The organism is uncultured Clostridium sp., from assembly GCF_900547735.1.
GTDB lineage: Bacteria > Bacillota > Clostridia > Lachnospirales > Lachnospiraceae > Otoolea.
Genome location: NZ_URHZ01000002.1, coordinates 1 through 115,343 on the forward strand (window position 1 = coordinate 1; position 115,343 = coordinate 115,343).

Genomic DNA, 115,343 nt, shown 5'->3' on the forward strand with positions numbered 1-115,343 from the left:
CTCCCTCTCACCATCCCGAACCCCGACCGTCCCGGCGGCGTTCTCATTCCTCAATTAAATCCCCATCCCCGTCATGATATCATATTTTCTCAGAATACCTCTTGTAATTCTAAAAGTTCAATGATATAATGTGTTCATTATTTAATTTAAATCGTAAAAATTGAACATCAAGGAGGCAGCTATGAATAACACCACTAATAATAATGTAAAACGGCAGCTGGACTGGATCACAATGATAATTCCATTTATCATCATCCTTTTCCTCTGTATCAGCTTCGTGTTCCTGCCGGATTCTTCCAAAAGGATTATTGAAGGGATCCGCACTTTCCTGGGCGAGGAGCTGGGTACTTATTACCTGGCCGTAGGACTTGGAGTCTTTCTCCTCTCCCTCTACCTGGCTTTTTCCAAATACGGCGGTATCCGTCTCGGAAAGAAGGATGAAAAGCCAAAATATTCGAATTTTGCCTGGGGCTCCATGATGTTTACCTCCGGACTGGCGGCCGACATCCTTTTCTATTCACTCTGTGAGTGGATTCTCTATGCACAGGATCCCCATATGGCCGAGATGGGTTCCATACAGGAATGGTCCGGTACATATCCGCTGTTCCACTGGGGTCCGATACCGTGGAGTTTTTACGTTGTCCTGGCCGTATCCTTCGGTTTTATGCTCCACGTACGCGGCTGCCATAAACAGAAGTTTTCCGAGGCCTGCCGTCCTCTGCTCGGCGACAGGATAGACGGAATTCCCGGAAAAATCATCGACCTCATCGCCGTATTTGCCCTGATGGCAGGCACAGCCACCACATTCAGCCTGGCGACTCCGCTGATGAGCCAGATCGCTTCCAGCCTGTTGGGACTCCCAAGCTCAAAGTGGATCACAATTGCCATCCTGGTCGTCACCTGTATCATTTACACGTTCTGCGTGGTCCGGGGAATGCATGGGATTATGAAGCTTGCAGCATCCTGCGTTTATCTGTTCTTTGCCCTGCTTGCCTATGTTCTGCTCTTCGGGGGGGAGACAAGATATATCATTGAGACCGGTTTTTCTTCCATCGGAAACCTGGTGCAGAACTTTTTCAGCCTGTCCACCTTTACCGATCCCCAGAGAACCACCTCGTTCCCCCAGACATGGACCATTTTCTACTGGGCCTACTGGATGGTATGGTGTGTCGCCGCTCCCTTCTTTATCGGCAACATCTCTAAGGGACGCACCGTGAAGCAGACCATTCTGGGCGGATATGTATTCGGCCTCGGCGGCACCTTTACCAGTTTTATCATCCTCGGCAATTACAGCCTGGGCCTGCAGGTCTTCGGCAAACTGGATGTAATGGGTCTCTATGCCTCGACAGGCGATCTTTACACGACAATCATCGCCGTCATCCAAACCCTGCCCCTGGCTCCGCTGGTGCTGATTCTCCTGGCGCTCACAATGATCGCCTTTTATGCAACCAGCTTCGACGCCATTGCCCTGGTTGCCTCGTCCTACTCTTACAAGGAACTGGACAACGATGAAGAACCTTACATGGGCATCAAGGTGTTCTGGTCCATTATGCTGATTCTGCTGCCGATTGCCCTGGTATTCAGTGATAATTCCATGGCAAACCTGCAGACGGTTTCAATCATCGCCGCCTTTCCTATAGCGGTGATTATCGTCCTGATTATCGCTTCGTTCCTGAAGGATGCCAGGAAAGTTTTATAACGGCAGCCGTGTTAACCGAAGACCGGCCGGCAACATATATTAAAAGAAAAAGGGATTATTATGCCCGGTTTAATTGACTATATCGCCGCCCAGGGCAGCCAGACATTGGACGAATCTCCATTGTCCGCCGTGGACGGCCTTGTTTTTTCCGCGATGTCCTACATTCACCTCGATGGCCTGATACCGGATGAGCCGGATCGGGCCCCGACCGTAAAAGAAGTCGGGGAAATGATTCTTTCGCTGCCGGAGAGAGAGCGCCTCACCCGGGTCCGCTCCCTGGAAAATCAGCAGTTACTCGAAGCCATGGCCGAAAGTCCGCGTTTTTCCAACCTCCGGCTGACCGGTTTCAGGGATATCAAATCACCGGATCTGGAAATGCAGTTTTCCGCAGTCACCGTTCTGATGGGCGACGATGCCTTTGTCACATTTCGAGGCACCGACGGCACGCTCATAGGCTGGAAGGAAGATTTCAACCTGGGTTTTCTCGATACCGTGCCGGGTCAGTGGGAGGCCTGCAATTATCTGTCCCATATGGCCTCCCGCGTCCCAGGTTCCCTGTGGGTGGGCGGCCATTCCAAGGGCGGCAACCTGGCGGTATTTGCCGCAGCATGTGCCTCGTCCGGCATTATGGACCGCCTGATGGCCGTGTACAATTATGACGGCCCGGGGTTCAGCCAGGCAGTGCTTGCCACCTCCGGCTACCGCGATATACTGCCCCTCATCCGCACCTTTGTCCCCCAGTCCTCGGTAATCGGAATGCTTCTGGGACATGAGGAATGCTATACGGTTGTTTTAAGCAACCGGAAAGGACTGATGCAGCATGATCCCTATTCCTGGGAAATAAAAGACGGCGGTTTTGTCCGGCTGAGGGAAGTCACGCAGAAGAGCTGCCTGGTGGATCAGGCGTTGAAGAAATGGATCACCTCCCTCTCTCCCCGGGAGCGCGAGGCTTTTGTGGACACCGTCTATGAAATCCTCCAATCCTCCGGGGCCAGCCGCACCGGTGAACTGCTGCTCCCCGACAATATCCTGGAAATTGCCAAGAGCCTGCTTAAAGAGTCCCCCGAGGTAACGCTCGACAAGATTCTGCTTCCCCTGATGGCGCTTGTGAGGGCCGCCGGAGAAACTCTGGCATCCTTTTACCTGAACGAAGTCCAGATATGAGCGGATACGGCTTTATATGCCGAAACAGAGGCCGGGAACCCGCATGCTCAGCGGGCAGGTTCCCGGCCTCAATAAAGAAAGAACCGGAAGGGTATGGATACTCTTCCGGTTCTTTCTTTGTTCTCACTTAACTGTGATGTTTGAATAAATGGTAAATATGTTTTTACCGTGGGATTTCGAATAGTATAATGCCTTGTCGGCATATTTGATTACCGTTTGAAGCTCTGTGCTGTCCTCGGGATAAATAGAAGCGCCTATGCTGCAGCCAACGTGTATTTCATTGTTTTCCAAAAGGAAAGGACGGTTGATTTCTTTAATAATGCGCTGGGCTGTGTAATCTACAGCCGATGCCGTGCCGTCCGTCGGAACGGTCAGTGCAATCAGGAATTCATCACCGCCAATCCGGGAAAGGATTTCATTGCTTTGTACGGCTTTTGTAAGCCGGTTTGAAACCTCCGCCAGTAATTGATCACCGATGTCATGGCCATACTGGTCATTCACTATTTTAAATCCGTCTAAATCTAAATACAGGATTGCAAGAGAGTGGGCCGAGCGGTCCAGCGTCCTGCTGCACTCATCAATATAATTTTCAAAGGCCCGTCTGTTTTTAAGGCCGGTGAGGGGATCTGTAATGGCTATGGTTTTCATCTTGTTTAACGCGGCGTCGGTAAGATTCAGGTCGCTGAACAAATTGGAAAGCGCCGATTCGAGATTCTCCAGTTCATAAATTCCGTTGTGCTCCGGCATGGCCGCTTTCTGTCCTGACTTTAGAAGCATCGCTACTTCAGAAAGCCGGTTCAGAGGTTCAGTGAGTTTTCTCGATATCATTGCACCGAGCAGCATGAACAGGAGCAGAAGAAATCCTCCGCTTGCAACAACCAAAAACAGAAGCTGAACGATATTCTTATAGGCAATTCGGATCGGCTGGCGGACGACGACGGTCCATCCGAGGCCATCATAATCGTCATAACCGGTTGAAGTGGCAAAACCGGTCAGATATCTCCGGCCATCCGGCCACGTTATCGAAGCCCAATGACAGTCACCGTTTGTATTGATTTGTGAAAATATCTGAGCCAGTGATTCCCCGATGAGTTTCTGCGGCCCCAGCAAAACATCATCATCCTTACTGAGCACGAGCACTTCCATCTTTTTGCTGTCGCTAAAAGATTCGGTGGTCATTTCAACCCGTTCCTGAGCCCATTCCCAGTTTAAATGAGCGGCCAGAACTCCTTTAAAATTCCCCTCCTTATCATAAAGCGGAGAACTGATATCAACAAAACGAAGCGGCTCCCCCGTTGGATTCGGCAATAAATCCGAAAGCAGCTTGGCATCATGAACATCTCCTATAAAATCTCCTTTTGCCCCTTCGATAAAAACCGGTCTGTCGGAGATATCCACCTCCAACAGAATGTCACCGCTGGAAGCCTTGACTATGCCGTCCGCATCGGTAATTCCAATCCATGAAAAAGAGGGAAACGAATCATGAAGCCGATTAATTAACCTGGACGCAATTTCGTGATTGCTGTCGGATACAAGCGAATCCGCCGCTTCCAGGAGATCAAGCTGGTGATAATGATTCCACATAAACTGATCAAGCTGCACAGAAATCTGCCCGGCCATATCGGTCAGGTTCTCACCTGTCTCAGTCTGCAGCTTATAACTTGAATACAAGCCGATAATTGCCGATACCGTAATAATGATACAGATAATGAGTACCATAAAATACTTGTTTATTTTCGTCTGCAGCTTCTCTGATTTCATAAGGTTCCCGTTCCCATTACAGCATACCGTTGCAATGCTCAAATTGTAAATTTTCCCATTGGATAAGTTCCTATAGCTATTGTTTTCATTCTACCATATCTTACCGGTTCACTCAACTGCAATCATTGGGCAAGTTGAGGAATGAGAACGCCGCCGGGACGGCTGGGGGGGATGGTGAGATGGCGGACAGAGGCACCCCGCAGATACCCGCCCATAAGAAAAAGCAGATATGAAAATATCTGCTTTTTCTTAAACTCCCTCGTCACTTGCGTTTTCCGGCCGCACTGATACGGGACATGGCCCTGGCCAGCTCCATCTTGCTTCTGTGGTACTCCGCAATGGACTGCTTCTGGCGCAGCTGCTCTTCGGCGCGCTCCATGGCCTCTCTGGCCCTGTTGATATCAATCTCATCGGGGTGTTCTGCCGAATGGACAAAAACCTGGACACGGTTATTGATCATCTCGGCAAATCCGGAACCCGTGACAGCCGTGATCTCCTCCCCGTTCTCCGTGATAATCGTCGTCGTACCCGGTACAACGGCAATGATTACGTTCTCATGGTGAGGCAGGAAGGTATGCCCGCCGTCCGTTGCCGGAAGGTTGATAAAACGCGCCCTTCCTTTATAAAACATCTGTGTGCTGGAATACAGTTCTAGGCCGAATGTGGATATCTGTTCCATACTTACCGCCCTCCCGTCTTCTCCTGCTCCGCTTTTGCCTTCACATCCTCAATAGAACCAACATTGAAGAATGCGTTTTCCGGATACTCATCCATCTCACCGTCCAGGATCATCTTGAATCCCTTAATCGTCTCCTTCAGCGGCACGAATTTTCCCGGTACGCCGGTAAATGTCTCAGCCACATGGAACGGCTGTGAAAGGAATTTCTGGACTTTTCTGGCCCTGTAAACCGTTATCTTATCTTCCTCGGCAAGTTCTTCCATACCAAGGATAGCAATAATATCCTGAAGCTCTTTGTATTTCTGGAGGATCTCCTGGACACGTCTGGCCGTCTCGTAATGCTCCTCACCGACTACCTCCGCCTCCAGAATACGGGAGGTGGATTCCAGCGGATCTACCGCGGGATAGATACCCTGCTCCACAATCTTCCTGGAAAGTACCGTCGTGGCATCCAGATGGGCGAATGTCGTGGCAGGCGCCGGGTCGGTCAAATCGTCCGCGGGAACATAAACCGCCTGGACGCTTGTTACGGAACCTTCCTTCGTCGATGCGATTCTCTCCTGCAGTTCTCCCATCTCATTGGCCAGCGTCGGCTGGTAACCTACCGCCGACGGCATACGGCCGAGCAGTGCCGAAACCTCGGAGCCCGCCTGGACGAAACGGAAAATATTATCAATAAACAGCAGCACATCCTGGTGCTCTTTATCACGGAAATACTCAGCCATCGTAAGACCGGTCTCGGCAACCCTCATACGGGCTCCCGGCGGCTCGTTCATCTGGCCGAATACCAAAGCCGTCTTCTCAAGTACTCCCGACTCCTTCATCTCAACCCAGAGGTCGTTGCCTTCCCTGGAACGCTCTCCGACTCCGGTGAATATAGAATAGCCGCCGTGCTCCGTGGCAATATTCTGAATCAGCTCCTGAATCAGAACCGTCTTGCCGACTCCGGCTCCTCCGAACAGACCGATTTTTCCGCCCTTTGCATAGGGCGCCAGAAGATCGATTACCTTGATTCCCGTCTCCAGAACCTCAACTACCGGGCTCTGGTCCTCAAATGACGGCGGATCACGGTGGATTACCCAGTGTTCCTCGTCCTCCAGTCCCTCTCCTCCGTCGATTGTCTCTCCCAGGACATTGAAAAGACGTCCCAGGTTATGATCACCTACCGGAACGCTGATTCCCTGTCCCGTAGGAATTACTTCCATATCTTTATGAAGGCCCTCACTGGCGGCCAGCATAATGCAGCGGACCACATTATTGCCCATGTGCTGGGCGGCCTCCATAATGCAGGTTCTGTCCCCGTTCTGAACTTTCAGGGCATCCCTCAAGTGGGGCAGAACACCGCCTTCAAATGAAACATCCACAACAGGTCCCATGACCTGAATAATTCTGCCTGTGTCCATAATTATCCCTTTCTTTTTTGCGCGTTCGCGCCGCTGACAACTTCCGTGATCTCCTGGGTGATGGCCGCCTGTCTGGCCCGGTTATACTGGATCGACAGATCTTTAAGCATCTCCCCCGCGTTGTCCGTGGAAGAACGCATTGCCATCATACGGGCGTTATGCTCGCTGGCGTATGCCTCCACCAGGCAGCCGTAGATGATGCCGGTCAGATAGTTCGGCACCATATTGTCCATCACTTCGTCCGCAGACGGGAACAGGCTGATATTCTCCTGCATGACTCCCGCCAGCATCTGGGACGGTTCAAAATCAGCCCTTTTGAGCGGAAGGAGCTGTTTCAGCTTTGGTTCCTCTTTCATCGAGTTGACCATCTCCGTAAACAGAATAAACACTTCATCCAGTTCTCTGTTTAAAAAGCCGTCCACCATGGTCTCGGATATCATTCTGGCCCGGTGCATCGTCGGTTTCTGGACCGTATACCTAAAGCTGCCGTCCATGTCCACGCCCTTCACCTTACCGAAATACTGCCGTCCCACGACTCCCAGCACATACAGTTTCCTGTGTCCCGGAAGCTTCAGCCTCTCCTCGGCCATTTTGATGATATTATGGTTGTAAGCGCCGTTTAAGCCTTTATCCGCAGTGACCACAATCAAACCGAATTTCCGTTCTTCCGGAGGAATTTCGGGGCGCTGATCCAGATACCGGTTCTCCTTCTCGGTTTCGGGAAGATGGCGGAGCAATCTGTCCATCGCGCGCTGCACGCCGAAGAAATACGGTTCCGTATCCGTCAGCGTCTTTTTCGCCTTTTTCATCTTGGAGGAGGATATCAGGTACATGGCATTTGTGATCTTCATCGTATCCTGGATGCTCTTCATCCTGGTCTGGATCTCTTTCATACTTGCCATCTGTATCACCTGCCTCTGTCAGCTTTATATTCCTCGGCCGCTTTTACGATTCTGTCAATCAGAGTCTGCGGCAGTTCCTTCTTCTCATCTATTTCTTTTACAATCTCAGGGTGGATCTGCTCAAAATAGCGGAGCATATCTTCCTGGAACTCTTTGATCATCTTTACTTCCACATCCATAAAGAGCCTGTGGGTGGCCGCACACAACGTGATGACCTGCTCATGAAGGCTGAGCGGATGGTAAAGCGGCTGTTTTAAAAGCTCCATCAGTGATTTGCCATACTGAAGCTGATCCTTCGTCGCCGCATCCAGATCGGAGCTGAACTGGGTGAACACTTCCATCTCACGGTACTGGGCCAAATCGATACGGATGCTTCCCGACGCCTTCTTCATCGCCTTAAACTGTGCGGCTCCGCCGACACGCGATACGGAAAGTCCGACGTTTACGGCCGGCCTCATGCCTGCGAAAAACAGATCGCTCTCCAGGAAAATCTGGCCGTCGGTGATGGAGATAACATTGGTCGGAATATAGGCCGACACATCTCCGGCCTGCGTCTCGATGATGGGCAGGGCCGTGATGGAACCTCCGCCCAGAGCCTCGCTCAGACGGCTGGAACGCTCCAACAGCCTGGAATGCAGGTAGAATACGTCGCCCGGATAGGCCTCACGGCCCGGTGAACGCCCTAACAGTAAGGACAGGGCGCGGTATGCCACCGCATGTTTGGACAGGTCGTCGTATACAATCAGCACATCTTTTCCCTTATGCATAAAATACTCCGCCAGAGCAGTTCCCGCATAGGGCGCAATGTACTGAAGCGGCGCACAGTCGCTGGCCGTGGAGGCCATAACCGTCGTGTAATCCATGGCTCCGTATTTCTCAAAGGTGGATACCAGCTTTGCAATGGTGGACGCCTTCTGTCCGATTGCCACATAGATACAGATTACATCCTTCCCCTTCTGGTTCAGGATCGTATCGGTGGCGATCGATGTCTTACCGGTCTGGCGGTCGCCGATGATAAGCTCCCTCTGTCCCCTTCCAATGGGGAACATGGAGTCGATGGACAGGATTCCGGTCTCCAGGGGCTGGTTGACCGCCTGACGGTCGATAATTCCCGGCGCCTCCTGTTCTACGGGACGGTAGTCATCCGTCTTTATCTCACCCTTGCCGTCAATCGGAGCCCCCAGGGCGTCGATAACACGGCCGATGCAGGCATCCCCTACCGGGATTCCGGCTTTCTTACCGGTTCTTGTAACGCGGGTTCCCTCGCCGACCTCGGTATCCTTGCCGAACAGGATACAGCCGATGCTGTCCTGCCGGACATCCTGCACCATTCCCTTGAGGCCCGACTCAAAGGTTACGACCTCGCCGTACATGGCATGATCCATTCCGTAGATTCTGGCAATTCCGTCACCCACGGAGATAACGGTTCCCGTCTCCTGCTCCTTGCATATATCATCATAATTTGCTATTTCCTCTTTCAGTATGGAAATAATTTCATCTGAATTAATCGAACTCACTTTTCTCACCTCCGCGTCAATTGCTGTTTAAGCCTCTTAAGCCGTCCGTCCAGGCTGTAATCATATTCATAATCTCCGGCCTTCAGGACAAAACCGCCCAGCAGCGACGGATCCTTTTTAATCTCAAAAATCACGTCTTTTTTCTGATATTTACTGCACAGAAACTTCTCTATTCCCTGAAGCTGCTCTTTAGAAGGAGGTGTCACGCAGGTAAGCAGGACTTTCATAATTCCATCCTGCTGCCTTAAATATTCCTCGTAGCATTCAAAAATTTCCTCAATTTGTCCTGTCTTTTCATGCAGACAGGCCACCTTCAGAAAATTTCTGACAGGCTCCGGAAATATCCGGTCAATCACCCTCTCTTTCTTGTTCCGGGAAACCAATGGGCTTACCAGAATCCGTCTCAAAGCAGGTGTCTCATTAAGCAGCTTCACAGCCTCTCTTAAATCTTCCACCGGAACAGACAAATCTGCCAGAACGCGGGCGTAATTAACGGATGTCTGTCTCATATTTCTCACCTGCTTTCGCCATTATCTTCGGGTTTCATCACCGCATCCATTGCTGCATTATTCAGGAACTGATCGTACAGAAGCATGTCGTCTGCCTCACGTTCCACGCTGCCGGTCACTTTTCTGGCTGCGGTCAAAGCCAGCTCTGCAATGCGGGACTGGAGGTCAGCCATGGTTTTTTCTTTTTCACTTTCGATATTCTTCTCTGCTTTCCTCATAATGTCTGCCGCCTGATCACCGGCCTCTTTAAGAATCCGATCCGATTCTTCCTGTGCACGCTTTTTCGCTTCCTCAATCATGCGTCCGGACTCGCTTCTGGCATCCTTAAGGGCATCTTCATAACGGCCCTTAAGCTCATTCGCCTCAGCCTCGCTGTTTCTGGCGTTTAAAAGCCCCTCGGAAATCTCCGCCTGCCTCTTATCCATTACGGCAGTCACAGGTTTAATCAGAAATTTTTTAAGTAGAAGACAGAGGATAATCAGGTTAATGATTTCAAAGACAAGGCTCCAGTTTAACTGTAACACTTCTCCCACCTGCCTTTCACATTTATTTTAAGAATAAGATAATTACAAGGGCAATAACGAAACCGTAAATAGCGGTAGCCTCTGCCAGGGCACAACCAAGAAGTAAGGCCTTGCTGATTTTGCTTTCAGCTTCAGGCTGCCTTGCGATGGCTTCCACTGCTTTAGAAGTTGCGATACCGATACCAATACCTGCTCCAATACCTGTAAGTACAGCGACTGCTGCTCCGATTGCGATTAATGTAGACATAATAATACTCTCCTTTTTGTTTGTTTTCTTTACTCTTTGTCCGGACCGTTGTCAGTCCAGTTGTTCCTTAATAAACAGGGCGGTCAGGAAGACAAATACATACGCCTGAATCAGACCGTCAAAAATATCAAAATAAAAACTGAACGGTATCGGCACAATGAGCGGGGCCACCAACTTGATTAATTCCATTACTACGAATGAGCCCAGCACGTTGCCGAAAAGCCGCATGCACAGAGACACGGGACGAATGGCAATCTCCATAATATTGATTGGCAGTATAAACGCCACCGGTTCTGCAAAACTCTTCATGAATCCCTTCATGCCTTTCTTATGAAACCCGGCATACTCGATTACCGCGATGCTGATGACAGCCAGTGCGGCAGTTACATTCAAATCCTTCGTGGGCGGTGTGATGCCTGCGATGCCAATCAGGTTGGCTACGCCGATAAAAAGCGCCGTTGAAATCAGATAAGGAATGTATCCTTTTCCTTCTTCCCCGACCAGATCCAGGAAGAAATCTCTTAAGAACCCAATTGAAGTTTCCAGGAACAACTGAAGCTTCCCGGGATTCTCAACCTTGAGATTCCTTACGAAGATGATGGAAAGGAGAACCAGAACCGCCATGATAAACCATGTCGCCACCACGGACTCGTAAATCGGGATTCCTCCAAATACGGGTATAGTAAATGCGACTTTAGCGTTCAGCTCTTCCATCAGGGCCTTTGAAAGTGTGTCCGTCTTATATCCCTCCCCTTTGAGAATATTTTTTAAGCGCGTCAAAAAGAATCCTTCTTTTAGCAGAGTTTTTTACTTCACCGGAACTCCTATTTTTGTGAAATAAAAAAAACCTCCGCCGGTTTCCTGTAATCGGATTCCCGGAAAAGGTCTCTTGTTTCTTCGCTTTCCCATATTATGTTACTTTAAGCCGAGAAATGCAATAACATTTGGAAAGAAATTTAGTTGTAAAATCCAACAAAATTAAGCATTTTGTACAAATTTCCATACAATCCCAGTAATCTTTAACGCCCTGTTAACACGAAAACCGGAAAAAGAGCATCGTTCCCACCTGAGAAGACAATCTTCTTAAGGTATTTTACGATGCTCTCTGTTTAATTTAATCTTTTAAAGTTTTATCAAAGCGCTTCCGTCATCATCGTCCAGATGCAGGATACCGGCATCACGAGAAACAGCGCCGGAAGAAACGATGCCGCCCTGATTGGTTTTATCTCGGCAACCCTGATGCCCGTCACGAGAGCAATAACGCCTCCGCAGCCCATGAAATCGGCTATCATGGATTCCGTCGCCCAGGGCATGATAAAGCCCGACAGGCTAAACAGAGCCAGATAAATCAGAAACTGCGGTACCGAAATCATGGCCACGCAGGCTCCCAGCGTGGAGGCGAAAATTGCGGCTCCGAACAAATCCAAAACAGCTTTTGTAATAAGCACCGAGGCATCTCCCGTCAGCCCTTCACTCATTGCTCCCATCAGGCCGAGACTTCCCGAACAAATCAGGATCAGCACTCCGGTAAAGCGTTCGCTGAATTCATTGTCCTCCTCTGTCTTATTCCTTTTCACCATCCGCGGCAGTTTTCCCAGCAATTCTTCCAGCTTCATTGTCTCTCCGATGATTCCGCCCAGAATCAGGGAGAGCATGACCGGAGAGAGGGAGGAGGACTTACCAATCAGCGTAATGCCGATTGCAATCGAGCTGATTCCAAAGAATCTGGAAAGGAACTCACACGTCTGCTTTGGAAAAAAGCGGCCCGCAGCGGCTCCGGCCACCCCTCCCAGGGCCACGCAGCCGCAGTCTATTATAATTCCCCAGGGTATCATATCATCGACTCCTTACAGCAGTTTGATCGCATAGCTTGCAATGATGACGGAGGCAATGGTCACCGTGGCAATTCCTGCGGTTACGATCTTCGGCACCAGATAATTACTCAGCGCCGTGTGTTCTTCCTCCGTCTTCCCATATGCCTTTGCAACGTCCTGTGAAATATAGAGCGTGGTCGGAAAACCGTACATGCAGGTCAGGCCGAGGGCAATGGCAAGGTACGGGTTCATTTTCATGAACTTTGCCAGCACAATTGCCACAATTCCGGTAAACAGGCTGCCCAGTCCCAGGACAACGACGATGGGCAGGAGCATTCCAAGCACATCCTGCGGCGTAATATAGGAAAAGTTCTCAAACAGGCTGGCTAATATAAGCACCATAAACAGGCCGGCGCATCCCGTCTTCGCCATGGCATTCTCGTCCAGAAGTCCCAGGCAGGTGAATATGATTCCCATAAACAGGGCCATAACAAGGTAATGGATAACCCCGTTTGTAAATCCGGCCAGGACGTTTGCCACCGATGCCGTAATTGCAAGCTTTGCCAGGATAATCACGCTTGTGCTGAGCGATTCCGGCAGGGTAAATAATTTCTTTTTCGCCCCCTCTGCCGAAACGGCCGAGTTACTGTACAGCGCCAGGTTCCTGCCGTCCTTCAGGAAATCGGCCGCAGCCCTGCGCATCATAATGGTGGAAAGCGGCAGGCCGACGAATGTCTGGACGGTCAGAAGCATGCTGCAGAGAGCCGATAAATGCTCCATCCCTCTGGCGTTAAAAAAGTCACTCATGATGATGACCGCAGAAATGGAACCCGAGAAAATCGGCGCTCCCGCTATCGCCTGCTCACGTCCGATGATCATGGAACCCACGATGATAATACCGATTACTCCGGCGGAAACGGAGACTACGCTGATCACAATCGTCTTCCACTGCCTTGCCAGCTCTTTCAGATTAATCGTCGTCCCCACGCTGGCAATCAGCACGCCGCTTGCCACCGAACCGAGCGTACTTAAACCGGCATCCGTCACGAGTGTTTTCGGAAATCCCAGCCAGAAGTAGGCCAGCAGAAGAATTGCGGCCACAAACGGCTGGGAAAGAATTGCATTCGTCCTGGATGAGCAGAACTCACCGATGGCGAAAACCACAAGTACCGTTGTCAATGCATAAATAGCAACCATAAAAATTACCCCCTTATCCTGTTTCCAGGATCCTTCTCTAGTGTTTTTCCAGCCAGTCCCAGGCGCAATGCGCAAGCAAAGCGGCCCCCGTGACCAGCACCTCCTCATTATAAATTACATAAGGGCTGTGGTTATGCCCCTGTCCTCCCTCACGGCTCCCGCATCCTATGACAAACATGACGGAAGGCACTATCTGCGTATAGAAACCAAAATCGTCCGATACCTGCATTTTATAATCCCCGTCTGTAATAAAACCGGCTCCAAAATGCCTGAGGCTCTCCGAAAAGAAACCGGCCAGCTCCGGATCATTCACCGTGCAGGGACACTGTTCGGCAAAAATAAGCTCTCCCACGGCTCCGAACATCTGCGCCGTACCTTCCACAATCTGCCGCATCCTCATTTTCAGTTTCCGGCATGCAACATCGTCATAGGTGCGCACCGTCCCCGAGAGCCTGGCCGTGTCGGGCACGATATTACTTGCGCTTCCCGCTTCAACCTGACAGACATTTAAAACAACCGGCATGTCGGCGGCCACTTCCTTTACCTGAAGGGACTGAAGCGCCAGGATGATATGCGCCGCCACATTGATCGGGTCGATTCCCAGATGCGGCTGCCCTCCATGGCCGCCTTTTCCCTGAATTCTTATCTCAAATGTGTCCGAGGATGCCAGGAAGGTCCCTGCGGGATAATTCAGATATCCCGTCATAAGCGTCGGCTGTACATGGATTCCAACCGCCGCGTCCACTGCCGGATTTTCAAGAATCCCCGCCCGGATCATCTCCTGCGCGCCTTCGAGCGTCTCCTCCCCCGCCTGGAAAACAAGCTTGACCGTGCCGGAAAGTTCCTTTTCCCTCTCCTTCAGCATCCTGGCCGCTCCCAGTAAAAATGCGGTATGAATGTCATGTCCGCATGTATGCGCCCTTCCCCTGTTCAGAGAGGAAAACGGTAAGCCGCTCTGCTCTTCCATCGGCAGCGCATCCATATCAGCCCTCAAAAGTATCGTTTTTCCTGTTCTGTTTCCCATTTCCGCCACAAGGCCTCCGTGGGGAATTACCCGGTATCCGCATCCCATTTCACGGAGTTTCTTTTTGACGTATCCTTCCGTCTCCGGCAGCTTTGTTCCCAGCTCCGGATGACTGTGCAGAAACCGTCTGTTTTCAATATGGTATCCTTCCAGCCCGCGGCTGTATTCTAAAAAGTCTATGATTTTCTTACCTCCTCCGATTCATTGGCCGGCCGGCTTTTGAATAAAAAAAAATTCTTACCAGACTCAATATAGCATTGGCAAGAATTTTTGTACAATATTTATAATTTATTCTAATATAAAATCAATTTATGCCGGTCTGCAGGCAGCCGTCTAAAAACTCCAGACATGTTTTAGCTGCCCCGGACAGTCTCCTCCCTTTCGAATACACGGCCGCCACTGTGTAAAAGCACGGAGGATTAAAAGAAATCTCCTTATAGGCTGAGCCGTCTCCCAGTTCTTTTTCGTATTGCCCGGCCGAAAACCAGATGTCGTGATAGGTCAGTCCGATACCGTCGTTACACCGGATATGCTGGAAATAAGAGTCCAGCAGAAGCGCTGAAAACTGCGGTTTAATTTTAATCTTACGCTCCGGGAAGGTATCCTGCAGAATCCGGAAAATATAGCTGTTCTTGGGTTCATCCAGTGAAAGGGAAATAAGGGGCTGGCGTTCGAATTCATCCAGGGTGATCGTCTCCCGGCCGCTGAGGGGATTTCTGCGGCTTAGGCAGACGCGCAGCTCTCCCTGAAACAGGGGGTGGATTTCCAGAGATTTTACCATCCCGCCCGTCACGGCAATGATACCCAGATCGATCATCCCGTCCTTTAACTGCGTGACAATCGAGGGCGTTGAACTTTCATTCTCAATCACATGAATTCCTTTATGTTTCTGCCGGAACTCTTCCAGAATGGGCTGAAGGGCCGTGCGCATCTGAATCGAATAACCGATTCTCAGGTTCTCGGTCCGCTCGGAGATAAAATCTTTCATCTCCAGCTCCACATTCTCCAGTTCTTTAATCAGGTGTTTTGCCTTTTCAAACAGGAACTCCCCTTCCGGAGTGAGAACGAGAGTACCGCGGTTCCGGTTCAGCAGCAAAACTCCCATATCCTCTTCCAGGCTGTGCACCGCCATCGTGACGGACGGCTGCGTTACGTGAAGCTCCTCCGATGCTTTTGTAAAGCTCTTCAGCCTGCACACCGCCTCAAAATAGCTCAGTTTCCGAAAGTCCATCCTCTTTCACCTTCTCCTTCGCCGTCAACAGAACCTAAAATCCGAAAAATGAATTCACGCCGGACACCAGTCCGTCCGCGAGCTGGTTCAGCATATCCGTGGAATGGCTGGACGCCTTGTCACCCAGTTCGATATCAATGCTCGGAATCGTCGAGAAGGAGGTCTGCGTCAGATCCATCTCCATGCTCCCGCCCGAAAAAATCTTATTTCCCGCGCCCTTCAGTCCCGCTATCAGCGCCTCGCCCAGTTTATTGTGCTGCTGCCAGTGGGAGGCTACCGGCTCCATGGCCCGGTAAGAGGCGTTGTTTGGAACGCTCATGAAAAAGCACCCCTTATTGCTGCTGGTGGAATCCCAGTGCAGGGCAATATGGCAGTCCGCATTGTTATTGGCAATTACGGTCCTCGCAATATTATCAAGCTGTACATCGTCCGACTCGCGGATCATCAGCACGTCGTATCCCTGTGCAAGAAGACGGTCTTTTAAGATCTTCGCCATCGCCAGAGTCACCTTGCTCTCCGCCGTGCCGTCTGCAAATGTCATGCCGCTGGAAACGGCAACGGCCGTAGTTGCTCCGGCACCGGTCGTGCCGCCCGTCACCTTCGCGGTTCCGTCCGGATGGCAGAGGGTTTTCACGCTGCCGCCGCCCTTTGTTCCGTGGCCCGCGTTGACGCAGACCGTCTTATTCTTTCTGGAAGCCGCCGTGCTCTTATAGAGGACGGCCTTCCCACTGTTGATCTTGGAAAAATCCGCATATTTGTACCCGCTCGACAGGCCGATCTCGGTTCCCGATGAAGTGGATGCCGAAGCTCCCGTCTCGGTTCCTGCGGATGATGTACTCTGGCCGGACGGTTTTCCGGCAGGCTGTGAGGCGCTCAGATAGGCGGTTGCCACATAGCGTTTCTGTCCGTTTACCAAAACCACGGTCCAGTCCCCATTCGTGGAAACGCGTTCCAGCTTATCTCCGTAATGGAAATTCGTTACAATATTGCTGTCTTTAATCTCTTCCGACGAACGGCACCTGAGTACGTCACAGTTTACATAAACCGTGTCCCCGGCAAAAACCGTCTGGGCCGAACCGGCCAGCAGCATGGCTGTCACGAGGGCAGCCGTCCACTTTAGCTTTGTTCCCGATATGTTCTTACGATTCATTCAATTCTCTCCTTATAAGAGCCGGAAGATACTCCGGCCATATGATTCATGCTGCACATTTTCCAGTATAATGCATTCGGAAGGCGGTTTCAAGCGTCTAAAGGCAAAGGCTTCCTTACGATTTTATGACGCCCTGAAGCGGCTTAGTGCCTCCGCCACAGGCTGCACCATACCTGAAACAGCCGCAGCAGGATTGTTACCATTCATTACCGTGAAACTTGTTTTCGATGTCCGTAATCAGTTTTTTCAGCCCGGTAGACAGGAATTTGTCTTTATGGTAGACGATTTTAAAGCTTCTTTTCAGCGAAAAGTCATTGATCGTGATCTGATTGACCTCCTCATGATGCCTCAGCAGTGACTTGGAAAGAATCGAAACGCCCTGCCCCGAGGCGACGATATTAATAATGGAGTCTGAACTGTGGCAGATCCATTTTTCTATAAACGAAATCCCTCTTTCCTCCATCAAATCGGTAAAAAATTCCCTTGTCCCGGAACCTTCCTCCCTCAATACGAAATCTTTTCCCGCCAAATCGGTAAGGTTTACAGACGATATGCCGGCAAACGGATGCGTTTTTCCGCAGATCAGAACCATTTCATCCTCATATACATCTTTGAATATCACATTTTTCGTCTTGACTTTTCCCTCAATCACGGCGACATCCAGAATTCCTTCTGAAATCTTACGGATGATATTCATAGAATTATCAATATAAACACGTATGCTTACATTCGGGTTTTCCGCCTCATATCCGGTGATGATATCACTCAGGAAATAGCTGCCCACGGTCAGGGACGCTCCTACATGGATGCACTGCTGGCTGGACGCATGATACAGAAACTGTTCCAGCTCCTGATAAGTCGTGGTAATATGTCTGGCATATTCCAGAAACTCCCGGCCCGTTTCCGTTATGTAAAGCTTCTTGGAAAGCCGTTCAAATAATTTGACGTGGTATTCTTTTTCTATCTGCATAATCGCGTGGCTGACCGTCGGCTGTGTAATATACAGCTTTCTGGATGCAATTCCCATCTGTCCGGTCTCGGCCACCGCGATAAAAATCTCAAAATCACGGATTGTCATAATCTCTTCTCCTTTGTAGGTCCCCGCAATGCATAGATAATCTGCTATGAGTTTATAACAAGTTTAGCATTTTACGAATGGCAGGGCAAGCTCTATAATAGACTTAAAATAGCTGCTATTACCAGCTAAATTTTGACCAGCCGTTGCACTTCAGCCCGCAGGGCAAAAACAGGAAAGGAAGTAAACGAAATGAGAAGCTCAAAAACCTATCAGCTCAAAACAGCAGACATAAATAAACTTTTTGATGTCCTGAAAGAAAAATATGCTATTTATGCGCCTGTCAGAATTCCTTCCGGAGGAAGATATGCCGGACAGGATTCTATTCTTTACAAGGAGATTGAACGGTATGAAGATATTGAATTCCGCGAGAGATCCACATATGCAATGAAAGAGGTTATCACACCGATTACGCAAACCTTATTTTATTTTACCGACGACGAATTCAGGGAAAGCAAGCTGGAGGAAACAAGAGATTTTCTCATTTTCGGAAGAGCCTGCGATATTAATGCAGTAAAAATTCAGGACCAGATTTATTGCGAGAACGGCGGTATCGTGGATCCTTTCTATCAGAGAAGAAGGGAAAAGGTAAAATTTGCTCTGATGGAATGTCCGGAAGAGTTTGACGGCTGCTTCTGCTGCAGCGTGGGATCCAATGTCACAGACATGCACTCCATCGCATTTTCCTTTGGAGAAGAAGGGACTTATATTGAGGTAAAGGATGAGAGCTTCGGCGATTATTTTGCAGGATGTGAGGAAGCCGATTATGAAATCACCTTCCCGGTGGAAAACAGGCTGAAAGTTGATTTTCCGGTGATTGAGTCTCTCGATATGGCGAACAAATTAAAGGAGCATCCGATGTGGGAGGAGTTTGACGCCAGATGTATCGCCTGCGGGGCCTGTACCGTCGCGTGCAGCACCTGTACGTGTTTTGAAACCACCGATATTATTTATACGCAAAACGGAAAAGCCGGAGAAAGAAGAAGGACCTGCTCTTCCTGTATGGTGGACGGATTTGACCGTATGGCCGGCGGGGCCTGTTTCAGACACAAAATATCTGAAAAATACCGCTATAAAATCTTACATAAAGTATATGGACATGACGCCCGGTTCCATACCGGCCCGATGTGCGTGGGCTGCGGAAGGTGTTCGGCCAGATGTCCCCAGCTCATCGGATATCCCGAAACACTGAATAAGCTGTCAAGGGCAATTGAAGAAATAAAGCAAGAGGAGGAAGTTTGCCATGCTTAATAATCCGGTAAAACCACAGGCACATAAAATCATAGATATTTTTAAGCAGACGGAAGCGGAATGGACCTTCCGAATCGAAAATGAACTCCCCATCCGGCACGGACAGTTCATGCAGCTTTCCCTGCCTAAAATCGGTGAAGCCCCCATCTCCATCAGCGGCTTTGGCGACGGATACGCCGACTTTACAATCCGAAAGGTTGGAAAGGTAACGGATGAACTTTTCGGTTTAAAAAAGGGCGGCACCATTTTTGTCAGAGGATGCTACGGCAACGGCTGGCCAACGGAACAGCTAAAGGGTAAAAATGTTGTGATTATCGCGGGCGGAACCGGCGTTTCACCGGTCAAGAGCCTGATCAACCAGCTTTATTCCGATCCCGGCTATGCGGAGGAAATCTATTTAATCCTCGGCTTTAAGAATTCTCAGAGTATTCTGTTTACGGATGAGATAGAACAATGGAAAACGGCCCCGAAGTTCCACGTCATCCGTACGCTTGACAATGAGGACTATCCAGGCTGGAACAAGGGAATGGTCACCGGATTTGTGAAGGATATCCCGTTTGACTCCTTTGGTGATAATTATGAATGTCTTGTAGTGGGACCTCCCATTATGATGAAATTCGCCGCCAAAAGCCTGCTGGATAGCCAGGTTCCCGAGGATAAAATCTGGATGTCCTTTGAGCGGAAAATGTCCTGCGCCATCGGCAAATGCGGGCACTGCAGAATTGACGAAACGTATGTCTGTCTGGACGGTCCCGTCTTTAATTACACGATTGGCAAAAAGCTGGTAGATTAGGAGGTAAATTGCGGTGAGCGATATCAATATAGGTAAATTGAGAAATAATTGTTTCCGTCAGTCCAAGGTGGCAGGCGAATTTATGCTGCAGCTTCGTGTGCCGGGAGCGGTGATCGATGCAAAATGGCTGGATCTTGTCAGCCACGTATGCAATACCTGGGGCAACGGTTCTTTCCATCTTGGAATGCGTCAGACCTTAAATGTTCCGGGAATCAAAGCGGAAAATATTCCGGCTGTGAACGAATATATACGCCCCTATCTGGAGGCGGTTGAATGTGATATGTGCGATGTGGAGATGGATACGTCGAATGGCTATCCCTTTATCGGGCCCAGAAATATCATGGCCTGCATCGGAGGCATCCACTGTATCAAGGGTAATGTAAATACGCAGGAAATGGCGCATAAGATTGAAAAACTAATCTATCCCAATCCATACCATATCAAAGTTTCCATAGCGGGATGTCCCAATGACTGCGCCAAGGGTCATTTCCAGGATTTTGGAATCATCGGCTGCACGAAGCCGATTTACGATATCGACCGGTGTATCGGCTGCGGAGCCTGCGTCGATAAGTGCAAAGGAGCTGCAACCCGGGTTCTCTCACTGAACGACAAAGGGAAGGTTGATAAAGATCCCTGCTGCTGCGTTGGCTGCGGCGAATGCGTCATCGCCTGTCCCGCCGGAGCATGGAGACGTCCCGATAAAGACTTTTATAAGATTGTCATCGGCGGAAGAACCGGTAAGCAATATCCCCGAATGGGAAAAATGTTTGCAAACTGGCTGACGGAGGAAAGCGTTCTGGCCATCATGAGCAACTGGCCGAAATTCTCCGAGTGGGTTCTGGGCGGCAAACCCGTCTACCTTCACGGCGGCCACCTGATTGACAGGGCCGGGTATCAGAAATTCAAAGACTTTATGCTGGATGGCGTGACACTGAATCCGGAGGCGTACATTGCGGAAACAATCAATTGGGCCGAGACGGAATACAGGAGCAATATTCATGTTAAACCGTTGGAAATGCATGAAACGGTGAGATAAGAAAATGTGATCGCTCATTCTTTATTGAAAATTTGTCTTATATATAAACATTAAAAACGATCAGCCGGAGACGGCTGGTCGTTTTTATGTTTACTGTTGTTCCGTTGTTCTTTTACTGTTGTTTCATTGCTCCTTTACTGTTGTTCCGTTTTCGCCATTCCATTTTCCGTTCCTTTATTGCCACTCCCATTTTCCCGTCCTCAGCTACATTTTCCGGACTTCCATCGCCTTCATTCTCATGATACAATCAGTATAACTTACATTTTATTCAAACCGGTTACCGTCAAATGTATCACAGAACCAAAACTTGCATAGTGACTACGGAAGATACTGTGAATTTCCATTGAAAAAGGAAAATTATCATGAAGAAGAAAATATCTATTGTTTTTACCGCACCGGTATCACCAAGCCTGGTACCCAATCTGACCCGGGATCTGCGGCTTGTGTTTAGTGATGCCGTCGAAATATCCGTAATATACAGCAGTGAACTAAAAGAAAATGAACAGTTAAACAGTGACGTCATCCTTATTATGCGTCCGGGAATTATGAAGCTACTCCAGAATCACCTGCCGGATTCCGGTAAGGTGGTGCTCGTAACCCGCACCATATCCGAGGATGCCGTCTACCAGCTCTACGATATTCCCGCAGGATCACGCGTTTTAGTTGTGAATGATTCCCGTGAAACCACGGCCGATACGGTAGCTATGCTCTGCCAGCTCGGGATCGCCCATCTGGAACTGATTCCCTACCTGGATGCGGAGGCCGACTTTTCCGATATTCAGTTTGCCGTCACTCCAGGGGAGGCGCGGATGGTTCCCCGCTCTATTCCCAATATCATTGATATCGGAGACCGCCGCCTGGATATGCAGACCTTTCTGGATATGCTCCCTCTTTTAAACCTCAGTTCGGATTCCATCAGCCAGGCTCTAATCCGATACTCGGAAAATAAGCTTGAACTGCATACGGGAATTAAGAAGCGCTATATCCAGAGTTACATGCTCAGTGAAACGCTGACTCAAATACTGAGTCTCCAGAAATCGGGAATTATTGTTACGGATGCCCAGTATCATATCAGCTATTGGAATATCGAGGCGGAACGTATTCTGGAAAAAGCTCCGGGAAACCATCTTAACCTCTCCCTCTGTCTTCCTTCCGATATTGCGGGGCGTTTAACTGCCTCTTCTTTTACCGATGATCTCTTCACCCTGGGCGGAAGCTCCTTTATGATCAGCCGTATCCCCCTGCACACGATGGGCCAGATTTCCGGCTACTGCCTTACCTTTGAATCCGCTTCCCAGATCAGAAAAAGCGGAAGTGAGTTAAGCCGGAGGCTGCGCAACCAGGGACTGTCCGCCAGGTATTATTTTGACGATATTATTTATAACAGTCCTGCAATGGAACACTGCATTACACTTGCAAAAAGAGTGGCGTCCAGCGATTACACCGTATTGATCACGGGTGAAACCGGCACGGGAAAAGAACTCTTCGCCCAGGCCATCCACAATTATTCACCCAGAAAAAACGGCCCGTTCGTAGCGGTGAACTGTGCCGCTCTGCCCGAAAGTCTCCTGGAAAGCGAATTGTTCGGATATGAAGAGGGCGCATTTACAGGAGCCCGCCGCGGAGGTAAAATGGGGCTCTTTGAGCAGGCCGACGGCGGTACCCTGTTTCTGGATGAAATCGGCGACATGCCTTATTCTCTGCAATCCCGGCTCCTCCGTGTACTTCAGGAACAGCAGATTGTGCGCATCGGAGGAGGCGGCGCCATCAATATCAACGTACGGGTTTTAACTGCCACCAACCGTAATTTAATGGAATTGACAAAAGAAAAAAAGTTCCGGGAGGATCTCTTTTTCCGTCTAAATGTATTTCCGCTCTCACTGCCTCCGCTCCGCCAAAGAAAGGAGGACATCATACCGCTTTTCTCATCTCTCAGCGGTATCAAAACACAGATGCTTGAACCGCATATAAAAAGCCGCCTGCTTTCCTACCGATGGCCGGGCAATGTCAGAGAACTCCGCAATGCGGCAGATTATTACCAGTTGATGGGAAACCTGGAATGCCTTCCTGAACCCGAGGAACCGGAGATTTCCTGCAGCCCTGCGGACGCCTCCTCCCCCGCCCGCATTGCCGAACAAATTCTGGATATTGTCCGCGCCTTTAACGGACTTAAACAGACCATCGGACGGACCGGGCTTATCACGGAAATGGAGAAGAGAGGATTTACAATCAGCCAGAAACGAATGGAATATTTTATTAAAATGCTTCTGGATTCCGGTTATATTACCCGCAGCAGAGGACGCAGCGGAATTTATCTGACGGAATCCGGCAAACGGCACTTCACTAATGCCGGTATTAACTTCAAAACGCTCTGCTAATCTCTCCTCCAATCGTTGTTTATAAATAGTTTGTAAATCAATTTTAGAACGATTTACAAACTATTTATTTTTATTTCCCATTCTATTTTTATCTTTTCACGACGGGTTTTTCCTTTTTTCCCCAAAAATCACCATTCTATTCCCCCTTGATATTACAAGAGAAATCCGAGTCTTGCTTTACAAAATTCTACCGTTTTTAATTTTCATGACATTTTTGGCACGTAAATTGCTTTTTTATAAGACAAACGCGTTTTTATTTTAATTGAAATTATATTTGGAGGATTTTACAAATGAACCAGCAACCTGTTATCGGCCTGACTTCGGCCAGAATGTTTATGGAAGGTACTTTTTTGAATGGAATACCCAAGGCGTCTGTCAATACCGACTATATAGATGCCGTTATCAAAGCCGGAGGAATTCCAATTTCCCTGCCCCCGATATGCGGATTACCGGAAATCCAACGCTATGTTGAGCTGTGCGATGGAATACTCGTAACCGGAGGAATGGACGTATCCCCCATCCTCTATCATGAACTTCCCCATTCTCAATGCGGCAGTTTTGATCTTGAGATGGATCGCACCCACATAGCCCTGATTCAGGAAGCGATCAGAGCCGACAAGCCGCTTCTGGGAATCTGCCGCGGGATGCAGTTGATCAACGTTGCTCTGGGAGGCACACTCTATCAGGATATTCCCGCCCAGTGCCCGGGCTGCGGAGGCCATTCCTTCGCACATGTCAGAAGTGACGCCGTACACACCGTTACATTAGAAGAAGGCTCGCCGCTCCACCGGATTTATGGCCGCACGGAACTTGAGGTCAACAGCATCCACCACCAGTCGGTGAAGGCTCCCGGTACAGGCGTAAAGCTTTGTGCGGCAGCTCCCGACGGTGTTGCTGAGGGGCTCTGGGTACCGGGTAAAAAAATAACCGCAGTTCAGTGGCATCCCGAAATGCTTCTCTTGAAATCAGAAGAATCGCTTTGCCTCTTTAAGGACTTCATCGGCCTGTGCCGTTAAACATCTACTATAATCAATCTATTGGGGGATCTTTTCATGGAAAATAAAAATACTTTTAAGACACCGTCATTTCAATATTCGCTCTTCGTGCTTCTCGCCCTGGCGGTCAGCACGTTCGCGGGCATGAAGCTTTTCGGAGCTTCTTTAAACGTTATTATGTTTTTAAACTGGCTTTTGATGACCGTTCTGGCGGTTCCGCTCGGTTTCAGCTACGACATCTTGGAGAAAAAAGCGGCAGAAAGCCTCTCGGGTATCCTGACCACGCTCTTTATAATTTTTGCTATCGGCGGCCTGACCGGAACCTGGATGGCATCCGGAACCGTCCCCTCCATCGTCTATTACGGAATGAACATCATGAGCGCCAAATTCTTTCTTCCCGCTTCTTTGATTCTCTGTTCCATCGTTTCGGTCGCGACCGGAACTTCCTGGGGTACGCTGGGAACCATGGGCGTTGCCCTCGTCGGGATCGGGGCCGGTCTGGGAGTTCCTGCCGGAATGACCGCAGGCGCGGCTATCTGCGGCGCCTGGTTTGGAGACAAAATCTCCCCGCTGTCCGATACCACCAATTTTACGGCTGCCATCGTAGGAGCCCCTCTCAGCACCCATATCCGCCATATGATGTATACGACAGGACCTGCTTACCTCATCACGCTCGGCCTTTTCACTGTCTTAGGACTCCGGGTATCTCAGACAAGCAGCCTGGATACCTCTTTAATTCTGGCTACCCAGGAAGGCATTGCCGCCAACTTCCATTTAGGTATTCCGGTTATGATTCCCGTTGCCATTGTACTCATTTTGCTCCTCATGCGGAAAAATCCGACCCTGGCCCTGCTGGCCGGCTCTTTTGCCGGAATTCTCGTTGCCATCCTGTATCAAGGTTCCACCACTTCACTGGCGTTCAACAGCCTTTACAACGGTTTCAGCAGGGAATTTGAAAATCCATTTCTCGCTTCCTTACTAAACCGCGGAGGCATTACCAGCATGCTCGGAACCTGTATGACGATTATCTTCTGTGTCGGCATCGGCGGCATGATGAAGGAAATGGGTGTCATCCATGTCATTGTAACCCAGTTGGCAAAGTTAATCCGCTCCACCGGGAGCCTGATTCTGATATCGGAAATAATTGCATACGTTGCCCAGATGCTTTCCGGTTCCCATTATTTTTCCGACGTTATGCTGCAGTCCACCATGCTTGATATCTACAAAGAAAAACGTTTAAAACCCGAAAACTTATCAAGGCTCATGGAAGACTGTAATACCATCGGAGGCACTATGATTCCCTGGAGTTCCACGGCGCTTTATATTGTCGCCACCATCAACGTACCCTTTATGGAATACCTGCCGTACATTTTCCTGTGCTATCTGACCCCGTTGATTGGACTGTTCTGCGGTTTTACCGGCTGGGGGATTGCAAGATATAAAGACAACGAAGAAATTTTATAAAATGACACGATCTGTGCGGAGGAACGTAACATCATGAACCATAAAAAAGCTATGCTTTTGACTTGTATTATCGCCCTTTTGTGGAGCCTGGCCGGATGGAATATCAAAATGATCGCCTGGAGCCCCTATGCAATCGCCGCCGGACGCAGTATTATCGCCTCCGTACTGCTGGCCCCTCTTGTTCTGAAAAAGAAAAACCTGCATATCAGCCGCTATGTTGTCGGAGGCGCCGTCTGCTATACCGCCTTTAACTACAGTTTTATTGTATCGACAAAACTGGCCTCTTCCGCCATTGCCATCATGATGCAGTATACCGCCCCGATTTACGTAGCGGTTTTAGCCTGGATTTTTTTACGGGAACGAATCATAAAAGCGGATATTTTCAGCATGGTCTTTGTTTTCAGCGGAATGATCCTGTTTTTTACCGATTCGGCGGGCGGCGGTAGTCTGATTGGAAAACTGATTGCCATGCTAAACGGAGTCACCTTTGCCGGAATTTCCATCTTTCTCCGTCTTGAAAAGGATGGCAGCCCTGCCCTGGCTATGTTTTTCGGAAACGTAATTTCCGGTATCATCGGTATCCCCTTTGTCTGCTCCGCCGGAGTTCCGGATACCGGGAGCATTCTTTTTCTGCTTTTAGCCGGGGCCCTATGCGCCTTTACCTACACGCTCTATGCCATCGCCAGTACGGGTCTTTCCGCTCTTGAAACCGTATTGCTGCCGATTATCGATCCGGTGATGAATCCTGTATGGGTCTTCTTATTTCTTGGGGAGGCCCCCGGAGTTCGCTCTATTATTGGAGCCTTCATCGTGCTCGTATCCGTCACGGCCCGCGTTCTCTACGGCATACAAAATGATAAACGCCGGGTTCTCACGGCCTGATATCTTTTTTCTATCACATAAAAACCAGCGGCCCCAGTTCCACTTGTCCGGTCCGCTGGTTTTTATTGACGGCGGCCGCCGCCCGCCACTTTCTCTGTCAGGCCTCACCGTCTTTGTTGATCAATTCCACGATCCTTTCGACCTCCTCCTTCTCCCCACCGGAAATTCTGCCGTAATTTTCATGCTCCTTTTTGTCCGTCCACCTGCATAAAAACCATTCATCTTTACCGTCTTTTTGGAGCGCACCTCCCTTTTCAACGGTGAAATAGTAAACCTTTTTAAATTCTTCCCCGAATACTATGTACACTCTACTGCAAAGAGGTTCTGAACCAGGCTCCGGCATTATAATCTGTGCCATAAACCACGGTTCCTCCAGCCTGTAAAGCTGGACGGTGAAATCTTCTTTTTTATAAGGATTTTCAATCTTTTCTGCATCGGAAAGAATCTCATACAGCTTCCAGATGAATTCTTCCTTCTTATGCGACAATGCGCCGATTATCTGCGCCGGCTCCCGGAACAGTTCATCCGGCAAAAAACGGTGTTCTACTGCATATCTTAATTCTCCTGCGTCCATACTCCCTCTCCTCTCTCTTATTACACAGCGGAACGTTTTACCCGCGTATTCTTCTGTCTCTTTTCATTCTAAGCTCCTATGTCTCCCGTGTCAAACCTTCCGTGTCAAAATACAGTTTGAATTCAGGCAGAATCAGTTTGGATCTGCAAAATGTAATATATATTTGACATTTAGTAATATATATATTATAATATCAAATACAAAGGAGGCACTCACATGAAAAACAAAAAAATGAAAATCGCCCGTATAGAATGTGATCTCTCCCAGGAACAACTGGCGGAAAAAACAGGTGTTACCAGGCAGACAATCGGTATGATTGAGGCAGGTAAATTCAACCCTTCATTGAATTTGTGCATCAGTATCTGCCGGACACTTAACAAAACATTGGACGAATTATTCTGGGAGGAGGAAGATAAATGAAATTATTTAAGAATAACATGGATGAAAGACAGACACTGGAAATGCTTCAGTCGAGAAAAATAACATGCTGGATCTTTTACACACTGCTGATCGTATCTCTGATCATACAGTCCTGGTTACTGAATCTGCCGTTTGCCTATTATGGATCCGAATTTTCGATCTTGCTGATCGGCAGCGCTTATTTGATTATTTCCGATATCCGCAGGGGAGAATGGGAGGACTTTACCCGCACCAAGCCGGGAATCAAGGCTTATCTGCTCTGGTCGGCAGGTTCGGCAATGATTGCTACCGTTATTTTTACGGTGATGCAATATATCCGTCTGTCGGCCTCCGGCAAAGAATTGCCGTTTTCGGTTATCCTCCAGTCTTCCGGCGCATTTATGCTATTTATATTTTGTTTTACCTTTGCAGTTCTTACTTTGGTCGGAACATTGACCAAAAAGCAGCGAAAAAAACTTGATGAGAAATATGAAGACCCAGAAGATTAGAGGCGGTGGTAAAGAGCCGGGTTTAATTTCAAAAAAAATATCATTTTAAAGTAAAAAAACAGCAGGCCGGACTTAACATCCGGCCTGCTGTTTTTTTATTCTTCGCTCAAATCATCCTCATTCAGAACAATTCTGTCTGCTTCGTCGAGAATATCCAGGTCGATTTCGTCGTCGGCCAGCATAATCTCATCCTCTTCTTCCACATCTGTATTCAACTTGATGGAGCGGTATCTCTTCATACCTGTTCCTGCAGGAATCAGTTTACCGATGATAACATTCTCTTTCAGGCCGATCAGTTTATCAACTTTACCGTTGATGGCTGCTTCTGTCAGGACCTTTGTCGTCTCCTGGAAGGAAGCGGCCGACAGGAAGGAATCCGTAGCCAGAGAAGCCTTTGTGATACCGAGCATAACCTGACGGCCGATTGCCGGTTCCTTACCTTCTGCAATCAGAGCATCGTTCATATCGTTGTAATCCAGAACGTCCATAGATGTTCCCGGAAGTACATCCGCGTCTCCGCTCTCCTCGACCTTAATCTTCTTCAGCATCTGGCGTACAATCATCTCGATATGCTTATCGTTGATTTCTACACCCTGCAGACGGTAAACTCGCTGAACCTCCTGGATCATATAATCCTGAACAGGACGTACGCCCTTAATCTTCAGAATATCATGCGGGTTTACACTACCTTCCGTCAGCTCGTCGCCGGCCTCAAGGTAAGAACCATCCTGAATCTTGATTCTGGAACCGTAAGGAATCAGATAAGCTTTGGAATTTCCGGTCTCATTATCTGTAATGATAATCTCACGTTTCTTCTTTGTATCTTTGATTGTTGCAATACCTGCGAATTCAGCAATAATTGCAAGTCCCTTCGGCTTACGTGCCTCGAAAAGCTCCTCGACACGGGGAAGACCCTGTGTGATATCGCCGCCGGCAACGCCGCCCGTATGGAACGTACGCATGGTCAGCTGTGTACCTGGCTCACCGATGGACTGAGCGGCAATAATACCGACTGCCTCACCTACCTGAACCGGCTGTCCCGTCGCCATGTTGGCGCCGTAGCACTTCGCGCATACACCGATATGAGATTTACAGGTCAGGACGGTACGGATCTTGATGCTGTCTCTTCCCTGTTTTCTAAGTGCCTCCATAACGGCTGCCGCACGTTTCGGAGTACACATATGGTTCGCCTTTACAACAACTTCTCCCGTATCGGGATCCGTGATTGTCTCTGCGATGAAACGGCCTGTGATACGCTCTTCGAGCGCCTCGATCGTCTCCTGTCCGTCCATGAAGCTCTTGATATCCATGAATGGAATTTCTTTTCCTTCACAACAGTCCTCTTCACGTACAATCAGATCCTGTGAAACGTCTACAAGACGTCTTGTCAGGTAACCCGAGTCGGCCGTACGCAGCGCCGTATCGGACAGACCTTTACGCGCTCCATGGGCGGAGATGAAGTACTCCAGTACGTCAAGACCCTCACGGAAGTTGGACTTGATAGGAAGTTCGATGGTATGGCCTGTTGTATCCGCCATAAGTCCACGCATGCCTGCAAGCTGTTTGATCTGTTTATCAGAACCACGGGCTCCGGAATCGGCCATCATGTAGATGTTGTTGTACTTGTCAAGTCCGGTTAACAGGTCATGGGTCAACTGATCATCGGTCGCCTTCCATGTCTCGATAACTTCTTTGTAACGCTCTTCCTCGGTGATAAGACCACGGCGGAAGTTCTTGGCAATCTGGTCAACGGTAGCCTGAGCATCTTCAATGAGCTGCTTCTTGCTCTCCGGCACGGTCATATCGGAAATGGATACGGTCATGGCCGCTTTTGTAGAATATTTGTAACCAATTGCCTTGATATCGTCAAGTGTCACGGCTGTCTGTGTTGCACCGTGAACATTAATAACTTTTTCGAGAATCTGCTTTAACTGTTTCTTACCTACGTGGAAGTCAACCTCCAGTTTCAACTCATTCTCAGCGAGATTTCTGTCCACAAAACCAAGATCCTGAGGAATAATCTCATTGAAAATAAATCGGCCTACGGTAGACTCGATAATACCGGTCTTAACAGTACCGTCTAAGATTCTCTTGCTTACTCTCACTTTAACTTTGGAGTGAAGCGTAACCTCGCCGTTCTCATAAGCGAGAATCGCCTCGTTTACACTCTTGAAGGCCATGCCTTCGCCCTTGGCTCCCGGTCTTTCCTGTGTCAGGTAGTAGATACCAAGAACCATATCCTGTGAAGGAACGGCTACAGGTCCGCCATCCGACGGTTTTAACAGGTTGTTAGGAGACAGGAGGAGGAAACGGCACTCTGCCTGAGCCTCTACGGACAACGGCAGATGAACGGCCATCTGGTCACCGTCGAAGTCGGCGTTGAAAGCGGTACAAACAAGCGGATGAAGCTTGATTGCCTTACCTTCTACCAGAATCGGCTCGAAAGCCTGAATACCAAGTCTGTGCAGTGTAGGGGCACGGTTTAACATAACCGGATGCTCCTTGATAACGTCTTCCAGTACATCCCAGACTTCGGGCTGGAGACGCTCAACCATCTTTTTCGCATTTTTAATGTTGTGCGCCGTGCCGTTGGAAACGAGTTCCTTCATAACGAACGGCTTGAACAGCTCGATCGCCATCTCTTTCGGAAGACCGCACTGGTAAATCTTCAGTTCCGGTCCAACGACGATAACGGAACGTCCTGAATAGTCAACTCGTTTACCCAGAAGGTTCTGGCGGAAACGGCCCTGTTTACCCTTTAACATATCGGAGAGGGATTTAAGGGCTCTGTTTCCGGGACCTGTAACAGGTCTGCCCCGTCTGCCGTTGTCGATGAGTGCGTCGACTGCTTCCTGGAGCATACGTTTCTCGTTCCTGACAATGATGTCGGGAGCGCCCAGTTCCAGAAGACGTGCAAGACGGTTGTTACGGTTGATAATTCTTCTATATAAGTCGTTTAAGTCGGATGTTGCAAAACGGCCGCCGTCCAGCTGTACCATAGGACGGATATCCGGCGGAATAACCGGAACCACGGTCATAATCATCCACTCCGGTTTGTTGCCGGAGTTTCTGAATGCTTCAACTACTTCCAGTCTCTTGATGATACGGGCGCGCTTCTGGCCTGTGGCATCCTTTAACTGTTTTCTTAAGTCTTCGGAATCCTTCTCAAGGTCAATGGCCTGTAAAAGTTCCTGAATCGCCTCGGCTCCCATTCCCACACGGAAATTGCCGTAGCCATATTTCTCAAGCTCGTCGCGGTATTCCTTCTCGGATAATACCTGTTTGTACTGAAGGCTGGTCTTGCCCGGATCCAGTACAACGTAGGAAGCAAAATACAGAACCTTCTCCAGTGTTCTTGGAGATATATCGAGAATCAGGCCCATACGGCTTGGGATTCCCTTGAAATACCAGATATGGGAAACAGGCGCCGCGAGGGCGATATGGCCCACGCGCTCCCTGCGGACACTGGCTTTTGTTACTTCTACGCCGCATCGGTCACAGATTACACCTTTATATCTGATTTTTTTATATTTACCACAATGGCACTCCCAGTCTTTGCTGGGTCCGAAAATCTTCTCGCAGAACAGGCCGTCTTTCTCCGGCTTTAATGTTCTGTAGTTGATGGTCTCCGGCTTCTTTACCTCACCGTGGGACCACTCAAGGATCTTCTCAGGGGATGCCAAACCAATCTTGATTGCATCAAATGTCAATGGCTGATAAGCTTCGTTTGTCTCTGGCATGAACAGTACTCCCTCCTATTTATTCTTCATCATCAGAATCATCTTCGTCGTCCGGAACGTCGTCAAAATCATCCTGAATATCTGCAAAGTCGTCGCTGTCATCTGTAGTTTCTACAGCCGCTAATTCTCCGTCCTTAAATTCCTGCTCCTGGTAACCAAGGGTACCGAGAGACTCATTCTGGGAGTAATGTTTGCTGTCACTTTCAAGGATAGAACGAATATCTGTATCGCCATAGTCGATTGTTTCGGCCAGTTCCACTTCGGAACCATCCTCTTTGAGGACTCTGACATCCAGGCCCAGGGACTGAAGCTCTTTAAGAAGTACCTTAAAGGACTCAGGGATACCAGGCTCAGGGATATTCTCACCCTTGATGATTGCCTCATAAGTCTTAACACGGCCTACAACGTCATCAGACTTCACTGTCAGGATCTCCTGCAGTGTGTAGGATGCACCGTATGCCTCAAGAGCCCAAACCTCCATCTCACCGAAACGCTGGCCGCCGAACTGAGCTTTACCGCCCAGAGGCTGCTGTGTAACGAGGGAGTATGGTCCGGTAGAACGTGCATGAATCTTATCGTCTACCAGATGGTGGAGCTTGAGGTAATGCATGTGTCCGATTGTTACAGCACTGTCGAAATATTCTCCTGTACGGCCGTCGCGCAGACGCACCTTACCATCGCGTCCCAGAGGCACGCCTTTCCAGAGCGCTCTGTGCTCCAGATGGCTTCCCAGGTATTCCATCAGCTTCGGATCCGCCTTATCTTTGTATTTCTCTTCAAATTCTTCCCAGGAGCTGTTGACATAGTCATTGGCCAGTTCCAGGGTATCCTGAATATCAATCTCGTTTGCGCCGTCGAAAATCGGTGTGGACACGTTGAATCCAAGAGCTCTTGCAGCAAGGCTTAAATGGATTTCCAGAACCTGTCCGATATTCATACGTGAAGGCACGCCCAGAGGGTTAAGAACGATATCAAGCGGACGTCCGTTCGGAAGGAACGGCATATCCTCTACAGGGAGCACACGGGAAACAACACCCTTGTTACCGTGACGGCCGGCCATCTTATCACCTACGGAAATCTTACGTTTCTGTGCGATGTAGATGCGGACTGTCTCGTTCACGCCCGGTGAAAGCTCGTCGCCGTTCTCTCTTGTAAATACCTTGGCATCTACGATAATACCGTAAGCGCCGTGAGGTACCTTTAAGGAAGTGTCACGCACTTCTCTGGCCTTTTCACCAAAGATGGCACGCAGCAGTCTCTCTTCAGCGGTAAGCTCCGTCTCTCCCTTTGGAGTAACCTTGCCCACCAGGATATCTCCTGCACGGACCTCGGCACCGATACGGATGATACCTCTCTCGTCCAGATCTTTTAATGCGTCCTCACCGACACCAGGAACATCTCTTGTGATCTCCTCCGGTCCCAGCTTGGTGTCACGGGCTTCTGCCTCATATTCTTCAATATGGACGGAAGTATAGACATCTTCCTGCACCAGTCTCTCGCTTAAAAGAACGGCATCCTCGTAGTTGTAACCTTCCCAGGTCATGAATCCGATTAACGGGTTCTTGCCCAGAGCGATCTCACCGTTGTCTGTGGACGGGCCGTCTGCGATAACTTCTCCAACCTCGATATGATCGCCCTTGTAGACAATCGGTTTCTGGTTGTAACAGTTACTCTGGTTGCTTCTCTTGAATTTTGTAAGATGGTAAACATCTCTGTTTCCATCGGAATCTCTCTTGATAATGATCTCGTTGGATGCGGAACGCTCAACCACACCTGCATTCTTGGCAACCATGCAGACACCGGAGTCAACCGCCGCTTTTCCTTCGATACCCGTACCAACGACTGCTGCCTCTGTCTTCAGAAGCGGAACGGCCTGACGCTGCATGTTGGAACCCATCAGCGCACGGTTGGCATCGTCGTTCTCCAGGAAAGGAATCATGGACGTAGCAACAGAGAACACCATCTTTGGAGAAACGTCCATCAGGTCGATTCTCTTCTTCTGGAATTCAGATGTCTCCTCGCGGAAACGTCCTGATACGTTATTATGAATGAAGTGGCCTTCCTCGTCTAACGGCTCATTCGCCTGTGCTACAACAAAGTTATCCTCTTCATCTGCCGTCAGATATACAACTTCTTCTGTTACGACAGGGTTGTGCGGATCTGTCTTGTCAACGACACGGTAAGGCGCCTCGACAAATCCGTACTGGTTTACTCTTGCATAAGTTGCAAGGGAGTTGATAAGACCGATGTTCGGACCCTCGGGAGTCTCGATAGGGCACATACGGCCGTAATGTGTATAGTGAACATCTCGTACCTCGAATCCGGCACGGTCTCTGGAAAGACCGCCAGGTCCCAATGCGGAAAGACGTCTCTTATGTGTCAGCTCAGCCAGAGGGTTATTCTGATCCATGAACTGGGACAGCTGGGAACTTCCGAAGAACTCCTTCACTGCTGCAGTTACCGGCTTGATATTGATTAAGGACTGTGCGGAAACACCTTCCATATCCTGTGTGGTCATTCTCTCGCGAACCACACGCTCCATTCTGGAGAGACCGATACGGTACTGGTTCTGTAAAAGTTCGCCTACGGCACGGATACGTCTGTTGCCCAGATGGTCGATGTCGTCCGCGTTGCCAATGCCGCCTTCCAGATGCATATTATAGTTGATGGAAGCAATAATGTCTTCTTTCGTAATATGCTTTGGAATCAGATCGTGGATATCCCTCTTGATCAGTTCTTTTAATTCTTCCTGGGATCCAGCTTCTGCCAGAATACCTTCGAGGATTGGGTAGAATACTAACTCTGTAACGCCAACCTCTTCCGGATCGAAATCCACGTAGGAAGCAAGGTCTACCATCATATTGGAAAGAACTTTGTGGTTCTTTCTCTCGCCCTGAATCCAAACGTAAGGGATGGCTGCGTTCTGGATGTCGATTGCGAGCTGTTTATCAACGACCGCACCTTTTTCCGCAAGAATTTCACCGGTTGACATGTCTACGACATCTTCACCCAGTGTCTGGCCGGAAATACGATTTTTGAAATGAAGTTTCTTATTAAATTTATAACGGCCTACCTTTGCAAGGTCATATCTTCTGGGGTCGAAGAACATGCTGTTTAATAAGCTCTCTGCACTGTCAACGGAAAGAGGCTCGCCCGGACGGATCTTCTTATATAATTCCAGAAGGCCATCCTGGTAGTTGCTGGAAGGATCTTTCTCAAAGCTCTTCTCCAGCTTCAGCTCTTCACCGAACAGCTCGATGATCTCTGCATTGGTTCCATAACCCAGGGCACGGATCAGGACGGTAACCGGAACTTTTCTCGTTCTGTCCACGCGGACATAAAAGATATCGTTGGAATCCGTCTCATACTCAAGCCATGCTCCACGGTTCGGGATAACCGTACAGCTGTAAAGCTCCGTACCAACCTTATCATGTGCAATGCCGTAATATATACCAGGGGAACGTACTAACTGGCTTACGATAACACGCTCAGCGCCGTTGATTACAAAGGAACCGGTGTCGGTCATAAGCGGCAGATCGCCCATGAAAATCTCATGTTCATTAATCTCGTCTTTATCCTTATTGCAAAGTCTAACCTTTACTTTTAAAGGAGCAGCATAAGTTGCATCACGTTCCTTACACTCTTCGATCGTATATTTGATGTCATCTTTACACAGTGTAAAATCTACAAAATCCAAACTCAAGTGCCCGGCAAAGTCTGCAATCGGGGAGATGTCAGCAAACACTTCACGAAGGCCCTCATCGAGGAACCACTGATAAGAGTTTTTCTGAATCTCAATCAAGTTCGGCATTTCCAGAACTTCTTTTTGTCTTGAGAAGGTCATTCTTACACCTTTACCGGCTTTCACCGGACGCATCCTGCTTTTCTCCATTCGACGTTTCACCCCTGTTTTCTTTCTATGGTTTAATTTTGGGCATACTTCGGCCTTATGAGCCTAGCTTACCACAATAGTGCATTTTTCATCTTATCATGAAATAATTAGTGTGTCAAGGAAATTTTTGCCCAAATTTCCTGTATTTATGCGGGTGGGGGATGAAAATGCCGGACGCTGGATTGGCATGGAAGGGCGGTCCTTGGGAAGGGGGATCGCTGGGGAGAATGCCGAGGATGATTATTACGGGAAACGCTTGCGCTCGGTGAAGTGCGTAGCTGCACTTGTGTACTGTAGTAATGATATTCAGCCAAACAGTGCTGTATATTTTGTCAGCCTGCAAGGCGGAGAAGGGAGGCGATGCGGTGGCATCGTTGACCGACGACAACGCAGCAGATGGCAAAATAGGCAGTGCTGTTTGGCTGAATATCATTGCTACAGTACACTAACTCGTGGAATACCTCATCAAGTGCAGACGGACTTCAAGGTTCCCTGCATAATCATCCTCGGCATTCTCCCCCTCCACTATGTTCTCGCAGGACCGTCCTTCCATGCAATCCGGCTGGTTGTCCTCTTTTTCATGGGGAAAAGGTATTTGTCGAGACCGCGTAGGTTTTGTAGAAAATAATAAGGGGGGGGGGCTGGATGATTTATAATGTCTATGTCGAATTATGTCCGTAATGGTTTATATGTAGTGGTTCGGCTGTGTAATCGTTCATCTATGTAATCGTTCATCTATGTAGTTGTTTATATTTATAAACCAGCTTGTTGCTCATACTTTATCTGTCTATGTTTTATATTTATTATAGAAAGAAGTCTTGAGGATTTGCAAAACGGACCTTAATGGAAAGCAGCGGCCGGTTGCTCATGATTTGATTTCCGGCCGTGGTGGTCTTAAGGTCCGTTTTCGGTTTATTAAACTTGATTCGGTTTTATTGACTTTTTTCTTTTTTTGACTTTATTTAGTAACATTTTATTTCTTTTTGTATCGGTGTTTTTTTAGCTATGTTTCATTTCTATTAACTATGTTTTTTTCTATATTACTATGTTTGTTCTTAGTTTGTTCTTACTTTTAGCCATGTTTCGACGCTTTTAGTTTTAAACGTAGTCTATGAAATATTCCCCCAGCAGGGCCAGGGCTTCTTTCAGGGTGGCTTCTTTGGGGAGGAATTTTTCGTTGTGCAGTGGGTATTCGCTTTCGCAGCCCATGAAAAAGTACATGGTTGGGAGGACCTGGCCGTAGAAGGAGAAGTCTTCGCCGATTAGGCTGGGAGAGATTTCTGAGTGGACGGAATCTTTTCCCAGTATGGTTTCGGCGGCGGCCCGGAATTTGGCTGTGAGGCGGGTATCGTTGTTTACCAGGGCATAGCCGTCTTCTATGGTGACGGTTGTGGTCCCGCGGTAGGCCGTGGCTATGTTATGGGCCAGTTCTTCTATTCTTTTGTGTATGAATGACCGGATTTCCGGGTTCAGGCTGCGGATTGTTCCTTCGATCAGGACCTCGTCGCATATGATGTTGTAACGGCCCGATGTTTTGATGGAACCGATTGAAATGAGCACGGTTTCAAAGGGGCTGATTTCACGCCGGATTTTATGTTCCACCGCGCTGATGATCTCTGCTGCGATTGAGATGGCGTCTACTCCTTTCTGCGGTTCGGCGGCGTGTGCTTTTTTGCCGGTTACCTGAATCAGGAGTTTATCCGATGAGGCCATAATAGGGCCTGGTTTTACGGCGATTTCCCCGACTCTCAGTTCCGGCCACATGTGCAGTCCGTAGAATTCTGTTACACCGTACTTTTCAAATATGCCCCGGGCAATTACGGCTTTGGCGCCTCCGGTGGGGTTGCACTCCTCCGCGGGCTGAAATACGATCAGCACGTTTACGTTTAAAAGAGTTCTGAATTTCCAGAGAATTACGGAGAGCCCCGCTGCGATGGATGCGTGCATGTCATGGCCGCAGGCGTGCATGACGCCCGTGTTGACGGATTTAAATTCTATCTCGTTTTTTTCCTCAATCGGCAGAGCATCTATGTCGGCTCGGAAGCCGACCGTGCGCTCGTTCCGGCAGTCAATCCATGCATAGCCGCCGGTCATATTCTCGAATCCGTAAAATGGCACTCCGTATTCTTCCAGAAACAGTTTTATCCGCGAAGTAGTCCCCGTCTCCCGATAACCCTGTTCCGGATGCGCATGGATTTCCCGCCTGAGCGTTCTGACGCCAGGGAGAATTTCCTGCAAAAATGCCTGTATCTGCGGATTATTTAAAAATGCTTTCATCTACTTCGATTCCCAGGCCTGGCAATTGGGGGACTTCTACAAAACCATCCTTTACTTTGAAATCTTCTATTATAATGTCATGCCGGTGCAGCGGACCACCGAGCAGCAAATCGTTAGGAATATCCGCATTTGGCGTGCTCGCCACAAAATGGATGCTGGCGGCCGATCCAATTCCCACTTCCAGGTTGCTCCCTGCCGTTGCAGACAGGCCTTCCGCCTCCAGGCAGGCGGCAATCTTCTTCGCCATTGTCAGGCCTCCGACTTTTCCGACCTTTATGTTTACGCTGTCGCAGGCTTTTTCGCGGATCACCGTGTTTACGGCATGGTAATCGGAAACCGATTCATCCGCCATGATGGGAGTTTTCAGGCGTTCACGCAGCATTCTCATGCCCTGGATATCCCACCGTTTTACCGGCTGTTCGATACTCTCCAGGCCGAACTCTTCCAGCCTTTGAAATGTCTGATACGCGGCACTGTAATTGTATCCCTGGTTGGCGTCCAGGCGCAGGGGAAAGCCGTCTCCCAGTTCGTCGCGAATGCGTTTTACCAGTTTTATGTCAACTTCCGGTGATTTTCCTACCTTTACTTTCAGAACGCGGTATCCCTCCTGCAGCTTTTCCCTGGCCTCCTGGATGGAAGCATCTAAATCCTGCATGCCCACCACCCAGCTAAGGGCCACTTTCTCCCGGTATAATCCCCCGAGCAGCTGATATGCCGGAACATCCAGCATTTTTCCCATGATATCATATAGTGCCATGTCTGCCGCCGACTTTGCCGCATAATTTCCGTATATGGCAAAATTCATTTTTTCATGGATTGCTTCCGTATCGAAAACATTCATACCGATCAGCGCATCCTTCAGATACCGGTTGACAGCCACCTCCATCGTATAACCTGTTTCTCCCATGAAAGCCGGCGACGGAGCCGCCTCCCCGAAGCCCACAATGCCGTCCTCCGTTGTGATTCTAATTACGGCATGGGCCCTGGTGGTCTGCTCATACAGTGATATTTTCCACTGCTTCTTCAGCGGAAGTTCCAGAACCTTAATTTCCACATTTTTTATGATTCCTCTGTTCATGTTTTTATTCCTCTATTCTTTTACATTTAAAATTTCCTATATACTTTCTCCATATACTTTCTTTTTTTATCCCCTCTTCTTTCGTACCTTCTTTCTTTGCAGCTTCTTTTAATATTTACAGCATTTATATCTTCCTTTAATATTTAAAGCTTCCTTTTATCCCTTCTCTTGTTTGAAAATACCCCCCTCGTTTAATCACTCAGCCCGTCTTCTAATATAAATTCCGGTGGAGCAATTTCCCGATTTCCTGATTCAGCCAGATCCCCTCTTTGTTGTCGGCAAGGTCTTTTGTAAGCACAACAACGATGATTTCTTCCCCATTTGCACATATAATACCCGCATCATGCTCCACTCCCGGCAAATCCCCGGTCTTATGGGCAAAGCGGATTTCTTCTCCCATAAAAACCGGCAGTTTATTATTGCACTGCTGGCGGAACAGGATATCCAGAATCTCCTCCCTGAAGGGGCTCTTTAAAACCGCCTTCAGAATCCTCCTGATATCCGCGGCGCTCGTGTCGTTGTCAAGTCCCGCCTCTTTTGCCTCCGCATCCATCATCTTCCTGCGTAGAGCCGTATCGTTCAAACCCAGTGATGTAATTTCACAATTGATCTCAGGCATCCCTATCATATCAATTAAAAGGTTTGTGGCAACATTGTCGCTCAGGGTGATCATCAGCACGGCTAAATCACGGAGCGTCGGGTTAAGACCGTTTTCCAAATCTTTGAGCACCCCGAATCCCCCCACATGGCAGTCTTTTGTCACCTCCACGCGGGTTTCCAAAACGATCTGCCCTTTTTCCGCCATCGAAAATAATGTTAAGAGTATCGGAAGCTTGATAAGACTGGCGGCCGGAAAAATTTCGTTCCGGTTTATTTCAATTTTCTCTCCGGTTCTCATGTTTTCGACGATGACGGACTTACTTCCGGACACCCGGGAACAGAGGTTGATAATCTCTTTTTCCAGCTTTACCGCATCCATTTCCATTACTCCTTCCCGGCCAGAATCTCACCGTAGCTTCCCGGTCTGCGGTCGCGGAACATGTGGATGGTGTCGCGTATTTCTTTTACCGCGGAGAGGTCCACCGTTCCGGTAATAATTTCTTCACCGTCTCCGCCCTCCGCAATCACCGTTCCCCATGGATCAATGATAATTGAATGGCCGCAGTAGCTGCCCATCGGGCTTTCCCCCACACGGTTGCAGGCCACGATAAACATCTGATTTTCTATGGCTCTTGCCATTAAAAGCGTTCTCCAGTGGGATACCCTGGGATTGGGAAAATTGGATGTGACGATCACCATTTCGGCCCCCTTCAGTGCATAGGTGCGGGACAGCTCGCAGAACCGGATATCGTAGCAGATCATAAAGCCGACCCGGCCCAGCTCCGTATCATAAACCTCCGTCTTTGTGCCGTGCAGATACGGCACATCCTCATCCATATCACTGTACAGATGCATTTTACTGTAATCACCGACAATTTCTCCCTCCCGGTTAATCAGAAACGTCGTATTTCTCATACCGTCGTCAAACTGTATTCCGATTGAACCGGCTACAATCCACACCGAATGTTGTTTTGCACATTCTTTTAATACGGTGACCGCAGGACCGTCCATTGTTTCGATATAATCTTCCATGTGATGAAACATTTCATCCGAGAAACCCGAGGACCAGTCCTCCGGCAGCACAATCACATCGGGTCTCGGCGTCTTCTCCATTGCCGCATTAATTAAATCAGTTACATGCGCGGCGTTATATTCAAAATCACAAAATTTAATATCTGTCTGAAGCAATGCGAAATTTGTCATTTTATCCCCTTTTATACCTTTCTTTCTGTTGTTTTTAAACTCTATCCCTGGCCGCGGTCCGGCGCCTTCAGAGGCATCCCGGACTACTTGCTTTTCATTCGGACCGGGGGACTGCTCCCCAGGTAGCTCCCCGATCCCCTGATGCTAATCTCGTCTGAAATTCTCCGGATGTTCAGTACCATCGCAGTTTCCGTTCCACGGAAAGCCGCCGCCTGAACAGCCGTGTCATACTTTTTGGTCAGCCGTTATACATTACAGCCCGAATCAGCACATAAATAAACGTTATAATCGTAATAACCCAGCCGTTTTTCAGCATTGCCTTGATGTCCTTCGATCTGGCGAGCCCCATATTTCCAACCATGTCGACCGTCGGGGTGACAAAGAATGTGATCTGACAGCCTACCAGCACGACCAGCGCCCAAATATCCATTTTTACGGAAAGTACCACTACAAGAGGCAGGAAGAGATCATGGATCATCTTTGCCTGCGCAACACCGGCTCCCGATATTCCGAATACACCGATCGCGGTGCTCAGCATCAGGAATGCCACAACTCCGCCCGCATCGATGAGCGGCTGCATGTATCCGGCAATCGCGTCAAATGCCCCGGATGCGGCCACATAGTTGAGGAACGGATCGAAGAGGATAAACATGAAGAACATCCAAAACATCTTGGACGCTCCCTGAACAAGGGTTGTCAATCCCTGTGCAATTCCCATTCCCGATGCCATAGCCGTTACAAGGGAAGCCACCAGCATTACCACAATGGCATAGGAAGCTCCGGCCTTTACCATGACGCCGTAAACGAGCATAATTAGCATGGTGATTCCAAACGCCCAGGTTGCCCTGTTAATCTCCGGTGTCACCTGAAAATCTTCGGCGACCGAATCTTCTTTATTATAAGTAATTTTTCCTTCCGTCAGTTTCTGAGTGCGGCAGGCCACAAAAAAAGTACAGACCCATATGATCAGTCCCAGCGGCAGTCCGGCCGTTTTCATATACTGGCTGTAATTAAGTCCCGTTAACCCCATCACGGTTGCAACAGGAGGAACAAAAGGGCCAATCTGCAGTCCGGCGGCTCCGGCCCCGTGCAGAATGACGCCGAGTGTGCTGGGCGTGATGCCCAGGCTGGCCATGATTGGTATCAGAATCGGCGCAATGATTGCATTGGAACCGGAAAGTGTCCCAAGCATGGAAACAAGAAGCGTCGACGTGCACATCGCAATAAAAATCGCCTGCTTCTGGGATTTTAATTTTGCTTTTCCAATGACCAGATGGACTATATTGTGAGCAACTTTTGTTTTGGTCAGCACCTCGCCCAGTCCCGAGCCAAGTACAATGATAAATCCAATCAGTGACAAAAATGAACTGAGCGAGTTTTGAAGTACGGTTCCAAATCCACTCACACTTTCCCCCGTCATAACAGCGCCAAGAATGACACAGATCAAGACGGAAAGGTTCATATCTTTTCCCTTCATCATCAGGATGATATAGAGAATTAAAGGCAAAAATCCTAAAATAGGCGGTAACCCTAAAATCATTACAGCATCTCCTTCCACTACCCCATCTTTTTACACCACTGCTTTCTGCCGTGGCGAAATCGGTTCCTATTCAGTTTTATTTATAACTTTTTCAGGGAAATACCGGTTTCCGTCAGACGACGGAAACCTTCTAAGACAGTACCGCCCGGCTTCTTGCAATTTGCCTGTTTTTAGCGTATACTAAAAGAAGGGGGGAGCTCTTTAAAGATTGTCTGAATGGGCCAACATGCAGCGCTTTATTAGTTCCTTCCTTTATTGTCCTGAATATTCTGAAAATGTTATATTTCTTTCTTACAAATATAATCCATACTCAAGTGCTATCTCGTCCTGGCGTTCTAATTTCTTTAATGTATTCTCTTTATCCCTCCTTCCTGCCGCCGTTATCAGAGCGTTAGCCACCGTCATTGAATTAACAAAAGAATAAGTATCCACCGCGTGTTTTGCCAAAAGGACATTCGTCGCTTTGAGCGCGATCGGTGATGAATGACTGTCCGTGATCGCGATAATTTTGCATCCCTTTTTATTCAGGTATGACACAATATTATAGGTCGCCCGCGTATATCTCTCATAGCTGATTGCAATGAGGCAGTCATTTTCTTCTATATACTGAAGCTTATTTGAAATATCTCCCGTTCCCTCCGTCAGCAGTTCCACCTGCTCCATGAATTCTTTCAGCATAAAATACAGGTAGTAAGCCACACTGTACGAGGAACGTGCCGCCGTAATATACAGTTTCCGGCAATTTGTTATCAGTTCCACCGATTCCTGAAAATTCTTTTTCAAATCTTCGCTGTTCAGAGTTTCTAAGGAGTTGATATTCAGTCTTATCATCCGGCTGAGAATATCCTCCTCTCCCTCCTCCGTGATCGAGTGCTTCAGCTCCCGCATCGGCACCACATCCTTGCGGATCAAATCCGCCGCACTTTTCTGGAATTCCGAGTAGCCGTTAAAGCCCAGTTCCCTGGTGAATCTGGTGATACTGGCCATACTGACCTCTGTTTTCCCTCCCAGTTCCGTGATCGATAAAAACGGCAGTATATGTATATTGTCTTTTATAAAATCAGCCAGCTTTTTTTGAGTTTTAGTCAGGTTTTCATAGCTTTCACCTATGAGACTCAATACGTTTTTTTCCATCTGTATTCCTCCATGGTTTCATTATAAAAACTATATATCTGAAAGTCAATAGAAATGTAAATTTATTTTCATTTTTAAAATATTATGGTAATCATTTTTCATTTATTTTTTGCCATTTTATAAGTTTTCAGCTGTCCGGCTCAATTTTCAGCTTATTTTAAGGCCGGATGACACGCAAAAAGGACAGATGTTATGACCCAGAGAAACCATCAGGTTCCCTGAGCATAATAACCGCCCTTTTTCATATTATCGCGTTTACTCCGTCATTCTTTTCCGGCCTGCCGATATTTCGCTTACCCGGCCGTATCATTCCTCCCTCAAACTCGGTCGTGAGTTTTTCTCGTTTTCCCCACTTTCCCGCTCCTGCGCTCCTTCCTTACTTTAATTTATAATCCCATATTTCCGTATCCGGTATTGCAGGCTCTGACGCTGAAGTCCCAGTTTTTTCGCTGCCTGGGTGACGTTCCCGCAGTAATGGCGCAGCGTCTCCGTGATAATTTCCGACTCATAGTCTTCCATCAGTTCCTGGAGCGTGCCTCCGGCCATTTTCCCGGGCCTCCCGCTTTCCGGCGCTCCCTCTCCAGTCCGGGCCGTTTCTCCCGTTCCCCGGTCCGCGCCCGTCTCTGTTTTCCTGAAACAATACGCCGGAAGATATTCCAGGCGGAATACACGGTCTGCTGCCACGTTCATCGCGTAATCCACCGCATGGAACAGTTCCCTGACATTGCCCGGCCAGGAATACTGCTGTAACTGCCAGAACACCGCCGGTTCTATCTCGTTGAACGGGAAGGCATACTCTCCTTTAATCTGGGAAATATGGTACAGAATCAGCTCTTCTATATCCTCCGGCCGCTCCCGCAGAGGCGGTATTTCCAGAATAATGGTAGCCAGGCGGTAAAACAAATCGGAGCGCAGCTTCTGCTGCTCCATCAAAAGAAACGGATTCTCGTTGCAGCTTGATAGCACCCTCACATCCGTCCTGTACTCTCTGCTTCCACCCACCCGTCTGTACGTCCCTTCCTGGAGAGCGCGCAGTACCTTGGCCTGCATGCTGAGGCTCATGGAATTCAGCTCATCCAGAAACAGGGTTCCCTTATCCGCCTCTTCCAAAAGGCCTTTTTTATCGGCGCTTCCGGTAAACGAGCCCTTAGCCGTCCCAAATAAAATACTTTCAATCAGGCCCTCCGGTATGGCCGCACAGTTGAGCGCTACAAACGGCGCTTTCTTTCTGGCGCTTGCCCGGTGAATGCTCTGTGCTATGATTTCTTTTCCGGTACCTGTCTCACCTACAATCAGAACATTATTATCCTGATACGCCACTTTTTTGGCCAGTTCCCTCAGCTTCTTAATGCCGGGATGATGGCCAATCATGTTCTCAAAGCTGTATCCGGTATCCCGGCGGTAATCGGAGGAATCGGAGACCTTCTCCTTCACCGCGTTCTGAAGCTTTTCAAGCTGTTCCGCCTTGCGGTAGATGACTGAAATATTTTCTTCCAGGGCCAGGGCCGCAATTGTCTTCCCATCCATCTTTACCGGGTAGGCGGAATTAACCGTGAAAAGCTCCGTTCCCTTTCTGGAATAATAATGTTTAAATCTGTATCTCACCGGTGCTTCCATGCGGAGTGCCTCCAGGGTCGTGCTGTCGTCGGCCTCCACATCAAATACGTCCAGGAGATGTTTTCCTTCCACTTCCCCGTCATTTTCAATAATCTCTCTCGCCACACTGTTAAAATAAAGAATATTGCCGTGTTCATCATAAATCTGAATGCTCTCGTCCAGTGTATCAAACACCTTCTCATAAAGCAGACGCCTGCCCAGTCCCCTCTTCAGCAGAAAGAGACGCCTGCCTTCCTCCAGTTCCTCCGTTTGATACTGGAAAAGTTCATTGTGCCAGGTGACGCTCTCCTCTTCCCTGTTCCATGAAAACTCGGTGAGCGTCTCCAGAGGACGCCCCGTATATTTACTCCAAAATGAATTATATTTCTTTTCAAGCTCCCCGTTCCCCCAACGGATTCTGAGCAGTCTGCCTTCGGAATCCGTAAGAAAACTGATATCATACAAATCTGCCATATCTCCACCTCCGCCTGTCCTTTGGTCTTAACTTAGCATAACTGCCATGTTTTGTCCATCTCAACTGCAAAATATTTTTGCTTATGCAAATATTTTTTGCAGTTTTCAGGAAACAAGAGACTTTTTTCGCTTTATATTTGGAGAATGTCGCTCTTATATTTGGAAAATGCCTTGTGTTTTTTCTTACCATAATGCGAATTTTCCCAACGGACACCGCCTTCCCGGTATGACCTCGCCCGCCTTGCATTTCATAATTGTAAAGTTTTTTTATTTTTTTCCATCAATTTGGAAATCCTGGCACGCCCCTTGCTTATTAATCAGGTATAAATTCAAAGGAGGAATCTTTCATGTTAACGGTAATTCTAATCTCGTATCTGGTAATCATGTTTGGTGTCAGCGTGTGGGCAAACAAATTCAATTCTTCCACCGAAGACTTCCTGCTGGCCGGGCGGCGGCTGGGTGTTTTTCTGGCCGCATTTACTCTGGCTGCAACCTACTTCGGAGGCGGATATGTGGTCGGCCTGGGAGCCGAGGCCTATTCGTCGGGAATGATTGCATGGTACAACGGACTGGCCGGCGCCGTCGGCATCCTGGCCGTATGCCTGGTACTTAAGAAAATGGAAGGAATGCAGCTTTACACGGTTGCTGAAATTCTGGAGACAAGATACGGCAGCCCATTACTCCGTTTTCTCTGCGCAATGCTGTCACTCCTGGCCCTGGTTGGAATCCTGGCCGGACAGGTAAACTCTGCCGGAAGTATTCTATCTTCCATCGGTATCGGCAGCCCGGTTGTGGGAGGGCTCATTGCCGCCGCATTCTTTATCGGCTACACCGTAGTCGGAGGACTGTGGGCCGTTACTATTACGGATTTTATCCAGATTATCGTAGCCGGAGCGGGAATTATTGCCGCAACCTTTTTCACAATTCATCACCTGGGCGGATGGGGCGGCCTGGTGGATGCGGTGAATGCACAGACAACAACAAATTATTTCACGATGACACAGGGCGTTGAACCCTCCTATATTCTTTACCTCATCCTCCCGATGTTCATCTACACCCTGATCGGGCAGGACGTTTACCAGAGGTTATTTGCCGCGAAAGACACAAACACCGCCAAAAAGGCCGGAATCATGGCATGCGTGATTGTGGGTATCCTCACCTTTTTCCCGGTTCTTCTGGGCATCGCGGGCAAGGCCCTGTTCCCGGAACTTGCCAATCCGTCCCTGGTAGTTCCGCAGATTATTTCCACCATACTGCCTCCTGCGCTGGGCGGAATTACGCTGGCAGCCGTTATCGCGGCCATCCTCTCAACCGCCGACTCCATTCTGACGGCCGCTACCTCACATGTAATCGGCGACGTCTACCTGCGCTTTATCCTGAAGGGAGAAGCGGCCGACGATGCAAAACTGCTTAAAATGTCCCGTATCTGGACCCTGATTATCGGCCTGATCTCCGTATTTGTCGCTCTGATGCTGCCGAATATCCTGAACCTGTTACTGCTTTCCTACACCATTTACACCGCCGGTGTATTTGCCCCGGTTGTAGGCGGCCTCCTGTGGAAAAAGGCAACAAAAGAGGGGGCATTCGCCGGTTTGGCAGGCGGTCTGCTGTTCGTAGTTCTGGGAATGAACGGTTTTTCCGTTTTCGGTGTGCCGTCCGATATCATGAGCTGCTTTTTCTCCGTGATTATTTTTGTCATCGTTTCATTATTTACCTGCCGGCCGGGAAAAACCGGAACTGCCGCTGTAGAAAAATAGCGGAAATGTAATGGGACTATGGCGGGAGTAAAACGGGACTATATCAGGGACAGTCGTTCTAAAAAGCTGCGGCGCCGTATCCGGATATGTAGAATACGCGCCGGACTATATACAAATAAATTATTAAAGGAGCCTGAATTATGAAAATCGAATTGAAAAATCCAGCAGTATTAAAGGAAATCACGCTGACTGACTGCAAAAAGCTGGGATTGGACGACTTTATGGCCGTTGTCCGTTTCCACGCAAAGGTCACTTTTTCGGAAGAGTTCTGTGAAAAAATCAGAGCCAACCGCCGCCTGATCGACCGTTTTCTGGAGGAGGGGCGTATTATCTACGGCGTAACCACCGGTTTCGGCGAAAATGTCAGGTATACAATCAAACCCGAGGATGCCAGGACTCTGCAGAAAAATATTGTCCGCTCCCACGCCTGCGCCGTTGGGACTCCGCTTACCGAAGAACAGGCCAGAGCCGTCATGTTCATGACGATTATTAACCTGGGCCACGGCCATTCCGGCATCCGTCTGGAAACGCTTGAACTGATCCGCGATTTTCTCAACAACGGCCTGGTTCCCTTTGCCCCCGGCGAAGGAAGCGTAGGGTATCTAGGAGTGGAGGCGCATCTTGTCATGGCCTATATCGGAGAAGGACATGTGCTTGAGAACGGAGAAAAAATCCCGGCGCTCCAGGCAATGGCTGCAAAGGGGCTGGCTCCCATCGAGCTTCAGTGCAAAGAGGGACTGTCCATGTTAAACGGCACTATCACCGTTACCGCCCTTGCCCTCCTGGCATCCTACGATTCCATCCTTTCAATGAAGAATCTGGAAATCGCAGGCGCCCTTTGTTTTGAGGCGCTCCGCGGAACGACAAAGGCCCTGGACGAAAGAATCCACAACAATAAGGATCATGACGAACAGAAAGCATCCGCCGCTAACCTCCTGCGCATGCTTAAAGGCAGTGAAATCAGTGAGACTCATAAAGACTCCAAGGTTCAGGATGCCTACGTGATGAGGGGCATGCCTCATATTCACGGCGCCGCTTACCGGCTTGTCAAGGAGGCATATGAAGTAATTTTAGAGGAGATGCATTCCGTCAGCGACAATCCGGAGATCTTTGATACGGAAGACGGAAGGGGTGAGGCCCTGATGTGCGGCAACTTCGACGGTTCCTTTGTCGGTTCCCATGCAGACATGATTGGAATGGCGGCCGCAATCGCCGGAAACCAGGCCGAGAGAAGTATCGACCGCATGGTAAACCGCAACTTAAATGACGGTCTTCCCGCTTTTCTCGTCGCAAACCCGGGCCTGAACAACGGTTTCATGATTCCTCAATATACGGCCGCCGGACTGCAGAATGAAATCAAGCTGCTGGCTATCCCGGCTTCCATCGACTCCATTCCCACCTGCGCCGGACAGGAAGATCCCGTCTCCATGGCGTATAATTCCGCAAAAAGAGCCGGTGAGGCGGTACGGAAGCTCCAGTACATCATCGCCATCGACATTATGGTTTCCCTGCAGGCCATCGATCTCCTGAAACCGCTGAAACAGGGAAACGCAACGGCAAAAGTTCATGATTTTATCCGCGAAAAAGTTGCCTTTGCCGAAAATGATCGGTTCTTTTATCCGGATATTGAATACATTTACTCGCTTGTCAAGGATGGTACCCTGATTCAGCTTATTGAAGAAGAAACAGGAGCAATCAACCTTTAAAAAACTCTCATACTGCAAATTTCATACTTACTAAGGACGGGGGAGCTGCTGCTGCAGTTCCCCCGTTCCTTCTAAAGTCATATTAAACTGCCCGGCATATTCGGCTGCAGCTATATTGAGCTGTCACCCCCGGTTACACGGTAAAATCTCCTACCAGCTCCTGTGCAATTTCCAGCAGGCGGTGGCTCCTAAGAATCCGTTCCATCTCCTCAATACGCAGGTACATCAGGTCATCATTCTCCATAAAACTGACCGTCCGGCGCACCTCGTCGTGGAGCCTCCGGGTTACGGGAGACATCTCCTGTTCCACGAAATCCACAGCCTGAAGAGCCGTGAGAATGGTCATCGAAACCATCCGTTCCATCTTTTTAACCATCCGATGCAGCTTGCGCGCGGCAATGTCATCCCGGCAGATCGGGCTTTCCTGTCCGGCGCTCACGGCGGCATTGTAGCTGCCGGCCGGTGTGGTCATCATGGCAATATCTCCCAGAAGACCGGCCGTCACGTACTGCGTAATCATAAAGCCGTTATTCAGTCCCGGATTTCTCACCAGGAATGCGGGCAGGCCGCTGAGATTCGGATCCACGAGCCTTTCCATGTGTACCTCCAGAAGCTTCGCCACATTAATCACTCCGACGGCCAGAGCATCACAGTAGGTTTCCACAAGCGTGGCATCCCAGTTAGATCCCATCAGAGCCGTGCCGTCCGGCAGGAACACGGGATTGTCAAACACGGCATAAAATTCTTCCATAATTGCTTCGTATGCCTGTACCCCCAGACGTTTGGCCGCTCCGTGGACATGCGGAATCACGCGGGTGTTCGTGCTGTCCTGGACTTTCCCGTTTCTGGATTCCTCCATGATACGGCTGCCCGAAAGAACCGCGCGCAGATAAGCGGCCGTTTCTATCTGGTCCTTATGTCCTTTCAGTTCCATCAGTCTGGGATCGTAAGCCTTGTCGGTGCAGCGCAGAGCCTCACATACCAGCGCGGCACACAGATCGGCGTGGCGCAGCGCCATGATATAGTCGTAAACAGCCATCATGGCGGTTCCCACCGAACCGCTTGCATTGGACAGAAGGGCCAGCCCCTCCCTTGGAGCCAGACGGATGGGTGCAATCCCATGCTTTTCCAGAACCACCGCAGCCGGCAGCGCCCGGCCGTCTTCCATAATGCGCCCCTCTCCCATCAGGGTCATTGTCATATAAGGCTGATAGGACAGACCTCCTATCGTCCCTTCACAGGGGACATAAGGACAGATATTTTCATTGAGGAACCGGCGGATCAGCTCCAGCGCCTCCAGCCGGGTCGCCGAATAACCTTTTCCTATATTGCAGAGAACCGTCAGAAGGATGGCTCTCACTTCCTCTTCCTCCAATGGCCTCCCTACGGAGCATCCGTGGCTCCGGATAATATTCTCCTGGAGCCTGACCATGTCCTCCTCGCCGATGCGGTAGCGCACATTGTCGCCAAATCCCGTATTCACACCATATACTCCCACACCGTCCGAAAGTTTTTCTTCCAGCGCGCGGCGGCCGGCCGTGACTCTTTCACGATAAGACTCGGAAAATTCCACAGAAGCGTGATAGCGGACCACCGCTACAAACTCTTCAAGACTGTTGTGGCAGTCATCTAAAAGGACCGGCCTGATTTCTTTCGCCTCTCTCTTTATCAGCATTTTATTTTACCTTCTTTCATTCATGATATAAATTTAAAATTACGCTGTCACCTCTTCGCCCTCGTGATTCTTCGCCGTCATCAGGGATACCACTACCAATACCGCACTGGAGATGATACCGCTGAACAGTTCGCCCGGCAGTCCGCCCAGGGAAAGAATTCCGGTCACCGAGAGAATAGTGAACACGCACCCGATTACAAGGCCTGAAATCGAGCCCTCCCTGGTTGCCTTTTTCCACAGCACGCCGAATACGATGGGGGCAAAGACGCCGCCGGTATACAAATAATAAGAATAGGTGCATGCATTGATAATGGAAGGAACCAGCATAGAAAAGCCGATTGCCGCCAGTCCCGCCACTGCGGTGAAAACCCTTGAAACATAGAGCAGGCGTTTATCATCCGGATCGGCGTCTTTTGCCACATAGCACATCCAGAAATCTCCCATAAAATGGGAAGCCGCTGCCGTAAGGGCCGAATCGGCCGTGGACAGGATGGCCGAAATAGCCGCCGCCATAACGATTCCGACTGCCCATGACGGCAGTGTGGCCATTGTCAGCATGGCAAATGCGGAAGCGGATGTCCCGTTTGCCGCCAGTTCCGGGAAATCGATGCGGGCTATGAGGCCCAGGACTACGGGAACAACGGATAACAGAGTCAGCATCAGGCCCGCTCCAAATGCAGTCTTTACGGCCGTTTTGTGATTCCGGCAGGCAAACAGCCTCTGGTACATGTCCTGGCCAATCAGCAGATACATAACGGCCGGAAGCATCAGCCACGTCAGAAGGGATGCCTTGTCCCCGTTCATAAACACGTTATAATCCTGTGGCAGCGTAGCCGTCATTCCGTTCAGGGAAGCCGTAATGCCTGAAAATCCCCCATGGCTTCCAAGGGCAGCGAAAAATACCCACAACACGCCGACGATAACCAGGATAATCTGGAAACAGTCCGTCATTGTAACGGCCCACAGGCCTCCCATAACGGTCAGGGCAATAATCACCACCATGGCCAGCAGCGCTCCGGCCGTGGCATTTGTGAATCCCAGCGCATTCAGGATTCCGACAATCGCGCCTACCTGTCCTCCCAGGATGCCGATCAGGGCCATCATGGATAAAAATGCCGATGCGACGCGGAGAAATTTACTGTTATAACGTTTCTCCAGATATTCCGTCACGGTCGTATAGGTAGAAAATTTTGCCATTTTCTGAATCAGCAGCCCCACCAGGACCATACCGATTGCACTGCTGAACGGATAGATATAAATCGCAATACCGTTATCATAAGCCTGCTGGGTCGTGCCCGTTAAGAGAGCGCCGCCGAACAGAGTCGCCGTCATCGTAAGAATTGCCGTGCCCAGCCCCAGGTTACGTCCCGCCAGCAGGAAATCGGTCACATTCTTGCTCTTGCGGCTGTAATAAACCCCGATGCCGAAGAGCACACACAGATAAATAATCAGAACAACAATAATTGACTTCATAGCATACCTCCAATTTTTCCATCTCCATAAATTTGAAATACCTGAAACCTCTTTTTTATCCCCGCGAAGAATAAAGAATCTGCCTGCATTTTTGCCCTGTAAGAGATAACGAGAATCCCCTTTAGAACGATAACCCGCACGCTACGCGTTCAGATTACCGCCTTAAATAAAAAATCCAGGCCCCATCCCCTGATTGTCTCAGTAAGGATGGTTTCTGGATTTATTATAAAGGACGCTCCGTCGAAACTCCGTCACACATTTCGACGAAACGGTGACGCATCCGGCAGGATTCCCTCCGGACACTGCCTCAGAAGTTCTTCTTCAAAAATTCCCGCCCTGCCGGTTAACAGGTTCCGGGCCAGTTCCAGGCTTTCGGAGGCCGTTTGGCCGAAGTAATCTCCGGCTGTAACGCCGCCGCATTCCCGCTCCCAGTGGAAGCCAATCCAGGCCTGCAAAAGAAATACCGTTCCCTGCTCTACCGGGGACTTCCATCCTTCCGCGTAGTGTCTGGCCTGTCTGAGGAGCTCGGAACACCGCGTTTTATCCGACTGGGAATAAAGCGCCCGATACGCCAGGGCCACCGCTCTCCCGGCCGGTTTTCTCGTATACGGCGCGGTCATTCCCGCCTCCTCAAACAACCGTTCCGCCTCCTCATATTTTCCCGCGGCAAAGACGGAGCAGGCATAATTGGTGGTGAAAATAGGAAGTCCCGGAACAGCGCCGAACCGGCGTGCCACCTGAATCGCTTCCTCATAATATTCCACGGCCTCCTCATACCTTCCCTCTTCCCGGTAACTTTCGCCCATATAATTGAGCACATAGGAGGCATGAACCGCATATTCCACACCGCGGCCGAACGCGTTTTCCAGCATTGCAAAAGCCTGCTTAAGCTCCTTTCTGCATAATTCATAATTCTTACGCATCATGAGCATGACTCCCCGCATCCGTTCAAACACCACCTTTTCTTTCAGGCCGGTGTTTTCATCGAACAGCCTGAGTCCTTCCGCGATGTGATATTCTATCTTATCGGCGTCATAAATCTGGATACCGTAATAGATCATCTGTCTGTGGATTCCCATTCTGATTTCCGGTGTGCAGTCTTCATGACGCAGCACCGTCCCAGCGGCATCCAGCGCCTCTTCATAGAATCCCTTGTAAACACAATACCGGCACTTTGCATACAGAAGCTCGTCCTGCATGGCAAGGAGCCTTTCCTCCGCCGGAAATTCCCTTTTAAGCTGCCCCAGCTCCTCCTCCATGTCATGAAACAGGGCAAGCGCCCGTGACTCCGTGTCCAGTTCAAGTCCATCCTCCTCCCGGCTGGGGAAGAGCTCATAGCAGAGGTTAATCTGTCCCTGAAGTCCCTGTACCTTGTATTTAAAGGCATTAAGCCGATCTCCGCCCCTGGAATAGTGGTAGACTAACTGGGCGCTGACTCCGGGATAGGTTGATATTCCCTCTAATATGGATGCAATATTCAGATGCAGAATCCGCCTGTTGAGCGGCCTGATCCCAAGATAAACGCGTTCCCTGAATTCCGGCTGGATAAAGACAAGCGAAACCGTTCCGCCGTCCGATATCTCGTTGACAATCGAACGCTGCCTGAGTTCCAGACAGAGATAAAGAAGTTCCAGCGGCGCCTTGTTGCTCAGCTTTTCCAGAATCTCGCAGGGAGCCGCCTCCGGAAACATGGCAATCATGTTTAACACCTGCTGCCCCTCCTGGCTCAGTCCGGCAATCCGGTAGGAAAACACTTCCTTCATATCTCCCGGCAGGAGCTGTGGATTCTGCTGCTCCATCAGGTTGTTTAAAAGCTGCACCAGCAGAAAGGCATTGCCCCTGGCCGAGGCATAGACCTGCTCCTTCAGTGTTGCCGGCAGTTCTCCGGCCCCAAACTGTTCGATGAACTGCATCGTCTCCTCCCGGTTAAAAGGAACCAGCTCGTATTTTTTAATCAGTCCGTCCGAAACCGAGGCCGAAAGAAAACCATGAACCGCCTCCCCGGCCGGTTCCCTGCATATGAGAAGGACGGACAGACGGCCGCTCTCTATTGTATGGAGGACCTGATCCAGAAGCCGCAGGCTCGCCGGATCCATCCAGTGAATATCTTCAAATACCAGTATCATTTTCCGTTTCTGCACCGCCATGGACAAAACCGCCAAAATGCTGTCACAGATGGAATTGGGGTTATAAATGACGGGGACGTCGGCCAAATCCGCGCTCTGCGGGCCTCCGCCCGACAGGAGGGCAAAATTCCCCGGCAATGTCTGCAGGCTCTCTTTCGGCAGAGGCAGCGTCCCACCCGCAATATGGGAAGACAGCGCCAGCATCACCGTCTGCCACGGATGGAGAACTTCCTCCGTTTTGGACTGGTAACAGGAACTGGTGAGCACGAGCCGCCCCTCCAGCTTCGCATGTTTTAAAAAGTAATTTAGGAGATGGGTTTTTCCAACGCCCGCTTCCCCCTGAAGCAGGACCGCCTTCCGGCGTCCCGTATCCTCCCGCTCAAAATCCGCGCACATCCGGCGGAAAATTTCATACCGGGCCACCAGAAAATCACTTCCGTAATTTTTCCCCTCCATCGTATTCTCATTCCACTCTCCCATCAGCTCCCGGTACAGTTTCGACGTCTCCTCAAGAGGCGCGATACCAAGCTCCTCCGCCAGAACCGTCCTGAGCTTCTGATAGGTAAAAGCGGCCTTACTGTAGGCGTGCATCTCCCTGTATATCTTCATCAGGGACACATATCCCTCCTCCGCCAGAGGATCCATCCGGATCATGGCCTGAAGCTGTTTTACCGCTTCCTCCCATTGGTTCCCGGACAAGGCTTTGCGGGCACGGTCCCGGAGACGCTCCTGATAAATACTCTGAAGTTTCTCCCGCATCCGCTCCATCCATTCCTCGTATTCAGCGGAGCCTCCCGGTGTAAATCCCTGAAGGAACTCTCCCTCATAATCTTTTTCCTCCTCCTGCAGAAATTCGTCCAGATCACATCTGAACTCAAGCTCCGGGTTCAGGGTCAGGGCGGAACGCCCCACCGGCATTACGGCCTCCGGATGGAGATATTTCTTTATGAAATACAGGCTGTCCCTGAGGTGCCTGGAGGCCTGGACCATGTCCTCGTCCGGCCAGAGGAGCGCCGCCAGTTCCTGTCTGGAGGCTTTCTTTTCCACCATAAGATAGTAAAATACCGCCTCCGCTTTCTTTAAATGGAACGAAATACGGTTTCCGTCCACATCTACAGCAGGCACCTGCAAAAGCACTGCCCTGATCACCGTCGTCTTTTTCTGCATTTTATCGCGTCCCCTCCTGTCCGGGATTCTGTACTTATCTTAAAATCGATATCATTATTTACGCACATTCTTTTTCTTATCATATTTCACCGTTCTTGCTCAGTCAAGGAAATTCCGGGATGATTTCTTCCTTTGTTTTCCAGGGAGACTTTTTAAAGAGCTGGAACAGAGGCTCTGCGCCGTCCGCGAGCCCCTCTGTCCGGAGAAAACAACGTATAAAGATAAAAATATGGAAAGCATTATACTGCGTTCCGCAATGAGCCAGCTTGTGGCTAACAGGGATGTGTAACTCTGGATTTCGTACAAAACACGCACGGAAAAACCTCGCGGAATGCTGCCGGCAGGCAGTAAGGATAAGTTGTGCCGGTCTTATTTTCCTTGCCAATTCCACCTTCTGATGCTATAATAGCGATAAGTGCGGTTATTTTTTATGGTGTTTAAGGACAGGCTGTGGTTTTCAACGGTAAGGGGCTGTTTTCCTGTCGCTTTTTTTCCCGCCATATCCCACCGCTATAATTTACGGAGGTATTTTTATGCAGACAATTCTGAACGTAGTGCTCATCATCCTGGTCATTGCAGTCATCGCTCTGGCAGTACTTTATTACTTCGGCAGGAAGATGGAAAAGCGTCAGGCAGAGCAGCAGACCATGATGGAAGCTGCAAAACAGACGGTTTCGATTCTCGTTATTGATAAGAAGAAGCTGAAAGTTAAAGAGTCCGGTCTTCCCAAGACGGTAATCGATCAGACTCCCTGGTATATGAAAAGAGCCAAGCTCCCGATTGTCAAGGCAAAGGTTGGACCGAAGGTCTTAACACTTATTGCAGATGACAAGGCATTTTTACAGCTCCCTGTAAAGACAGAAGCCAAGGTTGTAATCAGCGGCCTGTACATAACGGATGTCAAGAGCGTCCGCGGTGGTATCCCGCCGATTCCAAAGAAGAAGGGATTCTTCGCCCGGTTTAAGAAAGATAAGAGCGAGAAAAAGAGTTAATTTGTAACAGAAATAGAAGGACTGCCTCACAGATGGTGAATCTGCTGACGGCAGTCCTTTTTTAATCCCTCAGATAATAATACCATATTTTTTAATCCTGTACTGCAGCCCCTGCCGATGGATTCCAAGCGCCTGGGCTGTTTGCGTGATATTGTAGTTATACTCTTTCAGCGCCAGCCGGAGCACCTCCCCTTCAAATTCATCCATGGTTTCCTGGAGCGTCTGGTGTGCATATTCCTGCTGCATTGCGGGCAAAGCTTTCTCTTCCACTCCCTTCTCGTTAAAAAGGAAGTCCGGCAGGTGCTCCGGACGGATTGTATCATCGTCGATCACATTCAACACATAGTCCAGAACGTGAAACAGCTCCCTCACGTTTCCCGGCCAGTTGTAGGAAATGAGCCGCTCCACCACCTCGGAACTGATACGGCGGATCGCTTTTGCATAGGTAAATGAATTCTGTCCGATATAATAATAAACCAGCTCTTCGATATCTTCCGGATGTTCCCTGAGCGGAGGGAGATTGATCGTGATTGTGGACAGGCGGTAAAAAAGATCCTTGCGCAGTAAATTCTTCTCCAGCAGGGTATAGGGATTTTCATTGCAAGAGGAAATAATCCGCACATTGAACGGAATATCCTTAGTCCCTCCCACTCTGCGGAATGTCCCTTCCTGGATAACCCGCAGAAGTTTGGACTGCATCGCCATGCTCATGGAGTTGAGCTCGTCCAGAAACAGCGTTCCGCCGTTCGCTTCCTCAAAGTATCCTGCCTGTTCCACACTGCCGGTAAAACTCCCTTTCTTGGTTCCAAAGAGCAGACTTTCAATTAACGTGTCGGGTATGGCTGCACAATTGAGCGGAAGAAACTTCTTTTTTCTGCGTGAACTTTCCCGGTGGATGCTCTGGGCAAAAATCTCCTTTCCGGTTCCCGTCTCACCGTTCAGGAGCACCGTACATTCCCTGGGAGCCACTTTTTTAGCCAGCCTGACCGCACTCTGCAGCTTTTCTCCCTTTCCGATAATGTGGTTAAAGGAATAACCGGAAAAATTCCCGGAGCTGTCACCGGAGGCCTCGATCTCTTCCAGAGACTTGCGTATTGATTCCATCTCTGAAATATAACGGCCCGCTATATTGACGTCCTGCTCAAATGCGACGCTGCCGATCAGTTCCCCATCTTTAAAAACAGGGTATGCCGAATTCGCCGTACGGATATTTTTCCCCGTCGCCGTCTGGAATGACCATATTCTGTTAATGACAGGGGCCTTAATCTTCAGCGAAGTCATGACCGTACTGATTTCCCTTGAATAATTATACAGGTCGAACAGGTTCTGCCCTTCCACCTCCTCGTCCGCAGGAATCGAAGATATTTTACGGCTGCAGGAATTCAGAAAGATAACGTCCCCATTTTCATCATAAATCTGAATTCCCTCGTGGATACAGTTCAGAGCCTCCTCGTAAAGAAACTCCTTGCTTTCCGCCTTTTTCAAAAGATAAACCTCCCGGCCTTCGGTGCATTTGAGGCGCAGATACAAAAATTTCTCCTTTTCCCAATAAAGGGTTCCCTCTTCTGCATCCGTCTCCCCCTGGAAAACGTCAGAAATCTTCTGTCCCGTGAAACCGCTCCACTTTTCAGTATAAACTTTCTCCAGTCTCCTGCACTCCCAGACAATCTTCAGCACGTTCCCGTCTTCGTCCGTCCGGAGTATCATATCTGCTATTCTCTGCATATTCCCCTTTGCTATTGTTCACGTCCCCGTTCGCCCGGATGGCTGTGTTGAGCCGTTCCGTTTGGCTGTGCTATACCGTTCCGTTTGACTGAGCTTATGCCGTTTAGTTTGGCTGTGCTATGCCATATGATTTTGCTGTGAACAGTAACACTCCCTTCCCCATTTATTCCTGAAACTTAAAAATCTGCTACTCTATTTCCCGTTTATCGATTAAAATGAAAGGTGACGATTCCGCACCTTATAGCAATTACAATCAAAGTAACATACTTCGTCAGTGAAGTCAATCAGATGCAATATTTAAATGCGTCGATGCAATTTAGCATTGCGGCTGCTTAATCAGCTTTGTATTTTCTTAGTGCTTTTTTAGCTCCAATTTATTCTTTTTGAACCACATTTGAAGGTTTTAGCCGCCTTTGAGATTTAATCCGGTCAAAAACATATGGTGAAGAACCTGGCACGCTCCTTGCTCTATTATAATGTGTACAGTAAAACACATGTTTTTACAGAAAGGAGGGTACAAAACGGGAGCGTTTTGTACAACAGCACAATGAATAAGTCGAAGGAACCAAAAAAAGCCGTGAACCTCGGTGTGTTTATCCCCTGTTTCATCATTCTGTGCGGCTCGGCCGTAATCGGAATGATTAACAATGAATGGCTCACCTCAATTGCCCAGGGCATCTTTACCTGGTCACTTGACAACTTCGCCTGGCTCTATCAGGCAGTTGCAATCACCACCTTATTCCTCATCGCCATACTGACATTCTCCAAATATGGAAAAATCCGTTTCGGCGGCCCGAATGCCAAGGCCAAGTACTCCTTCGGGAGCTGGTTTGCCATGACACTGACGGGAGGAATCGCCACGGGCCTTATCACATACGGGGTAAATGAAGTACTCGTTTATTATGGGGACGTGTGGGGTGAACTGAGCGGAATGGGCATCGAACCGTTTACCGACAAAGCGGCGTTCTTTTCCATGGGAAGGGTCTTTTACCACTGGACGTTTATCCCCTACGCAATGTATGCTTTATCGGGTTTAATCATCGCCTATATGTATTTTAACCGCCAGAAAGAACTGTCCGTATCGGCCTCCCTGATTCCCCTTTTTGGTGAAGCCGTTACAAAAGGATTCTTTAGAGGGCTGGTAGATACGCTTTCCGTACTCTCCATCGGACTCGGACTCGCCGCTTCCCTGGGAGCCGGGCTTGCACTGATTGGCAGCGGCCTCCACGCCGTTTACGGAATCCCTCAGGGACCGGTTTTGTGGTTCCTTCTGGCCGCAGTCATCACCGTTACCTTTACCATTGCTTCCGTATCCGGCCTGGACAAGGGAATCAAATGGCTGGCTGGCCTTACCTCAAAAATTTTCTATATCCTGCTGTTTGTCCTTTTCATCATCGGCCCCACGCTCTACATTATGAATCTCGCCAACGTGGGTATCGGTGAATGGATGGATCATTTCTGGACCTGGGGATTTGATCCCTATCTGGCAGGAGGAAAACCTCTCGTTATGTGGTGGACCATGTACGCCTGGGCCATGTGGATTGCATATGCCCCTCTGATGGGAATCTTCTTTGCCATGATCGCCTATGGCAGGACGGTACGGCAATTCCTCGTCATCAACTGGATTCTCCCTTCCGTCTTCGGCGGCGTGTGGTTTGCCGTATGGGGCGGTACTGCTCTTGACTGGCAGATGTCGGGAAAGGTCGATCTGGTGGCCGCAATCCAGGCCAACGGCGCAATGGCCGGACTCTGGGAATTTTTAAAGGCAGTTCCCCTGGGATTTATCATTATCCCGGTGGTTATGATAACCCTGATAGCCGCATTCGCCACCACGGCCGACACCATGTCCACCACGATTGCGGCCGTCTGCACCAAGGGGGCCAGACATGATGAGGAGCCCGCCCTCTGGCAAAAAGTCCTCTGGGGCGTTACCATCGGCCTGATAGCGGCCATCATGGTAGCCTTCGGCGGCGGAGAACAGGGAATTAACGGAGTAAAATATTTATCAGCCTGCGGCGCCTTTGCCGTCCTGGGCGTGTTTATCCTTCAGATATTTTCTACGATTAAGGTATTCTTTTTTGATAAAAATACGCAGAAGGACATTGAGGACGCGGACCGTGTGGAGCAGCCGGAAAACTCTGAAGAACCGGATACCGGTATCCATGCAGGGGCCGAAACAAACGGCTAGATCATTTGTAACATTGGAGGAAACACATTTATGAATACTGCTAATAGAATCAAGTCTGTAACACTCGGAGGCAGAATAACGATAGAAGAACTGGTTGCCATCGCAAGGTTCAATGCCGCCGTCGAATTCTCGGAAACATATAAAGACAGGGTAAAAACCGCCAGAGAGCTGGTTGAAAAATGGACGCGGGAAAAGCGGGTCATGTACGGCATTACCACCGGTTTCGGTATCCTGTGCGACAAGCTTATCTCACCGGAAGAGACGTCCCTGCTTCAGAAAAATGTCATCGAATCTTCCGCAACCTCCATAGGAGAACCTTACACCGTTGAACAGTCGCGCGCCGTCATGGTCGCGGTGCTTCAGAATCTGGGCAGCGGTTACAGCGGGGTGCGTCTTGAAGTGCTTGAAATGTACCGTGAATTTTTGAACCGCGGACTGACTCCCTGGGCTCCCCGGGAAGGTTCCGTCGGCTATCTCTGCACGGAAGCCCATCTGGCCAGAACCCTGTACGGAGCCGGTAAAATGTATTTTCGCGATCAACTGATGGATGCCTCCGAAGCGCTGAAACTGGCGGGCCTGGAACCAATTACCCTGGAATCCAAAGAGGGACTGTCCCTGATCTCGGGGACGGCCTCCCCCACCGCTCTGGCTTCCCTGGCTCTGTATGATATGCAAAAAGCGGCAAAAGCCGCGGATATCATCGGCGCCATGACCCTGGAAATATCCAGAGGGCAGCTACCCGCCTTCGATGAACGTGTCTCAAAAGTACGGCCGCACCGCCATCAGGCAGAAACGGCCGCAAACGTGCGCAGGCTACTCTCCGCCTCTGCGTTCAGCGCCTCCGCCCAGGGACATCACCTGCAGGATCCGCTGTCGCTGCGCGGCATCCCCCAGCTTCACGGAGCAGCAAAAAAAACGCTGGACGATGCAAGAGTAACTTTGGAGGTTGAGCTTAACGCCTGCAGCGACAATCCCTTCGTATGGCCCGATATCAGCGATCCCGATATTATCTCAAGCTGTAACTGTGACGCTTCCTATGTGGGACTTGCCATGGATACAAGCTGCATCGCCGCTACCATGCTCGCCAAGATGTCCGAGCGCAGAAATACCCACATGATAGACGGCAATATGTCCGGCTATCCCTGGTTCCTGGTAAAGCAGCCGGGTCTCAACTGCGGAATGATGGTTCCCCAGTATTCCCAGGCGGCTATCCTGAACGATATGAAAATCCTGTCCGCTCCCGCCACCGTCGACAGTATCCCAACCTGCGGCAACCAGGAAGACTATGTATCCATGGGATATAATGCGGCAAAAAAAGCCGTCACCGTCGCCGGGAAGCTGGAATCCGTTCTCGCCTATGAACTTTTATCGGTCTTTGCGGCTCATCAGTTTTTGGAGGAAGGGGTGAAACCGGGAAAGGCGACGGAAGCTCTTCTGAAAGAGATGTCGCTGCATATACCGGCTTTAGACAAGGATATGTTTTTCCATCCTTATATCTGCTATTTGAAAGAGTTTATCCACAGCGGAGAAATCCTTAACATCGCCGAGGAAGCTGTGGGGGAACTGCTCTGAGTGCCCTGAGAGGAGATTCTATGAAAACATCCGTTAAATATGTGGAAATCGACCTGAAACGCATTTTTACCACACCGCCGAATACAAGGAAAGAGAAGATCATTCTTTTTTCTATGATGCTTATTGTTTTTATTCTCTTTTTTGGTCCTCTCTGCTTCACCGATGTCCCACCCTGGAGAGCCGTTGCGGTTTCCTGTCTTCCGGCTTTGTCTGTCTCCTGGGGATGGGTGGTTCTGCTGAGAGGGTTGTTTCGGAAAGAGGAATATTCAATGTTCAAAAAAATCAACCGAGCACTTGCCGGCGCTTTGTTGAAACGAAGGCTGAATCGAAAACTGAATCTCAGACCAGACATCTCTGGCAAACACGTTAAACTGAACCGCTGAGATGTCCGGAGTATGGCACTTTTATGTTTGTTTTAGAAGTCTGCCATAAAAAGCTGCACTATCTGAACGCTATCAAAAGGTTGTGGGATAAAAATAGTTGTATACACCTTATTCTTTCCCTGCCGTCAGATAGTGCAGCCTAAACAGAAAACAACATAGCGACTATTGATTTACTTCTATCGTATGGACATCCGTTACCAATAGGGCACACTAAAACCACTTGCACGGAATGCTTAAAAAAACTTCTTTGTTCACGTTAAATCCTATTTTTTCATAGAAAGCCGCTGCTGTTTTTGTTTGTACCAACCATTCTGAATTTGGAAAAATTTCTCTGCATTTTCGAACTAATTCTGTTCCAATTCCTTGATTTTGAAACTTTGGATGAACCGCCAAGTCATATATAACAGAACGAAACATCTGGTCACTAAGCACTCTTATACAACCTACCAATTCTCCATTTGCCCATGCCGAAAAAACAAGGGCTGAGTTAATAAAATTTTTATTAAAGTTTTCCAGCATATTAGGAGTTATTTCTCCATCAGACCATCCGACCGCAAAAAACAAATCGTGCAATGCTTTACATGGTAAATCTTTTCGTGTATCGTACAATACATCATTCATCCAATCACCTCCAAATTCCAATTACACCGAGTTCTTTTCCAAAGGCATTCTCGTTATGTGTTTATCAGACTATGCCTAATGCATTTATTGTCAAGCAGCCCCATAGTTTGTTAAAACTTCTTATGCAATCCGCAACCGCTCTGTTCGTTTCCACGCTCTGTGCGTCTACATAGAGCTAGTTTAGGAGAACACAAAAAACACTATTTTTTATTCTTTACCGCCTCATACGCCAGCAAATGCAGCTTATCCCCTTTTTCATGAAATCCCAGTCCCAGATTTGCCCCTGAATCGGTGGAGCAGCCACAGTCAAACTGTGACAGCAACTGATAATTTGAGCAAATTCCTTTCTGAAAAAAGCTGCGGTTAAAATTATTAGCGCTTGACTCGGGATAACTTCTCAATAAATTTCTCCGTGAACGCTCTCCCCCGTCAAAATAAAAATACACTCCGGCCGCCCGGCCGCCGTCTTTTAAATACGAATACATATAATCCGGCCAAAAATCATCGTGATAAAAATTATGTTCATTCGTTGCAAAAAAATCGACTGTTATATCTACGCTCTTTCTTTTGATTGGCGGCGCCACCCCGGCATCTGCGATATAGAGAATATCATAGCCGCGGCCGCTCCTGTCAATCAGCTCCTTATAAGCAGCCAGTGTTTCCGGAAACTTGTCGGTAACAATCAGTTCCGTCCCCTCATTCAAAAGTTCCATGTGATTGTGGAGAAAAAACCAGGCGTTGACATAGCTTTCCCACAGCACCTTGCCCGCAGTCCCGGCCTTTGTCAGGCTCTCACCCAGCCAGTTATAGGAACGCTCAAACAGGCTGAGTGTGGCAGACGGCAGATCGCGGTAGAGTTCGCGTATCGTATCAGGTTTATCATAAAAGCTGGTATTCCTGTTTGGCGTCAGCAGAATCCCATCCTGTATCCTGGCGCTGTAACCGCAGCGGCAGCTCATCTCGGCCTCGAAAATATACCTGCTGTCCATTGATGCGTTCTGGGCGCGCAGTTCTCCCCCGCACACCGGACAAACCAGCAGTCTCAGCATTTTAAGAGGCACACCCGTGTTCACCGCCTCCCCGTCTCCTGCCCGGAACGTACTCATTGAGGAACGGAGTACCTGCTGCGCCCGTACAAGAGTTTCGATGCGTTCGCCCAGCGCGGTGTCCTGTTCCGCAAACAGCCTCAGCACCTCCACCCTGTCCTCCTGGGGAGCCAGGCCGGAAATCCGTCTGAGAGATAGCAGCCTGTGAATTACCTCAAGAGGAAATTCCATCTTTTTAAGCTCCAGAAGCCATTCCAGATCACCCAGTGTTTTTTCATCAAAAATATATTGTCCACGGCTAACCGGCGGGACTAAAAGACCATGCTTTATATAATAATAAATACTGGTCACCGGTACCGAAAATTTCTTAGCTGCCTGTCCTATCTTCATATCCCTTCCCCCTTTTTCCAAAACTATCATGGATTTAGACCCCAGTCAAGGTTTTTAATAAAAAGACTGAATTTTCAGTATTGACATTAACTTTGGTCTTGAATTTATACTATTAATAACTTATCAAGGTCTTCGGAAAAAATAATTCCTTTTTTCCTGTTTATAAAACAACGAAAAGCGCGCTTCGTGAACTTTTCATTGCCACTCAACAAAGGACCTGTTCATAAAACATAAGGCCTGTCTATAAGGCCATATCGGTTACTAAACAAACCTTAAGGGAGGATTAAATATATGGAATACCTGAAAAAATCAATTGAACGTTCAACGCAGGAAAGCCGGGCACTGACGGAAAATGTGGCGGAAATTATCCGTAATGTACGTGAAAACGGTGATTCTGCCATTCTTGAATACAATACGCGTTTTGACGGCAATACAAGACAGAATTTCCGCGTGAGTCCCGAGGAAATAAAAACCGCCTATGACGCCGTGCCACAGCAGAGCCTGCATGACATGCGGGAAGCTGCCGCACATATCAAAGCATTTGCCCAGGCTCAGAAAGAATGTCTTAAACCGTTAGATAACTTCTCCACTATCCCGGGCGCTGTTCTCGGGCATAGAATCATTCCGGTAACCTCGTGCTGCTGCTATGTTCCCGGCGGCGGCTACCCGCTTTATTCCTCCGCCCTGATGCTGATTATTCCGGCAAAAACAGCTGGAGTCGGGCGGATAACGGCCTGTGCACCTGCCGTCAAAGAAACCGGATGTATTCATCCGCTGACCCTGGCGGCCATGGATATCGCCGGCGCGGATGAGATTTATGTCATGGGCGGAGCGCACAGCATTGCCGCATTTTCATACGGAACCCGGCAGATTTCCCCGGTTGACATCATCGTAGGACCTGGAAATCAATATGTGGCAGAGGCGAAACGCCAGTGTTACGGCCAGATTGGGATTGACTTCATCGCGGGTCCCAGCGAGGTCCTGGTGATTGCCGACAAAAGCGCCAATCCCGCCATCTTAGCTGCCGATCTGCTGGCTCAGTCGGAGCACGACAAACTGGCAAAAGGTATCCTTGTCACGACCGACAGGGAACTTGGACTCGAAGTCATCCGGGCCGTTGAGGCAGAACTTGAAACCATTGAAACAGCCCGGATTGCCCGTGCCTCCTGGGAATCCTACGGTGAGGTCGTACTTGCCGATAACCTCACCGAGGCTGTTGCCCTGGCAAACGAATACGCCCCGGAACACCTGGAGGTCATTTTAGAAAATCCCGATGCGGTTCTGGACCAGCTCCATAACTTCGGCTCTCTCTTCATCGGCCAGGAAACCGGAGAGGTGTTCGGAGACTACGCATCCGGCACGAACCATACACTGCCCACCGTCCGCGCATCCCGCTATACCGGAGGCGTCTGGGTCGGGACATTTCTGAAAACCTGCACTTATCAGCGTTATGACAGGGCGGCTATGAAAGAAACTGCACCGTTGGTATCGCGGATGGCCAGGGGTGAGGGGCTGATTGCACATGCACGGGCTGCAGAGGTGAGAAAAGAGCTGCTGGACTAAGGTGGAAATCGTTGTTACAGATACGATTGGAAACGTGGGGCGTTACCCGTTGAGGATTGGAACGTTATCTATTAAAGATGGGAGCGTTATCCATTGAGGACGGAATCTTTATATATTGAGAACAGAATCTTTATATATCGAAAAATGTATTGTTATCTATTGTCAAAGAAAGGAGATTTTCAGATGTGCCAAGCTACAGATCGGAAAAAACAGCTTCTTGAACTGGTCGATGTGGAAGGAGCCATTCAATTTTTACAGAAATTAGTTCAGACGGACAGTCAAAACCCTCCGGGAAATGAGATGTCTGTTGCCCAGATGATCAAAGAAAAGCTGGATGAAATCGGACTGGTAACTGAAATCCAGGAAGTGGAAAAAGGTCGTTTCAACGTTCTCGGTCTGCTTCCGGGAGAAAACGACGAGCAGCTTCTTTTTAACGGCCACATGGACACGGTAAAAATCGGCAGTCCTGAACAATGGACAAAGCTTCCTCTCGGCGGCCAAATTGAAAACGGTAAACTCTATGGAAGAGGCTCCTGCGACATGAAGTCGGGACTGGCCGCAATGATATTCGCGATAGAGGCCATTGTCAAAAGCGGAATCGCTCCTAAAAAAAGCATTTTATTTACGGCTGTCATCGATGAGGAGGTATTTTTCAAAGGTACACAGGCCCTGATCGATGCCGGAAAATTAAAGAAATGCACCAGAGCCTACATCAGCGAACCGACCTCCGTATGTATTGCCACCAGTCTTCAGGGCGCCGCGGAATTTACAGCCAGAACTTACGGAAAGGCCTCCCATTGCGGTATGGCCGAAAACGGGATCAATGCGATAATACCAATGGCCGACTTTGCAACCGAGCTGAATGCGTTAAATGAAAAGCTGAAAAAGAAAGGCGCTATTCTGGGCTTTCCCGTAAATCCCAGCCTGAATGTCGGCTCTATCCAGGGCGGCGTGGATGTTCTTCTTGTACCCGATTACTGTGAAATGCATTTCGACCGCCAGGTATTTCCCGGCGAAGACATGCAGGAGGCAATCGATGAAATCAGGACAATTTTTGATGGTGTCTGTTCCAAATACAGCGCAAAGAGCGAGCTGACCTGCAACCAGTATTTTAATTACTGGAAAGCAGATAAAGAGCATCCGGTTGCACAGACTGCAATCCGGTGCCATGAAATCGTCACAGGAAAACAGCCGGAGGATATTCTGTTCCGGGCTTACGCCGAAGTTGAAATGCTCGCCAGCCAGGGAATCCCCGGAGTTATCTACGGTCCTGGCAGCATTCTCCAGGCCCACCGGCCGGATGAGTATGTACTGATTGAGGAATTTATTACTGCGATGAAAACTTATGCATTGATTGGGTATGAATTCATAAGTTAAATAACACGGCTTGTGCAAGGAGGGCTACAATGGGTAATCAGAAACCACAGAAACTGGGACTTAAGAAATCCCTTTCTTATGGCATGGGAGCTATAGGAGAAGGCATTGGATATAACTTTTTCTACAGTTATTTTATATTTTTTATGATCAATATCGCCGGAGTCAATCCGGCCGTAGCCGGAACCGTCTCCCTCATCGCAGTGTTCTGGGACGCGATTACCGACCCGATTATCGGTTCCATGTCCGACCGCTGCCGAAACAAAAAAGGAAGAAGGACGCCATTTATCAAATATGGCTCTATCTTCCTCGGAATCTCACTGGCGCTTATGTTTATCAATATCGACTTGCCTGCCGCGGCAAAGGTAGGATATTATATCATTATCAACATTGCCTACTGGACGTTCCTCACCTCCGCCGTTATCCCTCATATCGCATTGGGCTCCGAGTTGACCGATGACTTCGAGGAAAGAACCACACTGCGGACCTGTGCAAATTTTCTGATGAATATTGGTATGCTTATCGCAATTAGCGGCTCACTGATGATTGTGCAGTTCTTTGCCAAAATATTCGGCACTGAAAGCATGGGATGGACGGCAACGGGAGTGCTGTTTGCGGTAATCATCGTTTTCGTATATAACTTCTGCTGCTTTTCCGTGCGGAGCTTTGAGCCGGAAAACCCGAATCTGCAGGAAGGATATATACCGGAGAAATTGTCTTTTAAATCCGTCTTTTCCAATTATCTGGAGGCGTTGAAGGTAAAACCCTTTAACAAGCTGCTGGTTATCACATTCTGCGTGAATTTTGCCGTCGGAGTAGGATCCAGCCTGATGATTTTTCTCTACACCTACGTCTTTCACTATACTGAAACAAAAACTTCCTTCATGCTGCTTGTGACAACACTCTTTTTGCTTTTCACTACCGTCATGGCCGGTGTGATTGCAAATAAATTTGGCAAAAAACAGATGATGCTCGGCGGAATGGTTTGTTACACCGCCTGCTATCTTATCATGGCGTTCCTTCCGGCAAGCGATTTTACCGCTTATCTTTATATCTTGTTCTACGGAATTGGAAATGCCACTTACTGGACCCTTATCTACTCGATGTCCTACGATACGGCTCTGATTGAAAAGTTTAAATCCGGCAATTCACCGGATGGCCTGTATACTTCTATGATAGGCTTTTTCATGAAAGCCGGAAGCGCAATCGGCATGTGGATTACCGGTATCGTCCTCAGCGCAATCGGTTTTAACGCCGACGCCGCCGAGCAGGCGGCGGATACGATTGCAAAGCTGAAACTGGCCTTTGGTTTTGTTCCGGCCGGGATGCTGGCTGTTGCTGTGATTGCTGCTGTTTTGTATTCGCTGACAAAGGAAAAATATGGGTTGTTGCTGACTGCGGCAGAAGCGAAGGAAAATGGGCTGGAGTATCGGATTGATGGGTTGGAGAAGGTGCTGTAAATCTATTGTAGGGTAGGAACAGGGGGCATTCAGCTTTATATTATCTTGTTTGGCGGTTCCAATTGGGTTTTCTAAAGAAGTCAGACCGGTTTCAGTGATTACCTGGGAACTGAGGACTGATATGCCCCTGCTCAGTTGCGGATTGCCTCCGCCCAAGTTTTGTAACTTCAAAGTTGGCGAGGTACAAGTATTTTAAGAGGACTGTAGCACTGAGGAATACACTCCTTTTCTGAATTCGTAAGTGATATTTCTCCGTCGAAATATACAATTATTCCTTCATGAAAAAACTTTTAATACACTCAGTAATTCTCGTGATATCTACTTCTTCCAGATACGGATGCATCGGAATTGATAATACGGTATCACAAAGTTTTTCCGTTACAGGACACTCCTGATACTGTTTTAATCCGGCAAAAGCTCCTTGTTTGTGCATTGGTTTCGGATAATACACCATCGTCGGAATTCCTTCAGATTTTAAGAAATCAGATAACCCATCCCTCTGTTCTTTTGTTTTTAACTGGATTGTATACTGTGCCCAGCTGGATAAAAAATCGGCCGGAATATACGGTGTTACTACAAAGTTTTTTAAAATGCTGGTATACATAGCGGCAGACTCATTGACTTTGTCTAACTCATATTCCTCGAATGCCTTCAGCTTAGGGAGCATAATCGCCGCCTGCAGGGTATCCAACCGACTGTTCCACCCGATTCTCACATTATCATACTTATAGTCACCTTTACCATGAACACGGATTGACTGCAAATACCCAGCATCTTCATCATTGTTTGTAAAAATGGCTCCTCCGTCTCCATAACATCCTAAGGGCTTTGCCGGGAAGAAGGATGTCGTTGCCGCATCGCCAAAAGAACAGGCAGGTCTGCCATTGATGCGTCCGCCAAATCCCTGCGCGCCATCCTCCAGAATCTTCAAACCATATTTATCTGCAATCTTCTGAATCGCGGGATAATCTGCCGGAAGTCCGAATAAATCTACCGGAATAACCACTTTCGGAGTCAGTTTTCCCTCTTTTTTAACCGTTTCTATTGCCTCTTCCAGCTTTTTCGGAGAAATATTAAAGGTCCGCTCATCCACATCTACAAAGATAGGCGTCGCGCCTTCAAATGATGCGACCTCACCTGTGGCGAAAAATGTGAAATCTGGCACAAACACGGCATCACCAGGGCCAACATTCCAAAGCATTAATATCATGGAAAGCGCGTCTGTACCATTTCCGCATGAAATGCAATGCTTCATCCCCGTATATGCCGCCAGCTTTTCCTCAAATTCCTTTACCTGTGGGCCGCTGATATAAGCGCTATTATTGATTACCGATTCTATTTCAGAATCAATTGCAGGTTTCAAAGCTTCATATTGTTTTTTAAGATCTCGAAATTGCATATTATCTCCCTCCTCGTCTTCATTTTAGATAAACTCTATTTAATATTTTGTTAGGCTCGAAAATAAAACCCATCTCTAGAGTTCCCGCAGCATTTTTACAAATTCTATTCCATTTTTCTCCACATTGAACTTTTCCTGCCATGTTTTAAATGCCGCAAAACATAAATTCTCATACGCGGCATCATCCATACCATGAATTGTCCTTATTGCTTCTGCAACTTCTTTATTTGTAGGATTTTCTGAGAGTAATATTCCGTTATCTGTATTGACCTGCTCCGGTACTCCCCCTACAGAAGTTGCTATTACCGGTATTCCGAAAGCAAAAGCTTCCATGATACTAACTGGTACGCCTTCCGTCTCAGACAGCATGACAAAGCAGTCACTAGTTCCGCTGGCATAATATTTTTTAATCTGCTCATTTTCCAATAATCCTTTAAATTCATACGTTATATTACGCTTGTACCGAAAGCATATTGCTGCATGTTTTTTTAATTCGTCCATGAGTACACCGTCTCCAAAATGTACCCACTCAACATGAAAATCGTCAATCAGGGCCAACGCATCAATGATTCCTTCAACCCGCTTTAAAGGAATTAAATTAGAACAGCTTACGATTCTCAGTTTTTCCGTTCTCACATGTTTTCTGAACCCATTTCCGGATGTTCCGAGATATGAGACCATATATTTATCATTGGGAGCAATTTGTAGTTTTTTAAGATAATACTCTCTTCCCATTTTGCTTATAAAAAAAAATTTATCTACTTCCGGATCCGTTTTTCTACGGAAAATATGATACCCTAAGGGAGCGCGTTCATCATACAAATCATATCCATGTATTCTCGTTACTACTTTGGCCTGAGTAAAATAATTTTGTTTTAATCGAATCAAACTATAAACAGAAAAATTATACCAGTACGAATAAAATAAGAACGGCTGATTTTTATTTTCATTTTCGGTCAGTTTCTTTAGATATCCGTAAAGTTTACCCGCTCCCGCATATGATGAAAGTATCACTCTTAGTCCCAGCTTGACTTTATGTCGCTTAATTGCTTTCTTTAACTCCCAATAAAATTCGGCATTAAAAAAAGCTGGCAGACAATAACGGATTTTTTCAAATGCTGTTAAATTACCGGAACATCTACATACCTTTATTTCCGGAGGAAGTTCTGTTGTTCTTAGCAGGCTTTTACTTTTTGAAACTATGGTTACCTCATAATATTGGCAAAGGTGTTCAAGTTCTGGAAGTATGAATGATGCTTCTCCATATCCATATGGAAAGTTATCTGTCACTAGAATCAGCTTCCGTTTCATACAGTTTCCCCCCATACTAATCCCCCTCTGGCATCTCCGGCAAATCTAGGGTACCATTATTCATATAATTGAATACCGAATAATAGGGTGTCATGATTCTGTAATCCTTTACACAGGCAATACCAAAATTGATACAGATCACTGCAATAAAAATTGCATATATTAGCAAATAGCTTTTTCCGTGTTTCACACCATTTCTAATCCCGAAAATTTTATAGCCTGAATATTCATGTAATAATTCCTGAATTAACGGCAATGCCAATGGAACGATTAAAAACTCAAACCGGTTAAAAATTTCGGATTGGCCCGTCATCGTCATACAAAACGTAATGCATAAAAAGATATAAGAAGCGTATCTATTATACAAAACGGCCTGGCTGCTCATTTTCACAAAAAATACCACAACAAAAAAAACGATAAGATACATAATAAGTAATTTGTATGACACATGGGAGCCATCTATATTGGCTCTTCCGGTTGTATAACGAATATACTTACCGGCAGCCACCGCCAGCATTCCACTCCCCCACATCATTACTCTTTTACATGCAATTGTTAATATTGTATGTGAAACGAAGATACCCGGGTAAATAATATAGCGGGTATATTGATTATAAAAAAGCAAAACAATACGAAGTCCCAAAAACATATAACCGCTTGAATGAATAAAACACACCATAATATAAGCAACAAAACAGAACAGTTTGTTTCTCTTATTAACTAAATCTTCATATAATACAAATGCAAAAATTGCACTGGCCAACGGTTGTCTTATATTGCTGAGCATAAAAAAATAATTATTGCTTAATAGCATTAAAATAAAAAGAATTGCTGTTACTCTTGAAAAATATCTTCTTTTTTTAGCAATCTCCTGTATTCGGTATACTGGCAATATATAGATAATAAATATTGTTAAAAATGGAAGTAATTGATAGATACCAATTTTGCTTATGAACCATGCAAATGTGCTGTATACAGGATAAGCACTGATATAATTATCTACTGCCTGTTCTGTTATTGTTGTTCCCACCGAACGTTCTGTTAGATTGAGCACTTGTGAGAAATTTAATGTCCTGTATTTTTCTAATGTTAAATAATGTCTATATAAATCGTACTTATTATCTGGCCACATAAACAAGGCTAAACCGGCCAAGGCAAATATAGCTATATACATATAAACATATCTGCTTTTAAGAGGCAGCAGACACATAATAAATGCCAGGGTGATAATTGCCACAATTATATACATCTGTATCACCTCACTCTTTAATATTGGAATAAAACTTCGCCGTACTGATAATACTAGAAATGACAACCACAAGAACTGTCGTTATTGTAGCACCGATCGCGCCAAATCTCGAAATCAATATTATGTTTCCTATAATGTTAACAATTCCTGAAATAACTGATACCATTAAATTGAATTTCAATTCCCGCTGAGTCACCAGTAAGTTGCCCGAGATGATCCGAAAGGTTCCAGAAATAAAATAGTTCAACATCAAGACTCGAAAAATCAATACCGCATCTAAATATTTATTTCCAAAGCATATGCGGACAATCAGCGGGGCAAAAATAATAGCCGGGATTGCAATCAATAAATTCATAATCCCCATGGCCGTCACTAATTTTATATAATGACCCTTTACCCATTGTTTCTCTTCTCTGTGCAGTGCAAAATACGGATATACATAAGTAATAACAGCGAGCGGAACAAATGTCAAAGCGGTTGGAATGGTTGTCGCTACTTTATAGGATGCAATTACAGATTGATCTGAAATAACAATTCCAATAATAAATATATCCAAAAGATATAATAATTGAGAAATACCATTATTAGCGGCAGAAACAATCGATATGTTGACTAACTCTTTTATATTTTGGATATTTTCTCCCTGTACTTTGCGAAAGCGTACAGGAGTATCAAATAATTTCCATACAATCAGGATAGTAAATAGATTTGCAATATATCTTCCAATAATCAGGCCTTTTGCACCGGCAAACAATGCTCCAATAATTGAAAATCCACAGATTGCACAGGAATTAATATTATTTGAATACGCATATTTTTGAGTCATTAACAAAGAGCGCATATATGTCGTCTGTAAGGTGAATGCCATATCGCATATCGGTATAAGACTCATCCACAACAGGTATCCATTGGCCCCGTCAATTTTCAGCGGTACAAATACCCCGATAATTATAATACATAACATTAATAAAACATTAAAACGCAAGGCAATACCGCTACCACAGCTATATATTTTATCAGCCTTATCTTTATCTGTACCTATCTCGCTCAGTAACTGCAGCAGACCAGATGGAATTCCCAATCCGCTTGCAATCAGCAAAAGTGAGACTATATTGAAGGCATATGTATATACGCCATAATCCACTTTTGATAAGATACGGACTAAAATCATGTTACTTGCAAATGATATTAACTTATTCACTATGGATGAACCAAATATATGAAAAAATCCCGTTTTAAATAGTTTATTTATTGTTTTACCCAGCATTTTTTGTCCTATCCAAAATATCGCTTTACATTTGCAAGAACATTAATCGCCATACATTTATCCATAATGTTACTGCTACGGAACATTTTATCGACATTCTCACAGCTCCCTGCTAATTCCGTGTATCGCTCTATATTTTCATAATAATATTTCTCAATAAAATCACGGATTTGAATATTGTTTTTGTACCAATATTCAAAAGGATTCATGTTGTTAGCATCGCCGTGTAAAAAATTTTTTTTAATAAAGTAATTCATCCTATTTTTTGTTTTCTCTAATATATTACCACTTCTTTTCCGTGTTGATGGTATGCTCAAAGCGGTTTTGTGGCAGCTCTCAATCCATGCCCAATATAATTTATGGTTTTTCCGATATTGGGATGGCAGGCTCAAACATGTTTCCAGAAAATCCACATCTAAAAAAGGAGAGACTGTGTAGAACCATTCTCTTCTAATTAGATGAGAAGATAATGCGCCATTAAAGGCCCTTGTATAAAGATTAAATATTTCATCATTCTCAAATCTGCTAAAATCCAAGTCAAATTCGGTCTCTAATGTATTGGAATACTTATGTCCACTTTTCAAAAAATTTTTAATCTTCTGATTTTTCCCAAATGTTCCTACTACCACATCCCCGATCTGCCCGGAATGTTCCAGACCAAATTTGTCCTGATTTAAATTTGAAAGCAATTCCGCACCGCCTGTAATTCCAAAATACACAGATAAGCCATAGTTCATATTTACCAATTTGTCGATATCGAACAGGAACTCCGGATAATCTAAAGACATATGTAAAAATGTGTGATTTAAATATTCTGATGTCTGTTTTGCATATTTATTTTCATCTGTCCCCCACTGGCTGTAGCTGATATTGGTAATGTGATTATATCCCAACTCTTTGGCCGCCCAGTTTACCATTCTTGAATCGAGTCCTCCCGACATATCAGCCAGATGATTTGTATAACCGTACTCTACGTCTTTTTCAAAACATCTCTTAACTGCCTTTTTAAAGCTGTTGTCCACTAATTCAATTGCATTTTCAAAAGACACAGGTTTTTCTTTATTACTGAACGTATGATAGGGTTTTACTGCGACTCTTCCATCTTTTATCCGCAGATAAGTTCCTGCCTGAAGCCGTTTTATCTCCTGGACAACTGTTGAATCATCCAGCATGAATCCGTAATTGAGTAAATACAATTCTGATTGCCTGTCATAGTTATAATCGATTCCATTTTCCTTCAGCACACAGATAATCAAATTAAAATTATTGGAGATAATGACTTTTTTATCAACACAATACCAAAAAACGAATGTATCACCGGTTTGATTCGTGTAGGCTGTCAGGCTCTCCTCACCAATGTGACATCCTGAAAAAGGCCCTCTGAAATCCTGCCAAAACACTTCCGCCTTATGTAGATTGCAGTATTCTAAAAATGAGGAATACTTACCTTCTTTCATAATTTCGGTTTTATTTAAAAGACAGCCATCTAAAATTATCAAGCCGTCAGCTGCTTCGAATATTTGATCCTCTGCAAATTTAGACTTTTGTTTAAAAAAATACGATATCCCGGTCTCATCCTGTCTCTTGGCAAAACTAAAGTTCAGATTACTTACCAGCCATTGGTTCATTTTTTAAATCCTCCTCAGCCCTCAGAAGTTTTTCGAATTTTTTGTTTTGATATTTTCGGTCATATTTTTCTGTTTTTTCTCTATTTGTTAACTTCGATATTTTATTAGAATAAAGCATATTCAGAATATTTATGATCTCTCCGATACGTGATGCCACATATGCATTTTCAAATTCTTCTGCCAGCTGAGAATATTCTCCCTGGGATTCTGATGAGATAATTATCATTGGTTTGTTTAACATAATATAATCAAAAATTTTAGTCCCATAACCAATTTTTTCATCCGCGGTAATCAATAAACCGCAATTTGTCCTGGCCATATAACTTAATGCCTTGTCATAGGTCACCCGGCCTGTGCACATGTAGCTATGGTCCTTCAAATTGTACTGTTCCAATAATGAAACCAGTTCTCGTTCTTCATCGCCTATATGGAGTATCTGAATATTTATTCCAGACTCACGCAGATGACTGACCGCTTCCAGAAATTCTTTTGCATGCTGAGGTGAATAGTAGGAAAATTTCCCCAGTATTCCAACCACAAATCTATCTTCATCCGTTTCTTTTTCTTCAATCTCTTTTTCTTTAATAGTTACAGCTTCATAACCGTTCATAATTACATGAACATTCAAAAAGGCATAATGATAGTCTTCCAGCAATCGATTTTTCATTCCGGGACTAACCACAGTAACCGCTTGGCTGTTTTTAACAGCGAGCAAATTAATTGTTCTTTTTATTGTAAGATGCGTTTGGATTCTTTCATTATCCCAAAAATCCCGATAGTCTAAAATATATGGTATGTTATACCTGCTTTTAAGATAAACACCACACAATAAAGTATAAAAAGGTCCGCATGAAATGATACACCAATCATATTTTTCTTTTTTTACAGCTTTTTTGCATGCTTTTTTATATGCAAAAAAAGCGCTTAAATAATCTGACCTTCTGCTATTTACTTCAATTTCTTTGCAAATAGGCTGCAGTTTTTCTGAGGAAGGTTCAGCATTTTTTATAACTGTAATTTCTATATCATCATATTGAGTCAAATATCGTACTAAACTGGTCATTCTAAGAGCCCCCACCGCTTTAGATGGGAAAAAGAAAGGTGAAATTATTAAAATTTTCATATTTTTTCTCCAAATATCTATGTCATGAGTGATAAAGTTCTATCATTATCTCTACATTATCACTCCAATCGTAGAGTTTCTTCACTCTTTCCCTGCCGTTCTCTCCCATAGTAAAACGCAACTCTTTGTTTAAATATAATTGTTCCAATGCCTCTGCCATTTCATCTGGACTGTCCCTTTTAACAATATATCCTGTGATTTTATCCTCAACCACCTCTTTAAAGCCATCTACATCTGTCACGATAACCGGAACTTCACAAGACATGGCTTCAACTGCTGAGACACCAAAACTTTCGCTATCAAGCCGACTTCCAAAACACGCTACATCAATGTTTTTCAGAATCTGAGGGAGCTCTGAATTTTTGACATAACCTTTAAAAAAGCATTTATCATCTATTTTAAGCTGTTTACATAATTCAAGCAATTCTGCTTTTTGTTCGCCTTCTCCGTAGATAAGTAACCGGACTTTTTCTGTGGTTTCAACTTTCTTTGCAAAAAGGGCAAATGCTTTTATCACAGTATCAATCCCATATTTATAGGATAGCGTTTTTATGATGCCTGCGGTAAAATAATCTTCGTCGTCTTTTTCAAATCGCATGAACCGTTCAGTGTCCACTCCAAAAGGAGTAATAATGATATCTTTGTCACCGACTAACCGTTTCACCTGCTCTGCCATTGCGTAGCTTGTTGATGCAAGATGAACGGCATAATTGAGGTTTTTCTTTATAATATAGTGATTAATTCTATTATTATACGGGAAGTCGTAGACATCGCTTCCCCACACAGATAAAATCACATTTGGAAGATGGGCGATTCTGGCCAAAGTGCCATAACCGCTTGCATAGTGCGCATTTATGATATCCGGCTGGAAATTCCGTGCTGATTTTTTCAGTATGCCTGCATTTAGGTAGTACCCTTTCGTCCCTCTTACCGGGAGATATTCTATTTGTACTTCTTTGTGAAGTCTATTCTGAGTCTCCGAATGATTAGGCAGTGATACTAACAAAACCTGGTTTCCTTTTTCAGATAAGGCGTTCACCCATCGTACTGTATGAATACTATTCGCCGGAGCCAGAAATAAAATTTTCATCTTTTCTCTTTTCTAACTGTTTTCTATCAAGTTTCCTTTTGCATCAATCCTTCCGGCATATCTGCCTGGAACCCCGACTACTAATGCATAATCCGGCACATCTTTCGTTACAACTGCCCCAGCTGCTACCATGGCATATTCCCCTATTGTAACTCCGCACACAATCGTCGCATTGGCTCCGATACTTGCTCCATGCTTTACAAGTGTCTTTCTGTATCCTACCGTCCCTTTCGGAAATTCTGCCCGTGGAGTTAAATCATTCGTAAAGACACAGGACGGGCCGCAAAATACTCCCGCCTCAAGTTCTACCCCCTCATAGACAGACACATTATTCTGGATTTTACAGTTATCGCCAATCTTTACATGATTGGACACATTCACATTCTGCCCTAAAGAACAGTTTCTCCCGATCCGTGCCCCTCTTTGAATATGACAAAAATGCCAGATCTTTGTCCCTTCTCCGATCTCTACATCCTCATCGATATAACAGCTTTCGTGCACAAAGAAATTTTTCTCCATTAGAATACACCTTTCATATCTGTACTTGCAAAGTCACAAAGCGGTAATTTTACCACCTTGCCTTCCTTCTGACTCTTATAGATTGCCAGCACCAGCTCCAGGGCATCCCTGCCAGCATACGCGTCCACATACGGTTTGCGGTCATTCTCAACGGCTTCAATCACATCAGCAAACAGACTGGTATGGCCATTTCCATAGACATTGCTGGTTGCCTCCTCTAAGCCTTTGTTTTTACTATCCGCTTCAGTTTCATCCGCAAAGTTCCAGACATCAATATTATTGGTTGACTTTCCGCCAATCTTGACGGTTCCCTTTTCCCCAAATATGTAAAGCGTCTCTTCCAGATTTTGCGGATATACATTCGTTGTACCTTCTATCGTTGCTACTGCTCCGTTCTTAAATTTAACAACTGCCATTCCTATGTCTTCCGCTTCCAGATAATGGTGGAACTGCTGGCGGGTTTGCCCATAAACCTCTTCAATCTCACTGCCAAAGGTCCAGCGTAGCAGATCAATTCCGTGGATGCACTGATTCATTAAAGCTCCGCCATCCTGAGCCCAAGTTCCTCTCCATGGTGCCTGCGTATAGTAATCTTGATTCCGGTTCCATCGTACATGGATGGAACCATGGGATAGAGTGCCAAATCTTCCAGCCTCCAGGGCATGACGCATCTCCTGAACTGCAATATTGAAGCGATTCTGATGACAGGCACTGACTTTCACGTTCATCTTTTCGGAAAGTTCGATAATTGCGTTGGCATCTTTGATGCTCATTGCCATTGGCTTTTCAACGATGACATGGATTCCATGCCTGATACAGAACAATGCAATTTCTGCATGGATTCCACTTTCTGTTGCAATGCTGACCAATTCCGGTTTCAGTTCTTCTACCATCGTCTTATAATCCGTATATCTTTTGATGGACATGTTTCCCCGCATACCATGTTTGTCGAGAAGTTCCTCCATATGTTCCGGTACAATATCGCAGACCGCAGCAATTTCCAGTTGATTGTTTACCGCCGCTTTCATGTGATTCGTGGAGATTCTTCCACATCCGATTAAAGCATATCTCATTGTTGATTTCCTCTCAGAATGCTGCATAGTTTTTCGGCAGCATCTCCTTTTCCGTAGTAGTCTTGTTTATTATCGCAGTCTACGACTGTATTATTAACTTTGTCTACAATATCCTCTGAATTAGGATGGGCGAGTATATTGTGGTTTCCATTTAACGTCTCAACCCATTCAGTCTGTTCCCGTACAGTTACACATGGCGTATTTAATATGTATGCTTCTTTTTGCAGTCCCCCCGAATCCGTAACCACTTTGAGCGCATTCTTTGTAAAATACAACATGTCCAAATATCCCATTGGCTCAACCAAAAAAATATTCCTATATTGTTTTTCTTCGTATAAACTACTCACCAATCCTTTTGTCCTGGGATGTACCGAAAAGATAACCGGGTATTCTAATTTTTCAAATGCATCTAATATCTCCGCAATCTTCTCTACAGAGTCGGTATTTTCTGCCCGGTGTACCGTTGCCAAATACCATTTATCCAAATTTCTCATTGTTCCCTGAATCACCCGAAGCCTTGAAAGCCATGTGTCTCTGCCGTTTTTTTCCATCTCTTTGGAATAAAACAAAACGGCGTCACACATTACATCTCCAATGTTATAAACACCTGAGTTGATTCCCTCTTTCTGAAGACTAGAGACTGCAGTGTCTGTTGGACACAATAATAATTTTGATATATGATCCGTCAATATCCGGTTGATTTCCTCCGGCATATTCATATTATAAGAGCGAAGACCTGCTTCCACATGGATAATTGGGATATGCAATTTACTTGCTGCAAGTGCGCCGGCAAGTGTTGAATTGGTGTCGCCATAAACGATAAGATAATCCGGCGTTTCTTTTATCAGTATTCCTTCTATAGCAGTCATCATATCTGCCGTCTGTCTGGCATGACTTCCCGAACCCACCCCTAAATTGAACTCCGGTTTCGGAATCTGTAATTCATCAAAAAATATATCTGACATATTTACGTCATAATGCTGTCCTGTATGAACTAATATTTCTTCATGTTCTTGACGTAATTTCCGTGACACTGCCGCTGCTTTTATAAACTGAGGCCTTGCTCCTACGATTGTCACTATTTTCATCTATACAGTTCTCCTATAAAATTTCTATATTATCTCTTGGCTGAATATTTTTCATTACATTTTTAGTGTCAAAAATGGCCTTCGCATTCGCTTGAATCATTGCATAATCGACATTAGAATGTGCGGTTGTTATCACCACCAAATCATACGAAGAAACTATTTCAGGGGTTAACTCTGTTAATCCCTGGACTGTGTTTCCGTGTTCTTTATATTCTGCAACCCATGGATCATAGTATTTAACCAATGCCTTTTCTTTTTCCAGCTCTTCTATCACTCGTATAGCCGGACTTTCCCTGTAATCATCGATATCCTGTTTATAGGCAACGCCCAATACCAAAACTTTGGCATTTTTTAAGGCTTTTTCATAATTATTCAAAATCTTTCCAGCCCGCTCCACACAATATTCCGGCATCCGATCATTGATCATCATGGAACTCTCAATCATCGATGTATGAAATCCATACTCTCTTGCTTTCCATGACAAATAATAGGGATCAAGAGGAATGCAATGCCCTCCCAGACCTGGTCCGGGATAGAACGGCTGGAATCCGTACGGTTTCGATTTGGCAGCATCTACGACCTCCCACATGCTGATTCCCATTTTGTTACATAACATCGTCAACTCATTGACCAGTCCGATATTGATATTTCGATAGGTATTTTCCAGAATTTTTTCCATTTCCGCCACAGACGGAGATGATACTTCATACACATCTCCATCCAACACTGTGCGGTACATAGCGGCAATCACTTCTGTAGCATCTTTCCCGATTGCCCCAACTACCTTAGGAGTGTTTTTAGTTTTGTAGATCAAATTACCCGGGTCCACGCGTTCAGGCGAAAACCCCAAATAAAAATCGGTTCCGCATTTCAGGCCGGAACCGTCTTCTAAAATTGGTTTTATCAGTTCTTCCGTTGTCCCCGGATACGTCGTGGATTCCAGAACTACCATTGTTTCTTTTTTTAAATATTTTGCAATTTCTTTAGTGGAATCACGTACGTAACTGATATCAGGCTGCTGGTGCTTATCTAACGGGGTAGGCACACAAATTGCGATAAAATCTACATCCTTGACAAAAGAAAAATCCGTTGTAGCCGAAAGAATTCCTGTCTCTACTAAATTTTTCAAATCACTGTCAACCACATCACCAATATAGTTATTGCCTTCGTTTACCAATTTCACCTTTTCGCACTGGACATCAAAGCCAATTGTGTGAAATCCTGCTTTTGCCTTTTCTACCGCAAGTGGAAGACCTACATAACCAAGTCCAACCACGCCTACCGTCAGTTTTCTTTCAGAAATTTTTTGCAACATTTTTTCTTTCATTATTCTCTTTTATCTCCTTAAAATAAATCTGCAAATTGAGCAGCTAATTTTTCGTAAGTAAAGTATTCCAGTACCGCATGTTTCCCATTCATTCCCATTTTTTTTCTTTCTTCTTCCGGCAGTTCATGCAGCGCGCAGATTCCCTCCGATAATGCCTCCACATTTTCTGCTTCAACTGAAATGCCGCAATGATACTGCATAATGTAATTATTGGGAGCATCTACCGCATAAAGAATCGGTTTTCCTGACATCATAGAATCAAACAGCTTATTCATACAAATACCAAATCGGAACATATCATTGCGCAGTGCCCCCACGTAGAGGGCATCTGCCTGCTCTAATAATTCAGGAATTGCACATTTAGGAACCGGAGGTAAAAACACAAAGCTGTCTTTTGGGTTCGTCTGAGCCAGTTCTTTTAATTCTTCCTTTTGGCTTCCATTTCCCACAAAGACAACCGCTATATTGAGATGATTTAGTTTTTGTACAGCCTCTATCAAACAGGTCAGTGCATAAGAACGGGTATGACTTCCAAAAAAACAAATGATAAATTTTCCTTCCTGCTTTAGCTTTGTAAAAGCCTGTCTGTGTTTGGCCGGAAGTTCTTTTTCATTGAGCCATTCTTCTAACACAACACCATTGGAAACTGTTTTAAACTTTTCCGCTTGCATCCCATGATCAACAAAATACTCCTTGGCGCCAGGTAATAATGAAACTATATAATCCGCATGTTTACAAAAGGAGTTTTCTGCTATCTGCATCAAAATAACAAAGGGATTTGTTCTTTTCATTTTCCCTAATTCAATCAGGGTAATGGGCCACATATCATGCACTTCATGTATCAACTTCGCTTTTCCCTTTTTCGCAATCCTCTGACCCGCGTATGTATCCAGAGGATAGGTGGAAGAAGTAATGACAACGTCCGGTTTCCATTTTTCCGCTATCCTGCCCGCGTTCAGCCACAGTTTTCCAACAAAGCGAAACATGGTAAAAGCCCGCGTGACTCCATTTCCCTGATAGTCACCGGTTCTCAGCCAGTAATAATCAATCCCATCGATCTCTTCTTTCTGGAAATCTTTTTTTACCTTAGGATTCTTTATTCTAAGATGAGAAAAATCGCCGGCAATAATCCTGACATGATGCCCCATCTTAACCCATTCTCTGGCGAGATAGTACGGCCTGAATTCCATTCCCATCTCAGGGCTTCCGGCGTAATGATTAATTAATAATATGTTCATATAAGTTATCCTGTCATTTATTTTATGACCGCTAATACGGTTTTAATTAAAAGCATTATTTCAGAAATCAAAGAAAATGATTTAAGTGCTTCCAAATTCAGCCGCATCTTTCTCACCAACACCCGCTCCACATAAACCTGGTCTGCGCTCAGCCCTTCGTCCATCCCCTCAGCAATGAGCTTATCCTCATCTTTAAATTCAATGCTGGCCTCGCTCGTCACACCCGCGGGCAAAAGCAGTGTCGCATACATCTCCTTTGAATATTTTCCCAAAAATTTCGGCACCTCCGGCCGGGTTCCGACGAAGGTCATCTCACCTTTCCAAATATTGATAAGCTGCGGCAGTTCATCCAATCGGCAGCCCCTCAGCTTTTTACCGGCCTTTGTAATGCGGACATCCTGATCCACGGTCACAAGGCTGCCGATTCGCTCGGCATTTTGCACCATGGTGCGAAATTTGTAGATGCGGAACCGACGGCCATACTGTGTCACCCGTTCCTGACGGTAGAAAACGGGCCCTGCGGAGTCAAGCCTGATCCAGAGAGATAGTAGCAAAAGCACTGGAGACAAGAGGAGCAGCATAACAGACGACATGACAAAATCAAAAGAACGTTTTATCAGCAGGCTGATTTTGCGTTTTTCTAGTCGTTCGTAATATGGTCTGACCTCTTCTGTGCGCATAAATTCAGGAAGCTGTTCCCATCTGCAAAGCATGATTCTCTCCTCAACTATTTTATTTGAATTTTTTACTTCATTTCTTCTTCCAACTCTCGGTAACACTGCTTAAAAACATCTATTACAAACTCTACCTGTTCGTCGGTCAAGCAGGTATGAAGCGGAAGAGTGATTTCATTTTCAAACTGTCTGTATGCATTTGGATAATCTTTGATATCAAATCCCAGATTTATGTAAGCCGTGTGCATCGGCAGCGGCTTATAGTGTACGTTGGCCGCCACACCGGCCTCAGCCATGCGGCTAATCAGCTGGTTACGAAATTCCAGATTTTTTCCGTCCAGACGCACAAGGTAAAGGTGGCGACTGGAATGATATTCCTGTTCTGAACTTGCCTCCAGATCATGGCACAGGATTTTGAGCGGCAGCCCGTTTAGCGCCTCGCTATACCGGGCTACAATCTCCCTACGCCTCTCCAGGATTCCGGGATACCTCCGCATCTGTGCCAGCCCAATCCCCGCCATAATATCAGTCATATTGCATTTATAGGCAGGTATAACGATATCATATTCCCAGGCTCCCAGTTTTGTTTTTGCTAAAGCATCCTTGCTCTGTCCATGAAGAGACAGCAGCATAAACTGCTGGTAAATCCACTCGTTATCAATACCGTGAATCTCCTTCCACACGAGCGCACCGCCTTCTGCTGTCGTCAGATTTTTCACTGCATGAAAGGAGAAAGCGGTAATATCTGCCACTTCACCGCACATTCTTCCATTTCTGGATGCACCAAACGCATGGGCGGCGTCCGCCAGTATGATAATCCGTCCAAAGTTTTCCTGAATTACACTCGTTGGATGGAATAGTGCCTTTTTTCGTTCTACAATTTCAAATATCCGGTCATAATCACACATCACTCCGCCGATATCCACCGGAATAATCGCTTTTGTTTTTTCCGTGATTGCCTGTTCCAGCTTTTCATAATCCATCTCATAGGAATTCGGAGCCGTATCAACTAAAATCAGTTTTGCCCCCACGTGACAGACCACACTGGCGCTTGCCGTATATGTATATGCGCTGGTAATCACTTCATCTCCGGATCCTATACCCAGGAAGCGAAGCGCCAGCTCCGCGCACGCCGTCGCTGAATTCAGGCAAACCGCTCTCGGGGCATGAACAAATGCTGCAATCTGCCTCTCAAATTCTTTTGTTTTTGGTCCTGTGGTGATCCAACCAGATTTCAGTGCCTCTGCAACTTCTTTTATTTCTTCCTCCGTGATATCCGGCGGTGAAAATGGAACTTTCAGCATATGCAGTATCCTCCTTCATCTTTCCGTCCGCGTACAGACAAGTCAGTTTTAAGCAGTCGTCGCCCCCCGTAATACAGCCGTCTTGGCGAACGAGTATAACCCTTTGTTGCCAGGCCATGGCTCAAGGCACTAGCTTTCTCTTCATTCAAGTAACTATGATTTCGGCTTGTTGCTACCTCTTAAGGGGTATTAGTACTACTTCACCTTTAACCCTTAAAAGACTCTCAATATTGTTTTACGCTTCGTTTACCCTGTATAATATCGTACTTTTCTTGTACCTCGATATATTTTTTAAGGTGGTTCTTTATAGCCACTATACCTGCATAATATTCTTTTCGACCCAAAATGCCGGTTTCCCAATTTAGCTTTGCATGCCGGACGAGCAGCGTAAAAGCCGCTTTTCCCTTCAGGTAGCAAATAAAGCTGAATCCACTGTTTTTTTGTCGGTGTTCTCACCAGCATACGGACATGATCAGCCATTAGATAGTCTACGATAATATCGACTCACTTGTAAGAACATAACTGTTTCAAAGTATCTCGCAACTAAATAAAGAGTCTGCCTTCGCAGACTCTTGCAACGGGCGCGGCGGCATATTACACCATCACGCGAATGCGCTTCCCATACCCGCCCGATATTGGTCAACCTTTACTCTTTCCCCACTACTTCTATTCCAAGCTTTACATCGACCATTCTGCCGGCAAATGGCATTCTTATTGTAACTTCTCTTTTATGAAGATTTATCTTCTCCACACACCCCTCCAGTCCTTTCAGTGGCCCTTCCTGAACAATTACTTTTTTACCGATGCCACTCCTGACATCCGGCTCATCCGACCTATGGGTTTTAGAATAGTTCTCCTTTACAATCTTTTGACCATTGTCCAAACTGCATGAGTTAGAATTTTGAGAAATACGTTCTCTGACTGGCTCAATATTAATTTTCGACACTCTGGTAACATGGTCTCTATCCCCGATCGCCTTTATCCATCTCTCTTCATCTTCCGATAAAGCCAAAAAAAGAAAGTTCCCGTCTTGCAGAACTTTCGTCAACCGACCGACCTGTTTCAATCTACTGTACAATTCTTCCGCGTTACCGGAATCAGCAAATACATAACCGGGGAATAAGATTTCTTCCACATGCTGCCAGCTCCCTTTGAACTTCTTCACCCGCTCTTTTTTCGGTATAAAACATTCTCGCAGGCTGTCTTCACGAAGTGTCAATTGTTTCTTTATTAACTCTGCTGTCTTCTCTTCCTGTCCTCCCTGGACTTGTATTACATACCACATATCTGCCGTTCTTCCTTCCTGCGGAAGCGGAAGCGTTCAGAGCTTTTTACATATATTAGGGTAAATTAGGGTAAGCTTCGCCATTTGCACATTAAATAAAAAAATTCAGTGTGCAATCGTAGTATTACCCTCTATTACCATATAGCCCGGAATCTGTGTGCCAATGCTTCACGTCATCTGCCTATAATCCTGTACCCTCATCCTATTTGCATATTTTATCATTTTGCTGCGAGCGCTTAAAAGTTTGTATTATAATGCATTTCTTTATACACTGTAGCACCGTTTTTCAAACGTATGTCGCTTAACAATTGCATTAAGCGACACCTTTCGATTCAATATATACAAATTTCCGAGTTTCGTAAATTATAACACCAATCCTGAGTAAGGTCAATATTCGTCCCCTGAATCTAACAGTAAGTTATTCCTAATATTTTCTTATTTTTTCTTGAATCCCATAATATGGTTTTCCATTTTTCGTATTTCTTTTATGAAACTATCAAATTCCTGATTATCTGCTTCCTACATAGAATAATTAAACATGCCAAACTCTTCCCTACCTTATACATTAACAAACAATCGATATTAATCAAAAAAAGTCCGGCACCTAAATAGGAGTTCCAGACTTTTCCGTTTATCTTCATAGTTTTTTTACGCGCCTGTATATTTACTGTAGCTCATCTTCCAACCTCAGCCTATTTGCCGCGGATTTTTCGTTCCCACGGCTATCTCCACTGTAAATGCTGTCCTTAATCCCGGCTATTCGCTCACTCCCCAAGCCTAAAATCCGCCTTCGCCTTCGACCGTATATCAATCACAATATGGCACTGCGAAACCGTTTCGTAATTCACTTCCAGCGAATACTCAATCTCCACCAGCAGTCGATCCGGACTTTCTTCTCTTACAATGTCATCCGTGTTCACCCCGACCATCATCTGGCCGAACGGCATTGCGTAACAGCAAACATTTGTCTTTTCTTTCTCAAATACCATGTGGGAGCGGGCGCTTCCGTTTTTGATTATCTCTACCGTCCCGTCGCCAACCTTGATCGTGTTGCGGATAGCTCCCTCCACGCCCTCGATCAGCTCGTCATAGAGAATATAGTGTTTCCCATTTTTTAGATAATAGGTGCCCGCCGTAATTACGGATACATCGTCGCTTTCGCCGTCCACCATATGGGCTCCGCTGATGCTTACAAGTACATCCTTTGTCATATCAGTACTCCTCAATATTGATCTTCTTTGTCTCTTTGACCTCTTTCGGAAGAATTGACGTTGCGAAATTCGTAAATTTCTCGGCCAGGTCACTTACAAAGAACTGATACTGATCTCTGTGTTTTTCCCCGGCCCCATGTTTGTGACAGCCTTGTTCACTGCCCTCGTGTTCACAGACACCATGCCTGCAACTCCCCTGCTCACTGTCGCCATCTCCACAGCTTCCATGTTCACAGTCACCGTGCCCACAACTCTCCTGCTTACTTCCGCCATGCCCGCAATTCCCCTGCTTACTTCCTCCATGTCCACAACTTCCATGCTCAAAGTCACCATGTCCGCTGCTTCCATTTTTACCATTTCCATCCCCACAACTCTCACCCGTACACGTCATCTCATTCTTTTCCAGAAGTTCTCTCAACTCCACAGCCGTCTCATAGGCCGGATTGACCAGTGTAACATCGTCACCCATCAGGCGTTTAAATGTGGAACGTAAAAGCGGGTAATGTGTGCAGCCCATCACCAGCGTGTCTATATACTTTCCTTTAAGACACGCCAGATAGCGGGAGGCAATCTCATCCGTTACGGAATCGTGAAGCAGTCCCTCTTCCACTAATGGCACGAAAAGAGGACAGGGTTTTCCCGTCACTTCTATATCTTCCCTCAAACGTTTCATTTCTTCGGAATATACGCCGCTGCGAATCGTGGCCTCTGTTCCGATAATGCCGATTTTTCCATTTCTGGTGGCTTCTACGGCGGCTCTGGAGCCGGCGGAAATCACTCCGATGATCGGGATGTCCAGACTCCTCTCCACGGCCTCCAGAGCACAGGCAGACGCGGTATTGCAGGCAATAACGATCGCCTTTACATCCTTAGTCTGCAAAAAGCGGATAATCTGCTGTGAATAGCGGATTACCGTCTCTTTTGATTTATTTCCATAAGGCACCCTGGCCGTATCTCCAAAATATACAATCCTCTCATCCGGCATCTGGCGCATGATCTCCCTCATCACGGTAAGGCCGCCCACACCGGAATCAAAGACTCCAATTGGTGCATTTCTATCCATATATATCCTCCATTTTGTCCTCGCAGACATCCCCGGGATTACCATACTGTCCGCCATCTTCCCCTTAGAGCCGAACCCAAGACCCTATTACAAGACTAAAACCGTTTAAGGCCATGCTCTATCAGCTTTCCGACCAGCTCTGTCTTGCTGATTCCCGCTGCCTCAAACAGCATCGGATACATACTGATGGCCGTGAATCCCGGCATTGTGTTGATCTCATTAAATACAACATCCCCGTCGGCCGTCACGAAGAAGTCCACTCTAGCCAGACCATAGCCGTCGACTGCCTTGAAAATCTCAACCGCTGCCTTTCTGACTCTCTCGGCGCTGTCGCCCGGAAGCTCCGGATTCACGACGGTTCTGGACTCCGCATTAAAATATTTTGCCTCAAAATCGTAGAATTCTGCGGCAGCCAGGACTTCACCGACTCCGGATGCAAGCACCGGCTCCTTGCCGTTTCCAAAAACTGCACACTCGATCTCATGGCCGACAATGGTCTCTTCCACAAGAATTTTCCTGTCATGAAGGGCGGCCTCCGTAAGTCCCTTTTCAAGCTGTTCTCTGTTCTCCGCCTTGGATACGCCACGGGAAGAACCGGCATTGGACGGTTTGATGAATACAGGATAGGAAAAACGGTTTTCCACCCTCTTGACGGCATCCTCCATTCCCTCAGCATCTGCAATCTCTTCTTTCATAACCGGCTCATATGCCGCCTGACGGACACCAACCCGGTCCGCAATGATTTTTGTAAAGAATTTATCCATCGAAACAGCGGATGCCAATACCCCGCAGCCTACATAGGGGAGCTGTACCAGTTCAAAAAGTCCCTGGATCGTTCCATCCTCGCCATACAGGCCGTGGAGAACCGGGAATGCTCCGTCTACCTTTATCTTCTCTACTTTGCTTCCATCCATGACAATCACGGATTTCTCCGTGGCATCCGGTGAAAGGATAGCCTGCACGGTTCCGTTTCTCCAGCTCTCATCCTTAATAGCCTCCACGGAATCTACCAGCAGCCAGTGCCCTTCTTCCGTGATTCCCACGATAAGAACCTCATATGTATTTCTGTCTATATTGTTGATTACATTTACTGCTGACATACAGGAAACTATATGTTCCGATGACTGTCCGCCGAAAATAACAAGAATTCTTTTTTTCATAATAATTTGATCTGCCTTTCTGTTGAATTCTGCCGGATATCGTTTATCGCTTCGCCTTATCTTCCATTTTTCCGGATATCGTTTCAAACTGTTTAGATTATATCACAACTGTCAATACTTGGGATAAGTAAGATAGAAATATGAAATAAATTGTAAGAAATAAAGCAGTAACTGAAATATCACTCATGGAGGTAGCCCAATGTCACACCCACATATTACATATTATATGAATCAATTACAGAAAAGGAATCTGAAAAAACTTGCCCTTCTTTTCAGCGCCTCTCTTTCCCTTGCCCTGCTGGCTTCGGTGCCCGTGGCTCTGAACTGTGCGCGGGCGGCGGAGGAGACGCTTTCCGGCGAGCTGGCGCCGCAGATTCTCCGTTTCCATGTGCTGGCCAACAGCAACAGTGAAGAGGATCAGAATCTAAAATTAGAGGTAAAGCAGCTTCTCATCGATACCATGTACGAGGATTTGGAAAATGAGGAACTCTCCAAAGAGGAACTTATTTCTTATATAAATGAGCATAAAACCGAGCTGGAAAATACCGCCGAATCCTATATGTTCTCCAAAGGGTTTAATTATTCGGCGGACATACGGATCGAACAGTGTTATTTCCCAACCAAAATCTACGGTGACGTCACATTTCCCTGCGGAACATACGACGCTGTCCGCGTCCTCCTGGGAAACGGCAGTGGAAAAAACTGGTGGTGCGTCCTCTATCCGCCGCTGTGCTTTTCACAGGCATCCGTCTGCGAGGTACCTGATTCTTCAAAAGAAGAGCTTAGAAATCTTCTGACCGAAAATGATTATCGAGACTTGATGAAACACCGCCGCGTAGTCTTCGGAGAGACGAAGCCCTCCAGAACGAACTTCTCTGACACGAAGCGTTCCGGCACAAATCTCTCCAACACAGAGCTTTTCGGCACGGCGCCCTCCGACACGGACTCCTCCAGCCCAAAGCCTTCGGATAAAAATTCCGTCAGCATTTCAGGCCAAAAAGTTCAGACAGAAGCAGGCCAAAAAACTCAGACAGACGCTGGCAAAAAAACGCAGACAGAAACTTCTTCTGAACCAGAAGTCACTGTCCGCGTCCGTTTCCGCCTTGCGGAGCTGTTATCGCGAAATTAAGTATCCATTACTTTAAGCTTAAACCGGTGTCCATTTTCATCTCCGTAGTATACACTCGTAATATACCACCACGATATACCACAATACACCCGGTTCCCAGCTATTTCCCAGCGCTCGACATCATCCCCTTAAGCGCCCAGTCATATGTCTCTAGCGCCTGGAACAGGGATATCTCTGCCGTCTGGCGGTCAATCTGTTTACCGAGGAATGCCGCCTGCTCCTGGAGGTATTCCAGCTGGCTTGCCATTCCAAGCTGGTACTTTCTCTCCATTGCATTCATGGCGGTAGTTTCGGTCGCCAGAGCCGCGTCTGCCAGCTCCAGAGCCGTCTGCTTCTGGTAAATGTCATTATAGAGATTTACCATTGTGGCTCCGATTGTCTCTTCCAGGTTTTTGATCGTCCGCTCCATATTCTTCTTGTCTGTGGAGCCTTCGGTCATGTTCCTTAAGATCTTGTTGTCATACCTTAAATCATAGTTGTTTTCCAGCGCCGTCTTTTTATCTGCTTCCAGATTAAGGGCGGCGATTCTGTTCATATCGATAGCCGGAACTTCCCTGATTTCCGGTTCGGCATTAAACTGCCAGCCGGTAGCGATACAGAGACTCTGTTTGACCGAATCTAAGGAACTGCGGGTCTGGGTGTAGGTGGACTGGAGCGACTGTACATTTTTCTTCGCCGTCAGGATATCCGCCTGCGTTGCCATACCGAGTCCGGCTCTTGTTTCTGTGGAACGCTGCACGGCTTCCATAATCTCAATGTTTTTCTGGATTACATCCAGGCTGCTTTTCATCTGATTGTAGGAGGCGAACATCGTCTGTACCGACATGATGAGGCCGTTCTGTGTTTTTAAATATTTCAGTTTCCTGGATTCATCGTCGTCGTAGGTGCTGTCCGCCGATATATTCTGCTTTAATGAGCTGTTATCCATCATGGCGGCGCCCATATACATGGCATTATAGGACGACATCAGGCTGTTGATACTGCTGATTCCCGCCTGTTTGAGGACGGCGTCGGCCTGATCTTTGGACATGTACTGGAGGGAATTTGCCAAATCCAGAAGAGAATCCGCCGTATCCCTCATATCTTCCGCCTGGCTGGACAAATCGTCGGCCGCATCTTTTAAATCCTGTCTTACAGTCTCGGCATCGTCTTTTGTCTTGGAATCCTTATAGGAAACCTGGTTGTTCATATAGGTAGGGTTATATTCCTCCACCAGCATCTGAAGTTCGTCATACTCCATCACGTTGTCCCTAAGCCTGGCCCAGGTCGCCTCGTCATGGGCAAATTCCGGATTTTCCGCCATTACCTGCAGCGGCGACATTACAGCCAGTGAGGCTGCCGCCAGTATTGAAAGAACTTTTTTGTTGCAAAGGGCTTTTTTATAACAAAGGACCTTCTTATTGTGCTTCATTTCTACTCTCCTTCTGCGCTTCCCTTAAGACATGATCAGGCCTTTTACCGCCCAGTCATACTTCTCCATGACTGAAAATAGCTCTATTTCTGCAATTTCTTTGTTCGATTTCGAAGTAAGGTATTCCGCCTGGGCACTCAGATATTCAAGTTTTCCCATCATTCCCAGGGAATATTTTCTGTCTGCCGCCTGCATTTTCTGCTCTGCCGCTCCGAACTCGGAGAGGGCCGCCTCGTAGGATTGGCGCTTGGAAATCACTGTGTTGTAGAGGCTCTGCAACGTGGATGCCACATCCTGCTGGGACTGGGCAACGTTTCTCTTCTTCACGTTCCTGGCCGATGAGCCGGTAGCGGAAGCGCTCTTTACCGCCTGCAGATCGTAATTGGCTCCGACTGCCGCGCTGAGATCGTTCTGCGGATTCATCTGATCGATTCTTGTCAAATCTGCGGAAGGTACCGGTCTTATCTCGGGCGTTGAATCATGGTTCCAGCCGGTCAGAATCAGAAGGTTCTGCCTCATGTTATCAAGGCCGTATTTCAACTGGGCCGCGCCGCTTTCCACCTGCTTTAACGTCTCCTGGGCGGACTGGATGTCCTGGGCCGATTTCATGCCCATTCCCGCCATCCTGTTTGCCGCATCCAGGTTGGCCTGCGCAAGCTCTATCTGTTTATTCATCAGTTCCTGTTTTGCCAGCGTCTCACTGTACTGGATCATCAACTGCTGCGTCGATGCCACCAACTGGCTTTTCATCTGCCTCAGAGTCTTCTGAGCCGATTTGCTGAGTTCTTCATTCGTGAGCTTCTGAGCCTGCTTACGGAGTTCCTTGGCAGTCTCTTTATAGCTGTTGTACAATTCCCGGCTGGTCTCATTCAGTCCGTCGGAACGCAGCTCGGCCGCCTCGTCCATCAGATCCGACGCATCCTCCCTCAGTTCTCTCGCCGCATCCAGCGACTGCGCACTGTTTACAAGGGTGGAATTAAGCTGCTTGTAATTTGCATTGTAATTCGCAATCCTGTTGTCAATATCATTGTAGTCCAGAACCGTATCTTCTGCTCCGGCTCCTGCGCCGTTTATGTAAGTGGTCTGGCCCGAGGGCCCCGCAGCCGCATAAGCGGGAACGGTTAAAGATATTGCCGTCAGGGCTGCAAGAGCCGTTACAGCTATCTGTTTCCGTCTTCTTTTCATTTATGTTTTCTCACCTCCGCAGCTTTTTAGTCCACGGTTTCCATCTGTGTGCAGCCGGCCCAATGGGGACGGCTGCAGTCCAACATCTTACCACGTTACCATTTTACCACACATTTACCATTAATCCACATCCAATTCTTCCCTGTGGCCTCTGTTCATCAGCGTGTAGTAAATCGGCAGCATTAAAAGGGATAATGTCGTGGATGCTATCAGGCCTCCCACGTTTACAAGGGCCATACCCTGCATCATCTCGCCGCTGTCGCCGATTGCAAGCGCCATAGGAATCATGGCTACAACGGTCGTCAGCGTTGTCATAAGGATAGGACGGAGTCTTGTCGCTCCTGCTTCAATCAGGGCCGTATCGCGGTCCATGTCGCTTCTGTACTGGTTGGCCGTATCCACATAGAGAATACCGTTGTTAACAACCGTACCGACCAGCATCAGGAATCCCAGAAGGGATGGCATACTGATGGTTGCATTGGCCAGGAACATGAGGCCGAATGAACCAATGAGGCTGAACGGGATTGTCGTCATAACCATGATTGAGAACTTCGGTGACTCAAACTGGGCCGCCATAACTACGAAAATCAGGAAGATAGCAAGGGCAATCGCGCCTGCCAGTGCAGAGAATTCTTCCGCCATCGCTTCATCCATGCTGTTCTGGGCTCTTGTAATGCTCTCGGACATGTTTGGAAGCACCGCCTCTTTATAAATCGTGGTTTCAAGTGCATCCTGATCGTCTTTGGCAATTCCCTTTACAAAATCGCCTGTAATTGTTACCTGATATTCTTTATCGCTTCTGATAATATTCTGCGGGCTGTCTTTAAAATAAATATCGGCAATGTCGGTAAGGGCTACGGAACCGCCTGTCGGCGTGTCTAACACGATTCCCTTTACCTGGTCGATGGCATCGTATTCCCCGTCGGGATACTCGACCATGACACTGATCTCGCCGCCGTCCACATCCAGTGTGGTGGCTTCCTTGCCGCTCAGCATCAGATTGACCGTACCGCCCACCTGTGCAGGAGTCAGTCCCTCGGCCGCCGCCTTCAGCGGATCCACGTCAATCTTTACAACCGGCGCGGAGTTTTCCAGGGATGAATGGATTCTTGTAACTTCGGAGCGTTGTTTCAGCGCCTGGACAATCTTATCCGACGCCTCTTTCAGCTCGTCGTACTGGGTACTCTGCAGAATATACTCTACTCCGTCATTTCCGCCGCCCATCATGCTCATTGCGCTCTGGGAGGACAGTGTAATATTGGTATCCGGAATCATGGTAAGAACCGGTCTCCACTCATCCACCACCTCGTCCGTGGTCCGTTTTCTGTCATCTTTCAAGTAGGCTGTCAATGATGCCGACGAACCTCCTCCAATGCTGAGTCCGCTGCTTCCGTAGGAGAGCATGTAGGACTCCACATCCTCGTCTTTGGAGACGTAATCTTCAACTTTGGTCAGTATCTCATTGGCCTTTTCGATTCCCAGGCCAGGTCTCAGTTCTACCGTTACGGAGACGGTACCCTGATCGTTGGCGGGCATCAGCTCCATTTTAAGCTGGGTTGCAAGGAAAATGGAAATAACCAGCAGGCCCACTGTGGTGAACATAACCGTTTTCTTCTTCGGCAGAAGAGATTTCATGATACCTCTGTATCCATTCTGCATCTTCTCCACGAGACCGGAAAGAGGCGCGTTGTTTCTTTCCTTCGGCCGGTACATCATGTAGCACAACGGCACGATGGTCATAGCGGAAATCAGGGATGCAACCATACAGAATACAATTGTAAATCCAAGCGGTTTAAACATCTGTCCCGTCATACCGGACAGGAATGCCAGCGGCAGGAATACAACGCAGGTTGTAGCCGTCGAACCGATGATGGACTGAATTACAATACTGCTGCCTTCCAGGGCCGCCTTGTGGAATTCGTTGAAACCTTTTCCCCTTGTGGAACGGAAACAGCTCTCCAATACTACGATGGAGTTATCAACCATCATACCGACGCCCAGCACCAGGCTGCCCAATGTGATAACGTTGAGCGAAAATCCCATTACCCTCATCATGACGAGGGCCGCCAGAATTGATACCGGAATGGACGTACCTACGATCAGGGACGCTTTCATATCTCCGAAGAACAGGAAAATAATCACCATGGAAATGATGACTGCCGCTATCATCGTCTGCAGCACGCTGATCAGGGAACTGTTGATCTGATCACTGTTGTCATTTACTACAACGATTTCAAGGTCGGGATTTACTTCAGTTAAATGAGAAATTGTTCTGTTAACTGCTTTGGATACCTCCATCGCCGAACTTTTCTGCTGTTTTTTTACACCAAGGGCAATGGTATCCTTGCCGTTATAGCGTCCGATACCGGCCGCGTCCTTAAGTGTGGAGTTGATGTTCGCCACATCTTCAAGGTATATGGTGTTGCCGTTGCCAAGTGTGATCGGGATCCGTTTCAGACTCTCCATATCTTTAAAATCCACACCGGTGGTGACGGAAAGGCTCTGGCTTCCCACCTCGGTGCTTCCGGCCGGATATGCCAGGTTGGCGGATGCTACGGCCGTAACCAGGGAATTTATGCTCAGGTGATACTGTTTGAGCTTCTCTGGAATCACTTCCACCTTGATGTACTCTTCTCGTCCGCCGCTGATGTCCACGCTTGCAACGGAAGAAATTTTCTCAATCTCGGGAACGATTTTCTCGTCTACATAGTTGTAAAGGTTATCTGCCTTGTCATTGTTGACGGCCAGATACATGGTTGCCTGGTCGTTGATGTTGAACTCCATGATTGTCGGGGTATCCACATCGTCCGGCAGGCTGCTCTTCATGGCATCCGTCTTTTTCTTTAAGTCGGAGTACGCTTTATCCATATCCGTGCCGTATTCATACTGCAAAAGGACCATGGACATATTTTCGTTGGAATAGCTGTTTACGGATTTGATTCCGTTCAGGGTTCCAATCTCATCTTCTATCGGTTTGGTAACCAGTTCGTCAACGTCCTCCGGGTTGGCTCCCGGATAAACAGCAAATACTACCATCATCGGCATTTCCATCTCCGGAGTCAGCTCCAGCTTTGATGAAAAAACGGATGAAATACCAAATACGATCAGACAAAGAACTGCCAGGATCGTTGTGACCGGGCGTTTCAGGACGCTTCTTGTTAATCCCATTTAATGGCCTCCTTATTTCGCATCTGCTTCTGTCGTGTTTTCTGTCGTGTCTGTTGATGCGCCGTCTGCTTCGCCGGCAGTATCAGCCCCGGCTGTTTCTCCCAGAATTTCTACCTGTGAACCTTCAAACAGCTCGGAACTCCAGGTAATAATTACGTCATCTTCCGTGGTGAGGCCGTCCGTAATCTCTGTTTTATCCGCATCGTAGATGCCCACTTCCACCGGCACTTCATGCACCGCGTTATCTTTATATGTATAAACCATGGCATTTCCGCCCTGATAATAAATGGCGTCGGTCGGAACCATCATGACATTCTCAGCCTTGCTGGATGTCACATAAAGCTTTACCTGTGCTCCCGTAGCCAGCGCATCGGCTCCTTCCAGGGATGCTTTTACCTTGAAAAGTCCTGTGGATGCGTCTACCATGGAACTGATCTCCGTGATCACGCCGTGATATTCGCTGCCGTTTTTCTCGACTCTGATTAAATCGCCCATGCTCAGACCGTTTACAACACGCTCGGTAACATTAAAGGAAACCGCTTTTGTGCCTTCTCCGGAAATAACACAGAGAACATTGGACTGTGCCACGTTGTCATGCACTTCCACGTTAAAACTTTCTACAAGTCCTCCGATAGGAGCCGTGATGGTGCTGAATTCAATCTGGTTGTCATAGGCCAGCTTTGCCGCATCATACTGAAGCTTTGCCAGCTTCGCGCTGCTCTGTACCTGCTCATACTGCTGCTGGGAAATGTCGCCGCTCTGAAGCAGGACGCTCATCCTCTGAAGGTTTGTATTGGCATCCTGGAGAGATACCGACGCGGTATCAAGCTGGATCTTTGCGCCGTCCACCTGTTTGGTGTCGATATGGAGCAGTTTCTGTCCTTCCTCCACATAATCTCCTGCCTTTACATAGACATCGGTGACCTCTCCGGCTACCTTCGGTATAATATATACAATGTCGGATGGTTCGACGGTACCGGTTAACCCGGTAAACAGCTCAATATTTCCAATCTCAGGCTTCTGTATGGAAACCAGTGGAATGGATGCTGCCGCCACCTGCTCCTTTGGCTTTAAGAACCTGGGCACGATAATTGCCGCTGCTGCCACAATCACTACGGCTGTAATGATTACACTTTTTTTCTTCATGTTGTCCTCCTGTTTTGTCCTCTTTCTTTGTTTCAGAATTTTTGTTCTAAATTTTTCTTTCTAAAATCTCTGTTTCAAAATCCTATGGTGTTCCCAAATTATATAATTATTGGTATTCTATGATTTCTATGACTATAAAAAGCGGTCATAAGGCTGTTCTATCCGTCTTCCGTCAACTCCCCGCCCGTCCTTCCGAGCCGCTGTTGCATATCCCGTATTTCAGGATCTGCAGTTTGATGGCAAAACGCTCCTTAATCCTTTCCACCGGCACTTCCTCAAAATAAGCCTTTATTTCCATGGCGATATTGAACATCGCAAGCTGGAAAAAGCAGTGGAATTCTTCATAATCCCTGGCTACCATAAACCGTTTGTCGGTGTTTTCATAAATCCAATGCTCTATCTCTTCATTTTTGTGCCCGTATGCATTATTGATTCTTTCCGAAAATCCCTTTAAGATCTCTTCCGAACCCGTGTGGCACATCACGCTTTTGATAAATGCGAACTGCTCTTTTCCGGAACAGTAATCAATCGTTTTCAGCAGCAATTTCTCCAACATTTTCCAGATGTCTCCATCCGACTCCGTCAGCGCTTGCCTGCAGAATTCCCTGAGCCTGTTCTGGCTGTCCTCAAAGATGCAGCCCAGAAGATCCCATTTATCTTCAAAATATGTATAGAAACTTCCCCTGGAGATTTCCGCTTCCTTAATAATCTGGTTGATAGACACCTTATCAACCGGAACACGCGCAAACTCTTTTACCGCCGCGCTGCAGATAATTCTCTTTTTCTCGTCCGGGAGCCTGTAAAACCGTTCTGTTGGCATAAGCCTTCCCCCCTGATATTCATATTTTCAACGTCTGCCGTCACCCTGCGTAAAAATAACACAATGCTGTAAATTTTACCAGCGGTAGTATTTACCAGCAGACGGCCGGCAGAAATAAAACATACTCTCCGCAAACTTTGCATTGCCACTCAAAAGCCAAGAATCCCGCCCGCGGAATTCTTGCGCTGCCGCGCGGTTGCTTCAGCAGCTATTTACCTCTGCGAGGCATGTGCATCCTCGCGGAGCGTTTTTTGATTCATAGGACGTAATTATCTATAGATCAAAAAAGGTGACAGGCTGTCATTTATTATAGTGACAGCCTGTCACCTTGTCAATAGGCTAATAAAAAGTTTATATAATTTTAACTTTATTGTAACGATCATTCTCCGTCAGGCGTACAAATGTAGGTATATCCTCAGTTTTTCACCGGCTTTCCAGCCAGAACTTCCTGATAATCTTTGTAATTATCCTCCAAAAGGGCGGGCGTGTCAAGCCCATACGGACATTTGGACTTACACTGTCCGCAATGGATGCAGTCCTCAATCTTTTTCATCTTTGCCTGGCCCTCTTCTGTCAGGAATTCTTCCGGCGGCATGCGTCTTAAAAGAAGTGACATCCTGGCACACATATTGATCTCAATTCCAGCCGGGCACGGCAGACAGTAACCGCAGGCGCGGCAGAAAGATCCAGCCAGCTCGTTCCTGTCTTTTTCAATCACTGCCTTTCTCTCCTCCGTCAGTTCGGGAGGATTGCCAATATAGCCGATAAACTCGTCCAGTTCACTCTCCCGCTGCACGCCCCAGATGGGAAGTACGTTTTCATAGTTGAGCATCCACGCATAGATCACGGCCGAATCCGTAATCAGTCCGCCGGAAAGGCCCTTCATAGCAATAAAGCCCACATTCTGCTTAAGACAGGCATCCGCCAGCGCAATTTCCCTCTCTGTGGAAAGATAGTTAAACGGAAACTGCAGCGTATCGTAAAGCCCCGATTCCACCGCCTCTTCAGCCACCGCCATTCTGTGGTTTGTGATACCGATATACCGGATCTTCCCCTGTGCCTTTGCCTCCAGCATCGCTTCATAGAGACCGCTGCCGTCTCCCGGCTTCGGACAGAACGCAGGATTGTGGAACTGGTAAATATCCACATAGTCCGTTTTCAAATTATGTAAACTAGTTTCAAGATCCGCCCAGAATTTCTCCGCTGTTTTCGCCGATGTCTTCGTGGCAATATAAATCTTTTCCCTCACGTCGCTCAGCGCATATCCGATTTTTTCCTCGCTGTCGGTGTAATCTCTTGCCGTGTCAAAGAAACGGATTCCTGCCGCGTAAGCTTTCTTAAGCAGGCTGCCGGCTGCCTCCACCGACACTCTCTGCATCGGAAGAGCGCCAAAACCGTTCTTATTGACGATAATTCCGGTTCTTCCAAGCGTCACCGGCGTTCCGGCGACTTTTTCATAAGAATCCAGCATGTCCTGGAGCGCCTCATCGCTTTCCTCAATCCAGACGTCCTCCTCCTCTGCGTTGAGTCCGAGGTATTTGGCCAGCGTCCTCTCGTCATCTGAATTATTCCATCTGGAAATATGGCGGTCAATCTCTTCAAACTCTATCTGGCCCGACAAATATAACTCTTTAAATGTCATTCTTCTTCCTGCTCCTTTATATTCTTAAGAACCGTAATTTCCTGGTTGTCAATGTGTTCGCGCACAGCCGCCCTGGCCTCGGCCACATGCCTGTTTCTGAGCGCTTTTAAAATCTTCTCGTGTTCAATCAGAAGAATCTGCCTCTTGTCCTCATCCTTAATATATTCCAGACGGAAACGGTACATCTGCTCCCGCAGGTTGTTTAAAATCTGTACCAGCCTTGTATTTCTGGTGCAATTATAAATTACATCATGGTACGCCTCATCTGTCTCGGCAATCTCCATGGCATTTCCATTGTCAACGGCGTCTTTAAACACCTTTTCCGCCCTCTCCATATCCAGGAGATCGGCGTCCGTCATTCTTTGGCAGGCCAGTTCAATGGCCAGTTCCTCCAGGGAACGTCTCACCTCTAATACATCCTTTAAGCTCTTTTCGGAAATTTTGGCCACCTCGGCTCCCTTGCGGGGGATCATCAGTACCAGGCCTTCCAGTTCCAGTTTTCTGATGGCCTCGCGGATTGGAGTCCTGCTTACTCCCAGCTTTTCTGCAAGCTGGATTTCCATCAGTCTTTCTCCCGGAGCCAGTTCCCCTTTCAAAATGGCCTGCCGGAGTGTATTGAATACGACATCCCTGAGCGGGAGGTACTCATTCATATTTACTTCAAAATCGTTTCCCATAAATAATTCCCCTGTCCTAAATTATTTTCCTGCATTGGTATTATAGAATAACAGTTCAGCCATGGTGCATCCCGCGAAGTGTTTTGCGTTTTTTGCGAAAATCCCGAGTTCGCGGCGCGGCGCAACGAAAAGTGCGCGATGCGGACTTATCATTACAATCAACGGTGCTTTTTACCGTTTCTGTGCATCATTTTGCTGCAGTTTAGCCGAAGGCTCAGCTGTAACATTGTAGAAGCTGGTCAAATATACCTGCTTTACAAGATGGCTTCCGGTTCCATAGCGCATCTCCTCATATGCATCCTGGGCGGCAGCCGGATTTACAAACAATCCGAACACCGTCGGGCCGCTCCCGCTCATCAGGGCATTCACAGCCCCCAGTTCCATCATCTTTTCCTTGATTTCCCGGATAATCGGGTGGGCCGGAATCGTCACCGTCTCCAGTATGTTTCCCAGATTCTCAGCAATCCCGTAAAAATCTCTGGATGATATGGCCTTCGCAATTCTGTCAATATCCGGGTGTGCATCCCGGGGAAGCGAAGGTAAATTCAGGTTTTCGTAAACAAATTTTGTAGAAACGCTGATTGGCGGCTTAGCAATTAGAATCTGACACTGCGGCATCGGTGGCAGCGGCGTCAGAATTTCCCCAATTCCTTCCGAAAGGGCCGTACCTCTCATAATACAGTAGGGCACGTCCGCTCCCAGTTTAACGCCCCGCTCCATCAGCTCTTCCATCGTAAGTCCAAGTGAAAACATCTTGTTGATTCCAAACATAACCGCCGCCGCATCGCTGCTGCCGCCCGCCATGCCGGCCGCCACAGGGATGAATTTCTTCATCTTGATATCCACTCCCTCCGTGACCCCAAACTCGTCCATCAGAAGCTTCGCCGCCCTGTATCCCAGGTTGTTTTCGTTGTCAGGCAGGTAGTAAAGGTTCGTTTCCAGCCTGATTCCAGGCTGATCGCTGCGCTCTAAGTCGATCTTGTCGTATACGCGCACCGTCTGCATAATCATCCGCACCTCGTGGTAACCGTCTTCCCTCTTCCTGACCACGTCGAGCCCCAGATTAATCTTACCGTAGGCTTTAAGCCCCAGGTGCTTTATCATTCCTATTCCTCCGGTCTGTGGTATAGATGGATACAATTCGTTACTGTTCACTCTGTGCCCAGTAACAACACTCCACGGGATGCATCCGGTATGAACTGAAATTACAATTCAAACGGGAGTATCAGGTGGATTGTATCCGTGCATTATTTTGTATACAATATATTATATACGTCGTACATACAAAATACAATAGTATTCCTTGGTATTTTTGTGTGAATCTGCATTTAGTTGTAAAATGGGGAGGCTGATGGGGGGCAGAGGGGATGGGGAGGAGAGGGGATGAGTCTTCAGTCCCTGTTTGGAGGTATTGCAAGTGGGAAATCCGGGCAGAAAAAGTTCCTTCGGGAAACGCTCGCGCTCTTTGGAGTACATAACGGACACTAACCTCGAAAAAACCTCGGTAAGTGCCGATGGACTCCAGGTTCCCTGCGGAATCTTTTTCTCCCGGATTCCCCACGGGAAGGTTTTCGCCGGGACAGAAGACGCGTAGGTGATCGGCCATCCCGTTCTCTGACTGCATCAGAGGAGCATCCCTCTGTTTTCAATGGGCAGAGGTATTGTCGCGGCCACAATACTTTTCCGGAAGAGGTATTGTAGCAGCCATTAGGATTTTCCGAAAATGCATATTTTCAATTAACAGATATAAAATAGGAACTGAATTTGTTATTTAACTATATCTTCTGGTTATAATGTGAAACCGCAGTTGTAAGCTGCGGTTTCTGTCTTTATTATTGGGTTGTGATGTTAAGCCGCGGGGGCGGCGGCCTTGTCAGGCTTTTTGAATTGGCATTTTCAAGCTGCGCGATGCAGCGGCACTATCCGGCTATCTCAATAAATACGCCGGTCCGCACTTGGCGAAGGTGGTAAACAGCGGCGGCAGGATGGCGGGCGGGAGCGATCCCTTCCGGGTTTCAGTCCCGCCGACAACCTTCCCCGGGGGGGAAGGAGGGGGAAAACTTTCCGGAGGGGACCTTGGAATCCGCCGGTGCTTGCTGAGGTTTCCCACGAAGCTAGCATCCGATGCGCATTCCACAAGCGGGAGCGGGTCCCCGCAGGAATTTTTTCCCCCGGATTCCCCCTGCGACTATCTCCCCACCGGGACTGACCCCCCAGAAGAACTCGCTCCCGTCCGCTATCCTGCCAAAAGCGTCCCCCTCCCAACTAAACCATATACCTCTTGAACACCCTGCAAAGCAGAACCGAATTGATATAAAGCGGCCCGGAAAGCGCCCAGAAGGCCAGCCAGGAGGCATAGTTTACCGCAATATAAAAAAACGCCGCATTGAGGATTACCATCAATACCGTTGACGGCAGATGGCGCACCGACATCATAAAGGCATTGCAGAGCGTCCGATGTACAGGATTGACGAACCTGGCCTGGACGGCGTATACGTACAGTGATGTAAACATGTACATCACGAGCAGAGCCAGGAATATCACCGCCATTGCCAGGCGCACCGGGCTGCCTGTTGAGAAGATTCCCGACAGAGCGGCCCCGGAACCGGCAAAACCGGTAGACGGGTTTACCGGCAGGCCTGTCCCACCAAGGACGACATACCAGAAGTCTACCATGAGCACAGCCCCTATCAGCCAGAGCATGATATGAATGGCTGTGGACTGAAAGAAATTGTCTTTGAATGCCTTGAGAAAACTCCGGTATATATGGGATTCCCGGTCCTCCGCCATTTTCAGGGTAACATAATATAACGCCGTCACTGACGCCCCGGCCGTTATGACCGGAAGACAGAACAGGACCGCAAAAAAATTCAATATCATTAAATCCCAGACCCTTGACATCAGCATAAAGAAGGGATTATCATAATCGAATAGTTTGGATGCCATTGTAAATTGCCTTTCTTTCTATAAAAAATGTCTTTCTTCCCAGCTACTCCTGGAACCCAGGGTTTTCTATGTTTTTCTAAGTGTTCTCAAAGAGCTATGCTCAAAGTTCACGAAGTTCTTTTCTTACAGCTCTCAAAGTCCTTTTCCTAACGTTCTCAAAATTCTTTTCCTAACGTTCTCAAAGTCCTTTTCCTAACGTTCTCAAAGTCCTTTTCCTAACATTCTCAGAGACGAGACCTTTTCCTAACATTCTCAAAGATACTTATCAAAAACAAGAAGTCCTTCCTCCGCTTCCGCAGCAGTTCCGGATAACATAAATCCCAGTTTCTGCGCCAGGCTGGCAGACGCCTTGTTTTCACTCTCGGTTTTTATCGCAAGCCGTTTCAGCCCCAGCTCCTCCCTGGCATATTCAATTATTGCGCCGCAGGCCTCCAGGGCGTATCCCTGCGACCGGAACGGCTCATAGATATGATATCCCAGTTCCCCATCCGTGATACCGGCCTTGCCGATCACGGCTCCGCTTTGTTTTTCCACCAGTGCCCACAGGCCGCATTCATGAAAGCGGTACTGTCCGGCTATATAATTTCCCCTCAGAATCCGGTTGGAAAATACTCCGCCCCCGTCGTCCGGGGATTCTGGTTCCAGCGGATCTTCAGAGGTAAACTCCCGTATGAGCAGTCTGTCCGTCTCTGCGATAATCCACGGCAGCCCGGCATTCCTCCTTACCGCGCGCTCTAAAAGCATTTCATCCGCAGCACCGGGTTCACCAATCAGATACAGGCAGGCGTCAAAGCCTGCCCCCGAGCCTCCACGATCCGGATCCCATATTCCAACAATGGCTCTTCCTGCCGCTGCTGCGGCCAGAAGAGCCTCGTTCTCGTCCGAAACAGTGACCGGGTATTGTTTCCCTTCTACTGTAACTTCCTTTATAATTGTCATACTCTTATCTTCTTTTCAGAAAAGCCGGTTTAGCATTTCTCCGGTTCCGGATACTCCTCGCCAAATGTTTCTACCGTCATTGTCTTGATTTTCTGCTCTTTCATCGGTCTGTCGTTCCAGTCTGTCTTCATTCCGGCAATTTTGTCCACAATATCAAGACCTTCCGTCACTTTACCGAACGCTGCGTAGGAGCCGTCCAGGTGCGGAGCGTTGTCATGCATGATAAAGAACTGGGAACCTGCTGAATCCGGAGCCATTGATCTTGCCATGGACAGCACGCCTTTTGAGTGTTTAAACTGGTTGGTAAAGCCGTTCTGGCTGAACTCGCCCTTGATAGAGTATCCCGGGCCGCCCATACCGTTGCCGTTCGGGCATCCGCCCTGAATCATAAACCCTTTGATAACACGGTGGAAAATAAGTCCGTCGTAATATCCCTTTTTAATCAGGCTGATAAAGTTATTTACTGTATTTGGGGCGATTTCCGGATAAAGCTCTGCTTTCATGATATCGCCGTTTTCCATCTCAATTGTTACGATTGGATTCTGCATTTGATTTCCTCCTAAAGTTTTTGCATTTGTCCTATAAGTTTAGCAAACTGCGGAGGATTTGTCCAGATATCTCAGGATTTTCACGCAAATTACGCGTGAAAACACCTCGCAGGATATTACCATTAAACAGTAACATCCCCTCTCCCGAAACGCTGAAACCATTGCACCGTCCTTTCCCGGTATGGTATACTGGACATGGGACGGCCTGTACTGACGGCCGCAGGGCAAAAAGCTCACAAAACGGTAACCTGCATGCTCCGTGCACAGGTTATCACACCAATAAAGCAATCAAAGGAGGGCGTTACTTATGGGTGAGATGATTTCATCATACGACGGCACAAAATTATACCTGAACAAAGAGGTGGGGAACGGTTGTAAGGCAGTCGCCGTCATTGTCCACGGGCTCTGTGAACATCAGGGGCGGTACGACTATTTTGCCGGACTTTTCCACAATGCGGGAATCGGAACTTACCGCTTTGATCACCGCGGCCACGGACGTTCCGAGGGGGAACGCACCTATTACGAAGATTTTAACGAACTGTTGGACGACACCAATGTGGTTGTGGATATGGCGATCGCCGAGAATCCGGATCTTCCCGTATTTCTGATCGGCCACAGCATGGGCGGTTTTACCGTTGCCCTGTACGGCGCCAAATATCCGGATAAGAAGCTGCGCGGACTCGTAACCAGCGGAGCGCTCACCGTAGATAACGGCAAGCTGATCACCGGTGTTCCTAAGGATCTGGATCCCCACACACAGCTTCCGAACGAGCTGGGTGCCGGAGTCTGCTCCGTGCAGGAGGTTGTGGACTGGTATGGCAAGGATCCTTATAACACAAAGACATTTACAACCGGCCTTTGCTATGCAATCTGCGATGGACTGGCCTGGTTTGAGGACGGCATCCAGAACTTTAAATATCCTGTCCTGATGCTCCACGGCGAGAAAGACGGCCTGGTTAGTGTACAGGATACTTATGATTTCTTTAAAAACGCTCCGTCTGCCGATAAACAGATGAAGATTTATGGCGGATTGTTCCATGAGATTTTCAATGAATACTGTAAAGATGAGGTTATCTCGGATGTGATTAACTGGATTTCCGGCCGCTGTTAATAATACTTCAGCCCCGGTTCCGGGCGCCGCGTAAAAACGCATTGTGCCTGGAACCGGGGCTGAATAAGCTTCCGGCTCTAACTGTTTAACCGGTAGCGGACATTTTGCACGCCTGGTCAAATTCCCTTAACTTACGTTTGGCCTCCTGAGTCAGTTTTTCCGGCGCCTGGATTTCAATCGTCACATACTGGTCGCCTTTTACGGACGGATTTCTCATGGCGGCAATTCCTTTTCCTTTCAGCCGTATCTTACTGCCCGGTTTTGTGCCTTCTTTTATCTTGCATACAACATTGCCGTAAATAGTCGGAATCGTTGCTTCACCGCCCAAAACGGCCGTTACAAACGGAATTCTGACGGTGGAATAAACATCCTGCCCTTTTCTGCTGAAGCCCGGCTTCTCTTTTACCGTAACCTTAAGAAGCAGATCTCCGGCCTCTCCGCCCTGGATTCCGGGATTTCCCTTCCCTTTCAGGCGGATGATTTTGCCCGGCTCAATACCGGCAGGAATATTGACTTCCAGCGATTTGACCGTTCCGCTGCCGTCCTTCAGGTGGATTAGCTGGCTGCCGCCCAGCGCGGCTTTTTCAAAACTGATTTCCAGCTCCGCGTTTAAATCGGAGCCTTTTCTCTTAAATCCATGGCTGAAATCGCGCTCCTGATATCCGCCGCCATAAAAACCGCCGCCGAAATCATCGCTGTAGGAGCCGCTTCTGTAGAATTTTTCCGAGCCGCCGCCGTGAAAATTTCCTCCAAACAGGTTCTTCAGAATATCATCCATATCCTCTCCACTCTCAAAATGATACTCATGGAAACCGCTCTTCGGTCCGCCGTAGGAGCCATGGAAACCGTTCCCGGAGGTTCCACCCCCGGCACCGCCGTAGGCCCCGGCATCTCCCTCAAAGGCTGCATGCCCGAACTGATCATACAGTTTTCGTTTTTCCTCATCCCCGAGCACGCCATACGCCTCATTCACTTCTTTGAACTGTTCCGCCGCATGTGCATTGCCTTCGTTGCTGTCGGGGTGATATTTTTTTGCAAGTTTTCTATATGCTTTTTTAATTGCCTGCGCATCCGCACTTCTGCCGACGCCCAAAACCTCATAATAATCCCTTTTCAATCTCATCACTTCCCTTCCGGTTTACGTTATATATAAAGCGAGAGGCCAGACCCGCTGACCCCCCGCCGCATCAATTGTGTCCCACGCTTACTCAATGGTAATATATTTCCTGGTTTCCACCGCAGGCTTTGCCTCTTTCTTCGGGATAAAAATCTTCAGGATGCCGTGTTTAAACTCGCCCCTGATCTCATCCTGGGTCACTTCCTCGCCTACGTAGAAGGAACGCTCACAGGCGCCCGCATACCGCTCCCTGCGGATGTACCTGCCCGTCTTCTTATCCTGCTCATCCTGATTAAGGCCTTTGGCCGCACTGACGGTCAGGGTGCCTTCTTCCAGGGAAACCTTCACTTCGTCTTTCGCAAAGCCCGGGAGGTCCATTTCCAGCATATAGCCGGAATCGGTTTCCCTGATATCCGTTTTCATCAGATTCTTGCTGTGATGGCCATACAGCTTTTTCTCCAGCCGTTTCTGTTCCTTGTCATCAAAGAATGGGAAATCTTTCATAAAATCATCAAACAAATCCTCACCAAAAATACTAGGCATTAACATAAGTCATCTCTCCTTTTCAATATGCTGTTTACCTTGTTTCTTTGGACTGGGAATCGGGATGTAAAGTTTTTCTTTCCTGATGTCTTTCTATCCTTTTTCCTTGTTCTGGTTACGTTATACCACTAGTTGTTAGCACTGTCAAGAGGTGAGTGCTAATATTTTTGTGAAATATTTGTGTCCTTCAAATATGCCCGTAAAACAACGAAAAGCACGCTTCGCGAACTTTTCATTGCCACTCAACAAGGGGACTGCCGCACTGAGTCGTTTCATCTCATGCGGCAGCCCCCTGTTTTCCCTGATAAAGCGGATAGAGCCGGTACTGATTTTATTTAAGATACATGTTTCTCGCGTTTTTTAATCTCCGGCAGAATCAGGCCGAGTGCGGTCAGCACAAACGGAGTGATGATGTTCAGAGCCGTGGAAGCAATATCTCCCTCCACATACATTCCCAGGATACAGCAGACCGCCGTAACCAGGAAGCACCAGCCTCCCGCCGTAAACGCCAGCCCCTGGCTCTTTGTAAACCGGTATTCCGGCTGGAATTTTGTAAAATGGACACGCAGCGCGATATAGGCTCCAAACACCCACAGATAACGCAGGGGCATTGTCACGGAATTCAGTTTGTTAAGCTGTGTCAGCACGGCCGCAGCGCCCGGAACAAAGGACTGGATCAGGATGATACTTCCGGACAGGAACACGACCATCCATATTCCGTTGATATAAGCCCCGTATTTGTTCTTTTTCAAAAGTCCGGACGGAATGTATTTTCTCGCCTCTTCATTGTCCAGCAGCATACGCAGCGGCGCATCAATGCTCAGAACCAGTGTGGAGAACTGGCCGATAGCATTGCAGGCGGCATAGACAATCAGAAGGAAGTTTCCTACATGGTAATATTCCCCCAGTTTCTGGAATGCCCAGTAGGATCCGTTGGAAACATAGGAATTAAAGCTTTCCCTGCTTTCGTTGATAAGCGCAGGGTCAAACATCTGCCCCATGGCGACTGTGCCTAAAATCGCGCAGACCATAACCATGACGGCCAGCATAATCATGCCTTTGGGAAATCCCCTCGACGGATCCTTGACCTTATTTACATAGGGAGAAATCTTTTCACAGCCTCCCACTGCAAATACCAGGATTGATAAAGAGGTAAAGTATCCGACGTTAAACTGCGGAATCACCTGTTTAATTCCGAAATTTAACGGAACATAATCTGCACGGGGATTGATAACCGGCGCTGCGAACATCATTAAAATATAGAGCAGGGACATAATAAACATGCTCGTTCCGGCAATGGTGGCCAGTTTTTTAAGAGGATTCAGGCCTCGGCTTGCCACCCAGCAGAAAAACAGGAACACAGCCAGCGTTGCAAGCTGTACCCACTGCGTCGGAAACATGTCGTAGGTCGTGCCGTTCTGGAATGCCATCCAGCTCAGGGCCTTTAAGCCTCCGCTTCCCTTACTTGCAATGTACGTCACATGGCAGGCCCAATACGTCCAGCCCGCATAGTAGGCAAATTTGGAACCGATTGTCTGGTGAATCCAGGAACTCACCCCTCCACCGTGTGTCTTGAAGGCGGAACCCAATTCCCCCACCATCAGCGTGTAAGGGATAAAATACAGGATAAACATCAGGATCCAGCTGAAAATAACCTGCGTTCCGTTAAAATAAACGAAACCATTTGTTACGTTACCAAAACCCCAAACGGTAGAAAAGGCCATAAAAGCCAGCATATACCAACTGATTTTCTGCGATTTATCTTTTTCCATAATTCCCCGTTTTCCCTTCTGCCACATTATTCTTTCCGGTTTTTTATTTACCGGTATTATTTATCTTCTCCGGTAACGGCTTCGCATCTTTGCCGTTACCTTTTCTGTTACATTCTTTCCCATTTTCATACATTCTAGTACTTTACTGCGCAAGTTTCGTTTATTTGCGCCGCATCGGTTTTCCTGTACTCAAAGGGAACTCCCGCCGCACAAACATCCCCTGCACAGTCCGGAGGGCGGTTTCGTCCCCTCCCGGCTTACTCCGTCCCGAGACGGTAGCGTCCATTTCCCTCGCAGAAGATACCTGAGGAGAAAAACGTCTCCATCGCAGAAAGCAGATACGCCGTATCCTTCACGCCGCAAGTCTCATATGGTGAATGCATGGCAAGTTCCGGGAGACCGATATCCACCGTGTTCAGGGATACATGGGAATTGGAAATGTTCCCGAGGGTCGATCCGCCCAGGATATCGGAGCGGTTGACAAAAGTCTGGAACGGTACGCCCGCTGCCTTGCAGACCGCCTTAAAAAGGCCGGCTGAAATGCTGTCCGTCGTATATTTCTGGTTGGCGCTGTGCTTGATAACAATGCCTCCGTTCAGGAACGGGCGGTTGTCCACGTCGGCTTTATCCATGTAGTTCGGATGCAGGGCATGGCCGTTGTCGGCCGAAACCATGAAACTGTCGGCCACGGAGATCAGATACTCTTCGCGGTTTCTGCCCATCGCCTCGTTGATGCGGCCCATCACATCCTCCAGCAGAGTGGAACCGGCTCCCTGTTTTGTTCCGCTTCCCACTTCCTCATTGTCAAAGACGGCGCACATCGCCACATGCGTCCTGTTTTCCGCTTTCAGAAGACCCTTCATCGTCCCGTAGGCACACTGCAGGTCGTCCAGTCTGGAGCAGGATGTGAATTCATTTTCCGCTCCCCAGACCGTACCCGGGACACGGTTATAAAGAAACAGATCGCTGCTTAAAATCTGCTCCGGCCGGACTCCGGCCTGTTCCGCCGCCATCCGCATCAGCCTGTCTTTTTCACCTGCCATCCCAAACAGGGGAAGCATATCCTTCTGCGGATTCAGCGCCACTCCTTCGTTCGCCTCGCGGTTCATATGGATTGCCAGGTTGGGAATCAGGACCAGATCCCGGTCGATATTGACGAGACGGCTCTCAAAGCTGCCTTCATGTTCCACCAGGACACGGCCTGCCACGGACAGAGGCCGATCCATCCAGGGGGCCATCAGCATTCCGCCGTATTTCTCCACGTTCAGTTTGACATACTGCCCGCCGGCATCCATTTCATGTTTTTCCTTCAGTTTAAAAGATGGAGAATCACTGTGGGAGGCCGCAATCATAAATCCCCTGTATGAGCATTCGGGAATACGGAATGCGATGATGGATGAACCGTTGCGGGTGGTAAAATACTTTCCGCCCTCCGAGATCTTCCAGTGTTCCTGCTCCATCAGCTCCTCAAATCCATCTTCCTTAAGCATGCTGCGGAAATTCTCCACCACATGGTAGCAGGTGGGACTCGCATCAATAAACTTCATCATATCGCGTGAAACCGCTTCAAACATTTTTACTGTTCTCCTCTCTGCGCCTCTTTAACGAACTCTCCGGCCAGGCTGACCAGCACATCGGCCATGGATTCCATGGACTCCACCGGAATATACTCGAATACCCCGTGGAAATTGTGGCCGCCGGTGGACAGGTTCGGACAGGGAAGGCCCATAAAGCTGAGCCGCGCTCCGTCCGTCCCGCCTCTGACCGGAATGGTCCGGGGCTCCACCCCGCAGGCCTTAAAAGCCGCGTTTGCCTTGTCTATCAGGTGCATATGATCTTTTATAATTTCCTGCATGTTGAAATACATGTCACGAAGCGACAGTTCTACGGTGCCGGAACCGTATTTTTCATTCAGGTAGGCTGCAATTTTCTCCATACGGGCTTTTTTCGCCTCGTATTCCTTCCTGTCATGCTGCCGGATGATATATTTCAGGCTGCACTCCGCCACGGAACCCGACATGGAGGAGAGATGGTAAAATCCTTCATACCCTTCCGTATAAGACGGCTGTTCATGGGCCGGCAGCATCCCCTGGAGTTCCCAGGCCACCATCAGCGCGTTAAGCATCCGTCCCTTCGACATGCCCGGGTGGATGGAACGGCCGTGTATCGTGATGTTGGCCGTGGCTCCATTGAAATTCTCATATTCAAGCTCGCCAAGCGCTCCCCCGTCTACGGTATAGGCCGCATCTGCTCCGAATTTTTTCACGTCAAAATACTGGGTTCCCCGGCTGATTTCCTCGTCCGGAGTAAAGCAGATGCGGATCCGCCCGTGACGGAAGGACGTATCTTTCATCATCCGCTCCGCTGCAGTCAGTATCTCCGCGATTCCCGCCTTGTCGTCGGCTCCGAGCAGCGTGGTCCCGTCCGTGACAATGAGGGTTTTTCCCTGATAATCCAAAAGCTCCGGAAACTCCTCTTCCTTAAGCCACAGGTCAAGTTTCCCGTTCAGCAGGATATCTCCCCCTCTGTAATCAACCAGTTGCGGATGGATTGGCCCTCCCGGAACGGCGCTGCTGGTATCCATGTGTGAGATAAGGCCGAGCACGGGCACACCTTCCACGTTGGCAGGGATCGTACCGGTAACATATCCGTGTTCATCCAGTTCCACGTCCATAAGGCCTATCTCCCGCATTTCCGTCTCCAGCATCCTGGCCAAATCCCACTGCGTCTCTGAGGACGGACAGGAGGAGGATTCCTCCCTTGAGGTCGTATCAACGGAAATATATTCTAAAAAGCGTTCTGCTGTTGATTTCATAAGTCAAGTTCCCTTCTTAATTTGTCAAACGGGTTTGTCAGGCGGTCTCCGCCAGGCGGCCTGCCGCGTCTTTCTCTCCGGCCGTCTCCTCTTTTCCCCTGTACAGTATTTTTCCAATTCCGACAATCACATAGCAGATAATGACATAGATTACCCCGAACATCAACATTTGATAGGATGTACCTCTTGCAAGAATTGCATACATAATTGGTGTTGAAATCAGGTCAATCACCGTCCTGATGGCATAGGAGAAGGAATAATCTTCCAGAGCCGGGCTCTCAAAATCGGGGTCGCAGATTTTGAGCAGTGTAATGCCGGTCATCATGACTCCGGTGTTGATACCAAAGCTCAGGATACCGCGCTCAAACGGAAAGCTGTCCGGCATGAGAACCTGGAACATCTTAACGGTTGTATAATAAACCACTACAAAGGCTGCCGCGCTGATTACGGCGATTGGAAGCATGTATGCCATTACGGCTTTCACCGGCATGCTGGCAATGGCTGCGGTAATCGCGATATCCGACATCGCGCCGCTGATATGTGATTTCACCCTGGCATCGACAAGCCAATCCAGTTTAAATACATTTAAAAGGAAATTGACGCCGTACATGATAATCAGTGCATAAGGCCATACGGGAATATCTTCAAAACCGATCACCTCGTAGGTCACCGCAAGACCGCGCACCCAGTAAGCCATAGCGCAGACGATGAAAATAATTCCAACGTGGACGCTGAGTGTCTCGATGGCAGAGCTCACCGTCGTCTCACGTCCCAGCTCTCCCTGTTCCTCTTTCTTTTTGGTGTAGCCAAAGGATGTGGATGCCGGAAGCTGCGCCGATTTTTTAAGAAACGCCGTCTCCCCGTTTTTGGACGCCCTGTTGATGATGAAAACACCCAGAATTAATCCGCCCAGCAGACCTACCGTTGCAAAGGTACTGGAAACGCCCTGGGCCAGTTCCCAGTGGGACGCTCCCGCCTCCATCAGTACATTGCCGACCGCGCCTGCGCTGCCGTGTCCTCCGTTGAAGCCCTGGGACATTTCAAAACCGAAGTTGTTGTAGAGATTCAGGTTCGGAAGAAGTTTTCCCATCAGAAGAGCCAGGCCCACACCCAGAATGACCTGAAATCCGAAAGCGCCGCTGGCGATTCCGCTGATCATGGTCACCTTCGCCACTTCACGGCGTCCGCCGCCCTTCTTCTCAGCCTTTTTGTTTTTAAATTTTCCCAGCGGAATTGCCGCAAACACCGGAACAATCAGGATACCCGGAAGCAGGGACCAGGTGGATACCCACTCCTCCTGGATTGGCACAAAAGAAGCCTGTCCCCAAACCTGCGGTCCCAGAAACAATCCCACAAAACCACCCAAAACCGATGCCGGCACCAAAAGTTTACGGAACAGCGGCACCCTGGCCCTGAGAAACATACCAATCAATAGCAGCGCACAAAGCACGCCTGTGCTCTGAATAAGAGACTGAAGTAAAGAACTTGTCATGAGTAACCCTCCAATTTTAATTTGCATCACCGGATCCATGGCTGCACGTTTTTAATGATTCCATTATACTATTCCGCTCTCATCATTGTCTAATTCTAATAGTATAATAGAACTTATCACATTTTTGTGATGATATGGGAATTAAGGGATTATAAGAACTATCAGATGAATGGAATTAGATTTCAGAAATTGAACCCGATATAATAAAGAGGTGTTATACGTCACAGTTCAGCCATGATGTATTCCGCGAGGTGTTTTCGCTGTTTTTTGCGAAAATCCCGAGTTATGCGGCGCGAAACGGCGTTTTTTGCCGTTTCTGTGCATCATTTGTTGCAGTTTGGCCGAAGGCTGAACTGTAACTATTATACAGATTGATGTTATTGGAGGTAAAATTTAACCATGAATAAGAATCAAATCGGCCGGCAGATCGGCGACTATGGGTACATCACAGTGATTGTGACCGTTATGACTTTCGTAATCTACTTTTTTCAGCTTCCCAACCACTTTGTCTTCGGAGGCGTGACAGGACTCGCCGTGCTTCTCTCCTCCGTCACTCCGCTCAGTTTTTCCATCCTCAACCTGTCCATCAACCTGATACTGATTCTGGCCGGTTTTCTCTGTATCGGCAGGAAGTTCGGTGTCCGGACCGTCTACGTGACCCTGCTGTCCTCTCTCCTGTTCCGTATTCTGGAAATCTGGATTCCGGCCCCCGGACCGGTCACGGATCAACCCGTCCTGGAAATGATCGTCGTCATTTTTACCGTGGCTATAGTGGCCGCCTCACTGTTTCAGAGGGATGCCTGCAGCGGCGGCACGGATATCGCGGCCATGATTATTCAGAAATATGTAAAAATGGATATCGGCAAGGCCCTGTTCTGCGTGGATCTGGTGACGGTCCTCTTCTCCTTTGTCGTCTACAACGCATCCATCGGGCTGTTTTCCCT

Annotated in this window: 88 protein-coding genes (1 of these 88 running past the window's edge); 22 read left to right on the forward strand and 66 right to left on the reverse strand. The window is 47.7% G+C overall.

Features of this window, described 5'->3' with window-relative positions:
* The first annotated feature begins 181 nt into the window (after nucleotides 1–181).
* Both QZT18_RS00800 and QZT18_RS00805 read left to right on the forward strand, forming a co-directional pair.
* Entirely contained in the window at nucleotides 182–1,699 is a 1,518-nt protein-coding gene (locus QZT18_RS00800; protein WP_294143576.1) for a BCCT family transporter, read from the forward strand.
* A gap of 60 nt (nucleotides 1,700–1,759) precedes the next feature.
* Entirely contained in the window at nucleotides 1,760–2,863 is a 1,104-nt protein-coding gene (locus QZT18_RS00805; protein ID WP_294143577.1) for an Mbeg1-like protein, read from the forward strand.
* Nucleotides 2,864–2,986: 123 nt separating this feature from the next.
* Here QZT18_RS00805 and QZT18_RS00810 read toward each other — a convergent pair whose 3' ends face one another.
* The 15 genes from QZT18_RS00810 to QZT18_RS00880 all read right to left on the reverse strand — a co-directional run bounded on the left by QZT18_RS00810 (nucleotide 2,987) and on the right by QZT18_RS00880 (nucleotide 17,899).
* The gene (locus QZT18_RS00810) at nucleotides 2,987–4,624 is read right to left on the reverse strand and encodes a diguanylate cyclase domain-containing protein (protein WP_294143578.1); all 1,638 of its coding nucleotides are present in this window, start codon (nucleotides 4,622–4,624) and stop codon (nucleotides 2,987–2,989) included.
* 262 nt (nucleotides 4,625–4,886) lie between these two features.
* A complete protein-coding gene (atpC, locus tag QZT18_RS00815) occupies nucleotides 4,887–5,303 on the reverse strand; it encodes an ATP synthase F1 subunit epsilon (protein WP_294143579.1) in 417 nt (138 codons plus the stop codon).
* Nucleotides 5,304–5,305: 2 nt separating this feature from the next.
* A complete protein-coding gene (gene atpD / locus QZT18_RS00820; RefSeq protein WP_294143580.1) occupies nucleotides 5,306–6,706 on the reverse strand; it encodes a F0F1 ATP synthase subunit beta in 1,401 nt (466 codons plus the stop codon).
* Nucleotides 6,707–6,708: 2 nt separating this feature from the next.
* Nucleotides 6,709–7,608 carry an ATP synthase F1 subunit gamma gene (gene atpG, locus QZT18_RS00825; protein WP_294143581.1) on the reverse strand — a complete coding sequence of 300 codons (900 nt, stop codon included), beginning with the start codon at nucleotides 7,606–7,608 and terminating at the stop codon, nucleotides 6,709–6,711.
* A 5-nt stretch (nucleotides 7,609–7,613) separates the two neighbouring features.
* Nucleotides 7,614–9,134 carry a F0F1 ATP synthase subunit alpha gene (atpA, locus tag QZT18_RS00830; RefSeq protein WP_366925769.1) on the reverse strand — a complete coding sequence of 507 codons (1,521 nt, stop codon included), beginning with the start codon at nucleotides 9,132–9,134 and terminating at the stop codon, nucleotides 7,614–7,616.
* Nucleotides 9,131–9,634, reverse strand: a complete 504-nt coding sequence (gene atpH, locus QZT18_RS00835; RefSeq protein ID WP_294143583.1) for an ATP synthase F1 subunit delta — start codon at nucleotides 9,632–9,634, stop codon at nucleotides 9,131–9,133. The genes atpA and atpH overlap by 4 nt, the downstream gene beginning before the upstream one ends.
* A 5-nt stretch (nucleotides 9,635–9,639) precedes the next feature.
* On the reverse strand, nucleotides 9,640–10,158 hold the full coding sequence (atpF, locus tag QZT18_RS00840; RefSeq protein WP_294143584.1) for a F0F1 ATP synthase subunit B: 519 nt from the start codon (nucleotides 10,156–10,158) through the stop codon (nucleotides 9,640–9,642).
* A gap of 22 nt (nucleotides 10,159–10,180) precedes the next feature.
* The gene (gene atpE / locus QZT18_RS00845) at nucleotides 10,181–10,405 is read right to left on the reverse strand and encodes an ATP synthase F0 subunit C (RefSeq protein WP_003497424.1); all 225 of its coding nucleotides are present in this window, start codon (nucleotides 10,403–10,405) and stop codon (nucleotides 10,181–10,183) included.
* 51 nt (nucleotides 10,406–10,456) lie between these two features.
* The gene (locus QZT18_RS00850; protein ID WP_125143224.1) at nucleotides 10,457–11,119 is read right to left on the reverse strand and encodes a F0F1 ATP synthase subunit A; all 663 of its coding nucleotides are present in this window, start codon (nucleotides 11,117–11,119) and stop codon (nucleotides 10,457–10,459) included.
* 419 nt (nucleotides 11,120–11,538) lie between these two features.
* Nucleotides 11,539–12,240 carry a DUF554 domain-containing protein gene (locus QZT18_RS00855; RefSeq protein ID WP_294143585.1) on the reverse strand — a complete coding sequence of 234 codons (702 nt, stop codon included), beginning with the start codon at nucleotides 12,238–12,240 and terminating at the stop codon, nucleotides 11,539–11,541.
* A 12-nt stretch (nucleotides 12,241–12,252) separates the two neighbouring features.
* Nucleotides 12,253–13,416: a hypothetical protein gene (locus tag QZT18_RS00860; RefSeq protein WP_294143586.1), complete on the reverse strand. Its 1,164-nt coding sequence runs from the start codon at nucleotides 13,414–13,416 to the stop codon at nucleotides 12,253–12,255.
* Between the two features lie 37 nt (nucleotides 13,417–13,453).
* Entirely contained in the window at nucleotides 13,454–14,641 is a 1,188-nt protein-coding gene (locus tag QZT18_RS00865; protein ID WP_366925772.1) for a M20 family metallopeptidase, read from the reverse strand.
* Between the two features lie 103 nt (nucleotides 14,642–14,744).
* Entirely contained in the window at nucleotides 14,745–15,671 is a 927-nt protein-coding gene (locus QZT18_RS00870; protein WP_294143587.1) for a LysR family transcriptional regulator, read from the reverse strand.
* A 34-nt stretch (nucleotides 15,672–15,705) separates the two neighbouring features.
* On the reverse strand, nucleotides 15,706–16,821 hold the full coding sequence (locus tag QZT18_RS00875) for an N-acetylmuramoyl-L-alanine amidase (protein ID WP_294143588.1): 1,116 nt from the start codon (nucleotides 16,819–16,821) through the stop codon (nucleotides 15,706–15,708).
* Between the two features lie 196 nt (nucleotides 16,822–17,017).
* Nucleotides 17,018–17,899 carry a LysR family transcriptional regulator gene (locus tag QZT18_RS00880; RefSeq protein WP_294143589.1) on the reverse strand — a complete coding sequence of 294 codons (882 nt, stop codon included), beginning with the start codon at nucleotides 17,897–17,899 and terminating at the stop codon, nucleotides 17,018–17,020.
* A gap of 189 nt (nucleotides 17,900–18,088) precedes the next feature.
* Between QZT18_RS00880 and asrA the strand changes: the two genes are divergently transcribed.
* From asrA to QZT18_RS00915, 7 genes are all read left to right on the forward strand, one after another.
* The gene (gene asrA, locus QZT18_RS00885) at nucleotides 18,089–19,147 is read left to right on the forward strand and encodes an anaerobic sulfite reductase subunit AsrA (RefSeq protein WP_294143590.1); all 1,059 of its coding nucleotides are present in this window, start codon (nucleotides 18,089–18,091) and stop codon (nucleotides 19,145–19,147) included.
* Complete coding sequence (gene asrB / locus QZT18_RS00890) at nucleotides 19,140–19,940, forward strand: anaerobic sulfite reductase subunit AsrB (RefSeq protein WP_294143591.1); 801 nt, start codon at nucleotides 19,140–19,142, stop codon at nucleotides 19,938–19,940. Before asrA ends, asrB begins: the two co-directional genes overlap by 8 nt.
* Nucleotides 19,941–19,953: 13 nt before the next feature.
* On the forward strand, nucleotides 19,954–20,976 hold the full coding sequence (asrC, locus tag QZT18_RS00895) for a sulfite reductase subunit C (protein ID WP_294143592.1): 1,023 nt from the start codon (nucleotides 19,954–19,956) through the stop codon (nucleotides 20,974–20,976).
* A gap of 362 nt (nucleotides 20,977–21,338) precedes the next feature.
* Entirely contained in the window at nucleotides 21,339–23,354 is a 2,016-nt protein-coding gene (locus QZT18_RS00900) for a sigma-54-dependent Fis family transcriptional regulator (protein ID WP_294143593.1), read from the forward strand.
* A 290-nt stretch (nucleotides 23,355–23,644) separates the two neighbouring features.
* Complete coding sequence (locus QZT18_RS00905) at nucleotides 23,645–24,370, forward strand: gamma-glutamyl-gamma-aminobutyrate hydrolase family protein (RefSeq protein WP_294143594.1); 726 nt, start codon at nucleotides 23,645–23,647, stop codon at nucleotides 24,368–24,370.
* 36 nt (nucleotides 24,371–24,406) lie between these two features.
* Complete coding sequence (gene nhaC / locus QZT18_RS00910; RefSeq protein WP_294143595.1) at nucleotides 24,407–25,813, forward strand: Na+/H+ antiporter NhaC; 1,407 nt, start codon at nucleotides 24,407–24,409, stop codon at nucleotides 25,811–25,813.
* A gap of 33 nt (nucleotides 25,814–25,846) precedes the next feature.
* On the forward strand, nucleotides 25,847–26,695 hold the full coding sequence (locus QZT18_RS00915; RefSeq protein ID WP_294143596.1) for a DMT family transporter: 849 nt from the start codon (nucleotides 25,847–25,849) through the stop codon (nucleotides 26,693–26,695).
* A gap of 97 nt (nucleotides 26,696–26,792) precedes the next feature.
* On the opposite strand, the gene QZT18_RS00920 is transcribed toward QZT18_RS00915, so the two are convergent.
* Entirely contained in the window at nucleotides 26,793–27,269 is a 477-nt protein-coding gene (locus QZT18_RS00920; RefSeq protein WP_294143597.1) for a hypothetical protein, read from the reverse strand.
* Nucleotides 27,270–27,485: 216 nt separating this feature from the next.
* Between QZT18_RS00920 and QZT18_RS00925 the strand changes: the two genes are divergently transcribed.
* Nucleotides 27,486–27,689, forward strand: a complete 204-nt coding sequence (locus QZT18_RS00925) for a helix-turn-helix transcriptional regulator (protein WP_294143598.1) — start codon at nucleotides 27,486–27,488, stop codon at nucleotides 27,687–27,689.
* Nucleotides 27,686–28,177: a DUF6773 family protein gene (locus QZT18_RS00930; protein WP_294143599.1), complete on the forward strand. Its 492-nt coding sequence runs from the start codon at nucleotides 27,686–27,688 to the stop codon at nucleotides 28,175–28,177. The genes QZT18_RS00925 and QZT18_RS00930 overlap by 4 nt, the downstream gene beginning before the upstream one ends.
* Before the next feature lie 95 nt (nucleotides 28,178–28,272).
* Here QZT18_RS00930 and rpoC read toward each other — a convergent pair whose 3' ends face one another.
* The 9 genes from rpoC to QZT18_RS00975 all read right to left on the reverse strand — a co-directional run bounded on the left by rpoC (nucleotide 28,273) and on the right by QZT18_RS00975 (nucleotide 45,711).
* Nucleotides 28,273–31,917, reverse strand: a complete 3,645-nt coding sequence (rpoC, locus tag QZT18_RS00935) for a DNA-directed RNA polymerase subunit beta' (RefSeq protein ID WP_294143600.1) — start codon at nucleotides 31,915–31,917, stop codon at nucleotides 28,273–28,275.
* A 19-nt stretch (nucleotides 31,918–31,936) separates the two neighbouring features.
* Nucleotides 31,937–35,809 carry a DNA-directed RNA polymerase subunit beta gene (locus QZT18_RS00940; protein ID WP_294143601.1) on the reverse strand — a complete coding sequence of 1,291 codons (3,873 nt, stop codon included), beginning with the start codon at nucleotides 35,807–35,809 and terminating at the stop codon, nucleotides 31,937–31,939.
* A gap of 1,098 nt (nucleotides 35,810–36,907) precedes the next feature.
* Entirely contained in the window at nucleotides 36,908–38,086 is a 1,179-nt protein-coding gene (locus QZT18_RS00945) for a M20 family metallopeptidase (RefSeq protein ID WP_294143602.1), read from the reverse strand.
* Entirely contained in the window at nucleotides 38,067–39,164 is a 1,098-nt protein-coding gene (locus QZT18_RS00950) for a mandelate racemase/muconate lactonizing enzyme family protein (protein WP_294143603.1), read from the reverse strand. The genes QZT18_RS00945 and QZT18_RS00950 overlap by 20 nt, the downstream gene beginning before the upstream one ends.
* A gap of 211 nt (nucleotides 39,165–39,375) precedes the next feature.
* The gene (locus QZT18_RS00955) at nucleotides 39,376–40,149 is read right to left on the reverse strand and encodes a serine hydrolase (RefSeq protein ID WP_294143604.1); all 774 of its coding nucleotides are present in this window, start codon (nucleotides 40,147–40,149) and stop codon (nucleotides 39,376–39,378) included.
* On the reverse strand, nucleotides 40,149–40,967 hold the full coding sequence (locus QZT18_RS00960) for a carbon-nitrogen family hydrolase (protein WP_294143605.1): 819 nt from the start codon (nucleotides 40,965–40,967) through the stop codon (nucleotides 40,149–40,151). Before QZT18_RS00960 ends, QZT18_RS00955 begins: the two co-directional genes overlap by 1 nt.
* Before the next feature lie 238 nt (nucleotides 40,968–41,205).
* Nucleotides 41,206–42,507 (reverse strand): Na+/H+ antiporter NhaC family protein, encoded by a 1,302-nt coding sequence (locus QZT18_RS00965; RefSeq protein ID WP_294143606.1) that lies wholly within the window; start codon nucleotides 42,505–42,507, stop codon nucleotides 41,206–41,208.
* Between the two features lie 291 nt (nucleotides 42,508–42,798).
* The gene (locus QZT18_RS00970; protein WP_294143607.1) at nucleotides 42,799–43,641 is read right to left on the reverse strand and encodes a MurR/RpiR family transcriptional regulator; all 843 of its coding nucleotides are present in this window, start codon (nucleotides 43,639–43,641) and stop codon (nucleotides 42,799–42,801) included.
* Between the two features lie 381 nt (nucleotides 43,642–44,022).
* Nucleotides 44,023–45,711 carry a sigma-54-dependent Fis family transcriptional regulator gene (locus QZT18_RS00975; RefSeq protein WP_294143608.1) on the reverse strand — a complete coding sequence of 563 codons (1,689 nt, stop codon included), beginning with the start codon at nucleotides 45,709–45,711 and terminating at the stop codon, nucleotides 44,023–44,025.
* A gap of 347 nt (nucleotides 45,712–46,058) precedes the next feature.
* Here QZT18_RS00975 and QZT18_RS00980 point away from each other — a divergent pair, with 347 nt between their 5' ends.
* Nucleotides 46,059–47,468: a sodium:solute symporter family protein gene (locus QZT18_RS00980; RefSeq protein ID WP_294143609.1), complete on the forward strand. Its 1,410-nt coding sequence runs from the start codon at nucleotides 46,059–46,061 to the stop codon at nucleotides 47,466–47,468.
* Between the two features lie 140 nt (nucleotides 47,469–47,608).
* On the forward strand, nucleotides 47,609–49,174 hold the full coding sequence (locus QZT18_RS00985; RefSeq protein ID WP_294143610.1) for a histidine ammonia-lyase: 1,566 nt from the start codon (nucleotides 47,609–47,611) through the stop codon (nucleotides 49,172–49,174).
* A 133-nt stretch (nucleotides 49,175–49,307) separates the two neighbouring features.
* Here QZT18_RS00985 and QZT18_RS00990 read toward each other — a convergent pair whose 3' ends face one another.
* From QZT18_RS00990 to QZT18_RS01000, 3 genes are all read right to left on the reverse strand, one after another.
* A complete protein-coding gene (locus QZT18_RS00990) occupies nucleotides 49,308–50,849 on the reverse strand; it encodes a histidine ammonia-lyase (RefSeq protein WP_294143611.1) in 1,542 nt (513 codons plus the stop codon).
* A gap of 39 nt (nucleotides 50,850–50,888) precedes the next feature.
* Nucleotides 50,889–52,322, reverse strand: coding sequence for a sodium:solute symporter (locus QZT18_RS00995; protein ID WP_294143612.1), 1,434 nt, complete (start codon nucleotides 52,320–52,322; stop codon nucleotides 50,889–50,891).
* Between the two features lie 251 nt (nucleotides 52,323–52,573).
* Nucleotides 52,574–55,615 carry an AAA family ATPase gene (locus tag QZT18_RS01000; RefSeq protein ID WP_294143613.1) on the reverse strand — a complete coding sequence of 1,014 codons (3,042 nt, stop codon included), beginning with the start codon at nucleotides 55,613–55,615 and terminating at the stop codon, nucleotides 52,574–52,576.
* Nucleotides 55,616–56,148: 533 nt separating this feature from the next.
* Between QZT18_RS01000 and QZT18_RS01005 the strand changes: the two genes are divergently transcribed.
* Entirely contained in the window at nucleotides 56,149–56,607 is a 459-nt protein-coding gene (locus tag QZT18_RS01005; RefSeq protein ID WP_125142923.1) for a hypothetical protein, read from the forward strand.
* Between the two features lie 69 nt (nucleotides 56,608–56,676).
* Here QZT18_RS01005 and QZT18_RS01010 read toward each other — a convergent pair whose 3' ends face one another.
* Nucleotides 56,677–58,332 (reverse strand): sigma-54-dependent Fis family transcriptional regulator, encoded by a 1,656-nt coding sequence (locus QZT18_RS01010; protein WP_294143614.1) that lies wholly within the window; start codon nucleotides 58,330–58,332, stop codon nucleotides 56,677–56,679.
* 532 nt (nucleotides 58,333–58,864) lie between these two features.
* Between QZT18_RS01010 and QZT18_RS01015 the strand changes: the two genes are divergently transcribed.
* Nucleotides 58,865–60,520 (forward strand): BCCT family transporter, encoded by a 1,656-nt coding sequence (locus tag QZT18_RS01015; RefSeq protein ID WP_366925770.1) that lies wholly within the window; start codon nucleotides 58,865–58,867, stop codon nucleotides 60,518–60,520.
* A 30-nt stretch (nucleotides 60,521–60,550) separates the two neighbouring features.
* Entirely contained in the window at nucleotides 60,551–62,092 is a 1,542-nt protein-coding gene (locus tag QZT18_RS01020; RefSeq protein WP_294143615.1) for a histidine ammonia-lyase, read from the forward strand.
* A gap of 593 nt (nucleotides 62,093–62,685) precedes the next feature.
* On the opposite strand, the gene QZT18_RS01025 is transcribed toward QZT18_RS01020, so the two are convergent.
* On the reverse strand, nucleotides 62,686–63,096 hold the full coding sequence (locus tag QZT18_RS01025) for a GNAT family N-acetyltransferase (protein WP_294143616.1): 411 nt from the start codon (nucleotides 63,094–63,096) through the stop codon (nucleotides 62,686–62,688).
* 200 nt (nucleotides 63,097–63,296) lie between these two features.
* A complete protein-coding gene (locus QZT18_RS01030) occupies nucleotides 63,297–64,532 on the reverse strand; it encodes a MerR family transcriptional regulator (RefSeq protein WP_294143617.1) in 1,236 nt (411 codons plus the stop codon).
* Between the two features lie 291 nt (nucleotides 64,533–64,823).
* Here QZT18_RS01030 and hisD point away from each other — a divergent pair, with 291 nt between their 5' ends.
* The 3 genes from hisD to QZT18_RS01045 all read left to right on the forward strand — a co-directional run bounded on the left by hisD (nucleotide 64,824) and on the right by QZT18_RS01045 (nucleotide 68,929).
* A complete protein-coding gene (hisD, locus tag QZT18_RS01035; protein WP_294143618.1) occupies nucleotides 64,824–66,095 on the forward strand; it encodes a histidinol dehydrogenase in 1,272 nt (423 codons plus the stop codon).
* 183 nt (nucleotides 66,096–66,278) lie between these two features.
* Complete coding sequence (locus QZT18_RS01040) at nucleotides 66,279–67,472, forward strand: M20 family metallopeptidase (protein ID WP_294143619.1); 1,194 nt, start codon at nucleotides 66,279–66,281, stop codon at nucleotides 67,470–67,472.
* A 29-nt stretch (nucleotides 67,473–67,501) separates the two neighbouring features.
* Nucleotides 67,502–68,929: an MFS transporter gene (locus QZT18_RS01045; RefSeq protein WP_294143620.1), complete on the forward strand. Its 1,428-nt coding sequence runs from the start codon at nucleotides 67,502–67,504 to the stop codon at nucleotides 68,927–68,929.
* 268 nt (nucleotides 68,930–69,197) lie between these two features.
* On the opposite strand, the gene QZT18_RS01050 is transcribed toward QZT18_RS01045, so the two are convergent.
* The 18 genes from QZT18_RS01050 to QZT18_RS01135 form a co-directional block, all read right to left on the reverse strand.
* Nucleotides 69,198–70,328, reverse strand: coding sequence for a DegT/DnrJ/EryC1/StrS aminotransferase family protein (locus tag QZT18_RS01050; protein ID WP_294143621.1), 1,131 nt, complete (start codon nucleotides 70,326–70,328; stop codon nucleotides 69,198–69,200).
* 75 nt (nucleotides 70,329–70,403) lie between these two features.
* Nucleotides 70,404–71,639 carry a glycosyltransferase gene (locus QZT18_RS01055; RefSeq protein WP_294143622.1) on the reverse strand — a complete coding sequence of 412 codons (1,236 nt, stop codon included), beginning with the start codon at nucleotides 71,637–71,639 and terminating at the stop codon, nucleotides 70,404–70,406.
* Nucleotides 71,640–71,655: 16 nt separating this feature from the next.
* Nucleotides 71,656–72,888, reverse strand: coding sequence for a hypothetical protein (locus QZT18_RS01060; RefSeq protein ID WP_294143623.1), 1,233 nt, complete (start codon nucleotides 72,886–72,888; stop codon nucleotides 71,656–71,658).
* Between the two features lie 10 nt (nucleotides 72,889–72,898).
* Nucleotides 72,899–74,155, reverse strand: coding sequence for an oligosaccharide flippase family protein (locus tag QZT18_RS01065; protein ID WP_294143624.1), 1,257 nt, complete (start codon nucleotides 74,153–74,155; stop codon nucleotides 72,899–72,901).
* A gap of 8 nt (nucleotides 74,156–74,163) precedes the next feature.
* The gene (locus QZT18_RS01070; protein WP_294143625.1) at nucleotides 74,164–75,783 is read right to left on the reverse strand and encodes an asparagine synthase-related protein; all 1,620 of its coding nucleotides are present in this window, start codon (nucleotides 75,781–75,783) and stop codon (nucleotides 74,164–74,166) included.
* On the reverse strand, nucleotides 75,761–76,906 hold the full coding sequence (locus QZT18_RS01075) for a glycosyltransferase (RefSeq protein ID WP_294143626.1): 1,146 nt from the start codon (nucleotides 76,904–76,906) through the stop codon (nucleotides 75,761–75,763). The genes QZT18_RS01070 and QZT18_RS01075 overlap by 23 nt, the downstream gene beginning before the upstream one ends.
* Before the next feature lie 22 nt (nucleotides 76,907–76,928).
* A complete protein-coding gene (locus tag QZT18_RS01080; protein ID WP_294143627.1) occupies nucleotides 76,929–77,996 on the reverse strand; it encodes a glycosyltransferase in 1,068 nt (355 codons plus the stop codon).
* 12 nt (nucleotides 77,997–78,008) lie between these two features.
* Nucleotides 78,009–78,515, reverse strand: a complete 507-nt coding sequence (locus QZT18_RS01085) for an acyltransferase (RefSeq protein ID WP_294143628.1) — start codon at nucleotides 78,513–78,515, stop codon at nucleotides 78,009–78,011.
* Nucleotides 78,515–79,588, reverse strand: a complete 1,074-nt coding sequence (locus tag QZT18_RS01090; protein WP_294143629.1) for a Gfo/Idh/MocA family protein — start codon at nucleotides 79,586–79,588, stop codon at nucleotides 78,515–78,517. Before QZT18_RS01090 ends, QZT18_RS01085 begins: the two co-directional genes overlap by 1 nt.
* A complete protein-coding gene (gene wecB / locus QZT18_RS01095; protein ID WP_294143630.1) occupies nucleotides 79,585–80,676 on the reverse strand; it encodes a non-hydrolyzing UDP-N-acetylglucosamine 2-epimerase in 1,092 nt (363 codons plus the stop codon). Before wecB ends, QZT18_RS01090 begins: the two co-directional genes overlap by 4 nt.
* A 13-nt stretch (nucleotides 80,677–80,689) precedes the next feature.
* The gene (locus QZT18_RS01100) at nucleotides 80,690–82,003 is read right to left on the reverse strand and encodes a nucleotide sugar dehydrogenase (protein ID WP_294143631.1); all 1,314 of its coding nucleotides are present in this window, start codon (nucleotides 82,001–82,003) and stop codon (nucleotides 80,690–80,692) included.
* Nucleotides 82,004–82,020: 17 nt separating this feature from the next.
* The gene (locus QZT18_RS01105; RefSeq protein ID WP_294143632.1) at nucleotides 82,021–83,241 is read right to left on the reverse strand and encodes a glycosyltransferase family 4 protein; all 1,221 of its coding nucleotides are present in this window, start codon (nucleotides 83,239–83,241) and stop codon (nucleotides 82,021–82,023) included.
* 17 nt (nucleotides 83,242–83,258) lie between these two features.
* Nucleotides 83,259–83,954 (reverse strand): sugar transferase, encoded by a 696-nt coding sequence (locus tag QZT18_RS01110; RefSeq protein ID WP_294143633.1) that lies wholly within the window; start codon nucleotides 83,952–83,954, stop codon nucleotides 83,259–83,261.
* 32 nt (nucleotides 83,955–83,986) lie between these two features.
* The gene (locus tag QZT18_RS01115) at nucleotides 83,987–85,219 is read right to left on the reverse strand and encodes a DegT/DnrJ/EryC1/StrS aminotransferase family protein (protein ID WP_294143634.1); all 1,233 of its coding nucleotides are present in this window, start codon (nucleotides 85,217–85,219) and stop codon (nucleotides 83,987–83,989) included.
* Between the two features lie 646 nt (nucleotides 85,220–85,865).
* Nucleotides 85,866–86,504, reverse strand: a complete 639-nt coding sequence (locus QZT18_RS01120; RefSeq protein ID WP_294143635.1) for a transcription termination/antitermination NusG family protein — start codon at nucleotides 86,502–86,504, stop codon at nucleotides 85,866–85,868.
* Nucleotides 86,505–87,268: 764 nt separating this feature from the next.
* Nucleotides 87,269–87,715: a DUF1934 domain-containing protein gene (locus QZT18_RS01125; RefSeq protein ID WP_294143636.1), complete on the reverse strand. Its 447-nt coding sequence runs from the start codon at nucleotides 87,713–87,715 to the stop codon at nucleotides 87,269–87,271.
* A gap of 1 nt (nucleotide 87,716) precedes the next feature.
* The gene (gene murI / locus QZT18_RS01130; protein ID WP_294143637.1) at nucleotides 87,717–88,778 is read right to left on the reverse strand and encodes a glutamate racemase; all 1,062 of its coding nucleotides are present in this window, start codon (nucleotides 88,776–88,778) and stop codon (nucleotides 87,717–87,719) included.
* Between the two features lie 95 nt (nucleotides 88,779–88,873).
* The gene (locus QZT18_RS01135; protein WP_294143638.1) at nucleotides 88,874–89,938 is read right to left on the reverse strand and encodes a D-alanine--D-alanine ligase family protein; all 1,065 of its coding nucleotides are present in this window, start codon (nucleotides 89,936–89,938) and stop codon (nucleotides 88,874–88,876) included.
* Nucleotides 89,939–90,137: 199 nt separating this feature from the next.
* Between QZT18_RS01135 and QZT18_RS01140 the strand changes: the two genes are divergently transcribed.
* Nucleotides 90,138–91,067: a stage II sporulation protein R gene (locus QZT18_RS01140; RefSeq protein WP_294143639.1), complete on the forward strand. Its 930-nt coding sequence runs from the start codon at nucleotides 90,138–90,140 to the stop codon at nucleotides 91,065–91,067.
* 100 nt (nucleotides 91,068–91,167) lie between these two features.
* On the opposite strand, the gene QZT18_RS01145 is transcribed toward QZT18_RS01140, so the two are convergent.
* The 11 genes from QZT18_RS01145 to QZT18_RS01195 all read right to left on the reverse strand — a co-directional run bounded on the left by QZT18_RS01145 (nucleotide 91,168) and on the right by QZT18_RS01195 (nucleotide 105,549).
* Nucleotides 91,168–92,478: a TolC family protein gene (locus QZT18_RS01145; RefSeq protein WP_294143640.1), complete on the reverse strand. Its 1,311-nt coding sequence runs from the start codon at nucleotides 92,476–92,478 to the stop codon at nucleotides 91,168–91,170.
* A gap of 24 nt (nucleotides 92,479–92,502) precedes the next feature.
* On the reverse strand, nucleotides 92,503–93,663 hold the full coding sequence (locus QZT18_RS01150) for a TolC family protein (protein WP_294143641.1): 1,161 nt from the start codon (nucleotides 93,661–93,663) through the stop codon (nucleotides 92,503–92,505).
* Between the two features lie 120 nt (nucleotides 93,664–93,783).
* The gene (locus QZT18_RS01155) at nucleotides 93,784–96,831 is read right to left on the reverse strand and encodes an efflux RND transporter permease subunit (RefSeq protein WP_294143642.1); all 3,048 of its coding nucleotides are present in this window, start codon (nucleotides 96,829–96,831) and stop codon (nucleotides 93,784–93,786) included.
* A gap of 12 nt (nucleotides 96,832–96,843) precedes the next feature.
* Complete coding sequence (locus QZT18_RS01160) at nucleotides 96,844–97,977, reverse strand: efflux RND transporter periplasmic adaptor subunit (protein ID WP_294143643.1); 1,134 nt, start codon at nucleotides 97,975–97,977, stop codon at nucleotides 96,844–96,846.
* 172 nt (nucleotides 97,978–98,149) lie between these two features.
* Nucleotides 98,150–98,797: a TetR/AcrR family transcriptional regulator gene (locus QZT18_RS01165; RefSeq protein WP_294143644.1), complete on the reverse strand. Its 648-nt coding sequence runs from the start codon at nucleotides 98,795–98,797 to the stop codon at nucleotides 98,150–98,152.
* A 415-nt stretch (nucleotides 98,798–99,212) separates the two neighbouring features.
* Nucleotides 99,213–100,439, reverse strand: a complete 1,227-nt coding sequence (locus tag QZT18_RS01170) for an aldo/keto reductase (protein WP_294143645.1) — start codon at nucleotides 100,437–100,439, stop codon at nucleotides 99,213–99,215.
* Nucleotides 100,436–101,116, reverse strand: coding sequence for a GntR family transcriptional regulator (locus QZT18_RS01175; RefSeq protein WP_294143646.1), 681 nt, complete (start codon nucleotides 101,114–101,116; stop codon nucleotides 100,436–100,438). The genes QZT18_RS01170 and QZT18_RS01175 overlap by 4 nt, the downstream gene beginning before the upstream one ends.
* Before the next feature lie 171 nt (nucleotides 101,117–101,287).
* Nucleotides 101,288–102,220, reverse strand: a complete 933-nt coding sequence (gene ispE / locus QZT18_RS01180) for a 4-(cytidine 5'-diphospho)-2-C-methyl-D-erythritol kinase (RefSeq protein WP_294143647.1) — start codon at nucleotides 102,218–102,220, stop codon at nucleotides 101,288–101,290.
* A gap of 1,161 nt (nucleotides 102,221–103,381) precedes the next feature.
* Nucleotides 103,382–104,062, reverse strand: coding sequence for a YesL family protein (locus tag QZT18_RS01185; protein WP_294143648.1), 681 nt, complete (start codon nucleotides 104,060–104,062; stop codon nucleotides 103,382–103,384).
* A 252-nt stretch (nucleotides 104,063–104,314) separates the two neighbouring features.
* Complete coding sequence (locus QZT18_RS01190) at nucleotides 104,315–105,001, reverse strand: GNAT family N-acetyltransferase (protein ID WP_294143649.1); 687 nt, start codon at nucleotides 104,999–105,001, stop codon at nucleotides 104,315–104,317.
* Between the two features lie 29 nt (nucleotides 105,002–105,030).
* Nucleotides 105,031–105,549 carry a peptidylprolyl isomerase gene (locus QZT18_RS01195; protein ID WP_294143650.1) on the reverse strand — a complete coding sequence of 173 codons (519 nt, stop codon included), beginning with the start codon at nucleotides 105,547–105,549 and terminating at the stop codon, nucleotides 105,031–105,033.
* A 307-nt stretch (nucleotides 105,550–105,856) separates the two neighbouring features.
* Between QZT18_RS01195 and QZT18_RS01200 the strand changes: the two genes are divergently transcribed.
* Nucleotides 105,857–106,660, forward strand: coding sequence for an alpha/beta hydrolase (locus QZT18_RS01200; RefSeq protein WP_294143651.1), 804 nt, complete (start codon nucleotides 105,857–105,859; stop codon nucleotides 106,658–106,660).
* Between the two features lie 85 nt (nucleotides 106,661–106,745).
* Here QZT18_RS01200 and QZT18_RS01205 read toward each other — a convergent pair whose 3' ends face one another.
* From QZT18_RS01205 to QZT18_RS01230, 6 genes are all read right to left on the reverse strand, one after another.
* A complete protein-coding gene (locus QZT18_RS01205) occupies nucleotides 106,746–107,783 on the reverse strand; it encodes a DnaJ C-terminal domain-containing protein (RefSeq protein WP_294143652.1) in 1,038 nt (345 codons plus the stop codon).
* A gap of 81 nt (nucleotides 107,784–107,864) precedes the next feature.
* Nucleotides 107,865–108,326, reverse strand: coding sequence for an Hsp20/alpha crystallin family protein (locus QZT18_RS01210; protein ID WP_294143653.1), 462 nt, complete (start codon nucleotides 108,324–108,326; stop codon nucleotides 107,865–107,867).
* A 329-nt stretch (nucleotides 108,327–108,655) separates the two neighbouring features.
* The gene (locus QZT18_RS01215) at nucleotides 108,656–110,092 is read right to left on the reverse strand and encodes an APC family permease (protein WP_294143654.1); all 1,437 of its coding nucleotides are present in this window, start codon (nucleotides 110,090–110,092) and stop codon (nucleotides 108,656–108,658) included.
* 257 nt (nucleotides 110,093–110,349) lie between these two features.
* Entirely contained in the window at nucleotides 110,350–111,666 is a 1,317-nt protein-coding gene (locus tag QZT18_RS01220) for a M18 family aminopeptidase (RefSeq protein WP_294143655.1), read from the reverse strand.
* Nucleotides 111,667–111,668: 2 nt separating this feature from the next.
* A complete protein-coding gene (pepT, locus tag QZT18_RS01225; RefSeq protein WP_294143656.1) occupies nucleotides 111,669–112,907 on the reverse strand; it encodes a peptidase T in 1,239 nt (412 codons plus the stop codon).
* A gap of 37 nt (nucleotides 112,908–112,944) precedes the next feature.
* Complete coding sequence (locus tag QZT18_RS01230; RefSeq protein WP_294143657.1) at nucleotides 112,945–114,399, reverse strand: sodium/glutamate symporter; 1,455 nt, start codon at nucleotides 114,397–114,399, stop codon at nucleotides 112,945–112,947.
* 399 nt (nucleotides 114,400–114,798) lie between these two features.
* On the opposite strand from QZT18_RS01230, the gene QZT18_RS01235 reads away from it, so the two are divergent.
* On the forward strand, nucleotides 114,799–115,343 hold the 5' portion of the coding sequence (locus tag QZT18_RS01235) for a YitT family protein (protein ID WP_294143658.1). It continues 313 nt past the right edge of the window; the window shows 545 of its 858 coding nt (coding positions 1–545); it begins with the start codon at nucleotides 114,799–114,801; its stop codon lies beyond the right edge, outside the window.

Coding starts and splice junctions, on each gene's coding strand:
- QZT18_RS00875 (WP_294143588.1), bottom strand. CDS start 16,821: ATGAATCGTAAGAACATATCGGGAACAAAGCTAAAGTGGACGGCTGCC.
- QZT18_RS01060 (WP_294143623.1), bottom strand. CDS start 72,888: ATGTATATAATTGTGGCAATTATCACCCTGGCATTTATTATGTGTCTG.
- QZT18_RS01075 (WP_294143626.1), bottom strand. CDS start 76,906: ATGAAAATTTTAATAATTTCACCTTTCTTTTTCCCATCTAAAGCGGTG.
- atpG (WP_294143581.1), bottom strand. CDS start 7,608: ATGGCAAGTATGAAAGAGATCCAGACCAGGATGAAGAGCATCCAGGAT.
- QZT18_RS01070 (WP_294143625.1), bottom strand. CDS start 75,783: ATGAACCAATGGCTGGTAAGTAATCTGAACTTTAGTTTTGCCAAGAGA.
- atpE (WP_003497424.1), bottom strand. CDS start 10,405: ATGTCTACATTAATCGCAATCGGAGCAGCAGTCGCTGTACTTACAGGT.
- QZT18_RS01125 (WP_294143636.1), bottom strand. CDS start 87,715: ATGACAAAGGATGTACTTGTAAGCATCAGCGGAGCCCATATGGTGGAC.
- QZT18_RS00810 (WP_294143578.1), bottom strand. CDS start 4,624: ATGAAATCAGAGAAGCTGCAGACGAAAATAAACAAGTATTTTATGGTA.
- QZT18_RS01205 (WP_294143652.1), bottom strand. CDS start 107,783: ATGAGATTGAAAAGGGATTATTATGAGGTTTTGGGCGTCGGCAGAAGT.
- wecB (WP_294143630.1), bottom strand. CDS start 80,676: ATGAAAATAGTGACAATCGTAGGAGCAAGGCCTCAGTTTATAAAAGCA.
- QZT18_RS01090 (WP_294143629.1), bottom strand. CDS start 79,588: ATGAGATATGCTTTAATCGGATGTGGAAGAATCTCCACGAATCACATG.
- QZT18_RS01040 (WP_294143619.1), top strand. CDS start 66,279: ATGTGCCAAGCTACAGATCGGAAAAAACAGCTTCTTGAACTGGTCGAT.
- QZT18_RS01155 (WP_294143642.1), bottom strand. CDS start 96,831: ATGGGATTAACAAGAAGCGTCCTGAAACGCCCGGTCACAACGATCCTG.
- QZT18_RS00925 (WP_294143598.1), top strand. CDS start 27,486: ATGAAAAACAAAAAAATGAAAATCGCCCGTATAGAATGTGATCTCTCC.
- rpoC (WP_294143600.1), bottom strand. CDS start 31,917: ATGCCAGAGACAAACGAAGCTTATCAGCCATTGACATTTGATGCAATC.
- QZT18_RS00860 (WP_294143586.1), bottom strand. CDS start 13,416: ATGGTTGCTATTTATGCATTGACAACGGTACTTGTGGTTTTCGCCATC.
- QZT18_RS01110 (WP_294143633.1), bottom strand. CDS start 83,954: ATGCTTTGCAGATGGGAACAGCTTCCTGAATTTATGCGCACAGAAGAG.
- QZT18_RS00945 (WP_294143602.1), bottom strand. CDS start 38,086: ATGAAAGCATTTTTAAATAATCCGCAGATACAGGCATTTTTGCAGGAA.
- QZT18_RS00985 (WP_294143610.1), top strand. CDS start 47,609: ATGAAAATCGAATTGAAAAATCCAGCAGTATTAAAGGAAATCACGCTG.
- nhaC (WP_294143595.1), top strand. CDS start 24,407: ATGGAAAATAAAAATACTTTTAAGACACCGTCATTTCAATATTCGCTC.
- QZT18_RS00955 (WP_294143604.1), bottom strand. CDS start 40,149: ATGGAAATGGATGCGGTAAAGCTGGAAAAAGAGATTATCAACCTCTGT.
- QZT18_RS01145 (WP_294143640.1), bottom strand. CDS start 92,478: ATGAAGCACAATAAGAAGGTCCTTTGTTATAAAAAAGCCCTTTGCAAC.
- atpD (WP_294143580.1), bottom strand. CDS start 6,706: ATGGACACAGGCAGAATTATTCAGGTCATGGGACCTGTTGTGGATGTT.
- QZT18_RS01010 (WP_294143614.1), bottom strand. CDS start 58,332: ATGCAGAGAATAGCAGATATGATACTCCGGACGGACGAAGACGGGAAC.
- QZT18_RS00990 (WP_294143611.1), bottom strand. CDS start 50,849: ATGCTGATAAAGAGAGAGGCGAAAGAAATCAGGCCGGTCCTTTTAGAT.
- QZT18_RS01105 (WP_294143632.1), bottom strand. CDS start 83,241: ATGAACATATTATTAATTAATCATTACGCCGGAAGCCCTGAGATGGGA.
- QZT18_RS01165 (WP_294143644.1), bottom strand. CDS start 98,797: ATGCCAACAGAACGGTTTTACAGGCTCCCGGACGAGAAAAAGAGAATT.
- QZT18_RS01025 (WP_294143616.1), bottom strand. CDS start 63,096: ATGAATGATGTATTGTACGATACACGAAAAGATTTACCATGTAAAGCA.
- QZT18_RS00970 (WP_294143607.1), bottom strand. CDS start 43,641: ATGGAAAAAAACGTATTGAGTCTCATAGGTGAAAGCTATGAAAACCTG.
- QZT18_RS01160 (WP_294143643.1), bottom strand. CDS start 97,977: ATGAAGAAAAAAAGTGTAATCATTACAGCCGTAGTGATTGTGGCAGCA.
- QZT18_RS00960 (WP_294143605.1), bottom strand. CDS start 40,967: ATGACAAATTTCGCATTGCTTCAGACAGATATTAAATTTTGTGATTTT.
- QZT18_RS01215 (WP_294143654.1), bottom strand. CDS start 110,092: ATGGAAAAAGATAAATCGCAGAAAATCAGTTGGTATATGCTGGCTTTT.
- QZT18_RS01000 (WP_294143613.1), bottom strand. CDS start 55,615: ATGCAGAAAAAGACGACGGTGATCAGGGCAGTGCTTTTGCAGGTGCCT.
- QZT18_RS00930 (WP_294143599.1), top strand. CDS start 27,686: ATGAAATTATTTAAGAATAACATGGATGAAAGACAGACACTGGAAATG.
- pepT (WP_294143656.1), bottom strand. CDS start 112,907: ATGAAATCAACAGCAGAACGCTTTTTAGAATATATTTCCGTTGATACG.
- QZT18_RS01020 (WP_294143615.1), top strand. CDS start 60,551: ATGAATACTGCTAATAGAATCAAGTCTGTAACACTCGGAGGCAGAATA.
- QZT18_RS01200 (WP_294143651.1), top strand. CDS start 105,857: ATGGGTGAGATGATTTCATCATACGACGGCACAAAATTATACCTGAAC.
- QZT18_RS01085 (WP_294143628.1), bottom strand. CDS start 78,515: ATGGAGAAAAATTTCTTTGTGCACGAAAGCTGTTATATCGATGAGGAT.
- QZT18_RS00920 (WP_294143597.1), bottom strand. CDS start 27,269: ATGGACGCAGGAGAATTAAGATATGCAGTAGAACACCGTTTTTTGCCG.
- QZT18_RS01030 (WP_294143617.1), bottom strand. CDS start 64,532: ATGAAGATAGGACAGGCAGCTAAGAAATTTTCGGTACCGGTGACCAGT.
- QZT18_RS01190 (WP_294143649.1), bottom strand. CDS start 105,001: ATGACAATTATAAAGGAAGTTACAGTAGAAGGGAAACAATACCCGGTC.
- QZT18_RS01100 (WP_294143631.1), bottom strand. CDS start 82,003: ATGAAAGAAAAAATGTTGCAAAAAATTTCTGAAAGAAAACTGACGGTA.
- QZT18_RS01195 (WP_294143650.1), bottom strand. CDS start 105,549: ATGCAGAATCCAATCGTAACAATTGAGATGGAAAACGGCGATATCATG.
- QZT18_RS00995 (WP_294143612.1), bottom strand. CDS start 52,322: ATGAAGTCAATTATTGTTGTTCTGATTATTTATCTGTGTGTGCTCTTC.
- QZT18_RS00855 (WP_294143585.1), bottom strand. CDS start 12,240: ATGATACCCTGGGGAATTATAATAGACTGCGGCTGCGTGGCCCTGGGA.
- asrA (WP_294143590.1), top strand. CDS start 18,089: ATGAGAAGCTCAAAAACCTATCAGCTCAAAACAGCAGACATAAATAAA.
- QZT18_RS01120 (WP_294143635.1), bottom strand. CDS start 86,504: ATGTGGTATGTAATACAAGTCCAGGGAGGACAGGAAGAGAAGACAGCA.
- QZT18_RS01055 (WP_294143622.1), bottom strand. CDS start 71,639: ATGAAACGGAAGCTGATTCTAGTGACAGATAACTTTCCATATGGATAT.
- QZT18_RS00900 (WP_294143593.1), top strand. CDS start 21,339: ATGAAGAAGAAAATATCTATTGTTTTTACCGCACCGGTATCACCAAGC.
- QZT18_RS01175 (WP_294143646.1), bottom strand. CDS start 101,116: ATGGGAAACGATTTTGAAGTAAATATGAATGAGTACCTCCCGCTCAGG.
- QZT18_RS01115 (WP_294143634.1), bottom strand. CDS start 85,219: ATGCTGAAAGTTCCATTTTCACCGCCGGATATCACGGAGGAAGAAATA.
- QZT18_RS01050 (WP_294143621.1), bottom strand. CDS start 70,328: ATGCAATTTCGAGATCTTAAAAAACAATATGAAGCTTTGAAACCTGCA.
- murI (WP_294143637.1), bottom strand. CDS start 88,778: ATGGATAGAAATGCACCAATTGGAGTCTTTGATTCCGGTGTGGGCGGC.
- asrB (WP_294143591.1), top strand. CDS start 19,140: ATGCTTAATAATCCGGTAAAACCACAGGCACATAAAATCATAGATATT.
- QZT18_RS01220 (WP_294143655.1), bottom strand. CDS start 111,666: ATGTTTGAAGCGGTTTCACGCGATATGATGAAGTTTATTGATGCGAGT.
- QZT18_RS01065 (WP_294143624.1), bottom strand. CDS start 74,155: ATGCTGGGTAAAACAATAAATAAACTATTTAAAACGGGATTTTTTCAT.
- QZT18_RS00805 (WP_294143577.1), top strand. CDS start 1,760: ATGCCCGGTTTAATTGACTATATCGCCGCCCAGGGCAGCCAGACATTG.
- QZT18_RS01080 (WP_294143627.1), bottom strand. CDS start 77,996: ATGAAAATTTTATTTCTGGCTCCGGCGAATAGTATTCATACAGTACGA.
- QZT18_RS00800 (WP_294143576.1), top strand. CDS start 182: ATGAATAACACCACTAATAATAATGTAAAACGGCAGCTGGACTGGATC.
- QZT18_RS00880 (WP_294143589.1), bottom strand. CDS start 17,899: ATGACAATCCGTGATTTTGAGATTTTTATCGCGGTGGCCGAGACCGGA.
- QZT18_RS01210 (WP_294143653.1), bottom strand. CDS start 108,326: ATGTTAATGCCTAGTATTTTTGGTGAGGATTTGTTTGATGATTTTATG.
- QZT18_RS00940 (WP_294143601.1), bottom strand. CDS start 35,809: ATGGAGAAAAGCAGGATGCGTCCGGTGAAAGCCGGTAAAGGTGTAAGA.
- atpC (WP_294143579.1), bottom strand. CDS start 5,303: ATGGAACAGATATCCACATTCGGCCTAGAACTGTATTCCAGCACACAG.
- ispE (WP_294143647.1), bottom strand. CDS start 102,220: ATGATAAAGCACCTGGGGCTTAAAGCCTACGGTAAGATTAATCTGGGG.
- QZT18_RS01140 (WP_294143639.1), top strand. CDS start 90,138: ATGTCACACCCACATATTACATATTATATGAATCAATTACAGAAAAGG.
- QZT18_RS00980 (WP_294143609.1), top strand. CDS start 46,059: ATGTTAACGGTAATTCTAATCTCGTATCTGGTAATCATGTTTGGTGTC.
- QZT18_RS00905 (WP_294143594.1), top strand. CDS start 23,645: ATGAACCAGCAACCTGTTATCGGCCTGACTTCGGCCAGAATGTTTATG.
- QZT18_RS01150 (WP_294143641.1), bottom strand. CDS start 93,663: ATGAAAAGAAGACGGAAACAGATAGCTGTAACGGCTCTTGCAGCCCTG.
- atpH (WP_294143583.1), bottom strand. CDS start 9,634: ATGAGACAGACATCCGTTAATTACGCCCGCGTTCTGGCAGATTTGTCT.
- QZT18_RS01005 (WP_125142923.1), top strand. CDS start 56,149: ATGCAGACAATTCTGAACGTAGTGCTCATCATCCTGGTCATTGCAGTC.
- QZT18_RS01135 (WP_294143638.1), bottom strand. CDS start 89,938: ATGAAAAAAAGAATTCTTGTTATTTTCGGCGGACAGTCATCGGAACAT.
- QZT18_RS01170 (WP_294143645.1), bottom strand. CDS start 100,439: ATGACATTTAAAGAGTTATATTTGTCGGGCCAGATAGAGTTTGAAGAG.
- QZT18_RS00850 (WP_125143224.1), bottom strand. CDS start 11,119: ATGGAAGAGCTGAACGCTAAAGTCGCATTTACTATACCCGTATTTGGA.
- QZT18_RS00965 (WP_294143606.1), bottom strand. CDS start 42,507: ATGATTTTAGGGTTACCGCCTATTTTAGGATTTTTGCCTTTAATTCTC.
- QZT18_RS01185 (WP_294143648.1), bottom strand. CDS start 104,062: ATGGCATCCAAACTATTCGATTATGATAATCCCTTCTTTATGCTGATG.
- QZT18_RS00950 (WP_294143603.1), bottom strand. CDS start 39,164: ATGAACAGAGGAATCATAAAAAATGTGGAAATTAAGGTTCTGGAACTT.
- QZT18_RS01230 (WP_294143657.1), bottom strand. CDS start 114,399: ATGACAAGTTCTTTACTTCAGTCTCTTATTCAGAGCACAGGCGTGCTT.
- QZT18_RS01045 (WP_294143620.1), top strand. CDS start 67,502: ATGGGTAATCAGAAACCACAGAAACTGGGACTTAAGAAATCCCTTTCT.
- hisD (WP_294143618.1), top strand. CDS start 64,824: ATGGAATACCTGAAAAAATCAATTGAACGTTCAACGCAGGAAAGCCGG.
- QZT18_RS00915 (WP_294143596.1), top strand. CDS start 25,847: ATGAACCATAAAAAAGCTATGCTTTTGACTTGTATTATCGCCCTTTTG.
- QZT18_RS00975 (WP_294143608.1), bottom strand. CDS start 45,711: ATGGCAGATTTGTATGATATCAGTTTTCTTACGGATTCCGAAGGCAGA.
- QZT18_RS00870 (WP_294143587.1), bottom strand. CDS start 15,671: ATGGACTTTCGGAAACTGAGCTATTTTGAGGCGGTGTGCAGGCTGAAG.